Here is a 115,343-nt window from a genome sequence, read left to right on the forward strand (position 1 = left end):
CGTCAAGGTCGACGAACGACCAGCCCTGGTACGGCAGGATGCCCTTCATGTACCAGCCGGCGACGATGGTCTGGCCGATCATCAGGGTCAGCAGGATGTAACGGCGGATCGAGCCAACCGTACGCCAGCGTGCCGGCGGCAGTTCGCGCTTGGGCGGCTGCGGCGCGTTGGGGCGGCCGGTCATACGCCGCCACATGCGGATCAGCACGTTGGTGCGCCAAGGCTCTGGCACGACCTTGGTGCGCTTGATCGGCGGGGCAATCTTCAGGCATAGGCGGCCGCTGCCATCGACGCCGAGCATTTCGGCATCTTCCAGCTCGGCGGCGCTGCCTACGGTCAGGCGCGGCCCTACCGAGGCCTGTACGGCCTCTGCAGGGCTGGCGGCCGGGTTGGCTGCCAGGCGTTGGTGCAGCTCACTGAACGAGGTGCAGCTGGCAAGTTCTGCCCGCTGCTCGTCGCTCAGTGGTAGGTGAGCCAGGTACTCGCCAAGCGATACTGGCCTTGCGTTTGAGTCACTCATCGGCAGGCAACTGATAGCTCCAGGTCTCGGTCAACACCTTTTCGGTGGTGGCCGGGGCCCCGTTGGTGGATGCCGCATCGGCGGCAGGTTGTTCGGCCTTGGCGGCTTTGTCGGCCTTGGCATGCTTGGCTCCAGCCTTGTCCTGCTTGGCGTCCTGGGCAGGCTTGGCAGGTTCGACAGGCACATCACGCACCAGCGCGGCGCGCATTTCGGTCGACTTGTTGGCTTCCTTGACCTTCAGGCGCAGGGTCAGGCGCCAGCCCTTGGTCTCAGGGTTATAGCGCAGATTGTTCTCGACCACCTCGGCGTTGTCACCGACGCTGATCTGGCTGCGCACTGCGGTGTCTTCCGGCAAAGCGGCCAGGGCCGGGCTGGCGAAGTCGACCAGGAAGGCGACGCTGCCGTCTGGCTGACGGATCAGGTTGGACTGCTTGACGTCACCGGTAGAGCGCAGGGTCTGCTTGACCCAGCCCAGCTCAGGGGCCTGGAACTGCTGCTCGTTGATGGTCCAGTGCAGGCGGTAGGCGTATTCCACCGGGGTGCCGGGTTCCGGCAGCTTTTCCGGGCTCCAGAAGGCCACGATGTTGTCGTTGGTCTCGTCGGCAGTCGGGATTTCGACCAGGTCGACGGTGCCCTTGCCCCAGTCCCCCTTCGGCTCGATCCAGGCGCTCGGGCGCTTCTGGTAGTTGTCGTCGAGGTCTTCGTAGTCGCTGAAGGCGCGCTGACGCTGCATCAGGCCGAAACCACGCGGGTTCTCGACGCTGAAGTTGCTCACGGCCAAGTGTTTCGGGTTGTTCAGCGGGCGCCAGATCCACTCGCCGTTACCGGCGTGGATCGACAGGCCTTCGGAATCGTGCAGGGCCGGGCGATAGTTGAGGACCTTGGACGGCTGGTTGGGGCCGAACAGGTACATGCTGGTCAGCGGGGCAATGCCCAGGCGGCTGACGTGGTCACGCAGGTACACGCGCGACTGCACATCGACCACGGTGTCGCTGCCCGGGCGCAGGATCAGCTTGTAAGCACCGGTGGAACGCGGCGAATCGAGCAGGGCGTAGATCACCAGGTGCTTGTCGGCCGGTTTGGGCTTTTCTACCCAGAACTCGGTGAAGCGCGGGAATTCCTCGCCCGACGGCAACGCGGTGTCGATGGCCAGGCCACGGGCCGACAGGCCGTATACATGCCCCTTGCCGACCACGCGGAAATAGCTGGCGCCGAGCAGGGTCATGATCTCGTCCTGCTTGTCGGCCTTGTTGATCGGGTACAGCACGCGGAACCCGGCATAACCGAGGTTCTTGGTGGTTTCCGGGTCGTGCGGCACGTCACCGAACTCGAAACGGCTCGGGTCGTACTTGATTTCCTCGACCGTGCTGGCCGTCACCTCGTTGATTTTCACCGGGGTGTCGAAGTGCATGCCCTGGTGATAGAACGACAGCTTGAACGGGGTCTTGTCCTTGGCCCACTCGGCCTTTTCCTGCAGGAAATGGATTTTCTGGTAGTCCGCGAACTTCATGTCACGGAACACCGCCGGCAGGTTGCTTTTGGGCGCTTCGTACTTCTGGCCGGCCAGATCCTTTGCCTTGGCTGCAACATCGTCAAGATTGAATGCCCACAGCTGGCCCGCGCTCATCAGGCCGACCAGTGCCACACTGGCCATCAGGGCCTTGCGCAGCCCGGTGCCGGGGATTCTTGATGCTTTTTGGGGACTAACAATCACGAGCAACCCTCGCCGAAAACAGATCATGAAACCAACGGCCAGCGACAAATGCCGGGTTGGCGAGCACTGTTCGGACCCCGTAAGGGCGTAATGATTCCCCAAACGGTTCCAGACAATGCTCGAGTCAGAGTGAAACGAACCTGCGAACGCAGGTCCATGCAGCGCGCGATTATCCAGCAGGTTGCGTGACAACGCATCAGGCCGGAACAACTATTTATCGTACAAAACCCCTTGTTTTCCTATGAACAAGGGGTTTATTGCCTTCATATTTGTAACATAAATGTCACTGGGCCATCATTGACCAGGTGCACCTGCATGTCCGCGCCGAACCGTCCACTCGCCACCTCGGCGTGCTGGCTCTTTGCTTGCTGCAAAAGATAGTCGAACAATTCGGCACCAAGGGCCGGCGGCGCTGCCGTCGAGAAGCTCGGGCGCATGCCGTTGCGGGTATCCGCCGCCAAGGTGAACTGCGACACCAGCAGCAACCCGCCCCCAACATCCTTGAGCGACAGGTTCATCTTACCCTGCTCATCGCTGAACACACGGTAGTTCAACAGCTTGTGCAACAACTTATCGGCCTGTTCGCGGGAATCTTCAGGCTCGACCGCCACCAGCACCAGCAAACCCTGGTCGATGGCGCCAACCACCTCCCCCGCCACTTCCACCCGCGCACCGCGTACGCGTTGCAGCAGGCCCCTCATGCTTCTTCCAGGGGCAGGTCGAGCAGGCGCCGGGCCATCTGGTCCGCGGCGCGCACCAGGGCATCGGTAATGCCTGGCTCGGAAGCCGCATGGCCGGCGTCACGAATCACTTTTAGCTCGCTGTTCGGCCAGGCCTGGTGCAGCGCCCAGGCGTTGTCCAGCGGGCAGATCACGTCATAGCGGCCATGCACGATCACCGCCGGCAGGTGGGCAATTTTCGGCAGGTCGCGAATCAGCTGGTCGGGCTCGAGGAAGGCGTTGTTCATGAAGTAATGGCATTCGATACGCGCAATCGACAGCGCCCGCTGCGGCTCGGAGAAGCGGTCGACCACCAGCGGGTTCGGGCGCAGGGTTGCCGTGCGGCCTTCCCAGGTAGACCAGGCCTTGGCGGCGTGCATCTGGGCAATCTGGTCGTTGCCGGTCAGGCGCTTGTGGAAGGCCTTGACCAGGTCGCCACGCTCTTCCAGCGGAATCGGTGCAATGTAGTCCTGCCAGTAGTCCGGGAACAGGCGGCTGGCACCCTCCTGGTAGAACCATTGGATTTCCTGGGGACGACACAGGAAGATGCCGCGCAGGATCAGGCCATGCACCCGCTCAGGGTGGGTCTGGGCGTAGGCCAGGGCCAGGGTGGAACCCCACGAGCCACCGAACAGCACCCATTTGTCGATCCCCAGGTGCTCACGGATGCGCTCCAGGTCCTCGACCAGGTGCCAGGTGGTGTTGTTCTCCAGGCTTGCGTGCGGCGTGGAGCGGCCACAGCCGCGCTGGTCGAAAGTGATGATGCGGTACAGCGTAGGGTCGAAATAGCAACGGCTCTGGGCGTCGCAACCGGCGCCCGGGCCACCGTGGATGAACACCACCGGCAGACCTTCTGGCGAACCGCTTTCGTCGACATACAGCACATGCGGCGCTTCCACGGCCAGATCGTGCCGGGCGTAGGGTTTGATCTGCGGGTAGAGGGTCTGCATTGCGCACTCCGTGTGAGGATTTAATCTGCCGTTGGGCATCATAAACCTGAATTGCGCTTAGAGCATGCCCCCCGCTATCAATCGCCGCACGTTGCCGCTGACAAGCGCACGGCCTGGTTACCGCCGTGCACCATACCGGCCCACGCCCCATGCCAGACAAGCCTGCAACAAGTGCTGCAAAACTTGCTGGGTCGGCTGTGCCAAATCCTCGCGGTAGGCGAACGGCTGGGTTTCCTCCATATAGGTACTCTGCGCCAGCTCCAGTTGCACCGCATGGATATGGTGGGCCGGGTCCCCGTAATGCCGGGTGATGTGGCCACCCTTGAAGCGACCGTTGAGCACATGGCTATAGCCCTTCGCTTCGGCGCACACGTCTTGCAGCTGTTCTGCAAGAGCCGGATCGCAACTGGCGCCGTTGAAGGTGCCCAGGTTGAAGTCCGGCAACTTGCCGTCGAACAGGTGCGGGATCAGCGAACGGATCGAATGGGCATCCCACAGCAGGGCGTAGCCGAACTGCTCACGCAAGCGGTCCAGTTCATTGCGGATGGTGTTGTGATAAGGGCGCCAGATTTGTTCCAGGTACTGCTTGCGTTGCTCGCGGGTCGGCTCCAGGCCGGCCTTGAACAGCGGCTCGCCCTCGAACAGGGTGGCCGGGTACAGGCCGGTGGTGGCACCGGCGTACAGCGGTTTGTCGTCATCCGGTCGGTTCAGGTCGATGACGAAGCGTGAGTACTCCGCCGCCACCACGCTGGCGCCCATGTCGCGGGCAAAATCGTACAACTGCGGGATATGCCAGTCGGTGTCGGGCAAGCTGCGCGCCGCCTCGACCAGCCCGTTGTCTACCGCCGGCGTCAGTTTCAGCCCAGCGTGCGGCATGCTGATCAGCAGTGGCAGGCGGCCCTGGTGAAAACTCAGTACCTTGTCCATCGTGCCTCACTCAGTTGGAAATTTCGTGGCCCTTGCGCACCACGCGCTTGGGCAGGTCGCCGCCCAGCCAGTAGGCCAGGTCGGCGGGGCGCTCGATTTGCCAGGCGACAAAGTCGGCGACCTTGCCGACTTCCAGCGAGCCATGGCTGTCGCCCAAGCCCAGTGCCGTGGCGGCATGCACCGTGACGCCGGCCAGGGCCTCTTCCGGGGTCATGCGGAAGCAGGTGCAGCCCATGTTCAGCATCAGCCGCAGCGACAACCCTGGCGAAGTGCCGGGGTTGAGGTCGCTGGCCAGGGCAATCTTCACGCCGTGGCGGCGCAATGCGTCCATCGGCGGCAACTGGGTTTCACGCAGGAAGTAGAACGCGCCGGGCAGCAGCACGGCGACGGTGCCGGCTGCAGCCATGGCGATGGCGTCTTCTTCGGTCATGAATTCCAGGTGGTCGGCCGACAACGCCTGGTAGCGCGCCGCCAGGCTGGAGCCGTGCAGCGACGAAAGCTGTTCGGCGTGCAGCTTGACCGGCAGGCCCAGCTCGCGCGCCTTGATGAACAGGCGCTCGACCTGGGCCGGCGAGAACGCCAGGTGTTCGCAGAAGGCATCCACTGCATCCACCAGGCCCTCGGCGGCCAGCGCCGGGAGCATTTCGTCGCAGATGTGCGCGATGTAGTCGTCGGCACGGCCGGCGTACTCCGGCGGCAAGGCATGCGCGGCCAGGCAGGTGGCACGCACTGCCAGCGGCAGCTCGTCGGCCAGCCGGCGGGCCACACGCAGCATCTTGCGCTCGTTGGCCAGGTCCAGGCCGTAGCCGGACTTGACCTCGAGGGTGGTCACGCCATCGCGCATCAATGCCTCAACCCGCTGGCGCGCACTGACGAACAGCTCGTCCTCGCTGGCCGCGCGGGTGGCCCGTACGGTGCTGGCGATGCCGCCGCCCTGGGCGGCAATTTCGGCATAGCTCACGCCTTGCAGGCGCTGCTCGAACTCGCCGCTGCGGTTACCACCGAACACGGCGTGGGTGTGGCAGTCGATCAGCCCCGGGGTGACCCAGGCGCCGCCCAGGTCCACGCTGCGCTCGGCATCTACCGGCGTCAGCCCGGCGCGTGGGCCGATCCACTCGATCAGCCCGGCGTTGGTGACGATGGCCGCATCCTCGATAACCGAGTAACGGCCTTCGGCCATGGTTGCCACATGGCAGTGCTGCCAGACGGTTCTCATGCACAATCTCCTTTTACTAGCGGTGCAACTCGGCAGGCTCTGCGGCCGGCTGGCCCTGCCCTGCGCGCGGCTTGCACCACAGCAGGTAGGACGCGACCAGGAACACCACCCAGACCACGCCAACCATCAATGCCGCCTGAGTGTCCGGGAAGTAGCCGAGCACGCCAAAGATGAACACCATGAACGCAATGGCCATGGCCGGGCCATAAGGCCAGAACGGTACCGGGAACTTCAGCTGGGCCACTTGTTCACGGCTCATGCTGCGGCGCATGGCCACCTGGGTTACCAGAATCATCAGCCACACCCATACGGTGGCGAAGGTGGCGATGGAGGCAATCAGCAGGAACACGTTTTCCGGGATCAGGTAGTTGAGCAGCACGCCGATCAGCAGCGCGGCCCCCATTACCACCACGGTCATCCACGGCACGCCGTGCTTCGACAACTTGCTGAAGCCGCGCGGCGCGTGGCCCTGCTGGGCCAGGCCGTACATCATGCGGCCAGCGCCGAAGATGTCGCTGTTGATGGCCGAGATGGCCGCAGAGATCACCACGACGTTCAGCACGGCGGCGGCCGAGCCGATGCCCAGGTTGCTGAAGATCTGCACGAACGGGCTGCCTTCGCTGCCGATCTGCGGCCATGGGTACAGGCACATCAGCACGAACAGGGTAAGCACGTAGAACAGCAGGATACGCAGCGGCACCGCGTTGATCGCCTTGGGGATGACGCGCTGCGGGTCTTTGGCTTCACCGGCAGTGACGCCGATGATCTCGATGCCACCGAAGGCGAACATCACCACCGCGAACGAGGCGATCAGGCCACCAATGCCGTTCGGCATGAAGCCGCCATGCTCGAACAGGTTGCTCACGCCCACGGCGTGCCCGGTGCCTACCTGGCTGAAGCCGAAGGCCATGATGCCGAGGCCGGCCAGGATCATCGCCACGATGGCGCCGACCTTGAGCAGCGACAGCCAGAACTCCATTTCGCCAAACACCTTGACGTTGCACAGGTTTAGGCCGCCGATCAGGAAGACGATGCCCAGCACCCAGATCCAGCGGGCTACCTCCGGGAACCAGAAGCCCATGTAGATACCGAAGGCAGTGACGTCGGCGATGGCAACGATGACCATCTCGAAGGCGTAGGTCCAGCCGAGGATAAAGCCGGCCATGGGGCCGAGGTAGGTGGTGGCGTAGTGGCCGAAGGAGCCGGCCACCGGGTTGTGCACGGCCATTTCACCGAGGGCGCGCATGACCATGAACACGGCGGCGCCGCCGATCAGGTAGGCCAGCAGCACGGCCGGGCCGGCCATCTGGATAGCCGAGGCGGAACCGTAGAACAGGCCGGTGCCGATGGCCGAACCAAGGGCCATGAAGCGGATGTGGCGGGCACTTAGCCCGCGCTTGAGACCTTGAGCTTGTTGCATGTCACGTCCTTAAATTGTTTTTGTGGTCGTGAGATCGAAGGGGGCTGCTCTGCAGCCCTTCGCGACACAAGGCCGCTCCTACAAGGGAGCGCGTCGCCTTTTGTAGGAGCGGCCTTGTGTCGCGAAAGGGCCGCATAGCGACCCCAGGGGCATCACAGGCTTGGCAGCACACCCGCCGGCAGCAGGCCGGTCAGGCTACCCTTGGCCAACAGTTCCACGGCCTTTTCGATGTCCGGCGCAAAGAAACGGTCACGGTCGTAATGCGGTACTTCGCTGCGCAGGGCCTTGCGCGCCTGCTCCAGCTTGGCCGAAGTCTTCAAGCCTTTGCGCAGGTCGAGGCCCTGGCAGGCACCCAGCCATTCAATGGCCAGCACGCCACGGGTGTTCTCGGCCATTTCCCACAGGCGCTTGCCGGCAGCCGGGGCCATGGACACGTGGTCTTCCTGGTTGGCCGAGGTCGGCAGGCTGTCGACGCTGTGCGGGTGCGACAGGGCCTTGTTTTCGCTGGCCAGGGCGGCAGCGGTAACCTGGGCGATCATGAAGCCGGAGTTGACCCCGCCGTTTTCCACCAGGAACGGCGGCAGCTGGGACATGTGCTTGTCCATCATCAGCGAGATGCGGCGCTCGCTCAGCGAGCCGATTTCGGCGATGGCCAGGGCGATGTTGTCGGCGGCCATGGCCACCGGTTCGGCGTGGAAGTTACCACCGGAAATCACGTCACCTTCGGCAGCGAACACCAGCGGGTTGTCGGACACGGCGTTGGCTTCGATGCCCAGTACCTCGGCAGCCTGGCGCAGCTGGGTCAGACAAGCGCCCATGACTTGTGGCTGGCAACGCAGCGAGTACGGGTCCTGGACCTTGTCGCAGTTCTTGTGCGACAGCGACACTTCGCTGGAGTCGCCCAGCAGGTCGCGGAAGCAGGCAGCGGTGTCGATCTGGCCGCGCTGGCCACGCACGGCATGCACGCGGGCATCGAACGGCGAACGCGAGCCCAGCGCGGCTTCGACGGTCAGGCCACCACAGGCAATGGCGGCAGCGTAAAGGTCTTCGGCCTGGAACAGGCCACGCAGGGCGTAGGCTGTGGAAGCCTGGGTACCGTTGAGCAGGGCCAGGCCCTCTTTGGCAGCCAGGGTCAGTGGCTCGAGGCCGGCAATCGCCAGCGCTTCGCTGGCCGGCAGCCATTGGCCTTTGTAACGGGCCTTGCTTTCACCCAGCAGTACCAGCGACATGTGCGCCAGTGGCGCGAGGTCGCCCGAGGCGCCAACCGAGCCCTTGAGCGGAATGTGCGGGTAGACCTCAGCGTTGACCAGGGCGGTCAGCGCGTCGATGACTTTACGGCGGATGCCGGAGAAGCCGCGGCTGAGGCTGTTGATCTTCAGCACCATGATCAGGCGCACCAGGTCGTCATCCAGCGGCGCGCCAACACCGGCGGCGTGGGACAGCACCAGCGAGCGCTGCAGGTTTTCCAGGTCGTGGCTGGCGATGCGGGTCGAGGCCAGCAGGCCGAAACCGGTGTTGATGCCGTAGGCGGTGCGGTCTTCGGCCAGGATCTGCTCGACGCAGGCAACGCTGTCGTTGATCGGCTGGTCGGCGCTGGCGTCCAGCTGCAGGCGCACGGGCGCGGCGTGGATCGCGCGCAGCTGGGCCAGGGTCAGGGTGCCGGGCTTGAGGGTGAGTTCGGTCACGTTACTACTCCAATCGCGTGGAGCCGCAGGCCCGTTGTGAGGTGCCTGCGCGCTCTTTCTTGTTGTTCAGTATCACCCCTCGCGGGGTGCGAGCCAAAGCGTGGCGATCAGCCAGTGATCATTGGCAGGTCCAGGCCCTGCTCCTTGGCGCAGTCGATGGCAATGTCGTAACCGGCATCAGCGTGGCGCATTACGCCAGTGCCTGGGTCGTTGGTCAGCACGCGGGCGATACGCTCGGCGGCTTCATCGGTACCGTCGCAGACGATGACCATGCCCGAGTGCTGGGAGAAGCCCATGCCTACACCACCACCATGGTGCAGCGACACCCAAGTGGCGCCGCCTGCGGTGTTCAGCAGGGCGTTGAGCAGCGGCCAGTCGGAGACGGCATCGGAACCATCACGCATGGCTTCGGTTTCGCGGTTGGGGCTGGAGACCGAACCGGAGTCCAGGTGGTCACGACCGATAACGACCGGCGCCGACAGCTCGCCACTGCGGACCATTTCGTTGAAGGCCAGGCCGAGCTTGGCGCGCAGGCCCAGGCCAACCCAGCAGATACGGGCTGGCAGGCCCTGGAAGCTGATGCGCTCGCGGGCCATGTCCAACCAGCGGTGCAGGTGGGCGTCGTCCGGGATCAGTTCCTTGACCTTGGCGTCGGTCTTGTAGATGTCTTCGGCTTCACCCGACAGCGCCGCCCAGCGGAACGGGCCGATGCCGCGGCAGAACAGCGGGCGAATGTAGGCCGGGACGAAGCCTGGGAAGTCGAAGGCGTTGGCCACGCCCTCTTCCTTGGCCATCTGGCGGATGTTGTTGCCGTAGTCGAAGGTCGGGATGCCCTGCTTCTGGAAGTCGAGCATGGCCTGCACGTGTACGGCCATCGACTGCTTGGCGGCCTTGACCACGGCAGCCGGCTCGGTCTGGGCGCGGTCGCGGTACTGTTCCCAGGTCCAGCCGGCGGGCAGGTAGCCGTTCAGGGGGTCGTGGGCGCTGGTCTGGTCGGTGACCATGTCCGGGCGCACGCCACGCTTGACCAGCTCTGGCAGAATTTCGGCGGCGTTGCCGTGCAGGGCGATGGAAATGGCCTTGCCTTCAGCGGTGTACTTGGCGATGCGCGCCAAGGCGTCGTCCAGGTCAGTGGCCTGTTCGTCGACGTAGCGGGTTTCCAGGCGGAATTCGATACGGCTTTGTTGGCATTCGATGTTCAGCGAGCAGGCGCCGGCCAGGGTAGCGGCCAGTGGCTGTGCACCGCCCATGCCGCCCAGGCCAGCGGTGAGTACCCACTTGCCTTTCAGGCTGCCGCCGTAGTGCTGGCGACCGGCTTCGACGAAGGTTTCATAGGTACCCTGGACGATGCCTTGGCTGCCGATGTAGATCCAGCTGCCGGCGGTCATCTGGCCGTACATGGCCAGGCCCTTGGCGTCCAGTTCGTTGAAGTGCTCCCAATTGGCCCAGTGCGGCACCAGGTTGGAGTTGGCGATCAGCACGCGTGGGGCGTTGCTGTGGGTCTTGAACACGCCGACCGGCTTGCCCGACTGCACCAGCAGGGTTTCGTCGTCTTCCAGGCGGGTCAGGGTTTCAACGATCTTGTCGTAGCAGGCCCAGTTGCGCGCTGCGCGGCCGATACCGCCGTACACCACCAGTTCTTTCGGGTTCTCCGCGACCTGCGGGTCGAGGTTGTTCATCAGCATGCGCAGTGGCGCTTCGGTCAGCCAGCTTTTGGCGGTCAGCTTGTTGCCACGTGGGGCACGGATTTCAACGTCACGGTATTTGTTGTTGTCGGTCACGGGAAAAGTCCTCTGCGGTCGTCCGCGGGCGGGGGTATGTCGTGGTCAATATACAAACACACCTTTACTTGTATGTACAAGCATGGACAACCAAAATAGTTGGACCGATCCGCTGAATGGCTTGAGTTTTGTGATGGTGCATAGATCGAGCGCCGCCCGCGCGGCGCTTCGCGGCGCAAGGCCGCTCCCACATTTGTTTCGGGCCAGTTATTCCTGTGCCTTTGGCGCGCGCATCCTGGGTGCATGGCTGGAGATTGCTGAAGAGCAGCGGCGCAGCCGGTATCGAAGGGGACAAACAGGGCGGACAGAGGTGAGCCCACAGGACTGCTTGGCCCGAAACAGATGTGGGAGCGGCCTTGCGCCGCGAAGCGCCGCGCGGGCGGCGCTCGATCTCACAGGCGACAAAAACCTAAAGCCGAACCCTCAGCGCCCAACCAGCTCGATCAGGCAACACCGCCCCTGCACATCCAGCCCCAGCAACGCATCGTTGCCTTCCAGCCGCAGGCAATCATACAAGCCCAGCCGCTGTGCCTCACGCCCGGCCATGCCCACCTCGACCTGATTGCCCGCAGCAAACAACAGCACCGTCGACGCCGAGCTATACACCCGGCTGGTACCATCCAGCCATTGCAACCGCGCCCGATAGCGTTGCGGCGCATAGATCAGATTGAAATCGCGAATCGCCCCGCCCAGCAGCTTGCAACTGACCTGGCTTTCGCCACTGAAGGCAAAGGCATCGAACGGCAGCAACGGCCGGCTGGCCTGGCCGTCGACCTGCAGGCGCATGCCGTCGCCCTGCAGCACGGTGATGATCCGCTGGTAGCCGGCAAAGGTGGAAAAGCCGCCCGACTCCTCGATATCGGCAATCGATAGACGCCAGCCAAAGCCGTCCAGGCCCTCGCCATTGTCGCGGGTAATTTCTTCGGTGAAACCGCCACCGTTCTTCCACGGCATGCGCGGGTAGTCCTGCGCACGCAACAACTGCAACTGGCTCATTTACTGAAACGTCCTTCCAGACGATGACGGGAACCGGGGTGAATCAACCGCGCAGCAGTTACCGGCTGGCGGCCGGACCAGGTACGACGGCGGATCAACAGGCATGGTTCGCCCCGCTCTATCTGCAGCAGGCTGCATTCATCCGGCTCGGCCAGGATCGCTTCGACCACGTGCTCGCCCTCGGTCAGCGGCGCCACCTGGGACAGGTAGGCGTAAGGCGTCTGCCGGGTAAAGTCCTGCTTGAGGTAGTCGGGGGCAATCGCCGCATTGACGTAGCGGTCCTCGATCTGCACCGGCACGCCGTTCTCAAAATGCACGATCAGCGAATGGAACACCCGCTGGCCTTCGCGCATATCCAGGGCCAGGGCGCGTTCGGAGCCGGCCGCTTCCTCGGTAAGGGTGATCACCTGGCAGCTATGCTGGTGGCCGCGCGCGGCAATCTCGTCGGCAATGTTGTTGACTTCGAACAACGCCGAACGGCCCTTGGGCTCGGCGACGAAGGTACCCACACCTTGCATGCGCACCAGCAGGCCTTCGGCGGTGAGTTCGCGCAGGGCGCGGTTGATGGTCATGCGGCTGAAGCCCAACTGGTTGACCAGCTCGCTCTCAGAGGGTACCCGGTGATGCGGCGGCCAGCTGCCGTTGTCGATCTGCTGGATGATCATCTGTTTGACCCGGGCGTACAGCGGCGCCGGGCCCTCGCCCATCTGGGCAACCAGCGCGGAGACAGGAGGTGTCGGCACGGCGGTGAATCCTTGTGCAAATGGAATGAGCGGTAGCTTGCCGCAGTTTACCCGGCAGGCAAACGGCTGTATATGTATATACAAGTTAACAATAACAGGATTTGCACCGATGTCCGCCTACTTTGCCGAACGCGCCCTGCTGCCCACCGGCTGGGCCAGCCATGTCCGCATCGAGGTCGCCAGCGATGGCCATGTGGCCAGTATCGAGCCCGGCGCCTCGGCTGAAGGCGCCGAGCGCCTGGCTGGCCCGCTGCTGCCCGGCATGCCCAACCTGCACTCTCATGCCTTCCAGCGCGCGATGGCGGGCCTGGCGGAAATTGCCGGCAACCCCAACGACAGCTTCTGGACCTGGCGCGACCTGATGTACCGCCTGGTCGGGCAGATCAGCCCGGACCAGCTACAGGTCATCGCCCGCCAGCTTTACATCGAAATGCTCAAGGCCGGCTACACCTCGGTCGCCGAATTCCATTACGTGCACCACGACCAGGCCGGCCAGCGCTACGCCGATCCGGCCGAGCTGTCGCGCCGCATCAGTGCGGCGGCGGTCGACAGCGGCATTGGCCTGACCTTGCTGCCGGTGCTGTACAGCCATGCCGGCTTCGGCGGCCAGGCGCCGAATGATGGGCAGCGGCGCTTCATCAACGCCACCGAACAGTACCTGCAGTTGCAAGCGCAACTCGCCCCGCTGCTGGCCGCGCAACCGGCACAGCAGTTGGGCTTGTGCTTCCACTCGCTGCGGGCGGTGACGCCCGGGCAAATCGCCGAAGTGCTGGCCGCCAGCGACAGACAGTGCCCGGTGCATATCCACATTGCCGAACAGCAGAAGGAAGTCGACGACTGCCTGGCCTGGAGCGGCCTACGCCCGCTGCAGTGGCTATATGAGCACGTGGACGTGGACCGGCGCTGGTGCCTGGTGCACGCCACCCATGCCGAGGCGGATGAAGTGACGGCCATGGCCCGCAGCGGTGCGGTGGCCGGGCTATGCCTGACCACTGAAGCCAACCTGGGCGACGGGATATTCCCGGCAGTGGACTTCCTGGCGCAGGGTGGGCGCATGGGCATTGGCTCGGACAGCCATGTGTCGCTGAGTGTGGTGGAAGAACTGCGCTGGCTGGAGTATGGCCAACGGCTGCGGGACCAGCGGCGCAACCGCCTGTATCGCGGCGACCAGCCGATGGTCGGGCGTACGCTGTATGACGCCGCGCTGGCGGGAGGTGCGCAGGCGCTGGGGCAGGCGGTCGGGGAGCTGGCCGTGGGCAAACGTGCCGACTGGCTGGTGCTTGATGGGCAAGATCCTTATATCGCCATGGCGGATGGCGATGCCATTCTCAACCGCTGGCTGTTTGCCGGGGGTGATCGCCAGGTGCGCGATGTGATGGTGAACGGGCAGTGGGTGGTGCGCCAGGGGCGGCATGCGCAGGAAGAGCAAAGCCGGTTGGCGTTTGCCGAGGTATTGCGCCAGCTGTTGGGGTAGGTGCATTGGGGCTGCTTTGCAGCCCTTTCGCGACACAAGGCCGCTCCTACAGGGGACCGCGATCGCCTGTAGGAGCGGCCTTGTGTCGCGATGGCCTGCGCAGCAGGCCCCAGGACTAGTGCATCTTGACGATCTGCTGGTCCGAAGCCCGCCAGATCAAGCGACTGGTGTCATAGCCCTGCTGCCGCGCCCTGGACAGCAGGTTCTCGCGCTCCCACGCCGGCAGCGTCGGGGTACGCGACAGAATCCACAGGTACTTGCGGTCCGGGCTACCGACGATGGCCGTGCGGTAGCGATCATCCACATACAAAATCCAGTACTCACCCCGGGCCACGCCCGGCACCAGCTTGGTGAACCAGTTATCGAACTCGACCCACAGCTTGTCGGTGTGCCCAGGCTCCTGGATGTTTGCATGCCCTTCTGCGCGCAGCCATTCGTCACCCATGGTTCGGCAGCGGTTGAGCACACCATAGCTGCCATCAGGCTTGAGGTTGTAATGGGCTTCGGACTGTTCGCAGCCCTCCTGGAAGCGCATCGGCAGGCGCGCCAGCTCGTACCATTTGCCCTGGTAGCGCTTGAGGTCGACATTACCGGCGGTTTTCGGCGCCAGTGGGTCGTGCATGGAGCCTGCACAACCGCCCAGCAGCAATGCCAGGCATACCCCCATCAGCAGGAATGCACGCCTCATTTGAGGCCCTGCCCTGAATACATCAGCACCTTGTCAGCTGCGTACTGCACGCTGATGAAGCTCTTCTCGTCCCCCCAGGTGCAGCTGCTCATGCCCAGCGCGCCAGAGCACTCGGTCGGCGTACCGAGCAGCTGCTCGACCTCGGCCTTGTTCATACCGGCCTTGATCTTGGAATAGTTTTCCTGGTTGATCTTGCTGCAGGCAGTCAGGACGACGCACAGCGACAACAGGGCGAGGGAACGCAACGACATGAAGGACACTCCTGGAGAGGTGAAAACAGGCGAGTGGCCTGCAGTGACCTTCGACGCGAAAATCCCTCCCGGGTTCCCTGCCCTCCCCCCTTTGCCGCTACACCGTTGGTCGGATGGCCACTACTGTGCGATTAATCACAAAGTATTAATCACCCTCCAATAAAAAAGCCGCCCCCTGTAGGAGCGGCCTTGCGTCGCGATGGCCTGCACAGCAGGCCCTTTGGCAGTCAGAACCTCGACCCAGGCTCCAGCAAAAAGTCCATCTCATCACTGGTACTCGGCCGCTCCAGCACCAGGTTGCGGTGCGGGAAGCGCCCGAACCGGGCAATCACCCGCTGGTGCTGCTCGGCATAGTCGAGGAAGCCTTCGAACAGCCGGCGGTTGGCCTCGGGCTGTTCTTCCAGCAGAGTCTGGTAGCGCTCGACGCACAGGTTCTGCCAGTCCAGCACCTCGGCATGCTCCAGCACCAGCAGCACGAATACCCGCTGGATCGGCAGCAGCTGGTAGTCCCAGCCCTTCTGCAGGCCCTGCATGGCCACCACCTGGGCACGCCGGTCGCCCTCGAAGGCGCGCGGCGTATCGCGGTGGATCATGCGCGGCAACTGGTCCAGCAGGATCAGCAAACCAAGCCAGCCCTGCGGGCTCTGCTGCCAATCCTCGAGCCCACCCGCCAGGGCGTGCTCCATCAGGTCGCCGAACAGCGCCTGGGCGTCGGCATCGTGATGCTTGCCGAACCACAGCGTGCTCTTCTCGTCAGCCACGGCCTGGGCACTGGTGCCCCAACCGAACCACCACTCCAGCAACGGCTGCCAAGGTGCGAGCATGACTTACTCCTTGTGGTACGCGGTTGCGCGCTCTACCTCTTCCTTCGAACCGAGGAAGACCGCCACACGCTGGTGCAGGCCTTCTGGCTTGATGTCGAGGATGCGATTGTAACCGTCGGTAGAGGCGCCGCCGGCCTGTTCGATGATGAACGACATCGGGTTGGCTTCGTACATCAGGCGCAGCTTGCCCGGTTTGCTAGGTTCACGGGCGTCACGTGGGTACATGAACAGGCCGCCACGGGTCAGGATGCGATGCACGTCGGCCACCATCGAGGCGATCCAGCGCATGTTGTAGTTCTTCTTCAGCGGGCCGGTCTCGCCAGCCAGCAGTTCGCCCACGTAGCGCTGTACCGGGGCTTCCCAGTGGCGCTGGTTGGACATGTTGATGGCGAACTCGGCGGTGGTTTCCGGCACGCGGATGTTTTCGTGGGTCAGCACGAAGCTACCCAGTTCGCGGTCCAGGGTGAAGCCCTTGACGCCATTGCCCAGGGTCAGGATCAGCATGGTCTGCGGGCCGTAGATGGCGTAACCGGCGGCGACCTGCTGGGTGCCTGGCTGCAGGAAGGCGTTTTCGTTCAGGGTTTCGTTCTGGCTCAGGTACTCGTTAGGGCAACGCAGGACCGAGAAGATGGTGCCGACCGACACGTTGACGTCGATGTTCGACGAACCGTCCAGTGGGTCGAAGACCAGCAGGTAGGCGCCTTTCGGGTACTTGCCCGGGATCTGGTAGGCATTGTCCATTTCTTCGGACGCCATGCCGGCCAGGTGGCCGCCCCACTCGTTGGCTTCCAGCAGGATGTCGTTGGAAATCACGTCCAGCTTCTTCTGGACTTCGCCCTGCACGTTTTCAGTGCCCATGCTGCCCAGTACACCACCGAGGGCGCCTTTGGACACGTGATGGCTGATTTCCTTGCACGCACGCGCCACCACTTCGATCAGGAAGCGCAGATCGGCAGGGGTATTGTTGCTGCGGGTCTGCTCAATCAGATAGCGACTCAGGGTAACGCGGGACATGTATGGCTCCGAATGGATGGGGGGAGATAAAAAACCCCCGCAGTTTACAGGGAGAGTTGCAGGCTAGCGAGTGATGAGACTCGCCACGGCTCTCAGACGGCACAATAGGTCGGTAGTTCAGCGCGCGCCAGGCCGGTGGTCGGAGTCGGCCCCATTCGCGGGTGAACCCGCTCCCACAGAGTTCTCCACTGGCCTTGACAGCTGTGCAGTCCTTTGTAGGAGCGGGTTTACCCGCGAATAGGCCAGCACAGGCCTACCTCAATCCAACGCCTTCCAGATTTCGGTCGCATACTCGCGAATGGTCCGGTCCGACGAGAACCAGCCCATCCGCGCCGTATTCAGCACCGCCATGCGCCACCACTCCTGCGGCGTATGCCACAGTTCCTCGACGCGGCGCTGGGCATCCCAATAGGCATCGAAGTCGGCGCACACCAGGAAGCGGTCATACGCCACCAGCCCGTCGATCAGGCCGGTGTAGCGCGACGGGTCGTCCGGCGAGAACACCCCGCTGCGAATCGCCTGCAGCACATCGCCCAGGCGGCTGGAGGCCGCAATGGCCGCATTGGCACCGAAGTCCCCAGCCTTGCGCCGTGCCTCCACCTGCTGCGCCGTGAGGCCAAAGATGAACATGTTGTCGGCCCCCACCTGCTCGCACATCTCCACGTTAGCGCCATCCAGGGTGCCGATGGTCAGCGCGCCGTTAAGGCCGAACTTCATGTTGCTGGTACCGGAGGCTTCATAGCCGGCGGTTGAAATCTGCTCGGACAGGTCGGCCGCCGGGATGATGCTCTCGGCCAGGCTGACGTTGTAGTTGGGCAGGAACACCACCTTGAGCAGGCCACGCACGGTCGGGTCGTTGTTCACCACCCGGGCGATGTCGTTGGCCAGCTTGATGATCAGCTTGGCCTGGTGGTAACTGGCCGCAGCCTTGCCGGCGAAAATCTTCACCCGTGGCACCCAGCGGGTGCTCGGGTCGTTGCGCATGGCCTGGTACAGCGCCACGGTGTGCAACAGGTTGAGTAGCTGGCGTTTGTACTCGTGGATGCGCTTGACCTGCACATCGAACAGCGCTTCAGGGTTGACCGTGACGCCAATGCGGTCCTGGATGATGCTGGCCAGGGCACGCTTGCTGTGCAGGCGCTGGGCGGCGAATTGCTTGCGGAAACCGGCCTTGTCGGCGAACGGCACCAGGCCGGCCAAACGGCCTTCGGGGTCGTCCTTCAGATCTGGCCCCAGCGCTTCGACGAGCATGTCGGTCAACTGCGGGTTGGCCTGGTACAGCCAACGGCGGAAGGTGATGCCGTTGGTCTTGTTGTTGATACGCTGCGGGTACAGCTTGTGCAGCTCGGCAAACACCGTGCTTTTCATCAGTTGGCTGTGCAGCGCCGAGACGCCGTTGACGCTGTGCGAACCGAGAAACGCCAGGTTACCCATGCGCACCCGGCGGCCGTTGTCCTCCTCGATCAGCGACACTGCCCGCAATACGTCGAAGTCGTGCAGGCCTTTGGCCCGCAGGCTGTCGATGTGATAGGCGTTGATCAGGTAGATGATCTGCATGTGCCGCGGCAACATGCGCTCCATCAGTGCCACCGGCCAGGTTTCCAGGGCCTCGGGCAGCAGCGTGTGGTTGGTGTAGGCCAGGGTGCCGACGGTCAGCTCCCAGGCCGTGTCCCAAGGTATTTCATGCTGGTCGACCAGCAGCCGCATCAACTCGGCCACGGCGATCGACGGGTGGGTGTCATTGAGCTGGATGGCCGCCGCGTCCGGCAGGTTGAGCAGGTTGTCGTGCATGTTCAAATGGCGGCGCAGCAAGTCTTGCAGCGATGCCGAAACGAAGAAGTACTCCTGGCGCAGGCGCAATTCCTGGCCGGCCTCGGTGCTGTCAGCGGGGTACAACACCCGCGAGATGCTCTCGGCCCGTGCCACTTCGGCAACTGCCCCCAGGTGGTCGCCGGCATTGAAGCGCTCAAGGTGCAGCTCTTCAAGGGCCCGTGCGCGCCACAAACGCAAGGTATTCACGCTGGAGCCTCGCCAGCCGACAACCGGGGTGTCATAGGCAACCGCGCGAACAGTCTCGCCAGGCGTCCATACCTGGCGTTGTTGCCCGTGGTTGTCGCTGAGCGTTTCGACACTGCCGCCAAAGCTGATCGGGTAGATCACCTCGGCGCGCTCGAACTCCCAGGGGTTGCCGAAGTCCAGCCAGTTCTCGGTCTGCTCCTGCTGCCAGCCATCGACCACCGCCTGGCGGAACAAACCGTGCTCATAGCGAATACCGTAACCGTGGGCGGCAATGCCCAGGGTCGACATGCTTTCCATGAAGCACGCGGCCAAGCGCCCCAGGCCGCCGTTGCCCAACGCGGCATCCGGTTCCAGCAGGCGGATACGCTCCAGGTCGACGTCCAGGCCTTCCAGCGCATCGCGGGCGATGTCCAGCAGGCCCAGGTTGCTCAGGCTGTCGTAGAGCAGGCGGCCGATAAGGAATTCCAGGGAAAGGTAATACACCCGCTTCTGGCTGCGTCGATAGGCCCGGCGGGTGTGGTCCATCCAGTGGTCGACCATGTGATCGCGTGCAGCCAGGGCAATGGCTTCGAACCAGTCGTGGTCGAAGGCGTGCTCCGGGTCCTTGCCGACCGCGTAGGTCAGCTTGTTCAGTACAGCAGCGCGAAAATCCGCGACTTCGGCGTCACGAGCTTTAGGTTCCTGGGACATGCGGCATCCTCGGGCAAGTTGACGAAAGCGGAGGGAGATTGTTCAGCCTAGACGCTTCGACCGGGAGCGAAAGCCTGGGTTCGTGGTTTTCATGATCGTTTGCGCATTCGGTCAAAAGGTTGTTCATTAATTGAGCAATTCCGGTATGATCGCGCGCCCCAAGACCGTGATTCACCCCCCTATAAAGATGAAAACGACCCTGATTGCCGCGGCCGAAGTCGACCGCCTGGAGACCTGGCAGCGCTACACCAGCAACATGTGCCATGGCTGCCATTCGACCTGCTGCACCCTGCCGGTGGAGGTGAAGATCAAGGATCTGATCCGTATCGGCGTGGTCGATGAGTTCGAAAAAGACGAACCGCCGAAGAATGTGGCCAAGCGCCTGCAGAAAGAAGGCATCATCGAGCGCTTCAACCAGAAGTCGGGGATTTTCACCCTGACCCGGATGAGCAACGATGACTGCATGTACCTGGATCGTAAAAGCCGGCTGTGCACCATTTATGACAAGCGCCCGGACACCTGCCGCAACCACCCCAAGGTCGGGCCGCGGCCGGGGTATTGTGCTTACAAGCCCAAGGTGGTTGGGCGCTGATCATGTTTTATGTTTGAGATTTTGGGGCCGCTTTGCGGCCCATCGCGACACAAGGCCGCTCCTACAGGGGATCGCGGTCTCTTGTAGGAGCGGCCTTGTGTCGCGATGGGCTGCAAAGCAGCCCCCAAAATCTCAAAGCAAAAAAAACGCCCCCGGCCTTTCGACCGGGGGCGTTTTCATTCAGCCAGAACTAACTTAGCTGTTCTTGGCTTTCTTGGCAGCGCGGGTACGCTCGCTTTCGTCCAGGATCTTCTTGCGAAGACGGATGGACTTCGGCGTTACTTCGCACAGCTCGTCTTCCTGGATGTATTCCAGAGCCTGTTCCAGGGTGAAGCGAACAGGTGGAACCAGGGCGATGACTTCGTCTTTACCCGAAGCACGCATGTTGTCGAGCTTCTTGCCCTTGGTCGGGTTGACGCCCAGGTCGTTGTCGCGGCTGTTCTGGCCGATGATCTGACCGTTGTAGATCTCCTGGCCGTGTTCAACGAACAGCTTGCCGCGAGCCTGCAGGGTTTCCAGCGAGTAGGTCAGCGCCTTGCCGGTTTCGACCGAAACCAGTACGCCGTTCTGACGGCCGGACATGTGGCCGGACTTCACGGTGTCGTAGCGATCGAAGATCGAGGTCAGGATGCCTGCACCGTTGGTCAGGGTCAGGAACTGGTTACGGAAACCGATCAGACCACGCGCCGGGATGTTGTATTCCAGGCGTACACGGCCCTTGCCATCCGGAACCATGTTGGTCAGGTCGCCTTTACGCAGACCCATCTCTTCCATGACCTTGCCCTGGGATTCTTCAGGGATGTCGATGGTGACGTTTTCGAACGGCTCTTGCTTGACGCCGTCGACTTCACGAATGATCACTTCCGGGCGGCCCAGGGCCAGCTCGAAGCCTTCGCGACGCATGGTTTCGATCAGTACCGACAGGTGCAGCTCGCCACGGCCCGAGACCTTGAACTTGTCTGGGGAGTCGGTTTCTTCAACGCGCAGGGCAACGTTGTACAGCAGCTCTTTGTCCAGACGGTCCTTGATGTTACGGCTGGTGACGAACTTGCCTTCCTTGCCGCAGAACGGCGAGTCGTTGACCTGGAAGGTCATCGAAACGGTCGGCTCGTCAACGGTCAGCGGCTTCATCGCCTCAACGGCAGTCGGGTCGCACAGGGTGTCGGAGATGAACAGCTCGTCGAAACCGCTGATGCAGACGATGTCGCCAGCCTGGGCTTCTTCGACGTCAACGCGGTGCAGGCCGTGGTGACCCATCAGCTTCAGGATACGGCCGTTACGCTTCTTGCCGTCGGCGTCGATGGCAACAACCGGGGTGTTCGGCTTGATGCGGCCACGGGCAATACGGCCAACGCCGATTACACCCAGGAAGCTGTTGTAGTCCAGTGCCGAGATCTGCATCTGGAACGGGCCGTCACGGTCAACAGCTGGCGCTGGAACGTGGTCGATGACAGCCTGGTACAGGGCAGTCATATCTTCGCCCATTTCGGTGTGGTCCAGACCGGCAATGCCGTTCAGGGCCGAGGCGTAGACGACTTTGAAGTCCAGCTGTTCGTCGGTGGCACCGAGGTTGTCGAACAGGTCGAAGATCTGGTCCAGAACCCAGTCAGGACGCGCACCCGGGCGGTCAACCTTGTTGATCACGACGATTGGCTTCAGGCCGGCTTCGAAGGCCTTCTTGGTCACGAAGCGGGTTTGCGGCATAGGGCCGTCCTGGGCGTCGACCAGCAGCAGCACCGAGTCAACCATCGACATTACACGCTCAACCTCGCCACCGAAGTCGGCGTGGCCGGGGGTGTCGACGATGTTGATGTGGTAGCCGTTCCAGTTGATGGCGGTGTTTTTCGCCAGAATGGTAATACCGCGCTCTTTTTCCTGGTCGTTGGAGTCCATGACGCGCTCGTCGTTGAGCTCGTTACGCTCCAGGGTGCCGGACTGACGCAGGAGTTTGTCGACCAGGGTGGTTTTACCATGGTCAACGTGGGCGATGATGGCGATGTTACGCAGATTTTCGATCACAAGTGTATCTCGATCAGAGGATTCGGTTGCCGCCCAGTGTAGGCGGCGAATATGTACTGTTTAAGGCTCAGCGGGCCCGGCGGTCGGGAGGGCGATGGCGGATACTGCCGCCATACAGCCCCGGCGTCTTATGTCGGACGATAAACACGCACATTGGCATGTCCCTCACTGAGCAGGTGGTGTGCGTGCAAACGGCTCATCACACCCTTGTCGCAATACAGCAAGTACTGGCGCGTAGGGTCCAGGTGCTTGAACTTGCTGTTGATGGCATAGAACGGCATGGCCTGGATTTCGATACCTTCCAGCACCAGAGGTTCGTCTTCCTGGGCATCGGGGTGACGGATGTCGATGACGATCTGGCCTGGCAACGCTTCGGCCACTTCTTCGATCTCGATGTCCTTGCCCAGCTCATCGATCACGTGGTCGATGGAAATGAACTTGGCGCGCTCCAGGGCGCGTTCCAGCACGGCCATGTCGAACTGCTTTTCTTCGTGCTCCATGCGGTGACGCTTGGCATGGGTGGTCGGGTTCACCGAGATCACGCCGCAGTATTCGGGCATGTGCTTGGCGAAGTCGGCGGTGCCGATTTCGGTAGCCTGGTCGATGATGTCCTGTTTGTGGCTGGCCAGCAGCGGGCGCAGTACCAGCTTGTCGGTGGCCGAATCGATGATCGACAGGTTCGGCAGGGTCTGGCTGGACACCTGGGAAATCGCCTCGCCGGTCACCAGCGCCTCGATCTGCAGGCGGTCGGCCATATGGGCGGCGCCGCGCAGCATCATGCGCTTGAGGGTCACGCCCATGTAGCTGTTGTCGACCTTGTTGAGGATCTCGCCAACCACTTCTTCGAACGGCACGCTGATGAACAGCACGCGCTGGCTGCTGCCGTACTTTTTCCACAGGTAGTGGGCCACTTCCATCACGCCCAGCTCGTGGGCACGGCCGCCGAGGTTGAAGAAGCAAAAGTGGGTCATCAGGCCGCGACGCATCATCTGGTAGGCGGCCACGGTGGAGTCGAAGCCACCGGACATCAGCACCAGGGTCTGCTCCAGGGCACCCAGCGGGTAGCCGCCGATGCCGTTGTGCTGGTTGTGGATCACGTACAGGCGCTGGTTGCGGATCTCCATGCGCACCACCACTTCAGGCGTCTTCAGGTCGATGCCGGCGGCGCCGCACTGCTGGCGCAGCTGGCTGCCGACGTAGCGGTCGACGTCCATCGAGGTGAAGTCGTGGTGGCCACCGCGCTTGCAGCGTACCGAGAAGCGCTTGCCGGCCAGCAGGTGGCCGAAGTGGTGCTTGCACTTGGCAACGATGTCGTCGAAGTCGCCCAGCGGGTATTCGTCAACCTGCAGGAAATGGGTGATACCCGGGGTGCAGGTGAGGCGCTCGATCATCTCGCGCTGGACTTTCTCGTCTTCGACGCGGGTAACCACTTCGAGATTGTCCCAGACACCGTCGACCGCGAGCTCAGGATCGAGGTCCTTGAGCACGTTGCGGATGTTCTTGCCGAGCTGGCGGATGAAGCGCTTGCGCACCGGCCGGCTCTTGATGGTGATTTCTGGGAAGACTTTGACGATAAGTTTCATTGGTTAACAGCGCGCGCAGGGCCTGCCGAAAATGAGGGGCGCGAATTATAGCGGAAATTGCTCAGGATTTGACCAACTTTTGATCAGAAGCTTTCAGATAAATGTACGAGGCGGGTTTTGTGGCGCCTGGGAGACCGAGCGCCGCCCGCGCGGCGCTTCGCGGGGCAAGCCCGCTCCCACATTTGTTTCGGGCCAGTCTCTCCTGCCACCATTGGCGCGCGTATCCTTGTTTGCCCCATTCGATATCGCGTCGAACACCAAGGGGCCGCGCGCTAATGGAAACAGGAATAATTGGCCCGAAACAAATGTGGGAGCGGGCTTGCCCCGCGAAGCGCCGCGCGGGCGGCGCTCGATCTCGCAAACGCCACAAAACTCAAGACATGCACCACATTGGTGCGACAAATCTAAAATCCGCATCCTAAGAGTGCATTTTTCCGGTGCAACCCACCACAAAATGCCCGCAAACGCCCCCTTTTATCTCGCCCTCGCCATTTTCGGGCACTGGCATGCAATTTGCTCCCTTGTGAGGCAGGTAAGCTTGGCCGACTATCCGCGCCCGGCAACACCCTTTTTCCAGGGCAGCGGCCCACCGCGCTCTAGACCATCCGGAGGACAACATGTCGAAGTCGGTTCAACTCATCAAAGATCATGACGTCAAGTGGATTGATCTGCGTTTCACGGACACCAAAGGCATTCAGCACCACGTGACCATGCCGTCGCGTGATGCGCTGGACGAAGACTTCTTCGAAGTCGGCAAGATGTTCGACGGTTCCTCCATCGCTGGCTGGAAAGGCATCGAAGCCTCCGACATGATCCTGATGCCGGTCGACGACACTGCCGTCCTGGACCCGTTCACCGAAGAACCAACCCTGATCATCACCTGCGACATCGTCGACCCGTCGAGCATGCAGGGCTACGATCGCGACCCACGCGCCATCGCCAAGCGCGCCGAAGAGTACCTGAAGAGCACCGGCATCGGTGACACCGTATTCGCCGGCCCAGAGCCAGAGTTCTTCATCTTCGACGAAGTGAAGTTCAAATCGGACATCTCCGGTTCGATGTTCAAGATCTTCTCCGAGCAAGGCTCGTGGATGACCGACGCAGACGTGGAAGGCGGCAACAAAGGCCACCGTCCAGGCGTGAAAGGCGGCTACTTCCCGGTTCCGCCGTTCGACCACGACCACGAAATCCGTACTGCCATGTGCAACGCACTGGAAGAAATGGGCCAGACCGTTGAAGTTCACCACCACGAAGTGGCGACTGCCGGCCAGAACGAAATCGGCGTCAAGTTCAACACCCTGGTGAAGAAGGCTGACGAAGTACAGGCGCTGAAATACGTCGTGCACAACGTTGCCGACGCCTACGGCCGTACCGCTACCTTCATGCCGAAGCCACTGTACGGCGACAACGGCTCGGGCATGCACGTACACATGTCGATCTGGAAAGAAGGCAAGAACACCTTCTCCGGCGAAGGCTATGCCGGCCTGTCCGACACTGCTCTGTACTTCATCGGCGGTATCATCAAGCACGGTAAGGCTCTGAACGGCTTCACCAACCCGTCGACCAACTCGTACAAGCGTCTGGTCCCAGGCTTCGAAGCCCCGGTAATGCTGGCCTACTCGGCGCGCAACCGTTCTGCCTCGATCCGTATTCCTTACGTCGGCAGCCCGAAAGCCCGCCGTATCGAAGCGCGCTTCCCGGACCCATCGGCCAACCCGTACCTGGCCTTCGCGGCCCTGCTAATGGCTGGCCTGGACGGCATCCAGAACAAGATCCACCCAGGCGACGCGGCCGACAAGAACCTGTACGACCTGCCGCCAGAAGAAGCCAAGAATATCCCGCAAGTGTGCGGCAGCCTGAAAGAAGCGCTGGAAGAACTGGATAAAGGCCGTGCGTTCCTGACCAAGGGCGGCGTGTTCTCCGACGACTTCATCGACGCCTTCATCGAGCTGAAGAGCGAAGAAGAAATCAAGGTGCGCACCTTCGTACACCCGCTGGAATACGAGCTGTACTACAGCTGCTGATCTGATCGGCGCCCTGCGCCGGTGACCTGATCAAACGGCCTCCCTCGGGAGGCCGTTTTCGTTTCTGTCGCCGCACTTTCGGAAGCGTCCTACCCCAATCATCCTTAGCTACCGCCAAACTCGAGCCTTCACTTTATGGAGGTCTGTCATGCGTAAATTCCCTTTGGCCTTGGTCGTACTGGCGCTCGCCGGTTGCACCGCAAACCGAACGCCCGATACCGCACTCACCGCTCTGCTCGACAGCATCGAACGTCGCCTCGCCTTGGCCGAAGCCGTGGCGCTGCACAAGTGGGACAACGGCCAGCCGGTGCAAGCAACCATGCGCGAGCAGCAAGTGCTGGCGAATGTACGTGCAGCTGCGCCTGGCCACGGCCTGGCGCCCCAGCGCGCCGAAGCGTTCTTCGCCGATCAGATGGAAGCGAACAAGCTGGTGCAGTACACATTACTTTCCGACTGGTCTCGCAAGGGCGTTGCCCCGCACACCCAACGCCGTGACCTGCAAGGCCAGATCCGCCCGCAACTGGATGAGCTGCAGGTTGTGCTGCTCCAACAACTGGCAGCGTTTGACCGACTGCCTGCCACTGCATGCAGCGCTGCGCTGGCCCAGGCACTGGACCGCAGGCAGGCGCCGCAGGCGCTGGTTCGCGCCACGGGGCAACTGTGCGATAAATCCTGAACGCTCTATGCTCTATATTGGTGCATTAACCTGTTGGGCGCCCTCCAATGCAGCCCAAAAAAGGTCACATGAAACGTTAAACCAGCACATTCTGGTGCGTAACCGCACAATTTCAGGTGCTTATCGGTCAATTCCGCTTCTTTTCGGAGCCTTGGTTTGTTTCTTGCATTTTCTACAGGGAAACTGGAATCAGCGGATTAACCGTGCCCCGGTTCTGGCTGCCCCCTGCCAGACAAGCGCCAAAAGAGGTCAACGACGCTCATGACCATCAGCGATGCACAGCACCGTCTGCTTCTGGACAACCTGACCACCGCCACGTTGCTGCTCAATGCCGAGCTGCGCCTGGAATACATGAATCCGGCTGCAGAAATGCTGCTGGCGGTCAGTGGCCAGCGCAGCCATGGGCAGTTCATCAGCGAACTGTTCACTGAATCGACCGAGGCGCTCAGCTCGCTGCGCCAGGCCGTCGAGCAGGCGCACCCGTTCACCAAGCGTGAAGCACAGCTCACCTCGCTGACCGGGCAGACCATCACCGTCGACTACGCGGTAACGCCAATCCTGCACCAGGGCCAGACCCTGCTGTTGCTGGAGGTACACCCACGCGACCGGCTGCTGCGCATCACCAAGGAAGAGGCCCAGCTGAGCAAGCAGGAAACCACCAAGATGCTGGTGCGCGGCCTGGCCCACGAAATCAAGAACCCCCTTGGGGGCATCCGTGGCGCCGCCCAGTTGCTGGCCCGCGAGCTGCCCGAAGAAGGCCTGCGCGACTATACCAACGTGATCATCGAAGAGGCCGACCGCCTGCGTAACCTGGTGGACCGCATGCTCGGTTCGAACAAGCTGCCGTCGCTGGCCATGACCAATATTCACGAAGTGCTGGAGCGGGTATGCAGCCTGGTCGAGGCCGAAAGCCAAGGCTGCATCACTTTGGTGCGCGACTACGACCCAAGCCTGCCAGACGTGCTGATCGACCGCGAACAGATGATCCAGGCGGTACTTAACATCGTGCGCAATGCCATGCAGGCGATCAGTTCGCAGAATGAACTGCGCCTGGGCCGCATCACCCTGCGCAGCCGCGCCTTGCGCCAATTCACCATCGGCCATGTGCGTCATCGCCTGGTCGCCCGGGTGGAAATCATCGACAACGGCCCGGGCATCCCGCCGGAACTGCAGGAAACCCTCTTCTATCCCATGGTCAGTGGCCGCCCGGACGGTACCGGGCTGGGCCTGGCCATTACCCAGAACATCATCAGCCAGCACCAGGGCCTGATCGAGTGTGAAAGCCACGCAGGGCACACCGCCTTCTCGATCTACCTGCCCCTGGAACAAGGAGCCACCGCCTCATGAGCCGAAGTGAAACCGTATGGATCGTCGACGATGATCGCTCCATCCGCTGGGTCCTGGAAAAAGCCCTGCAACAGGAAGGCATGACCACCCAGAGCTTCGACAGCGCAGACGGTGTAATGGGCCGCCTGGCTCGCCAGCAGCCCGACGTGATCATTTCCGACATTCGCATGCCGGGCGCCAGCGGCCTAGACCTGCTGGCGCAGATTCGCGAACAGCACCCGCGCCTGCCGGTGATCATCATGACCGCGCATTCCGACCTGGACAGTGCGGTGGCCTCGTACCAGGGCGGTGCCTTCGAGTACCTGCCAAAGCCATTCGACGTCGACGAAGCGGTGTCGCTGGTCAAGCGCGCCAATCAGCATTCCCAGGAGCAACAGGGCCTGGATGTACCGCAGAGCCTGGCGGCCACCCCGGAGATCATCGGCGAAGCCCCTGCCATGCAGGAGGTGTTCCGCGCCATCGGTCGCCTTAGCCACTCGAACATCACCGTGCTGATCAATGGCGAGTCGGGTACCGGTAAAGAACTGGTAGCACACGCTTTGCACCGCCACAGCCCGCGTGCGGCGTCGCCGTTCATTGCCCTGAACATGGCTGCCATCCCTAAGGACCTAATGGAATCCGAGCTGTTCGGCCATGAAAAGGGCGCCTTCACCGGCGCTGCCAACCTGCGCCGTGGCCGTTTCGAACAGGCCGACGGCGGCACGCTGTTCCTCGACGAAATCGGTGACATGCCTGCCGACACCCAGACCCGCCTGCTGCGCGTGCTGGCCGATGGCGAGTTCTACCGGGTGGGCGGCCATGTGCCGGTCAAGGTTGATGTGCGTATCATCGCCGCCACGCACCAGAACCTCGAGTCACTGGTGCAGGCCGGCAAGTTCCGCGAGGACTTGTTCCACCGCCTGAACGTGATCCGCATTCATATCCCGCGCCTGGCCGACCGCCGCGAGGACATCCCGGCACTGGCCCGGCACTTCCTTGCCCGTGCAGCCCAGGAGCTGGCCGTCGAGCCGAAAGTTCTCAAGCCTGAAACCGAAGAGTTCATCCGCAACCTGCCATGGCCGGGTAACGTGCGGCAGATGGAAAACACCTGCCGCTGGATCACCGTGATGGCCTCCAGCCGTGAAGTGCTGATCGGCGACCTGCCGCCTGAACTGCTGAACCTGCCCCAGGACGCCGCGCCGGTAACCAACTGGGAGCAGGCCCTGCGCCAATGGGCCGACCAGGCGCTGGCGCGCGGGCAGACCAACCTGCTGGACAGCGCCGTGCCGAGCTTTGAGCGGATCATGATCGAGACGGCGCTCAAGCACACTGCCGGGCGCCGGCGTGATGCGGCGCTGCTGCTGGGCTGGGGGCGCAATACCCTGACGCGCAAGATCAAGGAGCTGGGGATGAATGTGGCTGGGGGGGATGAAGAGGAAGGTGATGAGCACTAGTTCCTAGTAAGCCTGCAAGATCCTTGGGGCTGCTGTGCAGCCCTTCGCGACGCAAGGCCGCTCCTACAGGAATTCGCGTTCCCCTGTAGGAGCGGCCTTGTGTCGCGATTGGGCCGCAAAGCGGCCCCAAGAATTTCAGCCATATCGCGCACCGTTCCCGTGCTCACTGCACCTCAGCAAGGCACAAACCCCCTCAAAGCCCGGCCAAAACCCCCTCAAACCCCAATAATCCCGGGCTTTGCAAAACTGGCACGCCCCCTGCAATAGCTAATACATACCCAGTTTCGGGGGCCCTGGTACAGGCAGGCCGGGTGAACCCCTCTTTTATTCGCAGCACCGCCGCTTTCGGGGACCTCGGTACAGGCAGGCCGGGCCATCCCCCCTTTACACGCAATACGCCGTAGCCCTTTCGGGGACCCTGGTACAGGCAGGCCGGGATATCCCCTCTTTTATTCGTGCAGTTTCACCTGCACCCGCCAGCGCCCAGCGTCCTCTGCACCGGCCCACTCGCCGCGCAGGGGGCGCGCGGCCACCACCGTCAGCAACAACCCTTCCTTGCTGTGCTGCACACGCCAGCTCACCGGTTTGCCTTGCAGGCTCAGTTGCCCCTGCTGGGGCTTGCCCTGGGCCTGGAACAGCAACGCCACCGTACCTTCCACGTTCTCGCCGTGCAGCTTGGGCTCTTCGTTGAACCACAGCGCCAGGCCGTCCTGCACAACCTGCACCTGCTGCAACTCGCGCTCTTCGGGCGCGGTCAGGCGGCCGATCATCAGCCCCACCATCACCCCGACGATTGCCAGCGACAGGATCATCCGCGGCATCGCCTTCGAACGCACGTCCGGTTCGGGGGTAGAATGCCCGTCATCTTCACGCTTGGAGCCGTGCATGTTTCACGTCATCCTTTTTCAACCAGAAATTCCGCCGAATACCGGCAACATCATTCGCCTGTGCGCCAACAGCGGCTGCCACCTGCACCTGATCGAACCCATCAGCTTCGAACTGGACGACAAGCGCCTGCGCCGTGCGGGGCTGGACTACCACGAGTATGCCACGCTCAAGCGCCACGAGAGCCTGGCCGGATGCCTGGAAAGCCTGGGCAACCCGCGGCTGTTCGCCTTTACCACCAAGGGCTCGCACCCGTTCCATGAGGTGGCCTACCAGCCGGGTGATGCCTTCCTGTTTGGGCCGGAGAGCCGTGGGTTGCCGGCCGAGGTGCTGGACAGCCTGCCGGCCGAACAGCGCTTGCGCCTGCCGATGCGGCCGGGGTGCCGCAGCCTGAACCTGTCCAATACCGTGGCAGTGACGGTGTATGAGGCATGGCGGCAGAATGGGTTTGCCGGGAGCTGATTTTCGCCTGTGCTGGCCTCTTCGCGGGTAAACCCGCTCCTACAAGGAACCGAGCGCCCAGCGTAGGAGCGGGTTTACCCGCGAAAGGGCCGGCACAGGCAATAAAAAAGCGCCCCGAGAGGCGCTTTCCTGATACCGGCAGCGATTACTGAACGGTCGGCACTTCGCCAGCTTCCTGCATACGCTGCATTTCTTGCGCGTACAGGGCGTCGAAGTTGACCGGCGACAGCATCAGCGCCGGGAACGAACCGCGGGTCACCAGGCTGTCCAGGGTCTCACGGGCATACGGGAACAGGATGTTCGGGCAGAACGCACCCAGGGTATGGCTCATCGAGGGCGCATCGAGGTTGGCGATCAGGAAGATACCCGCCTGCTGCACTTCAGCGATGAACGCCACTTCGTCACCGTTCTTGACGGTAACCGACAGCGTCAGTACCACCTCGTGGAAGTCACCTTCCAGGGCCTTTTGCTTGGTGTTCAGGTCCAGGGCAACGCTCGGTTCCCAGGTCTGGCGGAAGATCTGCGGGCTTTTCGGGGCCTCGAACGACAAGTCGCGTACATAAATGCGCTGCAGGGAGAACTGAGGGCTGTTGTCTTCTGCAGCAGCGCCGTTGGTCTGTTGGTCAGTCATGGCAGATCCTTATCCTAATGTTTTTGAATGCAGTGCAAATCAGGCCGCCAGCAGCGCGTCGAGCTTGCCGGCACGTTCCAGGGCATAGAGGTCATCGCATCCACCGACATGGGTGCTGCCGATCCAGATCTGCGGCACCGATGTACGGCCGGCCTTCTGGCTCATTTCGGCGCGAACCTGCGGCTTGCCGTCGACCTTGATTTCCTCGTAGGCCACGCCCTTGCTCTCAAGCAGGTGCTTGGCGCGCATGCAGTACGGGCAGTAGTCGCTGGAATAGACGATGACGGGCTTCATATCATTTCACCAGGGGCAGGTTATCGGCTTTCCAGCTGGAAACGCCCCCGCTCAGTTTGGCGGCGTTGTAACCGGCTTTTAGCAGCTCGCGGCAGTGCGTGCCCGACTGCTGGCCCATCGCATCGACGATGATCAGGGTCTTCTCTTTGTGCTTTTCCAGTTCGCCCATGCGAGTGGCCAGCTTGTCCTGCGGGATGTTGACTGCACCGACGATGTGGCCGGCGGCGTATTCCTTGGCCGGGCGAATGTCGATCACCAGCGCCTTGTCGGCGTTGACCAGGGCGGTCAGCTGGCCATTGCTCAGGCTCTGGCCGCCACGGCGGATTTCATTGATGAGCAGCAGAACCAGCAGAATGAGGAAGATCGCAACCAGGATGTAGTGATCTGTCGCGAATTGAATCAGGTGAGCAACCATCAGCGGTGTTCCAGGCGATTGAAAATGCCGGCCAGTATACACAGCCCCAGGGTGCCACCAAAGCCCGACGGGCCGGCGGCAAAAGCAACCTTCATATGGCTATCACAGGTGCGCCGGTCGGGGGAATGGGACGAATATTCGCCGTGGGTGGCGTATTTGCCCTAAAATGCGTTTCTTTATCATCTTTGAACAACCGTGAGTTTGATTGATGACGAGTACGCCCAAACCCCTGGTCCTGATCATCCTGGATGGCTTCGGCCACAGCGAAACCCCCGAACACAACGCCATCTTTGCCGCCAATACCCCGGTCTATGATCGCCTGCGCGCCACCCTGCCGCACGGCCTCATTTCCGGATCGGGCATGGATGTCGGCCTGCCGGACGGGCAGATGGGCAACTCCGAAGTCGGTCACATGAACCTCGGTGCCGGTCGCGTCGTGTACCAGGATTTCACCCGGGTGACCAAGGCCATCCGCGACGGCGAATTCTTCCAGAACCCGGTACTGACCGGTGCGGTGGACCAGGCAGTGGGTGCCGGCAAGGCCGTGCACATCCTTGGCTTGCTGTCCGACGGCGGCGTACACAGCCATCAGGACCACCTGGTGGCAATGGCTGAACTGGCAGCACAACGTGGTGCCGAGAAAATTTACCTGCACGCCTTCCTCGATGGACGCGACACCCCGCCACGCAGCGCGCAGTCGTCCATCGAGCTGCTCGACAGCACCTTCGCCAAGCTTGGCAAAGGCCGCATCGCCAGCCTGATCGGCCGCTACTACGCCATGGACCGCGACAACCGCTGGGACCGCGTCAGCGCCGCCTACAACCTGATCGTCGATAGCGTCGCCGAATACACCGCCGACACCGCCCAGGCCGGCCTGGAAGCGGCCTACGCCCGCGACGAAAGCGATGAGTTCGTCAAGGCCACGCGCATCGGCGAAGCGGTCAAGGTCGAAGATGGCGATGCCGTGATCTTCATGAACTTCCGTGCCGACCGCGCCCGCGAGCTGTCGCGTGCCTTTGTCGAGCCAGACTTTACCGAGTTCGCCCGTGCGCGCCTGCCGAAGATGGCGGCTTACATCGGCCTGACCCAGTACTCGGCGAAAATTGCCGCACCGGCTGCCTTTGCGCCTTCCAGCCTGAACAACGTGCTGGGCGAATACCTGGCAAAGAACGGCAAGACCCAGCTGCGCATCGCCGAAACCGAGAAATACGCCCACGTCACTTTCTTCTTCTCCGGCGGCCGCGAAGAGCCGTTCGAAGGCGAAGAGCGCATCCTGATCCCTTCGCCAAAGGTCGCCACCTATGACCTGCAGCCGGAAATGAACGCCCCGCAAGTGACCGATCACATCGTCGAAGCCATCGAGCAGCAGCGTTTCGATGTGATTGTGGTCAACTACGCCAACGGCGACATGGTCGGCCACACGGGCGTGTTCGAAGCCGCAGTCAAGGCCGTCGAAGCGCTGGACACCTGTGTCGGGCGCATTGTTGAAGCCCTGGACAAGGTCGGTGGCGAAGCGCTGATTACCGCTGACCACGGCAACGTCGAGCAGATGGAAGACGAGTGCACTGGCCAGGCGCACACTGCGCACACCACTGAGCCGGTGCCGTTCATCTATGTGGGCAAGCGCAACGTGAAAGTGCGGGAAGGTGGCGTGCTGGCTGATGTGGCGCCGACCATGCTGAAGCTGCTGGGGCTGGAGAAGCCGGTGGAAATGACCGGGACTTCGATCCTCGTCGACGCCTGATTCGGTGTTAAGGGGGCCGCTTTGCGCCCCCATCGCGACGCAAGGCCGCTCCTACAGGGGACCGCGTGATGGCTGTAGGAGCGGCCTTGTGTCGCGATCGGGCTGCGCAGCAGCCCCCAATAACACATGAATTCCAGACAAACGCCCCCCTGCACCCGCAGCGAGGCGTTTTTTTTGCCCGCCCGCGCGGGCATACTAGGCCAGTCTCCATCCTTGGTACGCCAAACCTCATGCTTCGCGCCCTGATCCTCCTAGCCCTGTCTTGCCTGCTGAGCCCGGCCTTCGCCGATGAGCGTGCACAGACCCAGCAGCAACTGGACGCCACCCGCCAGGACATCGCCGAGCTCAAGAAGACGCTGGGCAAGCTCCAGGAAGAAAAGGCCGGTGTGCAAAAGGACCTTAAAGCCACCGAAACCGATATCGGCAACCTCGAAAAGCAGGTGGAGGCCCTGCAGCAAGAACTAAAAAAGACTGAGGGCGAGCTGGAGCGCCTTGATACCGAGAAAAAAAAACTCCAGAGCGCCCGCGTTGAACAACAGCGACTGATCGCCATCCAGGCCCGTTCGGCCTACCAGAACGGCCGCGAGGAATACCTCAAGCTGCTGCTCAACCAGCAGAACCCAGAGAAGTTCGCCCGTACCCTCACCTACTACGACTACCTGAGCAAGGCGCGCCTGGAGCAGCTGCGCACCTTCAACGAGACCTTGCGCCAGCTGGCCAACGTCGAACAGGAAATTTCCAGCCAGCAGCAACAGCTGCTGGCCCAGCGCGCCGACCTCGACAGCCGCCGCCAGGCCCTGGAGGCCGAGCGTGGCAAGCGCCAGCAGGTACTGGCCAAGCTCAACAGCGATGTAAAGGACCGCGACCAGAAGCTGCAATCGCGCGAGCAGGACCAGGCCGACCTGGCCAAAGTGCTCAAGACCATCGAAGAAACCCTGGCGCGTCAGGCCCGCGAGGCTGAAGAAGCACGGCAAAGGGCCCTGCTGGCCAAGCAGGAAGCCGAAAAACGCCGCCAGCAGGAAGCGCTGGCCGCCGCCGCTGCCCGCGAGCAAGCGCGTGAGCCCGCCGAGCCTGTAGAGCCGCCGAAAAAGGCCCGCACCACCCTCGGGCCGATGGTCTCCAGCGACGGCGCCAACTATGGCGGCGCTTTTTCTGCAGCACGGGGCAAACTTCCGTGGCCGGTCAATGGTCGATTGCTGGCACGCTTCGGTGATGCCCGTGGCAGCGACGCCCGTGCCAAGTGGGACGGGGTGATGATCAGCGCCAACCCAGGTACCCAAGTGCGTGCGGTACACGGCGGGCGCGTGGTGTTCGCCGACTGGTTGCGCGGCGCCGGGCTTCTGGTCATTCTCGACCATGGCAACGGTTACCTGAGCCTGTACGGCCACAACCAGAGCCTGCTCAAGAGCGCCGGTGATATCGTCAAGGCCGGTGAAGCCATTTCCACCGTTGGCGACAGCGGTGGCCAGGACGCGGCAGGCTTGTACTTCGCCATCCGCCAGCAGGGCCGGCCTACCGACCCTTCGCAGTGGTGCCGAGGCTAAAATATCTACGGCGTAGCCTGAATGCTGCGCCGATGCTCCCCTGGGAGCGCTTACAGGATCAGGAGTTCGTTCGACATGCTGCACTCGCCTCGTCTCACCCAGCTGGCCCTGTCCATCGCCCTGGCGGTCGGCGCGCCCCTGGCCATTGCCGCACAGCCGGCGCACGCGGCTCAGCCTGCAGCCGTACCGGCCACCGAGGTGACCGCAAAAGCGCCGTTGCCGCTGGAAGAACTGCGCACCTTCGCCGAGGTCATGGACCGCATCAAGGCCGCCTATGTCGAGCCGGTGGACGACAAGACCCTACTGGAGAATGCCATCAAGGGCATGCTCAGCAACCTTGACCCACACTCGGCCTACCTGGGCCCCGAGGACTTCCAGGAGCTGCAGGAGAGCACCAGCGGCGAGTTCGGCGGGCTGGGCATCGAAGTGGGCCAGGAAGACGGCTTCATCAAGGTGGTCTCGCCCATCGACGACACCCCGGCCTCGCGTGCCGGCGTGCAGGCCGGCGACCTGATCGTCAAGATCAACGGCGCGCCGACCCGCGGCCAGACCATGACCGAGGCGGTCGACAAGATGCGCGGCAAGGTTGGCGAAAAAATCACCCTGACCCTGGTGCGCGACGGCGGTAACCCGTTTGATGTGACCCTGGCCCGCGCAGTCATCCAGGTCAAGAGCGTGAAGAGCCAGTTGCTGGAGAACGACTACGGCTACATCCGCATCACCCAGTTCCAGGTCAAGACCGGCGACGAGGTGGGCAAGGCCCTGGCCAAGCTGCGCAAGGACAACGGCAAGAAGCTGCGCGGCGTGGTGCTGGACCTGCGCAACAACCCCGGCGGCGTGCTGCAATCGGCCGTGGAAGTGGCCGACCACTTCCTGACCAAGGGTTTGATCGTGTACACCAAGGGCCGCATCGCCAACTCCGAGCTGCGCTTCTCGGCCGACCCGGCCGACGCCAGCGAAGGCGTGCCACTGGTGGTGCTGATCAACGGCGGCAGTGCCTCGGCCTCGGAAATCGTCGCCGGCGCCCTGCAGGACCAGAAGCGCGCCGTGCTGATGGGCACCGACAGCTTCGGCAAAGGCTCGGTGCAGACCGTGCTGCCACTGGCCAATGACCGCGCCTTGAAGCTGACCACCGCGCTGTACTTTACCCCCAACGGCCGCTCGATCCAGGCCCAGGGCATTGTCCCCGACATCGAAGTGCGCCCGGCCAAGCTGACCGCCGAAGTCGATACCGACAACTTCAAGGAAGCCGACCTGCAGGGCCACCTGGGCAACGGCAACGGCGGTGCCGACCGCCCGACCGGCAGCAGCAAGCGCAAGGAACGCCCGCAGGATGACGACTTCCAGCTGAGCCAGGCCCTGAGCCTGCTCAAAGGGCTGAACATCACCTCGGGCAAATGATCTTCACGATGCGTTACCTGCTGTGTCTGTTGTTCTGCCTGTTGGCCGGGGTCGCGCAAGCGGCACCGGCCGGCAAGGCCTACCTGAGCATCATCATCGACGACCTGGGCCAGAGCCCCGAACGTGACAGCCGCACGTTGGCCCTGCCCGGGCCGGTGACCATGGCGATCATGCCCGACACCCCGCACGCCACCGACTTCGCACGCCAGGCGCACAAGGCCGGCAAGACCGTGATCCTGCACATGCCCATGGACCCGGCCACCGGGCCATACGCCTGGCACCCTGGTGTGCCGCTCGAAACGCTGGCCAAGCGCCTGGACATGGCGTTGAGCAAAGTCCCGTGCGCCGTGGGCGTGAATAACCACATGGGCAGCCGCATGACTGCCCAGGACGAGGCGATGGCCTGGCTGATGGCCGAGCTGCAGCGCCGTCACCTGTTTTTTGTAGACAGCCGCACCAGTGCCGCTACCGTAGCGGCGGCACATGCACAGAAAGTGGGCCTGGCGCAGGTCTCACGCGATGTGTTCCTGGACAATGAACGGACGCTCGAGGCGATCGACCAGCAGTTGCAACAGGGTGTCGCCCTTGCCCGTAAACAGGGCTCGGCAGTGCTGATCGGCCACCCGTATCCGCAGACACTGGCAGTATTGGCGCGGGAGTTGCCCCATCTGAAAAGCCAGGGCATCGAACTGATCAGCCTTGAGCAGATGATTGCCGAACGGGGCAACCAGACGATGCCCGCGCATCGCAGCCACCGTGCCGTCGCCCCGGCTGGCCAAGTCAGCGGAACGGAATGATGCCCCTGGCTTGGTCCAGGGTAAGTCTGCCGCGGTGCAGCCGCACCCCTGCAACTGCTGCTTGTTGGCTGCTCATCCGACGTTGGCTCCAGGTTTTGAGATGGCCCACGGTAAAGTCTTCGGGGAAGGCATCAGGCGAAGGCAAATGGAAATGCGCAGCCCAGAGGTTGCGGTTGCTTGGCAGCCGCAGGACACGGTATTCATCAAACACGCCACCATCCTGCATGGTCTGCCTGGCAATGTATTCAACCCGAATCAAGCCTTCATCATGCAGAAAACGCAACGCTGCGGCCGTCGGATAGTTGGTATCGGTGTACAGCATCGTCAGCTGAAGCTTCTTCTCGTGGCGCAGGGTGTCGGCTTCACGCTCCAAGGCTCTTATCAGCGCATCATTGCCCCTTGCATCTCGCACGACGCCAGCAGCCTGATCCAGCTTGGCCAGTTGCTGGTCAAAGGCCTGGATGACCAAAGGGGCTTTGATATCGCCCTGTATATAGCCGCTGACCTTGGCTCGCACGGCGTGGCTCTGCTCTAGCAAAGTCTGGACCCACATGGGTAAGTCACCCGGAGCGTCTTCTTCGGTCACCGATGGGCGCTGGCTGACACGCTGCACCCACTGGCCCTGCACCCTGTCGAAAATCGCCAGCAGCTTCTCGCTGAACGCTTCACGTACCTCGACCACAGGTTGCCCCTCTATCTCGACCTGCGTGCCAATCATCAGCTGGCCTTCGTGGTTACGCACGACCCGCTGTTGCTCACTGGAAACCAAGTAAGGCACACGCCTGCCCGCGCCCCCAGCGTCCGCCCGCTGTAGCGCGGCGACCAGGCGTTGACCTGCATCGAGCTTCAATTGCTCGACGTGTTGGCGGTACCGCTCAAGCATGCCAGGCTCGATCAACTCGCCGCCATCACGAAGGATGCGAGCACTGTCGACCAGTGCAGCAGAGTACTCGTCCCATGCCTCTTGCAGGATCACCACCCGATCTTCTGTCGAGAGATTGGCTAGATCCAGCTCCCCGTGCGCATCGGCAGCATTGCGCAAGGACAGCCCAACCAGCTCGTCCCGATACCCGGAAAGGGCCTGTTGCCCGTAAGCCGCGTCCAGGTGCAGCGCCAGGTCGGCCAAGTTCTGAATCTGGTGGAAGCGCAACTGGACGGTGGTGAATTTGCGCTCTCGGATCAGTTGCCCGACCGTTCTCTGCTGTTCGGGAATCACCGAAGTGATGACCAGCTCATCCGGCGATTTGGCCAGCAAGTCATCCAGCAAGCTGCACATAGCGAGCATACGGTCCTGGTAATCAGCAACGATCGCCAGACGTTCGCGGAGCGCGGCGTATTGTTCGCCGACTTCCGCGATGGGCTGACCATCAAGGTTCTCTTGCAGCACGCCGAGCTGAGGGTAGTCCGCAAGGATCTGGAATTCGTTGAAAATGAATTGGCTGTCACGAATCAGGTCGACTCGGGTGGTGGCCTGATGCTGCTCAAGCACCTGCTCCCAGCGGCCAGCCTTGCGCAGGGTCGCATATTTGCCTTCGCCCATTGCCGATAGTAGCGCCAGGCGCTCCTGCCCCTTGCGCACGGCTGCTTCCAGTGTCGTAGCCGACAGCTCCCGCTTTTGCACGATAAGGGCGTTCAACGAGGCGATTTTCTCGTCATACTTCACTGCCAGCGATTGCAAGCGCGCCAAGTCATCGGTTACCGGTGCCGAGTCGATCTGCGCCCGCAAATTGCGCCGCAGCCGCTGTACGGCTTCAAGTTCGCGGCCAGTAGAGACCACATCAGCGCCTGCCTCGGCCACGCGCAGCCTGACATCGGCGATCTCAAGGTCCAGGCGCGAAACCTGCTCATGCAGGGTGTTGAAGCGTGCGGCAACCCGGGCCTTGCCGGTTGGCGCCCCTCCGGCCAGGCGCAATGCGGTATCGACGCGCCAGGCATCGTCGGCGAACGTGATCCAGGGCCCCGGCGTGCCTTTGCCATCAGTTACTCGCACCCCCCCTGGCAAAACCTGCACACGGTAGACGTCACCTGCCATGGCGACATAGTGATTTCCCTCGATGCGGTACAACCCCGCATGCACCCCTTGAGGTAGCGGCCGCAGACCATTGACCGACACGCTTGAGTGCATGGCCTGCAACTGTTGACGTTGCGCCGGCGGCAACCAGTTGAATCCCTGCTGGCCGCGCCACGAAAAGTCCACCGCCTGCCCCGCAAAGGTGGCGGGTGGCTGCTCGGTGGGCTTGACCGCCACTTCGCTGAACGCCCCTGTCTGCACTCGGGAACCTTCATAACTCAGGGTCAAAGGGTCGGCCTTGGGCGCTGCTGCCCCCCTGGGCTGATGGGCGTGCAGCAGTACCATGGAGAGATTCAGCAACAGGTCCGCCACGGCAGCAGGGCGGTCGAAATCGCCGCCCTGCTCCAGCGCCGTGAGGTCATGCTGCAAAGAGGTGAGCAGCTGCACGAGCCAGGCAGCGGTTGCAACTGGGCCGCGTACCAGCAGCGTCGCCACATTGAATAACAGCCAGGCCCCTTCGCAGAGGAGCGCCCAGCGGCTTTCGGCGGTGGACATGGATTGCAGGTCTGCCAGCTCGATCAGCAAATCAGCATTGTCTTTGTAGAAGTGCTCGTCGAGGTCGCGGCGCCACAACTTGATGTCGAGCATGGCCGGGCCTGGACGTTCGGGCAATGCGTAGGGGTCGATGCCCAGGCTGACGATATGCGGCTCGGTGAAACCGCCGTCTTGATAAGTACTTTGCGCTTCAGGTGCCATCCAGTCGAGGATGCTCTCTTGCAGCAACGGCGAATCGCGCACGTGCTCAAGCAAGGCGTCGAGGCTCGCATATTCGCGAACGGTGTCCTGACGATACAACGGACGGTACAACAACACTCGACGCGGCTCGGCGCAAAACAGCACGTACATGCCACGCACCGCGTCCGCGTGCGAAGTGGTGGCGCTGCGCCGGAATGCCAGGGGGAACATAGACACTCTAGGCGTTTGCGGATCCACATGGCCGGCGCAAAAATCCACCACACACTGCAAGCCGGTTTCAGACACCTTTTTATCCAGCAGCCCAGTCAGGGCACTCGCCAACAATGCGCTTCGCCACTCCTTGGCGAAACGCCTCACGCGTTCGGTGCGCCCGGCTGCATCATTGAGTTGAGCAGCGACGTAAGCAGGGTACCGCCCGCCGATATCCATTTCGCTTACCAACTGTGCAGCGCTGTTTGCGGTCAGCCAGGCTGGCCCAGCTGCGCCGTTTCGCCGATGGGTCCGTTTGATGAAAGCGCCCTTGAGCGAAGCAAGGTTGCCGATGGCGAACTGGGTAAGGGTCTTGCTGCCGACAAACACCAGCGGCTCTCCGCCACCTGCGCCTGTTGCTGCGCCGCCCGGGACCCCACGGGCCAGGTATAGATCCAGCAGCAAATCATCAGGAGAGCTGTCATCGCCATAGGCCCGGGCAATCCGCTCACTCAACTGTTGGCTGGCGTACTCCGTCAATGGCTGGATGCCATCCAGCGCCGACATGCCGTCGGCATCCATGTGATGCAGTGCCAACTGCAGCAAGGCAGCGCGGCATGCAAAGCTGTCCTGCGGGGCGCTGGCAGCAATGCCAGGAGGCGGTGCGACCGCTGCGGTGTCATCTTCGTAGCGTACGAACCAGGCCGCTGGATCGCTCAGCTGCGCGTAGGCCTGCTCAACCTCCACACTACTCGCCTGAGCGTCGTGGCGTAACAGGTCGATGCGTTCAAACATGCCGTCGAGCAGCAGCGACACCTGTTGGGCAAATACATTGCCCTCGACGGCGCAGCGGGTCCAGTTGAGGCTGTCGAAGCTGTAGCGTTGGGCCAATTCGTCGCGCAAGCCTTTGCCGAACGCGGACAGAGAAGCAAAACTGCGGACAAACCCCGACGGCGCGCACCACAACACCCTCGGTCGGGTGTCGGACTCGCCGATGACAAGCAGGTTGCTGAGCCTCTCCCGATAGCGCAGTGACCCATTTCCCATCTCGGCCTGCACAACAAACACCGACGGCTGCCCTTCGCCACCGGCAACCAGGCGGCGCAGGCAAGTCTGCTCCTCTTTGTCCAGGCCTTGCAGCGGCAGACCGCGCAACAGGGCGGTGCGCAGCAACAATTGCAACCAGCTGTCCCGGCTAACGCCAGCGCTACCCTTCGCTCGCCAATAGTCCAGCTGCGCTTCACAAAACCGTTGCGGCAACTGTTCAAGCAGTTCATTGAGCGAGGCCGACAAACCGGCCAGTTGTCGCGTTGCAAATTCACTGTCCGAGCCTGCAAAGCGATAGTCTGCCGTCAAGCCAAGCTTGTAATGGCGCTCGCCGATTGGCTCCAGGTCCAGCTCGCCTGGGCCAAGCAGCGCTTCGAGCACTCTGTCGAGCAACGGCTGCGTGGTCCAGTAAGGTGTTTCGGGGTCTGGGCTATCGAGCATCAACGGGTCGGCATCCGGCAGCGCAGGCGTTACGTAGGCAAGCCACGGCAGCTCAGCCAGCAAGACCTTCAACAGCTGGCGACTCGCCACTTGGCGTAACGTCGGACGGTCGGAAAACTGCCTGGCCGCAGCGTACTGGAAGTCGAAGGCGGGATGGTTCATGTGCAGCACCTTTGGGCAAAACCAGCAAGGTGCCTTGGCGGTGTCAACCGCGTGGGATACATAATGCTTGGGCAAAAAAAAGGCCTTGCACACGGCAAGGCCCTTCTTACTAGCGTGGCTCAGCTGTACACACGCCCCAGCAACTGGCGGTGGCTTTCAAACTGGTCCAGCACATCACGCACGATCTGCTCAGGCGCAAAGCCCATCAGGTCGTACTCTTGGCTGCCATCGTGCAAGTACACCTCGGCACGGTAGAAGCGCTGGCGCACTTCCGGCTCGCCTTCCACCGGTGCTTCGCTCGGTGCGGCCATGTAGCCGTCCAGGCTCACTTCGTAAACGAACGGGTTGCCCTCGTCCATCATCACCCGCAGGCCCATCATGTTGCGCGACTGGCCAACGCGGGTTTCCACCTCGAAGCCCAGGGTCTGCAGCTGCGCAGCGGCCTCTTTCAGCGCCGGGCTGACCTGCTTGTCCATGAAACGCTGCACCACGGCCTGGGTCGGCTGCAGCTCGAGCTGGGACAGACGCTCGCTGAAGCCGCGACGACCACGGGCGGCCAGCTCGGCACGCTCCTGCTCGACCGCCACGTCCTGCTTCATGGCCTTGTACAGGCCGAACATGAACAGCACCAGCACCACCGAGAACGGCAGGCCTGCCAGCACCACCATGGTCTGCATGGCTTCGAAGTTACCGGCAAACAGCAGGCCGATGGTGACCAGGGTAATGACCACCGACCAGAACACCACCATCCAGTGCGGGGCGTCTTCGTCGACCTTGCCGCCTTTGCACGACAGGTTGGCCATCATCACCGCGCCGGAGTCGGCCGGGGTGAGGAACAGCACGAAGCCGACGAACACCGCCACACCGATCACGATCTTCGCCGCCGGGAAATATTCCAGCAGCTGGTAGATCGACATCGACGGCTGTTCCAGCGCAGTCTTGCCCAGCTCTACAGCGCCCTGGTTGATCACCAGGTCCAGCGCGGTGTTGCCGAAGATCGACAGCCAGGCCAGGGTAAAGCCCAGCGGGATCAGCAGCACGCCCATGACCAGCTGGCGCACGGTGCGGCCCTTGGAGATACGGGCAATGAACATGCCGACGAACGGGCCCCAGGAAATCCACCAGGCCCAGTAGAACACGGTCCACAGGCCCAGCCAGCGCTCGGACTTGCCGGCTTCGCCTTCGTACACGTACAGGTCGAAGGTTTTCAGCACGATACCGTTCAGGTAGTCGCCGACGTTCTGCACGAAGCCATTGAGCAGGTGCAGGGTTTCGCCGCCCAGCAACACGAAGATCAGCAGGCCGCTGAACAGCGCAATGTTCAGGTTGGACAGGCGGCGGATGCCGTTTTCCACACCCGAAACCGCTGCCACGGTAGCCACGCCAGCCATGACCAGGATCACCACCAGCAGGTTGGTCTTGCTGTGGTCCATGCCGAACAGGTATTCCAGGCCGGACGACACCTGCATCGAGCCGATACCCAGGTTGGTCACCAGGCCCAGGAGGGTGACGAACATGCCGAAGATGTCCACGGCATTGCCCGCGGCACCTTTGACCCAACGCTCACCGACCAGCGGGTACAGCGCCGAGCGCAGGGCCAGGGGCTGGTTGTGGCGGTAGGCGAAGTAACCCACGGCCAGGCCGACCAGGGCGTAGATCGCCCATCCATGCAGGCCCCAGTGCAGGAAGGTCAGCTGCAGGCCCTGGCGCGCAGCTTCGAGGCTGGCCGGGGTGCCTTCCGGTGGGTTGAAGTAGTGGTCCAGCGGCTCGGAAGCGCCGAAGTACAGCAGCGAGATACCGATACCGGAGGAGAACAGCATGCCGGCCCAGGCGCCGTAGCTGAAGTCCGGCTGGTCGTCCTTGCCGCCCAGCTTGAGGCTGCCGTAGTCGGAGAAGGCCAGGTAGACGACGAACACCAGGTAGCCGCAGATGACCAGCATGTAGTACCAGCCAAAAGTGCGCGTCAGCCACTTCTGGGCCACGCCCAGCACCTGGCCGGCGGTTTCGGGTACAGCGATCAGCAAGGCAGTCAGAACAAGGATCATCAGCGCGGAGGTGAAGAACACCACGCGGTTGACCCGGACCCTCTCGGCGGGGGGCTTGGTAAGTGAGGCAGAACTCATTGCACGAATGCTCCGGGCAGTGCGGCGGTGGAGGCTAATCAGTCTTTCCCGAGCAATTGGTGGAATATCCCCACTGCGTCAGGTGTTATAAAAGCACCCTGGAAACCGTGATCCCGAATCGATACGTTGCAAAAAAACAGACAGGTGGCCTGCTGAAAATGCCACACCTCATGCCGAGGTGCGCGCATTCGTCACAGATCACCCCGCCCGCTCCAAGGGCCTGTCGCAGGGCCTGTGGCCGCACGGCAGAATCTGCATTTCGCATCGCTCATGCCCGTCAACGCCTTGTATTCCGGGGGTTACGCGATTTCCTGGGGTGTCAATCCATGCCTGCTCGACGGCCTGAAAAACTGTCAATGGCACAAATTGTCGCAGAGCTTATTCTTTATTGATTGAACGTTCAATCAAAACAAAATAGACTGGCCTTCGCCGAGTCAGCCGCATGTCGTCTGCTCGAAGAGGCCTGAGGAGATAGCAAGATGCCCAAGGTCGGTATGCAACCCATCCGCCGCCAGCAGTTGATCGAAGCCACGTTGCTGGCGGTCGATCAGGTCGGTCTGGGGGACGCCAGCATTGCGCTGATTGCCCGTTTGGCCGGTGTGTCGAACGGCATCATCAGTCACTACTTTCGGGACAAGAACGGCCTGATTGCAGCGACGATGGGTTACATCATGAGCATGCTCAACGAAGGCGTTCGAGCACGTCGCCAGGCCCTGACGGACGACAGCCCGCGCGCTCACCTGAAAGTGATCATCGAGGGCAACTTCGATGCCAGCCAGGTGAACGGCCCGGCAATGAAAACCTGGTTGGCCTTCTGGGCCTCCAGCATGCACCAGCCCGATTTGCACAGGTTGCAGCGGATCAACGACCACCGCTTGTATTCCAACCTGTGTTGCCAGTTTCGCCGCGCCCTGCCGCTTTACCATGCGCGCAAGGCAGCCCGCGGCCTGGCGGCTTTGATCGACGGCCTGTGGCTGCGTGGTGCCCTGTCGGGTGATGCATTCGACACCGACCAGGCGATACGGATTGCTTACGAATACATGGATCTACAACTGGCTAAGCAGCACACCCTGGCTACCAACGACCAGGTTGCTGACCCAGCGCGCACAGCCCTTGCCAACCCGGCAGGAGCGTGACGCGCAAGCCAAACCACACACTGCACTTGCGAGGACACTATGGCCCGTTTCGGAACGCAAAAACTCTACATTGATGGCGCATACGTCGACGCTGGCAGCGATGCCACTTTCGAAGCCATCAACCCGGCTACCGGCGAAGTCCTCGCCCACGTGCAACGTGCAACAGAGGCTGACGTCGAGAAAGCCGTCGAAAGCGCCGAGCGTGGCCAGAAAGTCTGGGCTGCGATGACTGCCATGCAGCGTTCGCGCATCCTGCGCCGCGCCGTCGACATCCTGCGCGAGCGCAACGATGAGCTGGCCATGCTGGAAACCCTGGACACCGGCAAGTCGTACTCGGAAACCCGCTACGTCGACATCGTCACCGGCGCCGACGTGCTGGAATACTACGCAGGCCTGGTACCGGCCATCGAAGGCGAGCAGATCCCGCTGCGTGAATCGTCCTTCGTCTACACCCGCCGCGAGCCGCTGGGCGTGACCGTGGGTATCGGTGCCTGGAACTACCCGATCCAGATCGCCCTGTGGAAATCTGCCCCGGCCCTGGCCGCTGGCAACGCAATGATCTTCAAGCCGTCGGAAGTCACTTCGCTGACCACCCTGAAACTGGCCGAGATCTACACCGAAGCCGGCCTGCCAAACGGCGTGTTCAACGTGCTGACTGGCAGCGGCCGCGAAGTCGGCACCTGGCTGACCGAGCACCCGCGCATCGAGAAAGTCTCCTTCACCGGCGGCACCACCACCGGCAAGAAGGTCATGGCCAGCGCCTCGAGCTCGTCGCTCAAGGAAGTCACCATGGAACTGGGCGGCAAGTCGCCCCTGATCATCTGCGCCGACGCCGACCTGGACAAGGCCGCCGACATCGCCATGATGGCCAACTTCTACAGCTCGGGCCAGGTGTGCACCAACGGCACCCGCGTGTTCATCCCGGCTGAAATGAAAGCGGCCTTCGAAGCCAAGATCGCCGAGCGCGTTGCCCGCATCCGCGTTGGCAACCCGGAAGACGAAAACACCAACTTCGGCCCGCTGGTCAGCTTCCAGCACATGGAAAGCGTGCTGGGCTACATCGCCAAGGGCAAGGAAGAAGGTGCCCGCGTACTGTGTGGCGGCGAGCGTCTGACCGCCGGTGACTTCGCCAACGGCGCCTTCGTGGCCCCGACCGTATTCACCGACTGCACCGACGACATGACCATCGTCAAGGAAGAGATCTTCGGCCCGGTGATGAGCATCCTCACCTACGAAACCGAAGAAGAAGTCATCCGCCGTGCCAACGACACCGACTACGGCCTGGCCGCCGGTGTCTGCACCAACGACATCACCCGCGCCCACCGCATCATCCACAAGCTTGAAGCCGGCATCTGCTGGATCAACGCCTGGGGTGAATCGCCGGCCGAAATGCCGGTCGGTGGCTACAAGCAGTCGGGCGTCGGCCGTGAGAACGGCGTCAGCTCGCTGGCTCAATACACTCGCATCAAGTCGGTCCAGGTCGAGCTGGGCGGCTACAACTCGGTCTTCTAAGGCCCTGTAAAGCCCCGCCCGTGCCGCTGCGCACGGGCGTTCCCGCTCCCTGATCACCGCCAACACGAGGGTACTTTCATGTCCCAAGAATTCGATTACATCATCGTCGGTGCCGGTTCCGCCGGTAACACCCTGGCAACCCGCCTGACCGAAGACGCCGGCGTCACCGTATTGCTGCTGGAAGCCGGTGGCCCCGACTACCGCTTCGACTTCCGCACCCAGATGCCAGCTGCGCTGGCCTTCCCGCTGCAGGGCCGCCGCTACAACTGGGCCTACGAGACCGATCCGGAGCCGTTCATGGACGGCCGCCGCATGGAGTGCGGTCGCGGTAAGGGCCTGGGTGGCTCGTCGCTGATCAACGGCATGTGCTACATCCGCGGCAACGCCATGGACTTCGACGGCTGGGCGGAACTGCCAGGCCTCGAGGACTGGACTTACCTCGACTGCCTGCCGTACTTCCGTAAAGCCGAAACGCGCGACATCGGCCCCAACGACTACCACGGTGGCGAAGGCCCGGTCAGCGTTGCCACGCCAAAAGCCGGCAACAACCCACTGTTCCACGCCATGGTCGAAGCCGGCGTGCAAGCCGGCTACCCACGCACCGAAGACCTCAACGGCTACCAGCAGGAAGGCTTCGGCCCGATGGACCGTTCGGTCACCAAGAACGGCCGCCGTTCCAGCACCGCCCGCGGCTACCTGGACCAAGCCAAGAAGCGCCCGAACCTGACCATCGTCACCCACGCCCTCAGCGACCGTGTGCTGTTCGACGGCAAGCGCGCCGTTGGCGTGACCTACCTGGTCGGCGACAGCGAAGAGCGTGTAGAAGCCCGTGCGCGCAAGGAAGTGATCGTCAGCTCCGGCGCCATCGCTTCGCCACAGCTGCTGCAGCGTTCCGGCGTTGGCCCGCGCGCCCTGCTGGAAAGCCTCGACATCCCGGTCGTGCACGACCTGCCGGGCGTTGGCGAAAACCTGCAGGACCACCTTGAGCTGTACCTGCAGTACGCCTGCACCCAGCCGGTATCGCTGTACCCATCGCTGCTGTGGTGGAACCAGCCGGCCATCGGTGCCGAGTGGATGTTCAAAGGCACCGGCATCGGCGCCAGCAACCAGTTCGAGGCCGGTGGTTTCATCCGCACCCGCCCTGAGTTCGAGTGGCCGAACATTCAGTACCACTTCCTGCCGGTCGCGATTAACTACAACGGCTCCAATGGCGTGAAGGAACACGGCTTCCAGGCGCACATGGGCTCGATGCGTTCGCCAAGCCGTGGTCGTATCCAGGCCAAGTCGAAGGACCCGCGCCAGCATCCGAGCATCCTGTTCAACTACATGGCCACAGAGCAGGACTGGCAGGAGTTCCGTGACGGCATCCGCCTGACCCGCGAAATCATGGCCCAGCCGGCGCTGGACCCCTACCGCGGCCGCGAGATCAGCCCGGGCGCCCACGTGCAAACCGACGAAGAACTGGACAAGTTCATCCGCGAGCACGCCGAAACCGCCTTCCACCCGTCCTGCTCGTGCAAGATGGGCACCGACGATATGGCCGTGGTCGATGGCGAAGGCCGCGTGCACGGTATGAAAGGCCTGCGTGTGGTCGATGCGTCGATCATGCCGATCATCATCACCGGCAACCTCAACGCCACCACCATCATGATCGCCGAGAAAATCTCGGACAAGATCCGCAACCGCAAGCCGTTGCCGCGCAGCACCGCCAAGTACTACAAGGCCAACGGTGCACCGGTGAAGGGCAAGCCAATGCGTGAGGTGAAGCAGGCGTAAGCCTGCCCCGGCCCTTTCGCGGCTAAAGCCGCTCTTACAGGAATAGGTTACCCCTTGTAGGAGCGGGTTCACCCGCGAATAGGCCCGCATAGGCAACACAACAAAAGGCACCCACCGCGGTGCCTTTTGCACATCTGCAGAAACGCTTTACATGCTGGCAATTCATCAGGTTAGAATCGATTGGCACGCGACTTGCCAAGTCAAGGAGCCAAGCCCCCCTTTCCCGCGATATCCCGGAGTACCTGCCTTTGGATGCAAGCACCATCAACAGCCTGTTCCTGATCGGCGCATTGCTGGTGGGCGCAAGTATCCTGGTCAGTTCGCTGTCGTCGCGCCTGGGCATCCCTATCCTGGTCATCATCCTCGCGGTCGGCATGGTCGCCGGTGTCGATGGCGGCGGCATCATCTTCAACAACTACCCGACTGCCTACCTGGTGGGCAACCTGGCCCTGGCCGTGATCCTGCTCGACGGCGGGCTGCGCACGCGCGTAGCGAGCTTCCGCGTGGCGCTATGGCCGGCGCTGTCGCTGGCCACCGTCGGGGTCATGATCACCACGGCACTCACCGGCCTGGTCGCCGCCTGGCTGTTCAACCTGAGCCTGATCCAGGGCCTGCTGATCGGCGCCATCGTCGGCTCCACCGATGCTGCTGCGGTGTTCTCGCTGCTTGGCGGCAAGGGCCTGAACGAGCGGGTGACTGCCACCCTGGAAATCGAATCGGGCAGCAACGACCCGATGGCGGTGTTCCTTACCGTCACCCTGATCGACATGATCGCCAGCGGCCAGACCGGCCTGCACTGGAGCCTGCTCACGCACCTGTTGCGTGAATTCGGCATCGGCGGGCTATTGGGCCTGGGCGGTGGCTGGCTGATGCTGCAACTGGTCAACCGCATCAACCTGGCCGGCGGCCTGTACCCGATTCTGGTGGTGGCCGGCGGCCTGGTGGTGTTCTCGCTGACCAACGCCCTGCACGGCAGCGGCTTCCTCGCCGTGTACCTGTGCGGCCTGGTACTGGGCAACAAACCGATCCGCAGCCGCCACGGCATCCTGCACATGCTCGACGGCATGGCCTGGCTGGCGCAGATCGGCATGTTCCTGGTACTGGGGCTGTTGGTCACACCACACGACCTGCTGCCCATCGCCTTGCCGGCGCTGGGCCTGGCGCTGTGGATGATCCTGGTGGCACGGCCATTGTCGGTAGTCGCGGCACTGCTGCCGTTCAAGGCCTTCCACGGCCGCGAAAAGGGCTTTATCTCCTGGGTCGGCCTGCGCGGCGCGGTACCGATCATCCTTGCGGTGTTCCCGCTGATGGCCGGCCTGCCGGACGCCCAGCTGTTCTTCAACCTGGCCTTCTTCATCGTGCTGGTGTCGCTGCTGGTGCAAGGCACCAGCCTGCCGTGGATGGCCAAGCTGCTGAAAGTGACGGTACCGCCAGACCCTGCACCGATCTCCCGCTCTGCACTGGAAGTGCACATCACCAGCGAGTGGGAAATGTTCGTCTACCGCCTGGGCAAGGAAAAGTGGTGCATCGGCGCCGCCCTGCGCGAGCTGAAAATGCCAGAAGGCACGCGGATTGCCGCGCTGTTCCGCGGCGAGCAACTGCTGCACCCCTCGGGCAGTACCGTGCTGGAAGTCGACGACATGCTCTGCGTGATCGGCCACGAACATAACCTGCCGGCGCTGGGCAAACTGTTCAGCCAGGCACCGCAGCGTGGCCTGGACTTGCGTTTCTTCGGCGACTTCGTGCTCGAAGGCGATGCCGAACTGGGTGCGGTGGCAGCCTTGTACGGCCTGAAACTGGACGGTTTGGACGCGAAAATGCCGCTGGCGCAGTTCATCCGACAGAAGGTCGGAGGCGCTCCAGTAGTAGGCGACCAGGTCGACTGGCATGGCACGATCTGGACCGTGGCGACCATGGACGGGAACAAGATCCAGAAAGTGGGCGTCAGATTCCCCGAAGGAACGCGACCCGGACCAGGATTGTTCCTCTAAACTTCGTTTCTGCCGGATCCACAAGTAGTCTGCCTATGTCCCTGCGCGTGTACCTTCGCACAGCCCTGCTCGGGCTGTGCCTGTCCCTTTCCTTTGCCGCCACCGCGGCGGAAGCCCCGACCACCGCCAGCATCCAGAACAGCCTCGACAAGATCGCCGAGCGCAAGCTGCCCGAAGCCGACCAGAAGGCCCTGCAGCAGGTGCTGGAACAGACCTTGAGCCTGCTGGCCAGCAAGGAAGACAACGAGAAGAAGCTGGCCGCGCTCAAGCAGCAGCTGACCAGCGCCCCGAAGGAAACCAGCGACAGCCAGAAAGAACTGGCCCGCCTCAAGGAAACCAAGGCGCAGCCGGTGGCCCAGCGCTACGGCAGCCTCAGCGTGCCGCAGCTGGAGCAGATGCTCAGCGAGCGCAACACTCAGCAGGGTGAGCTGCAGAAGGCGCTGTCTGAAGCCAATAGCCTGATCATCAACTCGCAAACCCGCCCCGAGCGCGCCCAGGCCGAGATCAGCAGCAGCCAGAGCCGTACCCAGCAGATCAACAACATCCTCAAGACCGGCAAAGACGGCGGCAAATCGATCAACGCCGACCAGCGCAACCAGCTGAACGCCGAACTGGCCGCGCTCAACGCGCTGACCCTGTTGCGCCGCCAAGAGCTGGCCGGCAACAGTTTGCTGCAAGACCTCGGCAACGCCCGTCACGATTTGCTGATCGAACGCGCCGCGCGCCTGGAGCAGGAAATCCAGGACCTGCAGACGCTGATCAACGACAAGCGCCTGGCCCAGTCCCAGGAAGCCGTTACCCAGCAATCGATCGAAGCCCAGAAGGCCGGCGGCAGCAGCCTGCTGGCCACCGAAAGCGCGGCCAACCTCAAGCTTTCCGACTACCTGCTGAAAAGTACCGACCGCCTCAACGAGCTGACCCAGCAGAACCTGCGCACCAAGCAGCAACTTGACAGCCTGACCCAGGCCGACCAGGCGCTGGATGAACAGATCAACGTGCTCAAGGGCAGCCTGCTGCTGTCGAAGATCCTCTACAAGCAGAAGCAGACCCTGCCGCACCTCAAGCTCGACCGTGACCTCGCCGACCAGATCGCCGACACCCGCCTGTACCAGTTCGAGATCAATCAGCAACGCGAGCAGATGAGCAGCCCGGGTACCTATGTCGACAAGCTGCTGGCCGGCCAGCCGCAGGAAGACGTGACCCCGCAGCTGCGCAAGGCCCTGCTGGAAGTGGCGATCACCCGCAGCGACCTGCTGGAACGGCTGAACCGCGAGCTGTCGGCGCTGCTCAACGAATCAATCACCCTGCAGCTCAACCAGAAGCAGCTGTTGGGCACCGCCCAGAGCCTGCGCACCACCCTCGACGAGCAGATGTTCTGGATCCCCAGCAACAAGCCGCTGGACTGGGACTGGCTGAGCTACGTGCCACAGCGCCTGGCCGACCAGGTCGCCAACCTGCCGTGGGGCTCCGGTCTCAAGGAACTGGCAGACGGCCTCAGCCAGCGCCCGCTGCTGTTCTTACCACTGTTGCTGGTGATCGGCGCCCTGCTGTGGCGGCGCAAGTACCTGTACCAACGGCTGGGCAAGGTGCACCAGGACATCGGTCATTTCCGCCGCGACAGCCAGTGGCACACGCCGCAGGCGATCCTCATCAACATTCTGCTGGCAATGCCGGTCAGCCTCGGCCTTGCCCTGTGCAGCTATGCGCTGCAGATCGATGCCCGCGGGCAGAACGCCAACCTCGGCGCCGCGCTCTGGCAACTGGCCCAGGCCTGGCTGGTGTTCTACACCGCCTATCGCATCCTCGCCCCAGGCGGCGTGGCCGAAGTCCACTTCCGCTGGCACAAGCCGCAGGTCGAGTTCCTGCGCGGCTGGGTACGGCGCCTGGGCACCGTGGTGCTAGCCCTGGTCGGCGTGGTGGCGGTGGCCGAACACCAGCCTTCGGCGCTGGCCGACGACGTGCTGGGCATCGGCGTGGTGCTGACCTGCTACGCACTGATGGCCTGGCTGCTCAGCCGCCTGCTGCTCAGCAGCCCGGCGCACCGCGACACCTCGTTGTTCCGCAGGGCCGTGGGCGTGGCCTTTACTGCCCTGCCCATCGCTCTGTTCGTCGCCGTGTGCTTCGGTTACTACTACACCGCACTGAAGCTCACCGACCGGCTGATCTACACCCTGTACCTGCTGCTGTTCTGGCTGGTGATCGAGGCGGCGTTCGTGCGCGGCCTGTCGGTGGCGGCGCGGCGCCTGGCCTACCAGCGCGCGCTGAGCAAGCGCGCGGCAGCCAAGGAAGGGCTAGACGGCGAAGTCATCACCGAAGAGCCAACGCTGGACATCGAACAGGTCAACCAGCAGTCGCTGCGCCTGATCCGCCTGGCCCTGCTCGGCGGCTTCATCGCCGGCCTGTACTGGGTATGGTCCGACCTGATCTCGGTGTTCGCCTACCTCAACAACTTCGTGCTCTACGAATACACCAGCGGCACCGGTGCCGCCGCCAGCATGGTGCCGATCAGCCTTGGCGACCTGCTGGGCGCGCTGGTAATCGTCGGCATCACCTTCGCCCTGGCCGGCAACTTGCCAGGCCTGCTGGAAGTGCTGGTGCTGTCACGCCTGAACCTGGCCCAGGGCAGTGCCTACGCCACCACCACGCTGCTGTCGTACACCATCGTCGGCGTTGGCATCGTCAGCACCCTGTCGACCCTGGGGGTCAGCTGGGACAAGCTGCAATGGCTGGTGGCCGCGTTGTCGGTGGGCCTGGGCTTCGGCATGCAGGAGATCTTTGCCAACTTCATCTCCGGCATCATGATCCTGTTCGAGCGCCCGGTGCGTATCGGCGACACCATCACCATCGGCAACCTGTCCGGCACGGTGAGCAAGATCCGCATCCGCGCCACCACCATCACCGACTTCGACCGCAAAGACATCATCGTCCCCAACAAGACCTTCATCACCGGCCAGCTGATCAACTGGTCGCTGACCGACACGGTGACCCGGGTAACGCTGAAGCTAGGCATCGACTACGGCTCCGACCTCGACCTGGTGCGCGACCTGCTGCTCAAGGGTGCGCATGAAAACCCGCGGGTGCTCAAGGACCCGGAACCGATCGTGTACTTCCTCAATTTTGGCGAAAGCTCGCTGGACCACGAACTGCGCATGCACGTGCGCGACCTGGGCGACCGCAACCCGACACTGGACGAACTCAACCGCTACATCAGCCGCGAGTTCAAGGCGCATGACATCAAGATCTCTGTTCGACAGGTGGAGGTGTTCCTGATGGACCCGAAAGGTGGCAAGCAGCAGCTGATACCGATGGAACAGCCGAAATCGGATGGCACTGCTTCGGCCTGAGTGGGCTCGAATACTTTATTCTGTGCAGAATTGCTGCGAGGGCTTCGCCCTCGTTCGCGGGTGAACCCGCTCCTACACAGGGACAGCGCCGCTTTCCGGCTCAACTCCATCCCTTGTAGGAGCGGGTTCACCCGCGAAGGGCCGCAAAGCGGCCCCAATGGCACCGACCTCCAGGAGCAGCCCGTGAAAGCCCTCGACCAACTCACCTTCGACAACCGCTTCGCCCGCCTGGGCGACGCGTTCTCCACCCAGGTCCTGCCCGAACCCATCGCAGACCCGCGCCTGGTGGTAGCGAGCGAGTCGGCCATGGCCCTGCTCGACCTGGACCCCGCCCAGGCCGACCTGCCGCTGTTCGCAGAGCTGTTCAGCGGCCACAAGCTATGGGAAGAAGCCGACCCTCGCGCCATGGTCTATTCCGGCCACCAGTTCGGCTCATACAACCCACGCCTGGGTGATGGCCGTGGCCTGTTGCTGGCCGAAGTGCTGAATGACGCAGGCGAGCACTGGGACCTGCACCTCAAGGGCGCCGGCCAGACCCCGTACTCGCGCATGGGCGACGGCCGCGCCGTGCTGCGTTCATCGATTCGTGAGTTCCTCGCCTCCGAAGCCCTGCACGCCCTGAACATCCCCAGCAGCCGGGCGCTGTGCGTAATTGGCTCCAGCACCCCGGTATGGCGTGAAACCCGCGAAAGCGCGGCGATGCTCACGCGCCTGGCACAGAGCCACGTGCGCTTCGGCCATTTCGAATACTTTTACTACACCAAGCAACCCGAGCAGCAGCGCGTGCTGATCGACCATGTGCTTGAGCAGCATTACCCCGAGTGCACTGACGCCGAGCAGCCCTACCTGGCCATGTTCCGCACCCTCGTAGAACGCAACGCCGAACTGATCGCCCGCTGGCAGGCCTATGGCTTCTGCCACGGGGTGATGAACACCGACAACATGTCGATCCTCGGCATCACCTTCGACTTTGGCCCGTTCGCCTTCCTCGACGACTTCGACGCCAACTTCATCTGCAACCATTCCGACGACCGTGGCCGCTACAGCTACGCCAACCAGGTGCCCATCGCCCACTGGAACCTCAGCGCGCTGGCCCAGGCGCTGACCACGGTGATCGAGGTGGAGCCGCTGAAGGAAGCGCTGGGGTTGTTCCTGCCGCTGTACCAAGCCCATTACCTGGACCTGATGCGCCGACGCCTGGGCCTGACCACTGCCGAGGATGACGACATGGCGCTGGTCGAACGCCTGTTGCAGCGTATGCAGAGTGGGGGGGTGGATTACAACCTGTTCTTCCGCAAGCTGGGCGAGCAGCCAGTGGCCGAGGCACTGAGCGTGGTGCGTGACGACTTCATCGACCTGGCTGGTTTCGACGCCTGGGGCGCCGATTACCTGGCTCGCTGCGAGCGGGAGTGCGGGAATGCCGACGGGCGGCAAACGCGCATGCATGCGGTGAACCCGTTGTATGTGCTGCGCAACTACCTGGCGCAGAAAGCCATCGAAGCGGCTGAAGCGGGGGATTACAGTGAAGTGCGGCGGCTGCATCAGGTACTGAGCAAGCCTTTCGAAGAGCAGCCCGGCATGCAGGCCTACGCCGAGCGACCGCCGGAGTGGGGCAAGCACCTGGAAATCAGCTGTTCTTCCTGATTAACGCCGAGCCCTGTGGGAGCGGGTTCACCCGCGAAGCATGCGACGCGGTGGCTGGCACCGGCTTTGCCGGTGTTCGCGGGTAAACCCGCTCCCACAGGTACAGCGCTCAGCCCAAGGCTTGCGCTGTACCCGTGGGAGCGGCCTTGTGTCGCGATGGGCTGCAAAGCAGCCCCAAAAATCTCAAGGAAACAACATGTCCGACCCACTGGTAATCCCCTGCCCCCACTGCAACGGCCTCAACCGCCTGCCGGCCGAACGCCTGAGCGACGCCCCAAAATGCGGCCGCTGCAAACAGGACGTACTGCTGAGCACCCCCTTCGAGCTCACCGAAGCCAGCTACGCCAGCCAGATCAAGGGCGACCTGCCGCTGCTGGTCGACATCTGGGCCGACTGGTGCGGCCCATGCAAGTCCTTCGCCCCCACCTTCGAACAAGCCGCCCGCCAGCTGGCAGGCCGCTGCCGCCTGGCCAAGCTCGACAGCGAAGCCAACCGCAACCTGGCCGGGCAACTGGGCATCCGCTCGATCCCCAGCCTGCTGCTGTTCAAGAACGGCCGCGAAGTCAGCCGCCAGGCGGGGGCGTTTCCACTCCAGTCGTTGCTGGAGTGGGTGCGTGGGCAAGGGGTTTAGGGGGCTTCAGGTGCATGCCTTGAGTTACATAGCGCCTGTAAGATCGAGCGCCGCCCACGCGGCGCTTCGCGGGGCAAGCCCGCTCCCACAGTCTTTTTCGGGCCAGTCCCTTCTGTGAGGCTACCGCTGGTCGCCTTGTTTACCCCCTTCGATATCAGAGGTGGGCACAACTGCTTTTCACTGATCTCCAGTCATGCACCAAGGCGGGCACCGGTAATTGCACAGGAAAGACTGGCCCGAAACAGACTGTGGGAGCGGGCTTGCCCCGCGAAGCGCCGCGCGGGCGGCGCTCGATCTCATAGGCGCTGTAAATGTTTCGGCGAACACCTGGAGGCGCTCGATCTCACAGGCGCTGAAAATCTTCAGCCATTCTCCTCAAGCAACGAATGCAACTCGACAAACTGCTGAGTCAGCTTGTGCTTCGGCTCCAGGTGAATCAGCGGCAGGCTGGCGTGGTGCGACTCACGCATCTTCACCGAGCTGCCGAGATACACCGGCAGCACCGGCAGCCCCTCGGCCAGCAGTTCGTCGAGCATCTGCTGCGGCAGGCTGGCACGCGACTGGAACTGGTTGACCACGATCCCTTCGACCATCAGGTCTTCGTTATGGTCTTCCTTGAGGTCTTCGATCTCGGCCAGCAGGCCGTACAAGGCCTGGCGCGAGAAGCTGTCGCAGTCAAAGGGGATCAGCACACGGTCAGCGGCGATCAGCGCCGAAACCGCATAGAAGTTAAGTGCCGGCGGGGTGTCGATGTAGATCCGCTCATAATCCTCGTCCAGTTCGTCGAGCAACTTACGCAGCTTGTTGATCTTGTGCTTGGCCTCAAGCTTGGGCTGCAAGTCGGCCAGCTCTGCCGTGGCGGTGACCACGTGCAGGTTGTCGAACGGGGTTTCGTAGATGTCGACCTTGTTCTTCTTGCTGAACGGCCCGCTGGACAGGCTCTGTTTAAAGAAGTCGGCAATGCCCATGGGGATGTCCTCGCCGGTCAGGCCGGTGAGGTACTGGGTGGAGTTGGCCTGGGCATCCAGGTCGATCAACAGGGTTCGGTAGCCTTCATTGGCACTGACCGCCGCCAGGTTGCAGGCGATGCTCGACTTGCCCACGCCACCTTTCTGATTGAACACCACGCGCCGCATGATTCACCTCCGTGTTTCTACGAATGCCCGAGTATGTGGCGCCGCCGCAGCAATGGCCAGTGCCATTTGCCGGGTATGAATACCCGACCCTTCAACCATAGGCCTGCCCTGTGACCAACTCGGCAAACGCCTTGGCCATGGCCGAGCCGCCGCGCTCGCGCTGCACCAGCCACACCGCGGACATCGCCCCTTCATCGAGCAAGGTGCGGTACACCACCCCTTCAATGCGCATGCGCTGGAACGACGCTGGCAGCACCGACACCCCCAGCCCCGCCGACACCAGGCCGATGATGGTCATCGCCTCCCCCGCCTCTTGGGCAAAATGCGGGCTGAAGCCCGCCTGCCGGGCCAGGCTCAACAACTGCGCATGCAAGCCACTGCCATAACTGCGGGGGAAGAACACGAACGGCTCCTGGGCCAGCGCCGCCATATGCACGCCCTGCTCGGTGCCCTCGGCCAAAGGGTGCGAAGCATTGATAACCGCTACCAGCGGTTCACGGAACAACTCGGTGGCCAGCAAGCCCTCGGGCAGGGGCATCGGGCGCATCAGCCCCACTTCGATGGATTCGTCGAACACCCCCTCGGCGACATCGCGGCTGCTCATTTCCTTGAGGTTCAGGTGCACCGCCGGAAAGCGCTGACGAAAGGCATGGATGGCCTTGGGAATCTTCGAGGTGAACGGTGCCGAAGAGGTAAAGCCGATTTTCATCTCGCCCAGCTCACCCAATTGCGCGCGCCGGGCCACGTCAGCGGCCTTTTCCACTTGCGCCAGCACCTGTCGGGCCTCTTCAAGAAACAGCCGCCCCGCCTCGCTCAGCTCGACCCGACGATTGGTACGTTCGAACAAGCGCGCGCCCAGCTCCTGTTCCAATGCCTGGATCTGCTGACTCAGCGGTGGCTGGGAAATGCCCAGCTGCTGGGCGGCGCGGCCAAAGTGCAGCTCTTCGGCCACGGCAATGAAGTAACGCAGGTGGCGCAGTTCCATGATCGGCTCCGAACAGGTCGCTAAACGTCTTAAATAGGTCGAACAATATATTGGATGGAATCATTAGCCAGCTATATGCTTTTTTCATTGCACCAGAGGTACCCGCCGTGAAAACCGCTGTAGCCCCCCTTGCTGCCGAGCCAGAAGCTGCCCCCCTGAACGACATGTGGATCGAAAAAGGCACCCCCGCCTTCATGAAGACTGTGCTGGCCCTGTTCAGCGGCGGCTTCGCTACCTTCGCCCTGCTGTACTGCGTGCAGCCGATGATGCCGCTGCTGTCCAAGGAATTTGCCATCAACGCGGCGCAGAGCAGCCTGGTGCTGTCTGTGTCGACTGCGATGCTGGCATTCGGCCTGTTGATCACGGGTCCCATTTCAGACCGAATCGGCCGCAAGCCGGTGATGGTCTTCGCCCTGGTCTGTGCCGCCCTGTCGACCCTGGCCAGCGCGGTAATGCCGAGCTGGGAGCTGGTCCTGGCCACCCGCGCCCTGGTCGGCCTGTCGCTGAGCGGCCTGGCGGCGGTGGCGATGACGTACCTGAGCGAAGAAATCCACCCGCAACACATCGGCCTGGCCATGGGCCTGTACATTGGCGGCAATGCCATCGGCGGCATGAGCGGGCGTCTGATTACCGGCGTATTGATCGATTTCGTCAGCTGGCATACAGCAATGCTGACCATCGGCGGCCTGGCTTTGGTGGCGGCAGTGGTGTTCTGGAAAGTGCTGCCGGAGTCGCGAAACTTCCGCCCGCAGCAGATGAACCCGCGCAGCCTGGTGGATGGCTTTGTCATGCACTTCAAGGATGCCGGGCTGCCGTGGCTGTTCCTTGAAGCCTTCCTGCTGATGGGCGCCTTCGTCACCCTGTTCAACTACATCGGCTACCGCCTGCTGGCCGAGCCCTACCACATGAACCAGGCGCTGGTTGGGTTGTTGTCAGTGGTGTACCTGTCAGGCATCTACAGCTCGGCGCAAGTCGGCGCCCTGGCCGACAAGCTGGGCCGGCGCAAGGTGTTCTGGGCCAGTATCGTGGTGATGGCAGGCGGCTTGCTGATGACCCTGGCCAGCCCACTGGCCATGGTGATCGTCGGCATGCTGGTGTTCACCTTCGGCTTCTTTGGCGCGCACTCGGTGGCGAGCAGCTGGATCGGCCGGCGGGCACTGAAGGCCAAGGGGCAGGCTTCATCGCTTTACCTGTTCAGCTATTACGCAGGGTCGAGCGTAGCCGGTACGGCGGGCGGGGTGTTCTGGCACCAGTGGGGCTGGAATGGCATCGGGCTGTTCATTGGCAGCTTGCTGGCGGTGGCGTTGCTGGTGGCTTTGCACTTGAGCAAGTTGCCGCTGAAATCGAGCTAAATCTTGGGGCCGCTTTGCGGCCCATCGCGACACAAGGCCGCTCCTACAGGGATCGCGTAACCCCTGTAGGAGCGGCCTTGTGTCGCGATGGGCTGCAAAGCAGCCCCAGAATCTCGGATCAGTTGATGATCTCGACCATATCCACATCCACCTCCCGGCTCATCAGGTGCTTCTCCACCTCACCGCTCAGCTTGACCTTGGTCTTGTCGTTGAACGGCGTTGGCGGCAGGTCTTCATCATCGATTTCCACGGTGATGGTCCCGGTGTTGTCCTTGAACTCGTACTTGTCGTCGTTGTTGACCTTCTTGGTCACGAAGCCCTGCAGCACCACCGGGGTATCATCAGCGGCATCGTTGGCGGCAGCGACGGTGGTGACCGACTGGACACCAGGGCCGGTGTAGCTAGCCGCCAGGGCGGCAGTGCTGAACAGCGGGGCAAGAATCAAGGCAAAGTAACGTGCTTTCATGAGGATCGGGTCCTGTTTCGGTTTCGATGGGACCAGATTAGCGACGATCACTGAATTAAAACTTAATACGACAAAAAGCCCGGCACAATGGCCGGGCTTTTGTTTCAGCGGATCAGCTTACTGATGGTACTGCGCCGACAACTCATGCACCGCGTTGATGAACACGCCAGCATGCTCCGGGTCGACTTCCGGAGTGATGCCGTGCCCCAGGTTGAACACATGGCCAGTGCCGTGACCATAGCTGGTCAAGATGCGCGCCACTTCCTGGCGAATGGCCTCCGGCTTGGCGTACAGCACGGTCGGGTCCATGTTGCCTTGCAGGGCCACCTTGTCACCCACGCGGCGGCGGGCATCGCCGATTTCGCAGGTCCAGTCCAGGCCCAGTGCGTCGGCACCGGCTTCGGCGATGCTTTCCAGCCACAGGCCGCCGTTCTTGGTGAACAGGATCACCGGCACCTTGCGCCCTTCGTGCTCGCGAATCAGGCCGCTGACGATCTTGCGCATGTAGGCCAGGGAGAACTCCTGGTAGGCCGCCGCCGACAGGTTACCGCCCCAGGTGTCGAAAATCTGTACGGCCTGGGCGCCAGCCAGGATCTGGCCGTTAAGGTAGCTGGTGACCGACTGGGCCAGCTTGTCCAGCAGCAGGTGCAGGGCTTGCGGGTTGTCGTAGGCCATGGCCTTGGTCTTGCGGAAGTCCTTCGACGAGCCGCCTTCGACCATATAGGTGGCCAGGGTCCATGGGCTGCCGGAGAAGCCGATCAGCGGCACGCGGCCGTTCAGTTCACGGCGGATGGTGCTGACCGCGTCCATCACGTAGCCCAGGTCTTTCTGCGGGTCTGGGATCTGCAGTGCTTCGATATCGGCCGGGGTGCTGATGACCTTCTTGAAGCGCGGGCCTTCGCCGGTTTCGAAGTACAGGCCCAGGCCCATGGCATCGGGAATGGTGAGGATGTCCGAGAACAGGATCGCTGCGTCCAGCGGGTAGCGGTCGAGCGGCTGCAGGGTAACCTCGCAAGCGAACTGCGGGTTCATGCACAGGCTCATGAAGTCACCGGCCTTGGCGCGGCTGGCGCGGTACTCCGGCAGGTAGCGGCCGGCCTGGCGCATCATCCACACCGGGGTGACATCTACGGGTTGCTTGAGCAGTGCACGCAGGAAACGATCGTTCTTCAGGGCAGTCATGTCGGCATCCGGAAAAATAGTGCCGGCATTTTCTCAGACGCCAGCGCAAAAGGCACGGCCATGGCCATGCGTTTTGTCTATTGGATGCCACAGATCAAGCGTTTTTGTATACAAAAAATGCCTTTGGGGCTGCTTTGCAGCCCTATCGCGACACAAGGCCGCTCCCACATGTGGAATGCAATCCCCTGTAGGAGCGGCCTTGTGTCGCGATGGGCCGCAAAGCGGCCCCAACAATCGATCAGACTTCCAGATAGTCCAGGATACCTTCGGCAGCAGTCCGCCCCTCGAAGATAGCCGTTACCACCAGGTCCGAACCGCGCACCATGTCGCCACCGGCAAACACTTTCGGGTTGCTGGTCTGGTGCTTGAACTTGCCCTTCTCGGGTGCCACCACACGGCCCTGGCTGTCCAGCTGGATGCCATGCTGCTCGAACCACGGTGCCGGGCTCGGGCGGAAGCCGAAGGCGATCACCACGGCATCGGCTGGCAGGATCTCTTCAGAGCCCGGGATCGGCTCGGGGCTGCGGCGGCCACGGGCATCCGGCTCACCCAGGCGGGTCTCGACCACCTTCACGCCTTCCACCTTGTCCTCGCCGACAATGGCGATAGGCTGGCGGTTGTACAGGAACTTCACGCCTTCTTCCTTGGCGTTCTTCACCTCTTTGCGCGAACCCGGCATGTTGGCTTCGTCACGGCGATAGGCACAGGTCACGGCTTTGGCGCCCTGGCGGATCGAAGTGCGGTTGCAGTCCATCGCGGTGTCACCACCGCCCAGTACCACGACCTTCTTGCCCTGCATGTCGACGAAGTCTTCCGGCGATTTCTCGAAGCCCAGGTTGCGGTTGACGTTGGCGATCAGGAAGTCCAGCGCGTCATGCACGCCTGGCAGGTCCTCGCCCGGGAAGCCGCCCTTCATGTAGGTGTAGGTGCCCATGCCCATGAATACTGCGTCGTACTCGGCGAGCAGCTGCTCCATGGTCACGTCCTTGCCCACCTCGGTGTTCAGGCGGAACTCGATGCCCATGCCGGTGAACACTTCGCGGCGGTTGCTGAGCACGGTCTTTTCCAGCTTGAACTCAGGAATGCCGAAGGTCAGCAGACCGCCGATTTCCGGGTTCTTGTCGAACACCACCGGGGTCACCCCGGCACGCACCAGCACGTCGGCGCAGCCCAGGCCGGCCGGGCCGGCGCCGATGATAGCAACGCGCTTGCCGGTCGGCTTGACCTTGGACATGTCCGGGCGCCAGCCCATGGCGAAAGCGGTGTCGGTGATGTACTTCTCGACCGAGCCGATGGTCACCGCGCCGAAGCCGTCGTTCAGGGTGCAGGCACCCTCGCACAGACGGTCTTGCGGGCATACGCGGCCACACACTTCCGGCAGGGTGTTGGTCTGGTGCGACAGCTCCGCCGCGGCCAGGATGTTGCCTTCGGAAACCAGCTTCAACCAGTTGGGGATGAAGTTGTGCACCGGGCACTTCCATTCGCAATACGGGTTACCGCAGCCCAGGCAACGGTGTGCCTGCTCCACGGACTGCTGCGGCTTGAACGGTTCGTAGATTTCCACGAACTCCTTCTTGCGCTGGCGCAGCAGCTTTTTCTTCGGGTCCTTGCGGCCCACTTCGATGAACTGGAAGTCGTTGTTCAGACGTTCAGCCATTTTTCAAAACCTCTTTACAGCAGCTGCAAGCTACACGCTGCAAGCCGCAAGACGATCACTTAAGCCGGGCAAACCTCGTACTGCTTTTACTTGCAGCTTGAGGTTTGCCACTTGCAGCTGTTTTTACTGCGGGTTGGCACGGGTGCTGGACAACAGTTGCTTCAGGTTGGCTGCCTTCGGCTTGACCAGCCAGAAGCGCCGCACGTAGTCGTCCAGGTTCTCCGAGAGCTCACGCCCCCACTCGCTGCCGGTCTCTTCCACGTACTCGCCCAGGACCCGCGCCAGGTGGCTGCGGTAGGCTTCCATCGCTTCACCACTGATACGCTGGATTTCCACCAGCTCGTGGTTGAGCTTGTCGACGAAGCTGTTGTCCATGTCGAGCACGTAGGCGAAGCCGCCAGTCATGCCAGAACCGAAGTTGTAACCGGTCTTGCCCAACACGCAGACAAAGCCGCCGGTCATGTATTCACAGCAGTGATCGCCAGTGCCCTCGACAACAGCGTGGGCGCCGGAGTTACGTACAGCGAAGCGCTCGCCCGCCGTACCTGCGGCAAACAGCTTGCCGCCAGTGGCACCGTACAGGCAGGTGTTGCCGACGATGGCGCTGTGCTGGGTGGCGAACGGGCTGCCGGCAGGCGGCACGATGGTGACCTTGCCACCGGTCATGCCCTTGCCGACGTAGTCGTTGGCGTCGCCTTCCAGGTGCAGGTTCAGGCCACCGGCGTTCCACACGCCGAAGCTCTGGCCCGCAGTACCTTTGAAGCGGAAGGTGATCGGGTTGGCGGCCATGCCCTGGTTGCCGTACAGCTTGGCAATTTCACCAGAGACACGGGCGCCGATGGAGCGGTCGCAGTTGCAGATGTCGAGGTTGAACTCGCCACCGGCCTGGTCACGGATGGCCGACATGGCCATGTCCACCATCTTCTCGGCCAGCAGGCCTTCGTCGAACGGCGGGTTCCTGTCGACTTCGCAGAACTGCGGCTTGTCAGCCGGAATGTGCGAGCTACCCAGCAGCGGAGTCAGGTCCAGGTACTGCTGGCGTTCGGTGTCGCCTGGCAGTACGTCGAGCAGGTCGGTACGGCCGATCAGCTCGCCGAGGCTGCGTACGCCCAGCTTGGCCAGCCACTCACGGGTCTCTTCGGCGACGAAGGTGAAGAAGTTGATCACCATGTCGACCGTGCCGATGTAGTGGTCCTTGCGCAGCTTGTCGTTCTGCGTGGCCACGCCAGTGGCGCAGTTGTTCAGGTGGCAGATGCGCAGGTACTTGCAGCCCAGGGCGATCATTGGCGCGGTGCCGAAGCCGAAGCTCTCGGCGCCGAGGATGGCTGCCTTGATCACGTCCAGGCCGGTTTTCAGGCCGCCGTCGGTCTGTACCCGTACCTTGCCGCGCAGGTCGTTGCCGCGCAGGGTCTGGTGGGTTTCCGCCAGGCCCAGTTCCCACGGCGCACCGGCGTATTTGATCGAGGTCAGCGGCGACGCACCGGTACCACCGTCGTAGCCGGAGATGGTGATCAGGTCGGCATAGGCCTTGGCCACGCCAGCGGCGATGGTGCCAACGCCGGCTTCTGCCACCAGCTTGACCGATACCAGCGCCTGCGGGTTGACCTGCTTGAGGTCGTAGATCAGCTGGGCCAGGTCTTCGATCGAGTAGATGTCGTGGTGCGGCGGTGGCGAGATCAGGGTCACGCCCGGTACCGCATAGCGCAGCTTGGCAATCAGGCCGTTGACCTTGCCGCCTGGCAGTTGGCCGCCTTCACCGGGCTTGGCGCCCTGGGCAACCTTGATCTGCAGCACTTCGGCGTTGACCAGGTATTCCGGGGTAACGCCAAAGCGGCCGGTGGCCACCTGCTTGATTTTCGAGCTGCGGATGGTGCCGTAGCGCGACGGGTCTTCACCGCCCTCACCGGAGTTGGAGCGCGCGCCCAGTCGGTTCATGGCCTCGGCCAGTGCTTCGTGGGCTTCTGGCGACAGTGCACCCAGCGAGATACCGGCAGAGTCGAAGCGCTTGAGGATGGCTTCCAGCGGCTCGATCTGCTCCAGGGCCAGCGGCTGCTCGGCCACTTTCACCTTCAGCAGGTCGCGGATCATCGACACCGGGCGCTGGTCGACCAGCGTGGTGTATTCCTTGAACTTGGCGTAGTCACCCTGCTGCACGGCGGCTTGCAGGGTGTTGACCACGTCCGGGTTGTAAGCGTGGTATTCGCCACCGTGGACGAACTTCAGCAGGCCACCTTGCTGGATCGGCTTGCGCGCGCTCCAGGCTTCGGCCGCCAGCAGCTTCTGGTCGCTTTCCAGGTCTTCGAAGCGCGCACCCTTGATGCGGCTGGACACGCCCTTGAAGCTCAGGCCGACTACTTCCTCGGCAAGGCCGATGGCTTCGAACAGCTGTGCACCCCGGTACGAGGCGATGGTGGAAATACCCATCTTCGACAGGATCTTCAGCAGGCCCTTGGAGATGCCTTTGCGGTAGTACTTGAACACTTCGTCCAGGTCGCCCAGCACTTCACCGGTGCGGATCAGGTCGGCCAGTACTTCGTAAGCCAGGTACGGGTAGACGGCCGAGGCACCGAAGCCCAGCAGCACGGCGAAGTGGTGCGGGTCGCGGGCGGTGGCGGTTTCCACCAGGATGTTGCTGTCGCAACGCAGGCCCTGTTCGGTCAGGCGGTGGTGCACGGCACCCACGGCCAGCGACGCGTGCACCGGCAGTTTGCCCGGGGCAATATAACGGTCGCTCAGCACCAGTTGGGTCTTGCCCGCACGCACGGCTTCTTCAGCCTGGTCGGCGATGTTGCGGATGGCCGCTTCCAAACCGACGCTTTGCTCATAGTTGAGGTCGATCAGCTGGCGGTCGAAGCCTTCGCGCTCCAGGTTCATCAGCGAACGCCACTTGGCGGGCGAGATGACCGGCGAGCTGAGGATGACCCGCGAAGCGTGCTCCGGGGACTCCTGGAAGATGTTGCGTTCGGCACCCAGGCAGATTTCCAGCGACATCACGATCGCTTCGCGCAGCGGGTCGATCGGCGGGTTGGTCACCTGGGCGAACTGCTGGCGGAAGAAGTCGTATGGCGAACGCACACGCTGCGACAGCACGGCCATCGGGGTGTCGTCACCCATCGAGCCAACCGCTTCCTGGCCCTGCTCACCCAGGGGGCGCAGCACCTGGTCACGCTCTTCGAAGGTGACCTGGAACATCTTCATGTATTGCTTGAGCTGGTCAGCGTCGTAGCTGGCCACGCCCTGGTCGTCGGTCAACGTCGCCTGGATGCGGGTGGCGTGCTGACGCAGCCAGCGCTTGTACGGGTGGCGCGACTTCAGGCGGTCGTCGATGGCGTCGGTGTCGAGGATCTGGCCGGTTTCGGTGTCTACGGCCAGGATCTGCCCTGGGCCCACACGGCCCTTGGCCAGCACTTCCTCAGGCTGATAGCCCCATACGCCGATTTCCGAGGCGATGGTGATATAGCCGTTGGTGGTGGTCACCCAGCGCGCCGGGCGCAGGCCGTTACGGTCCAGCAGGCACACTGCGTGGCGGCCTTCGGTCATGACGATACCGGCCGGGCCATCCCACGGTTCCATGTGCATGGAGTTGTATTCGTAGAAGGCACGCAGGTCGGCGTCCATGGTCTCGACGTTCTGCCAGGCTGGCGGTACCAGCATGCGCACGCCACGGAACAGGTCGATACCACCGGTGACCATCAGCTCCAGCATGTTGTCCATGCTCGACGAGTCGGAACCCACGCGGTTGACCAGCGGGCCGAGTTCTTCGAGGTCGGGAATCTGGTCGTTGGCGAACTTGGTGCGACGGGCCATTGCCCAGTTGCGGTTGCCGGTGATGGTGTTGATCTCGCCGTTGTGGGCGAGGAAGCGGAACGGCTGCGCCAGCGGCCATTTCGGCAGGGTGTTGGTGGAGAAGCGCTGGTGGAACACGCAGATTGCGGTTTGCAGGCGCTCGTCACCCAGGTCTGGATAAAACGCCGCGAGATCGCGCGGCATCATCAGGCCTTTGTAGATGATGGTCTTGTGCGAGAAGCTGCAGATGTAGTGGTCGGCGTCGTGGGCGTTGGCCACGGACGAGCGGCGACGGGCACTGAACAGCTTGATGGCGAATTCCTCGTCGCTCAGGCCTTCACCGCCGATGAACACCTGCTCGATCTGCGGCAGGCGCTCCAGTGCCAGGCGACCCAGCACGCTGGTGTCGATCGGCACTTTGCGCCAGCCCACCAGCTTCAGGCCGGCAGCGAGGATTTCGCGGTCCATGTTGGCGCGGGCAGCTTCGGCTTTGACCGGGTCCTGGTTGAAGAACACCATGCCGACGGCGTACTGCTTGGGCAGTTCGACAGCGAAGTGCTCCTGGGCCACGGCACGCAGGAATTGATCGGGCTTCTGCATGAGCAGACCGCAACCGTCACCGGTCTTGCCGTCGGCGTTGATGCCGCCGCGGTGGGTCATGCACGTCAGCGCCTGCATGGCGGTTTGCAGAAGGTGGTGGCTCGGTTCGCCCGTCATATGGGCGATCAGGCCAAAACCACAGTTGTCCTTGAATTCTTCGGGATGGTACAGACCTGTTTTCATAGACACATTCTCACCAGGTTCACCTCTCTAACGGAGGTAAATCTCTTTTTTAACAACCACTTACCATCCACGCCGATCAAACGCCAGCTTTTTTGCGGTGGTCATGGAAAACCATTGTTGCACAGCGACAGCGATGCCCACAAATTTTCATGTCTCACCATTGAAAATTTATGTCGCAATTTTGAATGTTTTTGCGCCATGCGCCGTGATAGCGGCTTGGCTAGAGTCTGAAGCGTTTCAGCCATGACTGCAACTAGGGGCTTGTGGCCGGCAGTCTGGGACAGAAAAGCCTGCCGCGCTCAGGCGCAGCAGGCTATTCGTAGTTCAGTAATCGCTCAGCAACTGGGCGGCGGGGTGATGCCGCCCGGCAGGTATCAGCGGGCCGTGGCCAGCTCTTGTTGGACGCTGCCGACGGTACGTGGCCAAGGTTTACCAGCCTGGACCTTCGCTGGCAAGTTCTTGATTGCCGCAACCGCTGCGTCACGGCTGGCGAAGCTGCCGTAAGTGACGACGTACAGCGGCTTGCCCTGCAGGTCTTTCTTGAAGTAGCGATAGTCGCCACCCTGGGCTTTTACGTACGCCTGCGCCGAAGACTCGGAGCTGGTGCCAAGGATCTGCACCACGTAATTGCCCGGTTTCTGGCCGGCGTACCAGCCACTGTTGCCCGCGCCGCCAGCGGCTGGTTTTTCAGCCGGCTTGGCTGCCGGCTTGGCCACGGCAACCTGGGTCGGTGCTGGCGCAGGCTTGGCCGGTGCAACCGGTTTTGCCGGCTGGGTTGCGACAGGCTTTGGCGCAGGCGCAACCGGCTGCACAGGCGCGCTGGCTACTGGCCGTGCAGGCGCAGGCGCCGGGCCAGCCGGCACCCCTTGTGGCGGCGCAATGGTGGTCACGGTCGGCGGCGGGTTGCCAGGCTGCAGGGCCGTATCGCCTGCCGGGCTGCCTTCTTCACCCTCACCCATGCCGGCGGCCTGGGCCAACGGTTCGCGCATCACCGGCTGCGACTGGCCAACCAGCGGCAACGGCATTGGCTGCGACGAGCCGGAGAACTCGATGTTGGCGCCCGGCTTGCCGTCGCCCAGCGGCAACTGGGCCTGGGCGGCCGGCGCATCGGCGGGGGCCTTGTCGCCTTTCTTGGGCATCAACACCGCGGCCGCAACGGCGACCACGACCACAGCGGACAGCGCGAGCACATGTTTTTTAGGCATCTTGAACCCCATGGATGGTCGCTTGGCCGTCGAACGGCTGGCGATCATGGCTTCGATCAAAGTGTCACGGGCGACCTGGTTGATGTTGCCAGGCCAACCGTCGGAGTTTTCATGGATATCGACGATCTGTTCACGGCTGAACACCTCGATGCCCCGGCCAGCCCCTTCCAGGCGCTGCTCCAGGTACTCGCGGGTTTCTTCTTCACTGTAGGGGGCCAGCTCGATGATGTGGAAGCGTTCTTCCTCGACATTGAGCTCGTCCAACCCGGCAATCAGCGAAGGCTCACCGAACAGGAACACGTGCGGGCGCCCTTCCGGTACCCCCGCCGCCAATTCCAGCAACGCTTGGAGTGCCGACTCGTCGAGTTGTTCCGCATCGTCCACCAGCAAATACACTTCCTGCCCGGTCAGTGCCAGTTGCACCACCTTGGACAGAATCGCCTGCATCTCGGGCTGCGCCACTTCCAGGTTTTGTGCAACCTGGCCAAGTACACTGGCGGCATCGCTGGCGCCACGGGCGGACACCACCACGCTCAGCACGGCCTGCTTGTTGGTGCTGGCCACCAGCGCCTGGCGCAGCAGGGTCTTGCCGCTGCCCAGCGGGCCGCTGACTACCAGCATCAGCTGGCTGTAACGCGCCAGGTGGTGCAACTGGCCGAGCACAGGCTTGCGCTGGGCCGGGAAAAACTTGAAGCCGGGCACGCGGGGCGCGAACGGATCGTGGCTCAACTGGTAATGGTCGAGAAAGGCCTCATCGGCATGCAAACTGGTCATTGCGCTGTCACAACCTCAAAGCTGGGCCACGATCGCGCGGTAATCCGCCGACAGCGTGGCCTGTAGAATCTCTTTCGGATAGTCGTCGGTCACCACGGCCTCGCCCATCTGGCGCAGCAGCACCAGACGCAGACGACCGTCGAGCACCTTCTTGTCGACCGCCATGTGCTCCATGAAATGCGCCGGGGTCATTTCCTGTGGTGGCACCACCGGCAAACCTGCGTCCTGCAACAGGCGGATTCCGCGATCGCGCTCGGCCTTATCAATCCAGCCAAGGCGCATGGACATTTCCAGCGCCATCACCGTGCCCGCTGCCACGGCTTCGCCGTGCAGCCACACGCCATAACCCATGTGGGTTTCGATGGCATGCCCGAAGGTATGCCCCAGGTTCAGCGTGGCCCGCACACCAGACTCGCGCTCATCGGCACCCACCACTGCGGCCTTGGCCGCGCAGGAGCGACGGATAGCCTCGGTCAGGGCTACCGGGTCGAGGGCGCGCAGGGCCTGCATATTGTCTTCAAGCCAGGTGAGGAACGATTTGTCACAGATCAGGCCATACTTGATCACTTCGGCCAGGCCTGCCGACAGCTCACGCGGCGGCAAGGTCTTGAGGCTGGTGGTATCGATCAGCACCGCGTTGGGCTGATAGAAGGCACCGACCATGTTCTTGCCCAGCGGGTGGTTGATACCGGTCTTGCCGCCCACCGAGGAGTCGACCTGGGACAACAGGGTGGTCGGCACCTGGATGAAGTCGACGCCGCGCTGGTAACAGGCAGCGGCAAAGCCGGCCATGTCCCCGATCACGCCGCCGCCCAAGGCAACCACGGTGGTACGGCGGTCATGCCGTGCTGTCAGCAGACCATCGAAGATGAGTTGCAGGGTTTCCCAGTTCTTGTGGGCTTCACCATCGGGCAAGACCACTGGCAGCACCGAGTAGGCACCCAGGGTCTTGGCCAGGCGTTCGAGATACAAGGGTGCGACGGTCTCATTGGAAACGATGGCGACCTGCCGCCCGGCAATGTGCGGCGCCAGCAGCTCAGGCTGGTCCAGCAGGCCTTCGCCAATGTAGATCGGGTAGCTACGCTCGCCCAGGTCGACCTTTAGTGTCTGCATGTATCCCCACAATGTACTTGGGCGCGGTGCCATTCGGGCGACCGGCGCGGTAACGTTGAACCTCGCCTCGGCGCTGGTGGCCGAGAATAGTCCCGGGTTAACGGGGCGGCAACTGCTGCAAGCGCTCGAGAATATCGATTACCACCATGCGTGGCGGCCGTTCGTCGGTTTCAATCACCAGGTCGGCGATCTCGCGGTAGAGCGGGTCGCGGGTTTCCAGCAAGGTACGCAAGGTCGCTTCGGGGTTGGCGGTGCGCAGCAGCGGGCGATTGCGGTCGCGCGCGGTACGGCCGACCTGCTGCTCCACCGAGGCATGCAGGTAGATTACCCGGCCGCCTTGATGCAGCGCCTGGCGGTTGGCTTCGCGCATCACCGCGCCACCACCGGTCGCCAGCACCACGCCGTCAAGTGCGCACAACTCGGCAATCATCGCCTGCTCGCGATCACGGAAACCCGGCTCGCCTTCCTTGTCGAAGATCCACGGGATGTTGGCGCCGCATCGCAGTTCGATTTCCTTGTCGGAATCCTTGAACAGCAGGCGCAGCTCTTTGGCCAATAGGCGCCCAATGGTGCTTTTACCAGCGCCCATGGGCCCCACAAGTATCAAATTTCGCACAGAATCAACGACTCACAGCAATCGCCTGGTCACTCATGATACGCGGAGTCAGGAAGACCAGCAGCTCGGATTTTTTCTCTTGTAATGCATCGCGTCGAAACAGCCGCCCAACATACGGCAGATCACCGAAAAATGGCACCTTGTCGACCACATTGTTTTGCGAAGTCGAATAGACGCCACCGATCACGATCGTTTCGCCGTCAGCCACACGAACCTTGGCATTGACCTCGTTCTTGCGGATCGGCGGTACGTTGTTCAAGGCATTGACGTAATCCGGCTCGTCCTTGGTCACCCTCACGGTCATGATTACCTTGTTGTCCGGGGTGATCTGCGGGGTTACCTCCAGCGACAACGAGGCTTCGCGAAACGAGACAGAGGTGGCGCCGCTCTGGCTGGTTTCCTGATAGGGCACCTCGGTACCCTTGAGGATTCTCGCGGTTTCCTTGTCGGCGGTGACCACCTTGGGCTGTGAAATGATCTCACCGTTGCCGCTCTTTTCCATCGCGCTGAGTTCCAGGTCGAGCAGCACGCCCCCACTCAGCAGCCCAAGGCCGATGCTGCTGCCGGCGCGCTCCACCCCGAGGTCGACGAACAGTTCTTTGCCGGGGCGCAGCTTTTCACCGTACAGCGGCCCGCCCCAGCGCACCCCCAGGCTCTTCTCGTAATCGACGTTGGCCTCGACGATACGTGCCTCGATCGCCACTTGACGCACCGGCACGTCCAACTGCGCCACCAGTTGCCGCAACTCGGCCAGGCGTTCAGCCGGCAGGTACGCCACCAGCGTATTGGTGCGCTCATCAACGCTAAGGCTACCGCCCAGGCTGCCATCGACCGCCAGGCTCGCCAGCAGCAATTGCGCCATCTCGTCAGCCTTGGCGTGGTGAATGGGCAGCAGCTCCCGCCGCAATGGCGCCAACTGCGCGTCCACTGCCTGCACCACCCGCGCGTCGCCTGACTGCGCGGCAAATTCGGCTGCTGGTGCCACCAGTAGCACGTTGCCCTCCTGGCGCCGGGCCAGGCCCTTGCTGCGCAATACCAGATCCAACGCCTGGTCCCACGGCACATCCTGCAAGCGCAAGGTGACACTGCCCTGCACCGCATCGCTGGCCACCAGGTTTACCCCGGCGTAGTCCGCCAGCACCTGCAACACCGCACGCACCTCGATGTCCTGAAAATTCAATGACAGGGGCTCACCCTGGTAAGGCGTCGCCGACGCCAGCTGAATCGGCAGCAGGGCTGCCAGCAGGTATTTCATCCACGTTTTCATTCTGCTCCGGGGCCTCCTTGCCCAGGTAGTTGGCAAGGGTGATGAACGCCGTGCGCTCATGCCATTCCCCCGCCATGAACAGTCGCTCACGCACTTCGACCTGGCGTTGATCAATGTGCTTCACCAGGCCTTGGTCGCGCCCTACCCGGTCGCCCGGACGCACGCGATAGAGCCTTCCGGATGCCATCAGCAGGGCTTCACGGGCAGCACCGTGCGCCAGGCTGCCGACCATTTCCAGCTTTGCCAGCGGCACGCCGACCAGCCCGCCACCCTCCAACCGAGTGGCCGGGGGCGCAAACGGGTCTACTGCTGGCCTGGCCAAGGCAGCCCTTGCCGGTATATGTGCCATTACTGCTGTCGAGGGCATGGGTGCAGGCGCGTGGTAGGCATCGACCCGCAATTGCAGGCGCAATAGCCCAGGCTGGCGATCAGCTGGTGCCAGGCGCATGTCGCCGCTGTGCAACACCCGCGCCTGGCCCAGCCATTCGTCCAGCCATAGCCGCAAGGCCGGGTATGGCCCCACTACCTGCAGCTCAAGCGGCACTTTATGGAAGCCGTCCTGTTGCTCGCCCTCCTGGACCACGAGACGCTCGACAAGCAAACCCTGTGCATGCCCCGAAACCGTCAATCGCTCAAGCAGGTCGCTCATGCCCTCCCCGGCAGCCAGCTGCCAGCGCGCCGCCTGCAACCGCTGCTCGGCACCTGCCACAGAAGCCCGCAGGCTCTGCAGCTCGGCCAACTGCAAAGCACGGCTCGCTTGCAACTGGTGCAACTCGGCATGCCTGGCGTCCTCCCCGGCCTGTTGCTGCCAGAATGCCGGCAGGCGCACCGCGCAACCCGCGCTGAACAGCACAACCGCGACCAACACGGGCGCCAACCGCCGAAAGCGGTCGGAGCGCTCGACTGCGACCAACCAGGCGAAAAGCTGTGCCGCATTCACGACCAGATCGCCGAAACGCGCGCAGCCAGCAGGAACTCCTCACCGCCCGGCAGGCTCTTGATGTGCTTGAGTTCCAGGTCGAGCAATACGTTCGAGCGGCCCAGTTCTCGCATGAACTGCGCCACCACTGCCCCGGACGCAGCCAGCCCGGTCATCTGCAAACGACCGTTTTCAAGGCTCAGGTCAACCAGTTGCACCCCCTCAGGCAACGCACCTTCAAGGTCAGCGAACACACCGGCCAACACATCCTGATCGGCGCGCAAGGCCTCCAGAACGTCGGCACCGGCGAGCAGCGCTTCGTGCTGTTCTCGTACATCAGCCAGTGGCTGCAGCCGCTCGCCCAGCAGCTCAAGGGCTGCCTGATGCTGCGCATTGGCCAGTGCCTGTTGCTGTGCACGTTGACGGGCCAACTGGTCCACCAGCGTAACGGCGCACAAGGCCAGTAATGCGCCGGCAACCAGCTGGCTACGAAAACGCCGCAGCGCCGCCTGACGCTGGCGTTCGCGCCAAGGCAGAAGGTTCAGCCGCATCATCGGCACAATCCTCCCTGGGCCAAGGCGCAAGCCAGGAGCAGGGTGCCATCGACATGCTCGAGGCCCGCCAGACCAGGCAGGTGCCGGCACGAAACATTCAGCCGGCCGCCAAGCCCCTGCAACCAGTCAGGGTCAATCGCTGAGCAGCCGGCAACCCACAGCTGCCCAGGCAACTGCTCTGCAGCAAGGAGTGCCTGCAGCCGCTCAGGCAATGCCGCGGCCATTTCCGTGCCTGCCGTTTGCAGTTCACGCCGCTGGAACACCCCACCCGGCTGCCAGTCGTGAAGTGTCACGCTGTGCGCCTCGATACGCAGCAACGCCGCCCTCTCCAGGCCGCTTACCGGCAACATGCGACACAACGCAATGTTGTCGATCTCGACGGCTTCCAGCTGCAGTCCCGCCTCCTCGACCACCGCTTCAAGTGCCGCCAAAGCGCTTTGCCGACAAGCTGCAACCATCACCTCGCTGCAACCGGGCTGTACGCGTGAAGGCCCAACGACCTGAAAATCCAGGGCCAGGTCCTCCAGCGGGAACGGAAACAGCCGTTCGGCATCGGCCAGCAGCTGCGCCTCCAACTGTTCCACGCCACGCTCCACCGGCATATGGCACAGCTTGCAGATGACCTGGCTGGCTGGCAGCGCCAACGCTACCCGGCGCTGCCTGAGGCCACTCTGCCGATGGGCGCGCCGCAACGCCGCCGCTACCAGGCCAGGCTCTGCCGCCCAGTCATTCCCCACCTCCTGGGGCAGCGGTTCGTGCGCCGAGCCCATCACCCGCCAGCGTCGCCTGCGCTGTTGCAGTTGCACCAAGCGAATGGCATCAGGGGCGATTTCCACCCCTACGAGTGAACCGGCATCCATGCCAAAGCGTCCAAGCATCGCGACTTCCTTGCTGTGTGTTGCAACCCCGCGGCGACACTGGGCCGGGGCCGCCCGCCAAGGCGACGGGTAGCCTGGCCGGTAACCCGGAGAGGCGAAAAAATGCGTATAATGCCCAGCGTTTTTTGGTCCGCCGGACCTGCGTGCAATCCACTCTCAACCTGGACACCGAAAAGCCTTGATACGTCTGCTGAAGTTCTTCTGGTGGTCTTCCGTCGCAGTCATCTGCGCGCTCGTACTCGGTGTGAGCGGTGCGTTTCTGTATCTTAGCCCCAGCCTGCCCTCGGTCGATTCGCTCAGAAGCATCCAGTTGCAGATCCCCCTGAGGGTGTACAGCAGCGATGGCAAGCTGATTGCCGAGTTCGGCGAAATGCGCCGCTCACCGATCCGCTTCGCGGAAATTCCCCCACAGTTCATTCAGGCACTGCTGTCGGCCGAGGACGACAATTTCCTCAACCACTACGGTGTCGATCCCAGCAGCCTGATGCGCGCAGCAACCCAGCTGGTGAAAACCGGGCATATCCAGACCGGCGGCAGCACCATCACCATGCAGGTGGCGAAAAACTTCTTCCTCACCAGCGAACGCAGCTTCTCGCGCAAGACCAACGAAATCCTGCTGGCCCTGCAGATCGAGCGTGAGCTGACCAAGGACGAGATCCTTGAGCTGTACGTGAACAAGATCTACCTCGGTAACCGCGCCTACGGCATCGACGCCGCTGCCCAGGTGTACTACGGCAAGTCGATCCGTGACGTCAGCCTGGCGCAGATGGCGATGATCGCCGGCCTGCCCAAGGCACCGTCACGCTTCAACCCGCTGGCCAACCCGGTGCGCGCCAAGGAGCGCCGCGACTGGATCCTGGGCCGCATGTACAAGCTGGGCAAGATCGACCAGGCCAGCTATGAAGCTGCCCTGGCCGAGCCGCTCAATGCCAGCTACCACGTGCCGACACCTGAGGTGAATGCGCCGTACATCGCCGAGATGGCTCGTGCGGAAATGGTCGGCCGTTACGGCAGCGACGCCTACACCGAAGGCTTCCGCGTCACCACCACAGTGCCCAGCGACATGCAGGAAATGGCCAACAAGGCCATCCTCAACGGCCTCTCCGATTATGATGAACGCCACGGCTACCGCGGCCCTGAAGCACGCTTCCCGGGCCGCACCCAGGCAGCCTGGCTGCAGGAACTGGGCAAGCAGCGCACCCTTGGCGGCCTGGAGCCGGCCATCGTCACCCAGGTCGAAAAAACCGGCCTGAAGGTGCTGACCCGAGACGGTCAGCAATCCGAGGTTGCCTGGGACACGATGAAATGGGCGCGCCCGTTCATCAACAGCAACGCGATGGGCCGCGCGCCGCAATCGCCGGCCGACGTGGCCCAGGTCGGCGACCTGGTGCGCCTGCAGCGCCTGGAAGATGGCAAGTTCAAGTTCAGCCAGGTACCCGGTGCGCAAAGTGCGCTGGTCACCCTGGACCCTTACAACGGCGCCATCCGCGCCCTGGTCGGCGGTTTCTCGTTCGAGCAGAGCAACTACAACCGCGCCATGCAGGCCAAGCGCCAACCAGGTTCGAGCTTCAAGCCGTTCATCTACAGCGCCGCGCTGGACAGCGGCTACACCGCTGCCAGCCTGGTCAACGATGCGCCGATCGTGTTCGTTGACGAGTCGGTAGATAAAGTGTGGCGACCAAAGAACGACACCAACACCTTCCTCGGCCCGATCCGCATGCGTGAAGCGCTGTACAAGTCGCGCAACCTGGTATCGATCCGCCTGCTGCAGGCCATGGGTGTGGACCGCACCATCGACTACATCGCCAAGTTCGGCTTCAACAAGCAGGACCTGCCGCGCAACCTGTCGCTGGCTTTGGGTACTGCCACCCTGACCCCGATGGAAATTGCCACCGGCTGGAGCACCTTTGCCAACGGTGGCTACAAGATCACCCCGTACCTGATCGACCGCATCGAAAGCCGCAGCGGCGAGACGTTGTTCACCGCCAACCCTGCCCACGTGCCGCAAGGCGCCGAGGACCAGGCCGGCCTGGCTGCACCCGAGCAGCCGATCAGCACCGCAGCCATGCCAGGCGAAGCACCTTCGGCTTTTGGCCAGGTGACTGCTGCGCCGCAAACACCGGCCGTGGCCGAGCGGATCATCGACGGGCGCACCACTTACATCCTCACCAGCATGCTGCAGGACGTGATCAAGCGCGGTACCGGCCGCCGGGCGCTGGCCCTGGGCCGCACCGACCTGGCAGGCAAGACCGGTACCACCAACGAATCCAAGGACGCCTGGTTCTCCGGCTACAACGCCGATTACGTGACCACCGTGTGGGTCGGTTTCGACCAGCCGGAAACCCTAGGCCGCCGCGAGTACGGCGGCACCGCGGCGCTGCCGATCTGGATGAGTTTCATGGGCGCGGCGCTCAAGGACAAGCCTGCACATGCCCCGGCAGAGCCGGACGGTATCCTCAGCCTGCGCGTCGACCCGGTCAGCGGTCGCGCGGCCTCGCCAAGCACACCGAATGCCTACTTCGAGCTGTTCAAGGCCGAAGACTCGCCGCCGTCGGTGGATGAGCTGGGTAATGGCTCGGCACCGGGCAGCCCGCTACCGGCGGATGAAGCGACGCCGATGGATTTGTTCTAAACCTGACAGGCCAACACCGTCCGTGTAGGAGCGGCCTTGTGTCGCGAAAGGGGCGCGAAGCGCCCCCAGCAATATCTGCTTGGTGCATAAATCCTGGGGGCGCTTCGCACCCCTTTCGCGACACAAGGCCGCTCCTACAAGGGACCGCGTCAGCCGGGACATCGGCAAACAAAAAACCCCGGCTCTTGCGAGCCGGGGTTTTTTCATGACAGCTGCAACAGCAATCAGCCGTTGAACACGTCATCCACGCTGGTCAGCGGGTAGTGCTTCGGATACGGCAGGGTAGCCACGCCGGATTCGATCGCAGCCTTGGCCACCGCGTCCGAAACAACGGTGATCAGACGAGCATCCAGTGGCTTCGGAATGATGTACTCACGGCCGAATTCCAGCGCCTGTACGCCGTAGGCTTCGCATACTTCCTTCGGCACTGGCAGCTTGGCCAGGTCTTTCAGGGCGATAGCGGCGGCGATCTTCATTTCTTCGTTGATGCGCTTGGCGCGAACGTCCAGGGCACCACGGAAGATGAACGGGAAGCCCAGTACGTTGTTGACCTGGTTCGGGTAGTCGGAACGACCGGTCGCCATGATCACGTCGCTGCGCGTGGCGTGGGCCAGCTCTGGGGCGATTTCCGGGTCCGGGTTCGAGCAGGCGAACACGATCGGGTTGGCAGCCATCGACTTCAGGCCTTCCGGGCTCAGCAGGTTCGGGCCGGACAGGCCAACGAACACGTCGGCACCGTCGAGTGCGTCAGCCAGGGTGCGCTTGTCGGTCGCGTGGGCGAACTGCGCCTTGTACTGGTTCAGGTCGTCACGGCCAGCGTGGATCACGCCGCTGCGGTCGATCATGTAGATGTTCTCGACCTTGGCGCCCATGCTCACCAGCAACTTCATGCAGGAGATGGCGGCAGCACCGGCACCCAGGCAGACGATCTTGGCGTCTTCCAGCTTTTTGCCGGCGATTTCCAGGGCGTTGATCATGCCGGCCGCGGTCACAATGGCGGTACCGTGCTGATCATCATGGAATACCGGGATGTCGCACTGTTCGATCAGGGTGCGCTCGATTTCAAAGCACTCTGGCGCCTTGATGTCTTCGAGGTTGATGCCACCGAAGGTGATCGAGATGCGGCGAACGGTGTCGATGAACGCTTGCGGGCTTTCCGACTCGACTTCGATGTCGAACACGTCGATACCGGCGAAACGCTTGAACAGAACACCCTTGCCTTCCATGACCGGCTTGGAAGCCAGTGGGCCGAGGTCACCCAGACCGAGGATGGCGGTGCCATCGGAAATCACCGCAACCAGGTTGCCTTTGCCGGTGTATTTGTATGCCAGCTCTGGATCACGGCCAATTTCACGTACCGGCTCGGCAACACCTGGGCTGTAGGCCAGGGCGAGGTCACGGGCGGTAGCAGTGGGCTTGGAGAGTTCGACGCTCAGTTTCCCCGGACGAGGTTGAGCGTGGTATTCGAGAGCGGCGGTTTTCAGGTCTGACATGGTGGGCATTCCGCTATTTACTGTTCTGACGGACCGCCGAGGATACGCAAAGAGCCGGGGAGTCACAAGACTGGTCGGTCACTTGTGTCAAGGCCTTTAGCCTACGACTTTACGCTAAAACCCACGGGGGCATACGGCTAACAGTGTGTACAATCTAATAGCGAACTGTCTACATCTTTTAGCCTGAAATGCGCTGCAACACGCTCGGATCGGTCAATGGCAGCACCCAGCGTCGCTGCCCAGGCTTAAGCCCGCCCTTGCGGGAACGGTCCAGCACCCAGCCACGCGCTTCAACCTCGCGCCCCTTGAGATTATCGAAGAAGCTAGCAGGGAAGTTGCGCTGCAGACGAGCGGGAACCTGCAGCACCATGGCACCGCCCAGGTTCAGCCAGACCCCGCCACGATTGCGCTCGACCCCTTCGATGCGACCACTGACAACCGCGAAACCCGACTGCCTGACATCGCCCGCAGGTATCACGGGCGAGCGCCGCCACACACCGACGCCGGCTTGGCGCGCAGCCTGCTCGGCCAACTGCTGGCAGCCACTGAGGCGCACATTGGGGGCAACCGCCACGCGGTAGCCCAGGCCTTCGCTGAGCAGTTGCGCTTCAAGATTGTCGCCATTAAGGCCATAAACATGTGCCAGCGTACGGCCGTACTTGTCTTTGGCCTCGGCCCCTGGCACTAGCCCGACACGCCCGTCATTGCTCCTGACCAGGGCCTGCAAACGCCGCCTCGCCGCGTCGGCGTAAGGCTCGCTGGTGCGCCCCTTACGGCCAATTTCCGGCGCGTTGATGCCGATCAGCCGCACGCTGCGGCCATCGACCAGGCGCAAGGTGTCTCCATCAACCACCTGTCGCACCGCTACCTGCTGAGGTTTGTCCGGCAAAGGGCAGAACGCCTGTGCCGGGTGATGCCAGATTGCGCCCACAAAAAAGGCGCCCACAAGGGGCGCCTTCTTCAGCAACAACGCGAAACCCGAAGGGTTCGCCATGCGCATGATTACTTCTTGGTACCGAACATACCGAAGCGGTCGGCGAACTTCTGTACGCGACCACCGGTGTCCAGGACTTTCTGCTTACCGGTGTAGAACGGGTGGCACAGGTTGCAAACGTCGATCGACAGGACGTTGCCCAGGGTCGAACGGGTTTCGAACTTGTTGCCGCAGCTGCAGGTGACTGCAACTACTTCGTAGTTCGGGTGGATACCTTCTTTCATGGTCACTTCCTCGAGCTGCGTGCCGCCACCCAACACCAATTGTTGAATACCGCACGTAATTAGGCGGCGAATAATACCAGAGCACACCGTCAGCGCAAGATGTCGCTTGCACCGACCGTCGTCTGCTAGGCTCGCCAGTTCTTGTAATGCCCTCCGAGACTTTCCGCGTGTCCGACGTCATCCTGCGCCTTGCCCTGCCCTCTCCGTTGCGCCGCCTGTTCGACTACAAGGCGCCAGCGAGCATGGCGCGCCAGGCTTTGACCCCGGGTATGCGCATTCGCGTGCCCTTCGGCCGCCGCGAAATGATCGGTGTGCTGGTAGAGGTGTGTACGCAAAGCGAAGTGCCTGCAGACAAACTGAAGCCGGCCAGTGCGCTGCTCGACCCGGTGTCACCCATTCCGGCCTCGCTGTTCAAGCTGTGCCTGTGGACCGCCCAGTACTACCAGCACAGCCTGGGTGACACCTTGAGCTGGGCCTTGCCGACCCTGCTGCGCCAGGGCGAACCGGCAGAAATGCGCCAGGAGCGTTTCTGGCACATTGCCCCCGGCGCCCGACTGGAAGACCCGCGCATTGCCCGCGCACCGCGCCAGCGCGACGCCCTCAAGACCCTGGCCCAGCACCCGCACGGCGTGGCCCACAGCCTGCTGGCCAAGCTCAACCTGAACAAGGACAGCCTCGACCTGCTGCTGGCCAAGGAGCTGGTACAGATCGAGGTACGCCGCCACCTGCCGGCGCTGCGCCATGAACACTGGCTAGCACAACCGGAGCTGCCGCTCAACGAAGAGCAACGCGACGCCTTCGACGCCGTGCGCGAGGGCTTTGACGGTTTTGGCGCGTTTCTGCTGGCCGGTGTCACCGGTAGCGGCAAGACCGAGGTCTACCTGCAGCTGATCCGCGAAACCCTGGAGGCCGGCAAGCAGGCGCTGGTGCTGATCCCGGAAATCAACCTCGGCCCACAAACCCTGGCGCGCTTCGAGCAACGCTTCAACGCACGCATTGCCCTGCTGCATTCGGCGGTGAACGACCGCGAACGCCTGGACGCCTGGCTGGCGGCGCGGGATGGCGAGGCCGACATCATCATCGGCACCCGTTCGGCACTGTTCACGCCCATGAAAAACCCCGGCCTGATCATTATCGACGAAGAGCACGACGGCTCTTATAAACAGCAGGAAGGCCTGCGCTACCACGCCCGCGACCTGGCGCTGGTGCGCGCCCACCAGGAGAACATCCCGATCCTGCTCGGCTCTGCCACGCCGTCGCTGGAAACCCTGCACAACGCCCTTACCGGCCGCTACCGCCTGCTGCGCATGAACCAGCGCGCCGGCGGCGCACGCCCGCCGCGCATGTTGCGCCTGGATGTAAAAAGCCTGCCGCTGGACAGCGGCATCAGCGGCCCGCTGCAGCAGGCCATCCGTCAAACCCTGGAAGCCGGCCAACAGGTGCTGGTGTTCCTCAACCGCCGCGGCTTCGCCCCGACCTTGCTGTGCCACGATTGCGGCTGGTTGTCGGAATGCCCGCGCTGCGATGCGCGCATGACCGTGCACCAGCGCTCCGGCGTGCTGCGCTGCCACCACTGCGGCTATGACGAACGCCTGCCGCACCAGTGCCCGCAATGCAACCACGTCGACCTGCGCCCGGTCGGCGCCGGCACCGAGCGCGCCGAAGAACGCCTGAAGGTGCTGTTCCCCGACTACCCGATCCTGCGCGTGGACCGCGACAGCACGGCGCGCAAGGACGCCATGCACAACCTGTTCAGCACGATCCAGAAGGGCCAGCCAAGCATCCTCGTGGGCACGCAGATGCTCGCCAAGGGCCACCACTTCCCGCGGGTCACCCTGGTGGCCATCCTTGATGCCGATGGCGGGCTGTTCTCTGGCGACTTCCGCGCCAGCGAGCGCATGGCGCAACTGATCGTGCAAGTGGCCGGGCGCGCCGGGCGGGCCGAAGAGCCCGGCAAGGTGATCATCCAGACCCACCTGGCCGACCACCCGCTGCTGGTGCAGCTTACCGAGCAGGGCTATTTCGCCTTTGCCGAACAGGCCCTGAACGAACGCCGCGCTGCCGGGCTGCCACCTTACTCACACCTGGCCCTGCTGCGCGCCGAAGCGCACAAGCCGGGGCAGGCCGAAGGCTTCCTTGACCAAGCCTGCGCCGCCGCCGAGCGCCTGGTGGCCGAGCAACGGTTGCCGGGGATCGAACTGCTTGGCCCGGTACCGGCGCCCATGGAACGCCGCGCCGGGCGCTTCCGCGCACAACTGTTGATACAGGCCAATACCCGGGCGCCTTTGCATCGACTGATCAGCGCCTGGTTGCTAGTGTTGGAACAAATGCCGAGCGGGCGCCAGGTACGCTGGTCGCTGGATGTCGACCCGGTAGACCTGTATTGAGCTGCAAGCTGCAAGCTGCAAGCTGCAAGCTGCAAGCTGCAAGCGAGAGCAGACAGGGACAGGCAGCGCGATCAAGCTTTTCCTTGTGGCTTGCAGCTTACAGCTTGAAGCTCAAAGGTTGGCAACCCGCTCCCAGCCACGGATAATGCCCAGTTTTTCCACCTGCGCATCCAAGCGCTCCACCGCGCTTGCGGTCGAAAAGAGATCCCCATGAAAGACACCATTCGCCAGCTGATCCAGCAAGCCCTCACCCAACTCGTCACCGACGGTGTGCTGCCTGAAGGGCTGTCGCCGGCGATCCAGGTGGAAAACGCCCGGGACAAGACCCACGGCGACTTCGCCAGCAACATCGCCATGATGCTGGCCAAGCCGGCCGGCATGAAGCCGCGCGACCTGGCCGAAAAACTGATCAACGCCCTGCCGGCCAGCGCCGACATCAGCAAGGTCGAGATCGCCGGCCCGGGCTTCCTCAACTTCTTCCAGAACACCGACGCCCTGGCCAACCGCCTGGATGCCGCCCTGGCTGACGCCCACCTGGGCGCACGCAAGGCCGGCCCGGCGCAAAAGGTGGTGATCGACATGTCGGCACCCAACCTGGCCAAAGAGATGCACGTCGGCCACCTGCGTTCGACCATCATCGGTGACAGTGTGGCGCGGGTGCTGGAGTTCCTTGGCGACAACGTGATCCGCCAGAACCACGTGGGCGACTGGGGCACCCAGTTCGGCATGTTGATGGCCTACCTGCAGGAAAACCCGATCACCAGCGACGAACTGTCGGACCTGGAAAACTTCTACCGCGCCGCCAAGAAGCGTTTCGACGAGTCCGAAGAATTCGCCACCCGCGCCCGCGGCCTGGTGGTCAAGCTGCAGGCCGGTGATCCGGACTGCCTGGCCCTGTGGACACGCTTCAAGGACATCTCGCTGTCGCACTGCCAGAAGACCTACGAGCTGCTCAACGTCAAGCTGACCATGGCTGACGTGATGGGCGAAAGCGCCTACAACGACGACCTGGCCAACGTGGTCGCCGACCTGAAGGCCAAGGGCCTGCTGGTCGAAGACCAAGGTGCCCAGTGCGTGTTCCTCGAAGAATTCAAGAACAGCGACGGCGACCCATTGCCGGTGATCGTGCAGAAGGCCGACGGCGGCTACCTGTACGCCACCACCGACCTGGCGGCCGTGCGTTACCGCAGCAACGTGCTCAAGGCTGACCGCGCCCTGTACTTCGTCGACCAGCGCCAAGCCCTGCACTTCAACCAGGTGTTTGAAGTGGCACGCCGCGCCGGCTTCGTCGGCCACCCGATGCAGATGGAGCACATGGGCTTCGGCACCATGAACGGCGCTGACGGCCGCCCGTTCAAGACCCGTGATGGCGGCACCGTAAAACTGATCGACCTGCTCACCGAAGCCAAGGATCGTGCCTACGCCCTGGTCAAGGAAAAGAACCCGACCCTGGCCGACGCAGACCTGCGCCACATCGGCGAAGTGGTAGGCATCGGCGCTGTGAAATATGCCGACCTGTCCAAGCACCGCACCAGTGACTACAGCTTCAACTTCGAACTGATGCTCAACTTCGAAGGCAACACGGCCCCTTACCTGCTGTACGCCTACACCCGCGTGGCCGGTGTGTTCCGCAAGCTGGGCAAGGGCTTTGACGAAGTCGACGGCAAGATCGTGCTGCAGGCCGCCCACGAGCAGGACCTGGCCGCACGCCTGGCGCAGTTTGGCGAAATCCTCAACAACGTCGCCGAAAAAGGGACGCCGCACGTGCTGTGCAGCTACCTGTACGACCTGGCCGGGCTGTTCTCCAGCTTCTACGAGAACTGCCCTATCCTTGCCGCTGAAACCCCGGAACAGCAGCAGAGCCGTCTGCGCCTGGCCGCCCTGACCGGCCGCACCCTCAAACAAGGTCTGGAACTGCTCGGCCTGGAAACCCTGGAGCGCATGTAAGTTGGCTGCCAAGAAAAAACCCGCACCAAAACGCGGCGCCAGCCGCCAGACGGCGCCGGCCAAACAGCCGATTCCCGGCTGGGTATGGCTGGCGGTCGGCCTGACCGTTGGCGCGTTCATCGTATTCCTGATGAAGCTCGAGCCCGGTGGCGATGACATCAAGCGCGCCAAGCCCGAGCAGCAGAAATCGGAAAAAGTGGCCGAAGCCGGCAAGCCCGCGCAGACCACGCAAGCCACCCCGCAACAGCCGGTGAAGCCGAAGTACGACTTCTACACCCTGTTGCCGGAATCCGAGGTGATCGTGCCACCAGAGGCGGTACCCGAGAAAACGCCACCCGTGCCGGCCCAGCCGGTCACCCCGGTGACTCCGGCCGAAGCGGCGAAGATTGACACCGCGCGCGCCCAGGCGGCACTGCTGGGGCAGACCCCGCCACCGGCGCCACCGGTGATCAAGCCAGCAGCGACCACCCAGTACTTCCTGCAGGCCGGCTCGTTCCGCAAGCAGGCTGATGCCGACAAGGTACGTGCGCAGATCATCCTGCTGGGGCAGTCGGTGAAGGTGGAATCGGGCACGGTCAAGGAAGAAACCTGGTACCGCGTGCTGGTCGGCCCGTTCAGCAACCGTGAACAGCTGACCGGGGCGCAGAAGCAGCTGGCAGGGGCCGGTTTCGGCAACCTGCTGTTGCAACAGCGACAGACTCGCCAGTAACACTTGGATGGGGGCGCTTTGTGCCCCTATCCGACCGGTCCGGCGCCCCGGCAAGGCCGCTCCTACAGGGACCGCGTAAACCTGACTGCAGGGACGCGGTCGATGTAGGAGCGGCCTTTAGCCGCGAATGGGCTGCAAAGCAGCCCCAGCAATCTCAACCCCGCCCCGCATTGCGCTCGGACACCTGGCTGTTCAGCGTCCAGAAGTCATACAGCACCCCCACCAGGAACAGCCCGCCGGTAAAGAAGTAGATGATCGCGGTCACCCACTTGCCTTGATACAGGCGATGCAGCCCAAACACCCCGAGGAAGGTCAGCAGGATCCAGGCGATGTTGTAGTCGATGCGCCCGGCCTGAAACCTCAGGTCGGCTTCACGGTCCATGGACGGGATCAGGAACAGGTCGATCAACCAACCGATGCCCAACAGGCCGAAGGTGAAGAACCAGATTGTCCCGGTCACCGGCTTGCCGTAATAGAAGCGGTGCGACCCGGTGAAGCCGAAAATCCACAGCAGGTAGCCAATGGTCTTGCTGTGCGTGTCGTGGTAGGGCGCCCCCTGCTGATAACTGTTCATGCGTGACCCTCGTCGGTTATTCGGAAAATTTTCTAAGAAAAAATGTGACTTTCTGGTCGCAGGCCGACGTATGGCAGGCCACCAATCGACCAACGGATCAGAAATTGATCAAAAAGCTGTTATAAAGTTGCGCGCCTAACACATAACTATTCATAAGAGCTTCAACTATGCCGCCTTTATTCAAGACATGGCTGACCCTCTGTCTATTATTGCCCTTGGCCGCCCACGCCACCAATCGTGAGCAACGTCTTCCCAATGGTTTCACCGGCTACACCAGCAATGCCTCGGTGAAACATGCGCCGGTCAAGCAGACCACCCTGCGCGCTCGCCCCGGCAACGCTGCCAATGCGCGCGCCGTGCAGGTAGCCGCCATGTCGCCGAAGCAGAGCAGCGACGTGCTCAGCCGCGCCGTAAATGTGCTCGGCACCCCGTACGTATGGGGCGGCAGCAGCCCGAAGAAGGGCTTTGATTGCAGCGGCCTGGTCAAGTATGCCTTCAACGACGTCGCCGACGTCGACCTGCCGCGCACCTCCAACGCCATGGCCCAGGGTCACGGCGTGAAGGTGGCCAAAGGTGACCTGAAGCCGGGCGACCTGATCTTCTTCAACATCAAGAGCCGCCGGGTGAACCACGTTGCCATCTACCTGGGCAACGACCGCTTCATCCACGCCCCCCGGCGCGGCAAGCGGGTGAGCATCGACAACCTGAGCAAGCCTTACTGGCAGAAGCATTACGTCGTGGCCAAGCGGGTGCTGCCGAAAGAGCAGCAGCTGAGCCTGGCCAAGCGCTGAGCTGAACGGCGTACTCCTGCTCTGGCCTCTTCGCGGGTAAACCCGCTCCTACAAAGCCCTGCGCTGGCCGTTGTAGGAGCGGGTTTACCCGCGAAGAGGCCAGAACAGGCACTAAAAATCGCTGATCAACCCCTTCTCCCTCAGCCCCCGCAAAGCTCCCTCCATCGTCCGCATCCCTTCCGCTCCACCCGCCTGCATCACCGAACACAACTGCGCCATCCGCCCCTCCCGCACCAGGTTGCGCACAGCCGGCGTCGCCACCAGCACCTCCCGCGCCGCCACTCGACCACCGCCCACACGCCTGACCAACACCTGCGCCACCACCAACCGCAACGACTCGGCCAGCATCGCCCGCACCAGCGATTTTTCCTCGGCAGCAAACCCCTCCACCAACCTGTCTATGCTGCCCGCCGCCGAACGTGTATGCACAGTCGCCAGCACCAGGTGCCCGGTCTCCGCCGCGCGCAACGCCAGGCGAATGGCCTCAAGGTCGCGCAACTCACCAATCATGATCACATCCGGGTCCTGCCGCAGCGCGCTGCGCAGCCCCTGGGCAAAACCGGCACTATCGCGGCCAACCTCACGCTGGTTGACCAGGCTGCGCTGGCTGCTGTGGATAACTTCTACAGGGTCTTCCAGGGTAATGATGTGCAGCGCCCGCTCGCGGTTGAGCTGGTCGAGCAGTGTCGCCAGCGTGCTGGACTTGCCGCTGCCGGTCGGCCCGCCCACCAGGATCAGGCCTTCACGACACTGCGCAACAGCTTGAAACACATCCACCAGATCGAGCTCATCCAGTGTGGCGATGCGCCCCGGGATCAGGCGAAACGTGACGGCAGGGCCTTTCAGCTGGCGGAACAGGTTCAAGCGAAAGCGCCCAAGCGCTGGCAACTCCAGGGCCAGGTCCAGCTCATCACCCTGTGCCCACTGCCTGCGCTGCTGGTCATCCAGCACGCCAACCATGGCCTCGCTCAAGGTATCGGCCCCAAAGGCCGGCAAATTCATGCGCTGCAACGCGCCATCCAGGCGCAACATCGGTATCTGGCCCGCCGCCAGGTGCAGGTCCGAAGCGCCCGCCTCCACGGCCCGGGCCAACAGGTCGGTCACATCCATGAGACTCCCCAAAGGCCTTCAAGTAGGTAGAATGCCGCAAACCCTACAGCTGCCGGCATCCGTCCATGTCCACCCTAGCAGACAACCTTTCCGCGATTTCCGCCCGTATCGCCAGTGCTGCCCAGGCAGCCGGGCGCGAGCCGGCCAGCGTCCAGCTGCTGGCCGTGAGCAAGACCAAGCCCGCCGCTGCCATCCGCGAGGTCCACGCCGCGGGTGTGCGCGACTTCGGGGAAAACTACCTACAGGAAGCGCTGACAAAGCAGCAGGAACTCGGCGACTTGCCCTTGATCTGGCACTTCATCGGCCCCATTCAGTCGAACAAGACCAAAGCCATCGCCGAGCATTTTGACTGGGTACATTCCGTGGACCGCCTGAAAATCGCCCAACGCCTGTCTGAGCAGCGCCCTGCCGGGTTGGCACCGCTGAATATCTGCCTGCAGGTGAACGTCAGTGGCGAAGACAGCAAGTCTGGCTGTGCGCCCGCCGACCTGCCGGCCCTGGCCCAGGCGGTAACCGCCCTGCCCAACCTGCGCCTGCGCGGGCTGATGGCCATCCCCGAACCCACCGATGACCGCGCCGCCCAAGAGGCCGCTTTTGCCAGCTTGCGTACCTTGCAGGAAGGCCTGGGCCTTGGCCTGGACACGCTGTCCATGGGCATGAGCCACGACCTGGAAGCGGCGATTGCACAGGGTGCGACGTGGGTGCGTATCGGCACCGCCCTGTTCGGCGCTCGCGGCTCACACAACGGCGGCCATAACTGATCGCATGCTTTACTCACTCTTTTCCACAAGGACCTGACATGAGCAACACTCGTATTGCCTTCATCGGCGCCGGCAACATGGCCGCCAGCCTGATCGGCGGCCTGCGTGCCCAGGGCCTGGACGCATCGCAGATCCGCGCCAGCGACCCGGGCGCCGAGAGCCGCAGCCGCATCCAGACCGAGCACGGCATCGAAACCTTCGAGGACAACGCCCAGGCCATCGACGGTGCCGATGTGATCGTGCTGGCGGTCAAGCCGCAGGTCATGAAAGCGGTGTGCCAGGCCCTACAACCCAACCTGCGCGATGGCCAGCTGATCGTTTCGATCGCCGCCGGTATCACCTGCGCCAGCCTGCAAAGCTGGGTAGGCGTCCGCCCGGTGGTGCGCTGCATGCCCAACACCCCGGCGCTGCTGCGCCAAGGCGTAAGCGGCCTGTACGCCACCGCCGAGGTAACCGGCGAACAGCGCCAGCAAGCCGAACAACTGCTGTCGGCCGTGGGCACCGCCCTGTGGCTGGAGCAGGAGCAGCAACTGGACGCGGTGACTGCCGTGTCCGGCAGCGGCCCGGCGTACTTCTTCCTGCTGATCGAGGCAATGACCGCAGCCGGCGAAAAACTCGGCCTGCCACGCGAAACCGCCTCGCAGCTGACCTTGCAGACCGCCCTGGGCGCTGCACGCATGGCCGTTGCCAGCGATGTCGATGCCGCCGAACTGCGCCGCCGGGTCACCTCGCCCGCCGGCACCACCGAGGCAGCAATCAAGTCGTTCCAGGCCAGCGGCTTCGAAGCCATTGTCGAGCAGGCGCTGCAGGCTGCAGCCACACGTTCCGCCGAGCTGGCCGAACAACTGGGCAAATAAGGAGCTCTAGATGAATGCATTGTCCGGCGCCGCGATCTTCGTGGTGCAAACCTTGGTCAGCCTGTACCTGGTGATCGTCCTGTTGCGCTTCGTGCTGCAACTGGTCAAGGCCAACTTCTACAACCCTCTGTGCCAGTTCGCGGTGCGCGCCACCCAGCCGCTGCTCAAGCCGATCCGCCGTATCATCCCCAGCATTGGCGGCCTGGACACCTCGTCGCTGCTGCTGGCGGTACTGATCCAGGCGCTGCTGATGGGCTTCGTGCTGATGGTCACCTATGGCACCTTCGGCGACGTCCTGCACCTGCTGATGTGGGCGATCATTGGCATCACCTCGCTGTTCCTGAAGATCTTCTGGGTGGCGATGATCGTCATGGTGATCGTCTCCTGGGTTGCGCCCAACAGCCACAACCCTGCCGCCGAGCTGGCCTATCAGATCAGCGAGCCGGTGCTGGCACCGTTCCGCCGCATCGTGCCCAACCTGGGCGGCATGGACATTTCACCGATCTTCGCCTTCCTGGCGATCCAGGTGATCCAGTCGTTCGTCATGCCGCCCCTGGCCGTCTATGCCGGCATGCCACAAGAGCTGTGGCGGATGATCTGAGCCTCGCCAGCCCCTGCTTGCTCCCCAGCCGCAAGCCTTTGCTTGCCGCTGGGGGTAGCGCTCTTTAGACTTACGCCTCCGTCAAGCGTGAGCAGGGTCGATGTCCACTGTCTTTCCCGAAGATTCCGTCGGTCTGGTAGTACCGCAAACCGCCCGGTTCGATGAACCGCTGGCCTTGGCCTGTGGCCGTTCGCTGGCCAGCTACGAGCTGGTCTACGAAACCTATGGCACCCTGAATGCCAGCGCGAGCAACGCCGTGCTGATCTGCCATGCCCTGTCCGGCCACCACCATGCCGCTGGCTACCATGCCGCCACCGACCGCAAGCCGGGCTGGTGGGACAGCTGCATCGGCCCCGGCAAGCCGATCGATACCAATCGTTTCTTCGTGGTCAGCCTGAACAACCTCGGCGGCTGCAACGGCAGCACCGGCCCCAGCAGCCTCAACCCCGCCACCGGCAAACCCTATGGCGCCGAGTTCCCGGTATTGACCGTGGAAGACTGGGTGCACAGCCAGGCACGCCTGGCCGACCGCCTGGGCATCCAGCAGTGGGCGGCCATCGTCGGCGGCAGCCTGGGTGGCATGCAGGCGCTGCAGTGGACCATGACCTACCCCGATCGCGTGCGCCACTGCGTCGACATCGCCTCGGCACCCAAGCTGTCGGCGCAGAACATCGCCTTCAACGAAGTGGCGCGCCAGGCCATCCTCACCGACCCGGAATTCCACGGTGGCTCGTTCCAGGACCAGGGCGTGATCCCCAAGCGCGGCCTGATGCTGGCGCGCATGGTCGGCCACATCACCTACCTGTCCGACGACTCGATGGGTGAAAAATTCGGCCGTGAGCTGAAGAGCGACAAGCTCAACTACGACTTCCACAGCGTCGAGTTCCAGGTTGAAAGCTACCTGCGCTACCAGGGCGAGGAGTTTTCCGGCCGTTTCGACGCCAATACCTACCTGCTGATGACCAAGGCGCTGGACTACTTCGACCCGGCTGCGGCCCACGGCGGCGACCTGGCGGCCACCCTGGCCCACGTCAAGGCGGATTACTGCATCATGTCGTTCACCACCGACTGGCGCTTCTCCCCGGCCCGTTCGCGCGAGATCGTCGATGCCCTGATGGCTGCACGCAAGAACGTCTGCTACCTGGAGATCGACTCGCCTTACGGCCACGATGCCTTCCTGATCCCTACGCCTCGCTACATGCAGGGTTTCTCGAACTACATGAACCGCATTGCCATCTGAGGACAGCATGAGAGCCGATCTGGAAATCATCCACGACTGGATCCCCGCCGGCAGCCGGGTACTCGACCTGGGCTGCGGCAGCGGCGAACTGCTGGCCTCGCTGCGTGACCGCAAGCAGGTCACCGGCTATGGCCTGGAGATCGACGCCGACAACATCGCCGCCTGCGTGGCCAAGGGTGTCAACGTCATCGAACAGGACCTGGACAAAGGCCTGGGCAACTTCGCCAGCAACAGTTTCGATGTAGTGATCATGACCCAGGCCCTGCAGGCCGTGGAGTACCCCGACCGCATCCTCGACGAGATGCTGCGCGTGGGCCGCCAGTGCATTATCACCTTCCCCAACTTCGGCCACTGGCGCTGCCGCTGGTACCTGGCGACCAAAGGCCGCATGCCGGTATCGGACTTCATGCCGTATACCTGGTACAACACGCCGAACATCCACTTCTGCACCTTCGCCGACTTCGAAGAACTGGTGCACGAGCGCCGGGCCAAGGTGCTCGACCGCCTGGCCGTCGACAACATGCACCGCAACGGGTGGGGCGGCCGGCTTTGGCCTAATCTTCTAGGTGAGATCGGCATCTATCGCGTCAGCAGCCCGGGCCTGCAAGAGCACCAGCTCGCGGTCTGACGCCCAGCGGAGGAATCGCCCCATGCGTCGCCTAGCCCTGTTCCTGATCAGCCTGTGCCTGGCCCTGCCGGTATTGGCTGCCGATGCCGCCCGCCCCGAGCGCAAGGAAGTGTTTGGCGACGTGACGGTGCACTACAGCGCCTTCACTTCGAGCATGCTGACCCCCGAGGTGGCTGCGGCCACTGGCCTGGTGCGCAGCAAGAACCAGGGCGTGCTGAACATTGCCGTGTTCAAGGCCAACAAACCCACCACGGCGCTGGTCAGCGGCACGGTCAAGGACCTGACCGGGCGCAGCAGCCCGCTGTCGTTCAAGCAGATTACCGAACAGGGCGCGGTGTACTACATCGCCCAGTTCAAGATCGACCAGGCAGAAACCGTCACCTTCGACCTGAATATCGAAACCGGCGGTGTCAGCAACTCCCTCAGCTTCAACCAGGAAGTGTTCCCAGGCGACTTATGAATTTCCAGCAACTCGTATTGGCCAGCCATAACGCCGGCAAACTCAAGGAACTCCAGGCCATGCTCGGCCAGTCGGTGCAACTGCGCTCGATCGGCGAATTCAGCCAAGTCGAGCCGGAAGAAACCGGCCTGTCGTTCGTCGAGAACGCCATCCTCAAGGCACGCAACGCCGCCCGTATTTCCGGCCTGCCGGCCCTGGCCGACGATTCCGGCCTGGCGGTGGACTTCCTCGGCGGCGCGCCGGGCATCTATTCGGCGCGCTATGCCGACGGCAAAGGTGACGCGGCAAACAACGCCAAGCTGCTCGCAGCTCTGAAAGACGTGCCGGAAGCCGAACGTGGCGCGCAGTTCGTGTGCGTGCTGGCACTGGTGCGCCATGCCGACGACCCGCTGCCAATCCTCTGCGAAGGCCTGTGGCACGGGCGCATCATGTTCGAGGCCAGCGGTGAGCACGGCTTTGGCTACGACCCGCTGTTCTGGGTACCGGAGCGTAACTGCTCCAGCGCCGACCTGGCGCCGGTGGACAAGAACCAGCTCAGCCACCGCGCCCGCGCCATGGCCCTGCTGCGCCAACGTCTGGGTCTGGCATGATCGCAACGCTGTCTACCCCCGGCGCGGCGGGCTTTACCAGCCTGCCGCCGCTGGCGCTGTACATCCACATCCCGTGGTGCGTGCGCAAATGCCCTTACTGCGACTTCAACTCCCACGCCGCAGGCCCTGAGCTGCCGGAAGACGCCTACGTCGCCGCGCTGCTGACCGACCTCGACCAGGAAATGGCCGCCGTGCAAGGCCGGCCGATCAGCTCGATCTTCTTCGGTGGTGGCACGCCAAGCCTGTTCAGCGCCGACGCCCTGGGCCGCTTGCTGCGCGGTGTGGAGCAGCGCATCCCGTTCGCGCCAGACATCGAAATTACCCTGGAAGCCAACCCGGGCACCTTCGAGCAGGACAAGTTCAAGGCCTACCGGCAGACCGGCATCAACCGCCTGTCCATTGGCGTGCAGAGCTTCCAGCCGGCCAAGCTGCAGGCGCTGGGGCGCATCCACAATGGCGATGAAGCGGTGCGTGCCGCCGGTATGGCGCGTGCGGCCGGCTTCGACAACTTCAACATGGACCTGATGCACGGCCTGCCCGACCAGTCGCTGGACGATGCACTCGGCGATCTGCGCCAGGCCATCGACCTGGGGCCAACGCACCTGTCCTGGTACCAGCTGACCGTGGAACCGAACACGGTGTTCTGGAACCAGCCGCCAGAGCTGCCCGAGGACGACATCCTCTGGGACATCCAGGAAGCCGGCCAGGCACTGATGGCCGAGCACGGCTTTCGCCAATACGAGGTCTCGGCTTACGCCCAGGCGGGCCGCGCCGCGCAGCACAACCTCAACTACTGGCGCTTTGGCGACTTCATCGGCATTGGTGCCGGTGCCCACGGCAAGCTGACCTTCGCCGACGGGCGCATCCTGCGCACCTGGAAGACCCGCCTGCCCAAGGACTACCTGAACCTGGCCAAGCCGTACAAGGCTGGCGAAAAGCTGCTGCCGGTGGACGAACTGCCGTTCGAGTTTCTGATGAACGCCCTGCGCCTGACTGATGGCGTGGAAGCCGAGCTGTTCACCCAGCGCACCGGCCTGCCCCTGACGCAGCTACGCGAAGCACGCCGCGCCGCCGAACAAAAGGGCCTTTTGCAGGTCGAACCGGATCGACTGGTGGCCACGCCAAGGGGCCAGTTGTTCCTCAATGACCTGCTGCAGTATTTCTTGACCTAAGGATGACCCATGGATCTGGTACTTGATCTGCTCGCGACGGTTTCCCGCTGGAGCCGCAGCAACCTGTCGGAGATTTCACTGGCCTTGGTAGGCTGCCTGCTGGTGCTGTTCGGCACCGATGTCAAAGGCTGGGCCGAACAGCGCCTGGGCAGCCTGGCGGGCGCCCTGCGCGTGCCGTTCATGGCCGTGATGGTGATGGTCGGCAGCGGTGCAGCGTTGATCTATGCCACCCCGTGGGTGGTGAAGGGGTTGAGCCAGTTCAACAATTACGCACTGGCGCCGGTGTTGTTGGTGGTAGTGGTGTTGATTGGCGTGGTGGCGGACCGCCGCGGTTGAGGCACAGTCTTGCTGTATCTTTGTAGAGGATGGGTTCTAAAAGCTGCCCTGGGAACCAGGGCAGCCCTACCACCTGACTAGCCCTTAGCGGGCATCATCGAAATGGTCGCGCATGAAGTCCCGGACGGTCTTGAGCATTATCAAGATCCGGATAAGCTTCCAGACGCGGCTCAGCGCATCAAGCAAACGCTTCATATGCCTTGGCCTCCGTGTTGGCGGGCCAGTCCTCCAGCATCTAACCGGTACTTCGATGCCTTCGAAAACCCGGTGGCGATTTTCAGTGAAGTGGCCAGGTTAATGGCCCTTCGAAAAACATTGACCGGCACGGTTCTCAGGCCGTGTCGAAGGGGCCGGAAAGCAACATTCTTCTCTTACCCGGCCCATCACTGAATCTTTCCACAAGGGAGCCATGCGATGATACGTGGAGTAGCCACCCAAAGCTGTTAACCGCTCCGACACACGTGATGCCGGATGTTTCAATGCATTGACGCGCTTTCGTAGGCTACCTATGATCCTTCTACCAGGTGGCGATTTTCAGTGAAGTCCCGGAGCGAAGGATACTCAGTCCTGTCGCTCCCATAAAAAACCGCTCTTCTCAGAGCGGTTTTTTTTCGCCTGCATTTCTACAGGTCTAAGCGTACCGAAAGGCCGAATCAGCCGATCAATCCACCTTCTCGAACTTCAAATCCCACACCCCATGCCCCAGCCGCTCGCCGCGGCGTTCGAACTTGGTGATCGGGCGCTCTTCCGGGCGTGGCACGTAGGTACCGTCTTCGGCACGGTTGCGATAGCCCGGGGCTGCGCTCATCACTTCCAGCATGTACTCGGCATACGGCTCCCAGTCGGTAGCCATGTGGAACACACCACCGGGCTTGAGCTTGCGCCGTACCAGCTCGGCGAACTCCAGTTGGACGATGCGGCGTTTGTGGTGGCGCGCCTTGTGCCAAGGGTCGGGGAAGAACAGCATCAGGCGGTCGAGGCTGTTGTCCGCCACGCAGCGGTTCAGCACTTCGATGGCATCACAGTCATACACCCGCAGGTTCTTCAGCCCCTGGGTCAGCACGCCGTTGAGCAGCGCGCCTACACCCGGACGGTGCACTTCCACACCGATAAAGTCCTGTTCAGGCGCGGCAGCCGCCATTTCCAGCAAGGAATGCCCCATGCCGAAGCCGATCTCCAGGGTGCGCGGCGCCGAACGGCCGAACACCTGGTCATAGTCCACCGCGCTGTCAGCCAGCGGCAGGATGTACAGCGGGCCGCCCTGGTCCAGGCCGCGTTGCTGGCCTTCGGTCATGCGCCCGGCGCGCATCACGAAGCTCTTGATGCGGCGGTGTGGGCGGGCGTCGCCTTCGGCGGCGATCGGCGTATCTTGCGAGTCAGTCATCTGGGGCTCTTACTTGATCAGACCATCCAGCGGCGAAGAAGCGCTGGCATAGAGTTTTTTCGGCATGCGGCCGGCCAGGTAGGCCAGGCGACCGGCGACGATGGCGTGCTTCATGGCCTCGGCCATCAGCACCGGCTGCTGCGCGTGGGCAATGGCCGAGTTCATCAGTACCGCCTCGCAGCCCATTTCCATGGCAATGGTGGCGTCGGAAGCGGTACCCACGCCGGCATCGACCAGCACGGGCACCTTCGATTCTTCGAGGATGATCTGCAGGTTGTAGGGGTTGCAGATACCCAGGCCGGTACCGATCAGGCCAGCCAGCGGCATGACCGCGATGCAGCCGGCTTCGGCCAGCTGGCGGGCGATGATCGGGTCGTCGCTGGTGTACACCATCACGTCGAAACCTTCCTTGACCAGCACTTCGGCAGCCTTGAGGGTCTCGATCACGTTCGGGAACAGGGTTTTCTGGTCGGCCAGCACTTCCAGCTTTACCAAGGTCCGCGACTCATGGGACTTGTAGCCCTCGAGCAGCTCACGGGCCAGGCGGCAGGTGCGCACAGCCTCGACGGCGTCGAAGCAACCGGCGGTATTGGGCAGGATGGTGTACTTGTCGGGGGACAGCACATCGAGCAGGTTCGGCTCGCCCGCATTCTGGCCCAGGTTGGTCCGGCGCACGGCCACGGTGACGATCTCGGCACCCGAGGCCTCTGTCGCCAGGCGGGTTTCTTCCATGTCACGGTACTTGCCAGTGCCGACCAGCAGGCGCGACTGGAACGTGCGCCCGGCCAGAATGAAGGGCTTGTCGCTACGAACGTTGCTCATCGTTGTTCCTCGGGATAGGTTGCAGGGCTTGCTTGTGAACCGCCAGGCTGCTGTCAGCCGCCACCGATGGCGTGGACCACTTCAACCTGGTCGCCGTCGTTCAGCAGCGTGCTGTCGTGCTGGCTACGCGGCACGATGTCCAGGTTCAGTTCCACGGCAATGCGGCGCCCGGTCAGCTTCAGGCGCGTCAGCAGGGCTGCAACGCTCTCGCCAGCAGGCAGTTCGTAAGGTTCACCGTTCAGTTGAATGCGCATGCGCACGGCCACCATTGTTCTTTGGGGCCCGCATTCTAGCGCCGAACCGCCCTGCAACCCAAGGGCGGTGCGCGCCATTAGTCGCGATTGTGGACCAGCTGGTCAGCCCAGCCGCCAGGCTGCCAGGCCCAGGCACAACCAGCCGGCCAGGAAGCACAGGCCGCCAATCGGGGTGATGATGCCGAGCTTGCCAATGCCGCTGAGGGTCAGCAGGTACAGGCTGCCGGAGAACAGCACGATACCCAGCGCAAACAGCCCGCCTGCCCAGCCGACCAGGCGCCCGGGCAGGTGCGCCGAGAGCACGGCAACGCCGAAGATCGCCAGCGCATGCACCAGCTGGTAGGTCACGCCGGTATGAAAGATCGCCAGGTAGTCGGCCGTCAGCCGGTTTTTCAGGCCATGGGCGGCAAACGCGCCCAGGGCGACCCCGGTAAAGCCGAAAAAGGCGGCAAGCATCAGGAAGCTGCGAAGCATGGGACGACTCCTTGTATCGGGTCTGTATAATGGCCCCTTCCACCCGAACGGCCAAGCCATCACCATGCTGCCAACCCTCCTCCGCCGCCTCTCCCGCGCCCTGCTCTGGTTCGCTGCCGGCAGCATCGTGCTGGTGCTGGTGTTCCGCTGGGTGCCACCGCCCGGCACGGCGCTGATGGTCGAGCGCAAGGTGCAGTCCTGGGTCAATGGCGAGCCGATCGACCTGCAGCGCGACTGGGAGCCGTGGGAGAACATCTCCGATGAACTCAAGGTCGCGGTCATTGCCGGCGAGGACCAGAAGTTCGCCAGCCACTGGGGCTTCGACATCCCGGCCATTCAGGCGGCGCTGGCCTACAACGAACGCGGCGGCAGCATTCGCGGTGCCAGCACCCTTACCCAGCAGGTGGCGAAGAACCTGTTCCTGTGGTCCGGGCGCAGCTGGTTCCGCAAAGGGCTGGAAGCCTGGTTTACCGCGTTGATCGAACTGTTCTGGTCGAAGGAACGCATTCTCGAGGTCTATCTGAACAGCGCTGAATGGGGCAAGGGCGTGTTTGGTGCGCAGGCGGCAGCGCGTTACCACTTTGGCGTCGATGCCAACCGGCTCAGCCGCCAGCAGGCCGCGCAACTGGCCGCGGTGCTGCCCAGCCCGATCAAGTGGAGTGCCAGCCGCCCGAGTGCCTACGTGGCCAGCCGGGCCGGGTGGATTCGCCGGCAGATGAGCCAGCTAGGTGGGCCTGGCTACCTGATGCAGCTCGACACTTCGCGCAAGCTTTAAGATTTCTGGGGCCGCTGTGCGGCCCATCGCGACACAAGGCCGCTCCTACTGGGAATCGCGGTCGCCTGTAGGAGCGGCCTTGTGTCGCGATGGGCTGCACAGCAGCCCCAAAATCTCACAGGCATAAAAAAACCGCTGCCCCTCGCAGGTCAGCGGTTTTCTGTGTAACCAAGGCCTGATCAGGCAGCGATCAGCGCCTTGACCTTGTTCATCGCATTCTTCTCCAGCTGGCGAATCCGCTCAGCCGAAACGCTGTACTTGTCTGCCAGCTCATGCAACGTGGCCTTCTCTTCTGCCAACCAGCGCTGGTAGAGAATGTCGCGGCTACGTTCGTCCAGCCCTTGTAGCGCTTCGTGCAGGTTGCTGGTGGAGTTATCGCTCCAGTCGGCATCCTCCAGCTGCACTGCCGGGTCGTAACGGTGGTCTTCGAGGTAGTGCGCAGGCGACTGGAAGGCGCTGTCGTCGTCAGCTTCTGCTGCCGGGTCGAAGGCCATGTCCTGGCCGCTGAGGCGGCTTTCCATCTCGCGCACTTCACGCGGCTCGACACCGAGGCTTTCCGCCACGCGATGCACTTCGTCGTTGTTCAGCCAAGCCAGGCGCTTCTTCTGGCTGCGCAGGTTGAAGAACAGCTTGCGCTGGGCCTTGGTGGTGGCCACCTTGACGATGCGCCAGTTGCGCAAGATGAATTCGTGGATTTCTGCCTTGATCCAGTGCACGGCAAACGACACCAGGCGCACGCCCATTTCCGGGTTGAAGCGCTTGACGGCCTTCATCAGGCCGACGTTGCCTTCCTGGATCAGGTCGGCCTGGGCCAAGCCATAGCCGGCATAGCTACGGGCGATATGTACGACAAAACGCAGGTGGGCCATCACCATTTGACGAGCGGCCTCGACATCCTGCTCATAATAGAGACGCTCGCCCAGATCACGCTCCTGCTCGACCGTCAGCAGCGGGATGCTGTTGACCGTGTGCACGTAGGCTTCCAGGTTTGCACCGGGTACCAGGGCATAGGCAGGTTGCAACGATGTGGTCATTCAAGAACCTCCGACTTACAAAACTCGCGCCTTGTGGGCGCTGCCAACATTGACCTGGAACGACGGTACAAGTTCCGTAGTGAAGAAAATGTCAATGCTGGCACGTAAAAACTATCGCGGCGCCAGCTCGTTCAAGTGGCGGGCGACGGCAATCCATGCACCGATATACCCCAACAGCACCGCTCCGATCAAGAGCGACAGACCATCGGACGCAGGCACCCCGCCCAAGGCGAAGTCACTGCCATACAGCCCGGAAAGCCCAACCACGGCCTCGTTCAGCCAGTTCAGGCCAAATGCCAGGATACCCCATGCCAACAGGCCTGCACCCAGGCCATACAGGGCGCCCATATACAGGAAAGGCCGGCGTACGTAGGCGTCGGTGCCCCCTACCAGCTTGATCACTTCGATCTCGATGCGGCGGTTTTCAATGTGTAGACGAATTGTGTTACCGATTACTAACAGCAGGGCAGAAATCAGCATCACGGCCAAACCGAAGACAAAGCGGTCACCCAGCTTGAGGATGGCCGCCAGGCGCTCGACCCAGACCAGGTCCAGTTGCGCCACTTCTACCCGAGGCAGCTCTGACAAGCGCTGACGCAGGGCATCCAGGGCCGGCTTGTCGACCTCGGTCGGGGTTACCACCACCACACCCGGCAGCGGGTTGTCAGGCAGCTCGCGCAAGGCTTCGCCCAGCCCGGACTGCTGCTGGAACTCCTCCAGCGCCTGCTCGCGGCTGACATATTGCGCGTCCGACACCCCGGGCATGCCCTTGATCTCGTCGCGCAGCGCCTCGCCATCACGGCTGCCGGCATCCAGCTTGAGGTACAGCGAAATCTGCGCCGCGCGCTGCCACGAGCCGCCCAGCTGCTCGACGTTCTTCAGCAGCAACGACAGGCCCATCGGCATGCTCAGCGCCACGGCCATCACCAGGCAGGTGAAGAAGCTGCCGATCGGCTGCTTGCCCAGGCGGCGCAGGCTGTCGGCCATGCTGGCGCGGTGGCTTTCCAGCCAAGCGTGCATCAGGGTGCGGAAATCCGGGCCGTCATCGTCTTCGCCGCGCTTTTTCTTCGCCGGCTGCGGGTCGGCCGGTTTCGGCGCAACCCGTTCGGAAACCTTCGGCGTACGTGTAGTGCTCATTGCCCGGCCTCCCCATCGCCGATCAAGCGGCCGCGCTGCAAGGTCAGCATGCGGTGGCGCATGCGCGCAATCAGTGCCAGGTCGTGGCTGGCGATCAGTACCGTGGTGCCCAGTCGGTTGATATCTTCGAACACGCCCATGATTTCTGCCGCCAGGCGCGGGTCGAGGTTACCGGTGGGTTCGTCGGCCAGCAGAAGTGCCGGCTGGTGGACGATAGCGCGGGCAATACCGACGCGCTGCTGCTGGCCAGTAGACAGGTCGGCCGGGAACAGCTCGCCCTTGTCGGACAACGACACACGCTCCAGCGCCGAGTCCACGCGCTTGGCGATCTCGGCCTTGGACAGGCCGAGAATCTGCAGCGGCAAGGCGATGTTGTTGAACACCGTGCGGTCGAACAGCAACTGGTGGTTTTGGAACACCACACCGATCTGCCGACGCAGGAACGGGATCTGTGCGTTGCTGATCTGGCCCAGGTCCTGCCCGGCCAGCATCAGTTTGCCGCTGGTGGGGCGTTCCATGGCCAGCAGCAGGCGCAGCAAGGTGCTCTTGCCGGCCCCCGAGTGGCCGGTGACGAACAGGAACTCGCCCCGGCGCGCCCGGAAACTCAGCTCATGCAAACCGACATGACCATTGGGGTAGCGCTTGGCAACCTGTTCGAATCGGATCATGGTCAGTCTCGCTCGGCGAACAGAGCCTTGACGAACGGCTCGGCTTCGAAGGTGCGCAGGTCGTCGATGGTTTCGCCCACGCCGATATAGCGGATCGGCAGCTTGAACTGCTTGGCCAGGGCAAAGATCACCCCACCCTTGGCGGTGCCGTCCAGCTTGGTCAGGGCCAGGCCGGTCAGTTCGACGCTCTGGTTGAAGTACTTGGCCTGGCTGATGGCGTTCTGCCCGGTGCCTGCATCGAGCACCAGCAGCACCTCGTGCGGCGCCTCGGCATCGAGCTTGCCGATGACCCGGCGAACCTTCTTCAGCTCTTCCATCAGGTTGTCTTTGGTGTGCAGGCGGCCGGCGGTGTCGGCGATCAGCACATCCACGCCGCGGGCCTTGGCGGCCTGCACGGCGTCGAAAATGACCGAGGCGGAGTCGGCGCCGGTGTGCTGGGCAATCACCGGGATATGGTTACGCTCGCCCCACACCTGCAATTGCTCCACGGCGGCGGCGCGGAAGGTGTCGCCGGCGGCCAGCATGACTTTCTTGCCTTCAAGCTGCAGCTTCTTGGCCATTTTGCCGATAGTGGTGGTCTTGCCGGCACCGTTCACACCCACAACCAGGATCACGTAAGGCTTGTTCTGCGACTCGATCTTCAGCGGCTGCTCGACCGGGCGCAGCAGCGCGGCCAGTTCTTCCTGCAGCGACTTGTACAGCGCGTCGGCATCGGCCAGTTGTTTGCGGGCAACCTTCTGGGTCAGGTTCTGGACGATGGCCGAAGTGGCTTCGACGCCGACGTCGGCGGTCAGCAGGCGGGTTTCGATTTCGTCGAGCAGGTCATCATCGATGACCTTCTTGCCCATGAACAGGCTGGCCATGCCCTCGCCAATGCTGGCGCTGGTCTTGGACAAGCCCTGCTTGAGGCGGGCGAAGAAGCCGGGTTTGGCCTGCTCGGCAGGCGCAGGGGTGGGTTCTGGCGCCACTTCGACAGGTGCAGCAACCACTGCCACCGGGGCCACGACTTCTGGTGCCGGGCGCTCCGGAATGGCTGGCGGCGCTTTCGGCTGCAGGTCCGGCACCAGGGCAACCGGTTCTTCGGCAACCGGCAGCACCAGGTTGCTCACCGGTGCGGTTGGCGCCACAACCGGGGCTGGCTCAACGCGGGCCACCTCGACCGGTGCAGCCTGTACTGGCACGGAGGCGACCGGCTGCGGCGCGGGGGCCACCAGCGGCTGGGAAGCAACCGGCTCGGGCTCAGGGGCGTGCATCGGCTGGGAGGCAACCGGCTCTGCAACCGGTGCTTCAACCACCGGCGCTAGCGGCGGCTGGACTGGCTCGGCGGCCTGCTGTGGCTCGCTCAGCGGTGAGACCGCAGGCACCGGAACCGGCTCTGGGGCCTGCAGTGTTTCAGCAACAGGGGCCTCGACCGGAGCGGCTACAGGCTGCTCGACAGCGGGGGCTTCTTTCGCGGGCTCGACAGCTTCCACGGGTTGCTGCGGCTTCTTGCGAAACCAGCTGAACAGGCCTTTCTTTTCACCAGCCTCGGCCGGCGCTTTCTTGTCGTCGTTGGAACCAAACATGGAAGACGGCTATCTCAGGGTAGCGATGGGCCAGCTTTGGCGCATCGGGAATTCTCTCTACGCAGAACAGACTATCTTGAAGCCGGCTGGTTCATGCGCAACGTTTTGTCTTAGTGTCCTGCAGGCCAGAACGGCGACAGGCATGGTCGCCAGGCAACCGGATCAGTATCCTAGCACCTCCTGGCCCGTCGACGCTAAACCCAGCGGGCCGCCGAACAGGTTAAACACCGTATGAATGCTCTAGCCCGCCGCGCCGCTGGCCTGTTGCTTGGCACGCTCTGCCTGCCGCTCGCGGCATTCGCCGCCGATGTGCAACCCACCCACGAATTCATCCTCGACAACGGCCTGAAAGTGGTCGTACGCGAGGACCACCGCGCCCCCGTGGTGGTCTCGCAGATCTGGTACAAGGTCGGCTCCAGCTACGAAACCCCGGGCCAGACCGGTTTGTCGCACGCGCTCGAACACATGATGTTCAAGGGCAGCGCCAAGCTCGGCCCCGGCGAGGCCTCGCGCGTGCTGCGTGACCTGGGCGCCGAAGAGAACGCCTTCACCAGCGACGACTACACCGCCTATTACCAAGTGCTGGCCCGCGACCGCCTGCCGGTGGCCCTGGAGCTGGAAGCCGACCGCCTGGCCAGCCTGCGCCTGCCGGCCGACGAATTCAGCAAGGAAATCGAGGTCATCAAGGAGGAGCGCCGCCTGCGCACCGACGACCAGCCCAACTCCAAGGCCTTCGAGCTGTTCCGCGCCATGGCCTACCCGGCCAGCGGCTACCACACTCCGACCATCGGCTGGATGGCCGACCTGGAGCGCATGAAGGTCGAGGAACTGCGCCACTGGTACGAATCCTGGTATGCGCCCAACAACGCTACCCTGGTGGTGGTTGGTGACGTTACCGCAGACGAGGTCAAGGGCCTGGCGCAGAAGTACTTCGGCAGCATCCCCAAGCGCGCCGTGCCGCCGGCCAAGCTGCCGCTGGAGCTGGCCGAACCTGGCCTGCGCCAGCTGACCTTGCATGTGCGTACCCAGCTGCCAAGCCTGATCTACGGTTTCAACGTGCCTGGCCTGCCAACAGCCAAAGACCCGCGCACCGTGCATGCCCTGCGCCTGATCTCGGCACTGCTCGACGGTGGCTACAGTGCCCGCATGCCCGCCCGCCTGGAACGTGGCCAGGAGCTGGTGGCCGGCGCCTCGTCCAGCTACAACGCTTTCACCCGTGGCGACAGCCTGTTCCTGATCTCGGCCACGCCGAACGTGCAGAAACAGAAAACCCTTGCCGACGTCGAAAAAGGCGTGTGGCAGTTGCTGGACGAACTCAAGACCACCCCGCCCAGCGCCGAAGAGCTGGAACGCGTACGCGCCCAGGTCATCGCCGGCCTGGTCTACGACCGCGACTCCATCAGCAGCCAGGCAACCACCATCGGCCAGCTGGAAACCGTCGGCCTGTCCTGGAAGCTGATCGACAGCGAACTGGACGAGCTCAAGCGCGTTACCCCGCAGGACATTCAGAACGCCGCGCGCACCTACTTCACCCGCGAACGCCTGAGCGTTGCCCATGTACTGCCCGAGGAGTCCGCTCATGAGTGATCGCCGCGCACCACGCCCAACCCTGCTGGCCACCGGTATCCGCGCCCTGGCGCTGGCGGCTGTGCTGGCTGCCCCGGCCATGGCCGACGACGCTGCCAAGGCCGACAGTAGTGCAGCCCGCCCGGCCAACACCCTGCAGTCGCTGGCCGAACTGGATGGCAAGGCGCCCAGCCGGCGCCAGCTGAACATCCAGCACTGGAACACCGCCGAAGGTGCCCGGGTGCTGTTCGTCGAAGCCCGCGAACTGCCGATGTTCGACCTGCGCGTCACCTTCGCCGCCGGCAGCAGCCAGGACGGCGGCACGCCCGGCCTGGCGGCGCTGACCAACGCCATGCTCAATGAGGGCGTGGCCGGCAAAGACGTGACTGCCATCGCCGAAGGCTTCGAAGGCCTGGGCGCAGACTTTGGCAACGGTTCCTACCGCGACATGGCCGTGGCCTCGCTGCGCAGCCTCAGTGCCAAAGACAAGCGCGAGCCGGCGCTCAAGCTGTTCACCGAGGTGGCCGGCAAGCCGAGCTTCCCCGAAGACGCCCTCAAGCGCATCAAGAATCAGATGCTGGCCGGCTTCGAATACGAGAAGCAGAACCCCGGCAAGATCGCCGGCAAGGCGCTGTTCGCCAACCTCTATGGCGCGCACCCCTACGCCCACCCGAGCGACGGCACCGCCGAAAGCATCAACGGCATCGGCCTGGCGCAGCTACGAGCCTTCCACGCCAAGGCCTACACTGGCGGCAACGCGGTGATCGCCCTGGTCGGCGACCTCAGCCGCGCCGAAGCCGAAGCCATTGCTGCCCAGGTGTCAGCCGGCCTGCCCAAAGGCCCGGCACTGCCCGCACCGGCCCAGCCCGCCGACGCCAAGGCCGGCCTCACCCACATCGACTTCCCGTCCAAGCAGACCCACCTGATGCTGGCCGAACTGGGCATCGACCGCCAGGACCCGGACTGGCCGGCCCTCTCGCTGGGTAACCAGATCCTCGGCGGTGGCGCCTTCGGTACCCGGCTTATGAGCGAGGTGCGTGAAAAACGCGGCCTGACCTACGGCGTGTATTCGGTGTTCAGCCCGATGCAGGTACGTGGCCCGTTCATGATCAACCTGCAAACCCGTGCCGAGCTCAGCGAAGGCACGCTCAAGCTGGTGCAGGGCATTCTTGCCGACTACCTCAAGACCGGCCCCACCCAGCAAGAGCTGGACGACGCCAAGCGCGAATTGGCCGGCAGCTTCCCGCTGTCCAATGCCAGCAACGCCAGCATCGTCGGCCAGTTGGGCGCCATCGGCTTTTACAACCTGCCGCTGACCTGGCTGGAGGACTTCATGCAGCAGTCCCAAGCGCTTACCGTCGAGCAGGTCAAGGCAGCCATGAACAAACACCTGTCAGCCGATAAACTGGTGATCGTCACCGTTGGCCCTAAAGTGCCACAGAAACCGCTGCCAGCACCCACTGACAAGCCCTCCGAGCAGCCGCTCGGGGTACCGGAGCACTAATGCCAAGATCCACCCCTCCCGCCCGCCCGCAAGCGGGCCAAAGCAAGGGCCAGGGCCACCTGCGCATCATCGCCGGCGAGTGGCGCAGCCGCCGCCTGGCGGTACCCGAAGGCGAAGGCCTGCGGCCAACGCCTGACCGCGTGCGCGAAACCGTCTTCAACTGGCTGGCGCCCTACATCGAAGGTGCCCGCGTGCTGGACGCCTTCACCGGCAGCGGTGCCCTGGTGCTCGAAGCTCTGTCCCGCGGGGCCAAAGACGCCGTGGCGCTGGACAGCAACCCGGCAGCAATCGCCAACCTGAAGAACAACCTCGAAATCCTGCGCAGCCCGCGCGGGCAAATTCTGCAAACCGACGCCCTGCGCTACTTGCAAGGCCCGGCCAAGCAGCAGTTCGACGTGGTGTTCCTCGACCCGCCGTTCCACCAGGACCTGCTGGCCAACACCTGCAACCTGCTTGAGCAGAACCAGTGGCTGAGCGAGCAGGCGTGGGTCTACACCGAAAGCGAAGCCGCCCCATCCACCCTGCAGTTGCCGGGCAACTGGCGCCTGCATAGAGAGAAAAAAACCGGCCAGGTGCATTACGCGCTTTGGCAACGGGGCTAACAATGTAGCGCTCAGCGCTTGGCCATTTCGCTGAAGCTGCTCTGGTTCACAGCAACCGGAGTACTTCAGCAATGACAATGGCATCAACTCTTGACGGCGAAGATATCAGCGCTGGGCTAGCGTCCATCGCGTCCGCCGCCCCCCTGCAGTTGCAACACTTCACGTTGGACAACGGCTTGTCGGTCTACCTGCGAGAAGACCACAGCACCCCTTTGGTTGCCGTTCAACTCTGGTACCACGTAGGTTCCAGCTATGAACCTGCGGGCCACACCAATCTCTCGCATGTTCTGGAGCATCTGGTCTTTGAAGGCAGCAGCAAGCTTGCGGCCGGTCAATACAACCGGGTAATAACCCGTCTTGGTGGTTACACCAATGCCACCAGCAGCGTTGATGGAACGGCATTCGAAATGCTGCTACCGGGTTCTCGCTTGCCTGTAGGCCTGGAAATCCTGGCCGACGCAATGCGCACCGCAACGTTTGGCCAAACTGAAATGGAACAGGGTGTGAAGGCGGTCGAGGACGAGCGTCGACTCAACTTCGCCAGCAATGTCGAAGAGCAGGCTTACAGCCAACATGACAGGCTGGCCCATGGCGGCAGCCCCTACGCTCAAGACGGGTACGCTTTCCCCGCAGACCTGCGCAACATCACACTGGAAGCGCTACGGGGCTGGTATGACACCTGGTATCACCCGAACAACGCCACGCTGGTAGTGGTGGGCCCAATCGACCTGCCGACCCTTCGGCAGCAGGTATCTCGGTACTTCGCTGGCTTAGCCAAGGCCCCACTGGCGAAACAACCCGTACCTCACCACGATGTACGCCTTGCACAGCGCGAACAAACCGTGGCCCTGCCAGGCTTACGGCACGGCGTGCGCATGTCCTTCAACGTACCCGGCTGCGCCACAGCACCCGATGTAACAACGGCGCCTACCCTGGCGCTTATCTGCGAATTACTCGGCAAAGGCTCCAGTTCCTTGCTGTATGGCAAGCTGGATCGCACGCAACGCCTGATTTCACGTGTGAGGGTGAGTTACGACCCATTGGTACGTGGCGACACCCTACTGACGATCACCGCCTGGGTGAATACTGACAACAGTACCCCTGAGCAAGCCGCCGAAGCGGTTTACCAGGTGATCGATGAGCTTCGACTCGCCCCCCTGCCGGACGAGGTGCTGGATCGCGCAAAGCTGCGAATGCTCGCGCGACAGTTGTTCAGCTTCGACGACCTTGACCTGCAGGCCGAACGCATTGGCGCAGTAGCTGCTGCTGGGGTGTCCCCCACCTTGCTCGATAGGCAAAGCCGAATCGTTCGCAACCTGGACAGCGCCACGCTGCAGAAAATGGCGGCTGACTATCTGGGGCGCGAACGGCTGACCATTACCTACCTTCGGCCAGGAGCAGCAGTATGAACGACGAGCAAAGCCTTACACAGGTGCCACTAATGTGCGTTGGCCCGGCCACCGACACCGCTGTTGAAGCCATGGCAAACCTGCAATCCACCCGTGACATCGAGCTCGGCAAGGTACCGCCACTGCAAGCTGAAGCGCAGCAATGGCAGACTCAAGAAGGTAGCAAGGTCAGTTTTATTGCATCCCCAGACCGCCCGATGTTCGATCTAGCGCTGCGCTTTCGTGCCGGCAGCGCTCTGGATGGCCCTGACTCAGGGCTCGCTGCCCTCGTGCTTTATAGCCTCGATCAAGGTACAGAGCAGCTCGATGCGGACAAGTTTGCACAGATGATGGAGGGCCGGGGCGCGGTACTGAGTACGGCTATCAGCAACGAGAGTGCTGTCGTCACATTGCGCTGCCTCAGTCTGCCTGCTTTGCGCTCAAGCGTGATGCGACTGCTTACACAGATGATTGCACGCCCGGCGTTCAGGGCGACTGATGTAGAAAAGATCCGTGAACGGCTGAACTTCGCAGGCTCTGCAAAATCGCGTCACCCTGTCACTCAGCTGGTTGAGAGGACAAAGGCACATGTCTTCGCAGGTCACCCCTACGCGTCGACATCCACCCCGGGCAATATTGCCGCCATCAGCGAGGAAAAATTGAGGGTTTTCCATCAGCGCGCCTACTCCGCGAACAATTTGCACATAGGCCTGGTAGGAGACCTCACGCGTGAAGAGGCCGAGCAGCTAATCGACAACCTGGTTCGCGCTCTGCCCCAACAATGGGCCGCGCAATCACCGCCGCCTTTCCCCCCGTGCTCTCGACTCCTGCACCACGCGCAACGCTCTGCTCCTACAACTCATGCGGTGCTTGCCGTTCCATCGAACGTGACTGCAAGCGACACAGTCCTGCCCGCGCTAACGCTGCTTAATGCCATTCTAGGAGGGGGCTATGAATCCCGCCTGACACAAGAGCTGCGTGTCAAACGCGGCCTGACCTATGCAACAAGGTCGGTGATGGCCACTGGCGATGCCGGCAGCCTGTTGTACATCTTGTGGGATACCGAGCCGCCATACCGTGACGCAGTAGCAGCACTGGTGACAGCTATGCTGACGTGCCTTGGCGAACATGGCCCTAGCCAAGCTGAGTGCGACACAGCTTTCAACCAGCACGCAGCCGAAATGCATCGGTGGCTCTCTAATAAAGCGAGACTGGCCAAGGCACTGGCGGACAGCAGCCATCAACGGTTACCGGCAGATCATTTTGCTACTTATCTCGACAAGCTTGGCACGCTGACACCCGCACACTTGCGAGAAGCCGCGCAAGTGTGGCTGAAAAATGCGCCAGAGGTGTTTGTCACCCTAGGCCCCGACGCTGAGCAGCTACCTTTGCCGCAGCCCTTGGTGGTCGACCAATAGACCAAGGAATTCGACGCGTTTCCATGGCACTCTAGGCAGGCATATCAAGAGTCTCTCAGCATGCCTGCTTCCAGCGCCATCTTCCGCCCGGCCATGGGCCTGTCCAATCCCCATCTACAAACCCTGTGGGGGCCGTTGTGGCGCAAGCTGCCGTCACTGCAGCGCAACCGTGAACGACTATGGCTGGCCGATGGCGATTTCATCGACCTGGACTGGCACGGCCCTCACCAGCCGCACGCACCGTTGGTGCTGGTGCTGCATGGCCTGACCGGCTCATCCCACTCACCTTACGTCAAAGGCTTGCAGCAAGCGCTGCAAGCCCGTGGCTGGGCCAGTGTGGCAGCGAACTGGCGCGGCTGTTCGGGCGAACCCAACCTGTTGCCCCGCAGCTACCATTCCGGCGCCAGCGAAGACCTGGCCGAAATCATCAGCCACCTGCGCGCCCAGCGCCCGCTGGCACCGTTGTATGCGGTGGGTTATTCACTCGGTGGCAATGTGCTGCTGAAATACCTGGGCGAAAGCGGCGTCGCCAGCCAGCTGGAGGCGGCGGTCGCGGTCTCGGTGCCTTTTCGCCTGGACCACTGTGCCGACCGCATCGGTCAGGGCTTCTCCAAGGTGTACCAGGCGCATTTCATGCGCGAAATGCTGGCATATGTGCAGCTCAAGCAGCGGCACTTCCACGCCCAAGGCCAGCATGAACGGCTGGCTGAACTCGAACGCCTGGGGCAGCTGACAAACCTGCGCACATTCTGGGAGTTCGACGGCAAGGTGACCGCGCCGCTGAATGGCTTTCGCGACGTGCACGACTACTACCGCCGCTCATCGAGCCATTTCTTCCTCGGCCAGAACCGCACGCCGACGCTGATCATCCACTCCAGCGATGACCCGTTCGTGTCCGGCCATAGCCTGCCCACGGCCCGCGAACTGGCGTCGCAGACCCGCTTTGAACTGCACAGCCGCGGCGGCCATGTGGGTTTTGTCGATGGCAGCCTGCGCAACCCGGGGTATTACCTGGAGCGGCGTATTCCGCAGTGGTTGGTGGAGGGCGCATAACTGATTGATCTAGCGGGGGCTCTGTGGGAGCGGGCGCGTCGAGGCGTCGAACCGCCGCGAACACCGGCGCAGCCGGTGCCAGGCATCGCGTTGGATTCCTCGCGGGCACGCCCGCTCCCACAGGTTTTCAGCCAAACCACTATTGTTTCTATTCGCCAGTAGCCACGCCATGCTGCGGGTCGTTGATCCACTCACTCCACGACCCGGCATACAGCTTGCCCAGCGGGTACCCCCCCAGCGCCAGCGCAAACAGGTTATGGCAAGCCGTCACCCCAGACCCGCAATACGACACCAGTTGCTCCGGCGCCCGCCCGGCCAGCTTTTCAGCAAAGTGCTGTTTGAGTTGCTCAGCCGGCAAAAAGCGCCCGTCAGCCCCCAGGTTGTCGGTAAACGCCGCGCACTGGGCCCCGGGAATATGCCCGGCCACCGGGTCGATCGGCTCCACTTCACCGCGAAAACGCGGCAAAGCTCGCGCATCGATCAGGGTCAGGTCAGCACTCCCCAGGCGCTTGCCCAGGTGCTCGGCATCGATCAGCAGCCTGGCGTCCGGCTCACCGTCGAAGGTGCCCTCGCGCTTGGCCGGCGGGTCCAGGCTCAAAGGCAGGTGAGCCGCGTGCCAGGCCTTCAGGCCACCGTCAAGAATCGCCACGCCGCTGCGCTTGCCCAACCACACCAGCAGCCACCAGGCTCGAGCGGCAAAGGCGCCGGGGCCGTCGTCGTACAGCACCACCTCGCTGTCGTTGTCCAGGCCCCATTCACGCAGGCGCTCGACCAGCCGCTGCGCATCGGGCAATGGATGGCGCCCGGTACGGCCCTTGCTCACCGGCCCGCTGAGGTCGCGGTCCAGGTCGGCAAAATGCGCGCCGGCTATATGCCCCTGGGCATAGCTGCGCTGGCCATAGTCCACATCCTCGAGGGCAAAGCGGCAGTCGAGGATCACCAACTTGGGCGAGCCCAGACGCTCGGCCAACTGCTGCGGGGTGATCAATTGCGCAAGGGGCATGACAATCTCCTGATCGATGGCACTCGAACCCTGGGCTACTGCTCCAGGGCCTGGTTGAACGGTACATGGAATTCCTGGCACAGGGCGTCCACGGCATGGCGGGCGTTGTCGGTGACAAAACCGAGCTCCAGCACCAGCACCTGATAGACGCCACGCTTGAAGGCTTCTTCACCCAGGTGCGCGGAATGCTCACGCGTGGTGCTGAGAAAACGCACCCACGAGGTCAGCACGATCCAGGCATTGATGGTCAGCGATTCGATCTGCGCCGGTGCCATGGCCAGGATGCCAGCCTCGACAAAACCGCGGTAGATCGCCTGGCCCTGGCGCAAGCAACGCTCGGAAAAACGCCGGTAACGGGCGGCAAGCTCTGCATCACTGTCCAGCAGGTGCTCCAGGTCGCGGTGCAAGAAGCGGTAGTTCCACATCGCCGCCAGCAACGCCTTGAGGTAGAAGCGCTTGTCTTCCACGGTCGCGGCGCGGCCTTGCGGCGGGCGCAGGAAGCTGTCCACCAGTGCTTCGTACTGGCTGAACAACAACGCGATGATCGCCTGCTTGTTGGGGAAGTGGTAATACAGGTTGCCGGGCGAGATTTCCATGTGCGCGGCAATGTGGTTGGTACTGACGCTGCGTTCGCCCTGCTGGTTGAACAGCTCCAGGCTGTTCTGCACGATGCGCTCTCGGGTCTTCATCCGCGGGGCCATGCTCAGCTCCCAGTCTGCGGGCTTTCGATAAAGGTTCATCTTACGGTGATTCACGCCACCGATGCACCGTTGCCTTGCATGAAAATAGTCGCACGATGGTACCGATTAGAGTATAGGCTCTAGAGACTTCAAGCCCCGCCGGGAGACCGCCGTGACCTCGCCCTTCACCTTGCCTCCTATGCATTCCGACACCGACCTTGAAGCCCCGTTCGCCGTCCAGCGCCAAGCCTTCGCCGGCAACCCCATGCCGCCCGCTGCCCAGCGCCGGCAGTGGTTGAAAAGCCTGCGCGAGGCACTTCTGGCAAACCAGCAGCAACTCATAGAAGCCATCGATACCGACTTCGGCGGGCGCAGTGCCGATGAGACCTTGCTGGCCGAGCTATTGCCATCAGTGCAAGGTATCCGCCATGCCGAGCGCCACCTGCAGCGCTGGATGCGCCCGGCCAGGCGGGCCGTGGGCATGGCGTTCCAGCCAGCCAGCGCGCGGGTGTTGTACCAGCCATTGGGGGTAGTCGGCATCATCGTGCCGTGGAACTATCCGCTGTTCCTCGCCATCGGCCCGCTGACCTGCGCCCTGGCCGCCGGCAACCGGGTCATGCTCAAGCTCAGCGAGGCGACACCAGCCAGTGGCCTGGCCCTGAAAGGGCTGCTGCAACAGGTCTTCCCCGAAGACCTGGTCAGCGTGGTGTTGGGTGAGGTCGAGGTTGGCCAGGCCTTCGCTCGCTTGCCTTTCGATCACTTGCTATTCACCGGCGCCACCAGCATCGGCCGCCAGGTCATGCTGACGGCCGCGCAAAACCTGACCCCGGTGACCCTCGAGCTGGGTGGCAAGTCCCCGGCCATCGTCTCGGCCAAGGTGCCGCTGGACGCCGCCGCCGAGCGCATTGCCTTCGGCAAGATGCTCAACGCCGGTCAGACCTGCGTCGCCCCCGACTACGTGCTGGTGCCGCGAGAGCGCCTGAACGACTTCGCCGATACCTACCGCAACGTCGTGCGGCGCCTGTACCCACGCATCGCCGACAACCCCGACTACAGTGCCATCATCAACCCTCGGCAACTCAAGCGCCTGGAGCAGTTGCTGGAGGACGCCCGCAGCAAGGGCGCGCAAGTGATCGATCTGTACCCCGCCGAAGCCCGCCAGGGCCGGCGCCTGCCACCGCACCTGCTAACCAAGGTGAACGACAGCATGCAGGTGATGCAGGACGAAATCTTTGGCCCGCTGCTGCCGCTGGTGCCTTACGACAGCCTCGATGACGCGCTGGCCTACATCAACCAGCGCCCACGGCCGTTGGCGCTGTATTACTTCGGCTACGACCGCAGCGAACAGCAACATGTGCTGCAATTCAGCCATTCCGGCGGCGTGTGCCTGAACGACACCTTGCTGCATGTGGCTCAGGACGACCTGCCATTCGGCGGCATCGGGCCTTCGGGCATGGGGCACTACCATGGCCATGAAGGCTTCCTGACCTTCAGCAAGGCCAAGGCGGTACTGGCCAAGCAACGCTTCAACGCCGCCCGGCTTATCTACCCGCCTTATGGCAAAGCCTTGCAGCGCCTGGTCTACAAACTGTTCATCCGCTGAGGGCCGGGCCATGCACCGCCGCGATCTGTTGCGCTTCAGCGTGGGCGCCAGCGCCTTTCTGGCGGGCGCCAGCCTGGTTGGCTGCAGCGCGCAAACCGCGGCGCCTGGCTTCCAGACACTGCGTGCCGACGACTTGCCACTGCTGCGTGCGCTGTACCCGGTGGTACTGGCCGGCACCCAGGCCACCGAAACGCTGGTGCTGCACAGCCTTGATCGAAAGCTGGCGGCGCTGTCGCCAGAAATGCTCAAACTCACCCGCCAGCTGTTCGACGTACTCAGCCTGCCGCTGACCCGCGGCCCGTTGACCGGTGTCTGGGGTGCCTGGGCGCAAGCCGGGCCCGCGCAGGTCACGGCCTTCCTGCAGCGTTGGCAGGACAGTTCGCTGAACCTGCTGCGCATGGGCCACGCCTCGCTGCTGCAACTGCTGCAAATGGCCTGGTATGAACGCCCCGAGTCCTGGGCGGCCTGCGGCTACCCCGGGCCACCGAAAATCTGAAAACAACAAGAGCATTGCCAATGCCTGTGCCTGACCCGTTTCGCCAAGGCCTTGAACGCGGCTGGATCACCCACGACGCTTCGCGCCTGGAGCACGACCTGCTGCTGGAGGCCGACATTGCCGTGATTGGCAGCGGTGCCGGTGGCGCCACCAGCGCGCAGATGCTCAGCGCTGCCGGTTTCAAGGTGCTGCTGATCGAAGAAGGCCCGCTGAAGACCAGCAGCGACTTCCACCTGCTGGAAAACGAAGCCTACGCCAGCCTGTACCAGGAAGGCCTGGGGCGCATGAGCAAGGATGGCGCCATTACCATCCTGCAAGGCCGCGCCGTGGGCGGTACCACGCTGGTCAACTGGACCTCGAGCTTTCGTACCCCGCCGCAGACACTCTCGCACTGGTCCACGGTCCATAGCGTGGCCGGCTTGAGCGAAGTTGAACTGCGCCCCTGGTTTGAACGCATGGAGCAGGAACTGGGCATTGCGCCTTGGGCCATGCCACCGAATGCCAACAACGACGTATTGCGCCGTGGCTGCGAACAGCTGGGTTATCGCTGGGCGGTGATCCCGCGCAACGTGCGAGGCTGCTGGAACCTGGGCTACTGCGGCATGGGCTGCCCGGTGAATGCCAAGCAATCGATGCTGGTAACGCGCATTCCGGCCACCCTCGAACAAGGCGGCGAACTGCTGTACCTGGCCCGCGCCGAGCGTTTCACGCACGATGGCGAGCGCATCCAGGGCCTGACCTGCCAAGCCCTGGACGCCCAGGGCATCTACCCGACCAGCCGACAGGTCAGCGTGCGCGCCCGCCACTACGTCCTGGCCGGCGGCGGCATCAACAGCCCGGCGCTGCTGTTGCGCTCCAAGGCCCCCGACCCCCATGGCCGCCTGGGCAAACGCACCTTCCTGCACCTGGTCAACTTCAGCGCTGCCCGCTTCAAAGACCGCATCGACCCCTACTACGGCGCCCCGCAGTCGATCTACAGCGACCACTTCCAATGGCAAGACGGCGCTGGCGGCCAGCTGGGCTACAAGCTTGAGGTACCGCCGCTGCACCCGGCCCTGGCCAGCACCTTGCTGGGCGGATACGGCCAGGCGAATGCCCAGCGCATGGCCGAACTGCCGTATACCCATGTGATGCTGGCGCTGCTGCGCGACGGTTTTCACCCCGAGAGCCAGGGCGGCGCCGTGGAACTGCGCGGTGATGGCTCGCCGGTGCTCGATTACCAGGTCACCGACTACCTGCGTGACGGCCTGCGGCGTGCCTACCGCAGCATGGCGCAGATTCAGTTCGCCGCCGGTGCCACCCAGGTAACCCCCGTGCACAGCGATGCCAGCGCTGCTTCCAGCCTGGCGCAAGCCCTGAGCATGATCGACCGCCTGCCCCTGGAGCCGTTTCGCACGCGCCTGGGTAGCGCCCACGTGATGGGCGGCTGTGCAATGGGCGAAGACCCGCGCCAGGCGGTGTGCGACAGCCTGGGCCGCCATCACCAGCTTGCAAACC

General features: G+C 63.0%; 95 protein-coding genes (2 of these 95 cut by a window edge). 43 read left to right on the plus strand and 52 right to left on the minus strand.

The genetic code is table 11. The features are described 5' to 3' along the window. The 11 genes from mdoH to hutC form a co-directional block, all read right to left on the minus strand. Positions 1-520: the start of a glucans biosynthesis glucosyltransferase MdoH gene (mdoH, locus tag ACIP02_RS00985; RefSeq protein ID WP_400612350.1), read on the minus strand. 2,054 nt of this gene lie to the left of the window's left edge; only the first 520 of its 2,574 coding nucleotides appear in the window; the start codon lies at positions 518-520; its stop codon lies beyond the left edge, outside the window. Beyond that, positions 513-2,234: a glucan biosynthesis protein G gene (locus ACIP02_RS00990; RefSeq protein ID WP_400612352.1), complete on the minus strand. Its 1,722-nt coding sequence runs from the start codon at positions 2,232-2,234 to the stop codon at positions 513-515. The genes mdoH and ACIP02_RS00990 overlap by 8 nt, the downstream gene beginning before the upstream one ends. 263 nt (positions 2,235-2,497) lie before the next feature. Continuing rightward, a complete protein-coding gene (dtd, locus tag ACIP02_RS00995) occupies positions 2,498-2,935 on the minus strand; it encodes a D-aminoacyl-tRNA deacylase (protein WP_400612354.1) in 438 nt (145 codons plus the stop codon). Further along, entirely contained in the window at positions 2,932-3,903 is a 972-nt protein-coding gene (gene pip / locus ACIP02_RS01000) for a prolyl aminopeptidase (RefSeq protein WP_400612356.1), read from the minus strand. Before pip ends, dtd begins: the two co-directional genes overlap by 4 nt. A 117-nt stretch (positions 3,904-4,020) precedes the next feature. Next, on the minus strand, positions 4,021-4,830 hold the full coding sequence (hutG, locus tag ACIP02_RS01005; RefSeq protein ID WP_400612358.1) for an N-formylglutamate deformylase: 810 nt from the start codon (positions 4,828-4,830) through the stop codon (positions 4,021-4,023). Between the two features lie 10 nt (positions 4,831-4,840). Further along, positions 4,841-6,046 carry an imidazolonepropionase gene (gene hutI, locus ACIP02_RS01010; RefSeq protein ID WP_400612361.1) on the minus strand — a complete coding sequence of 402 codons (1,206 nt, stop codon included), beginning with the start codon at positions 6,044-6,046 and terminating at the stop codon, positions 4,841-4,843. 16 nt (positions 6,047-6,062) lie between these two features. Beyond that, positions 6,063-7,466, minus strand: a complete 1,404-nt coding sequence (locus tag ACIP02_RS01015; RefSeq protein WP_400612364.1) for an amino acid permease — start codon at positions 7,464-7,466, stop codon at positions 6,063-6,065. A 152-nt stretch (positions 7,467-7,618) separates the two neighbouring features. Continuing rightward, positions 7,619-9,151 (minus strand): histidine ammonia-lyase, encoded by a 1,533-nt coding sequence (hutH, locus tag ACIP02_RS01020; RefSeq protein WP_400612367.1) that lies wholly within the window; start codon positions 9,149-9,151, stop codon positions 7,619-7,621. Positions 9,152-9,258: 107 nt separating this feature from the next. Beyond that, entirely contained in the window at positions 9,259-10,932 is a 1,674-nt protein-coding gene (hutU, locus tag ACIP02_RS01025) for a urocanate hydratase (protein WP_400612369.1), read from the minus strand. 423 nt (positions 10,933-11,355) lie between these two features. Further along, complete coding sequence (locus ACIP02_RS01030) at positions 11,356-11,928, minus strand: HutD family protein (protein WP_400612371.1); 573 nt, start codon at positions 11,926-11,928, stop codon at positions 11,356-11,358. Then, on the minus strand, positions 11,925-12,635 hold the full coding sequence (gene hutC, locus ACIP02_RS01035) for a histidine utilization repressor (protein WP_400613232.1): 711 nt from the start codon (positions 12,633-12,635) through the stop codon (positions 11,925-11,927). The genes ACIP02_RS01030 and hutC overlap by 4 nt, the downstream gene beginning before the upstream one ends. 145 nt (positions 12,636-12,780) lie before the next feature. On the opposite strand from hutC, the gene ACIP02_RS01040 reads away from it, so the two are divergent. Next, on the plus strand, positions 12,781-14,145 hold the full coding sequence (locus ACIP02_RS01040; RefSeq protein WP_400612373.1) for a formimidoylglutamate deiminase: 1,365 nt from the start codon (positions 12,781-12,783) through the stop codon (positions 14,143-14,145). Positions 14,146-14,260: 115 nt separating this feature from the next. Here the strand turns inward: ACIP02_RS01040 and ACIP02_RS01045 are convergent, their stop codons facing one another. The 5 genes from ACIP02_RS01045 to ACIP02_RS01065 form a co-directional block, all read right to left on the minus strand. After that, the gene (locus ACIP02_RS01045; protein WP_400612375.1) at positions 14,261-14,833 is read right to left on the minus strand and encodes a lipocalin family protein; all 573 of its coding nucleotides are present in this window, start codon (positions 14,831-14,833) and stop codon (positions 14,261-14,263) included. Beyond that, the gene (bamE, locus tag ACIP02_RS01050; protein ID WP_003249234.1) at positions 14,830-15,084 is read right to left on the minus strand and encodes an outer membrane protein assembly factor BamE; all 255 of its coding nucleotides are present in this window, start codon (positions 15,082-15,084) and stop codon (positions 14,830-14,832) included. The genes ACIP02_RS01045 and bamE overlap by 4 nt, the downstream gene beginning before the upstream one ends. Positions 15,085-15,311: 227 nt before the next feature. Further along, the gene (locus tag ACIP02_RS01055; protein WP_400612379.1) at positions 15,312-15,908 is read right to left on the minus strand and encodes a DUF924 family protein; all 597 of its coding nucleotides are present in this window, start codon (positions 15,906-15,908) and stop codon (positions 15,312-15,314) included. 3 nt (positions 15,909-15,911) lie between these two features. After that, positions 15,912-16,922, minus strand: coding sequence for a class 1 fructose-bisphosphatase (locus ACIP02_RS01060; RefSeq protein WP_110745120.1), 1,011 nt, complete (start codon positions 16,920-16,922; stop codon positions 15,912-15,914). A 258-nt stretch (positions 16,923-17,180) separates the two neighbouring features. Then, positions 17,181-19,631, minus strand: coding sequence for a glycogen/starch/alpha-glucan phosphorylase (locus ACIP02_RS01065; RefSeq protein ID WP_400612381.1), 2,451 nt, complete (start codon positions 19,629-19,631; stop codon positions 17,181-17,183). Between the two features lie 187 nt (positions 19,632-19,818). Here ACIP02_RS01065 and ACIP02_RS01070 point away from each other — a divergent pair, with 187 nt between their 5' ends. Beyond that, positions 19,819-20,223 (plus strand): YkgJ family cysteine cluster protein, encoded by a 405-nt coding sequence (locus tag ACIP02_RS01070; protein ID WP_003249225.1) that lies wholly within the window; start codon positions 19,819-19,821, stop codon positions 20,221-20,223. Between the two features lie 195 nt (positions 20,224-20,418). Here the strand turns inward: ACIP02_RS01070 and typA are convergent, their stop codons facing one another. Together typA and thiI are read right to left on the minus strand one after the other, a co-directional pair. Then, entirely contained in the window at positions 20,419-22,242 is a 1,824-nt protein-coding gene (typA, locus tag ACIP02_RS01075) for a translational GTPase TypA (protein WP_086978644.1), read from the minus strand. Positions 22,243-22,370: 128 nt separating this feature from the next. Then, complete coding sequence (gene thiI / locus ACIP02_RS01080; protein WP_400612384.1) at positions 22,371-23,825, minus strand: tRNA uracil 4-sulfurtransferase ThiI; 1,455 nt, start codon at positions 23,823-23,825, stop codon at positions 22,371-22,373. Positions 23,826-24,442: 617 nt separating this feature from the next. Here thiI and glnA point away from each other — a divergent pair. The 4 genes from glnA to ntrC all read left to right on the plus strand — a co-directional run bounded on the left by glnA (position 24,443) and on the right by ntrC (position 29,305). Next, the gene (glnA, locus tag ACIP02_RS01085; protein ID WP_201203582.1) at positions 24,443-25,849 is read left to right on the plus strand and encodes a type I glutamate--ammonia ligase; all 1,407 of its coding nucleotides are present in this window, start codon (positions 24,443-24,445) and stop codon (positions 25,847-25,849) included. A gap of 148 nt (positions 25,850-25,997) precedes the next feature. Next, positions 25,998-26,525 carry a chorismate mutase gene (locus ACIP02_RS01090; protein ID WP_400612387.1) on the plus strand — a complete coding sequence of 176 codons (528 nt, stop codon included), beginning with the start codon at positions 25,998-26,000 and terminating at the stop codon, positions 26,523-26,525. A 261-nt stretch (positions 26,526-26,786) separates the two neighbouring features. Further along, positions 26,787-27,872 carry a nitrogen regulation protein NR(II) gene (glnL, locus tag ACIP02_RS01095; RefSeq protein WP_400612389.1) on the plus strand — a complete coding sequence of 362 codons (1,086 nt, stop codon included), beginning with the start codon at positions 26,787-26,789 and terminating at the stop codon, positions 27,870-27,872. Beyond that, entirely contained in the window at positions 27,869-29,305 is a 1,437-nt protein-coding gene (ntrC, locus tag ACIP02_RS01100) for a nitrogen regulation protein NR(I) (protein WP_400612391.1), read from the plus strand. The genes glnL and ntrC overlap by 4 nt, the downstream gene beginning before the upstream one ends. Before the next feature lie 449 nt (positions 29,306-29,754). On the opposite strand, the gene ACIP02_RS01105 is transcribed toward ntrC, so the two are convergent. Then, positions 29,755-30,192: a hypothetical protein gene (locus tag ACIP02_RS01105; RefSeq protein WP_400612393.1), complete on the minus strand. Its 438-nt coding sequence runs from the start codon at positions 30,190-30,192 to the stop codon at positions 29,755-29,757. Here ACIP02_RS01105 and trmL point away from each other — a divergent pair. Further along, the gene (trmL, locus tag ACIP02_RS01110; RefSeq protein WP_012274606.1) at positions 30,191-30,652 is read left to right on the plus strand and encodes a tRNA (uridine(34)/cytosine(34)/5-carboxymethylaminomethyluridine(34)-2'-O)-methyltransferase TrmL; all 462 of its coding nucleotides are present in this window, start codon (positions 30,191-30,193) and stop codon (positions 30,650-30,652) included. The two genes, ACIP02_RS01105 and trmL, sit on opposite strands and share 2 nt — an antisense overlap. A 145-nt stretch (positions 30,653-30,797) precedes the next feature. On the opposite strand, the gene secB is transcribed toward trmL, so the two are convergent. Genes secB through ACIP02_RS01125 form a run of 3 tightly spaced genes read right to left on the minus strand, consistent with a single transcriptional unit; the run spans position 30,798 to position 31,992 of the window. Then, the gene (gene secB / locus ACIP02_RS01115; protein ID WP_012274607.1) at positions 30,798-31,283 is read right to left on the minus strand and encodes a protein-export chaperone SecB; all 486 of its coding nucleotides are present in this window, start codon (positions 31,281-31,283) and stop codon (positions 30,798-30,800) included. 39 nt (positions 31,284-31,322) lie between these two features. After that, positions 31,323-31,577 carry a glutaredoxin 3 gene (gene grxC, locus ACIP02_RS01120; protein WP_400612395.1) on the minus strand — a complete coding sequence of 85 codons (255 nt, stop codon included), beginning with the start codon at positions 31,575-31,577 and terminating at the stop codon, positions 31,323-31,325. 1 nt (position 31,578) lies between these two features. Next, positions 31,579-31,992 carry a rhodanese-like domain-containing protein gene (locus ACIP02_RS01125; RefSeq protein ID WP_400612397.1) on the minus strand — a complete coding sequence of 138 codons (414 nt, stop codon included), beginning with the start codon at positions 31,990-31,992 and terminating at the stop codon, positions 31,579-31,581. 208 nt (positions 31,993-32,200) lie between these two features. Between ACIP02_RS01125 and gpmI the strand changes: the two genes are divergently transcribed. The 4 genes from gpmI (at position 32,201) to ACIP02_RS01145 (ending at position 37,478) form a co-directional block, all read left to right on the plus strand. Next, positions 32,201-33,736 (plus strand): 2,3-bisphosphoglycerate-independent phosphoglycerate mutase, encoded by a 1,536-nt coding sequence (gene gpmI, locus ACIP02_RS01130; RefSeq protein ID WP_400612399.1) that lies wholly within the window; start codon positions 32,201-32,203, stop codon positions 33,734-33,736. 230 nt (positions 33,737-33,966) lie between these two features. Beyond that, positions 33,967-35,280, plus strand: a complete 1,314-nt coding sequence (locus ACIP02_RS01135; protein WP_400612402.1) for a murein hydrolase activator EnvC family protein — start codon at positions 33,967-33,969, stop codon at positions 35,278-35,280. 75 nt (positions 35,281-35,355) lie between these two features. After that, positions 35,356-36,681: a S41 family peptidase gene (locus tag ACIP02_RS01140; RefSeq protein WP_400612404.1), complete on the plus strand. Its 1,326-nt coding sequence runs from the start codon at positions 35,356-35,358 to the stop codon at positions 36,679-36,681. 8 nt (positions 36,682-36,689) lie between these two features. Beyond that, a complete protein-coding gene (locus tag ACIP02_RS01145; protein WP_400612406.1) occupies positions 36,690-37,478 on the plus strand; it encodes a divergent polysaccharide deacetylase family protein in 789 nt (262 codons plus the stop codon). Here ACIP02_RS01145 and ACIP02_RS01150 read toward each other — a convergent pair. Continuing rightward, positions 37,462-41,616: a hypothetical protein gene (locus tag ACIP02_RS01150; protein WP_400612409.1), complete on the minus strand. Its 4,155-nt coding sequence runs from the start codon at positions 41,614-41,616 to the stop codon at positions 37,462-37,464. The two genes, ACIP02_RS01145 and ACIP02_RS01150, sit on opposite strands and share 17 nt — an antisense overlap. 587 nt (positions 41,617-42,203) lie before the next feature. Beyond that, positions 42,204-44,150, minus strand: coding sequence for a BCCT family transporter (locus tag ACIP02_RS01155; protein ID WP_400613236.1), 1,947 nt, complete (start codon positions 44,148-44,150; stop codon positions 42,204-42,206). Between the two features lie 536 nt (positions 44,151-44,686). Between ACIP02_RS01155 and betI the strand changes: the two genes are divergently transcribed. The 7 genes from betI to trxC all read left to right on the plus strand — a co-directional run bounded on the left by betI (position 44,687) and on the right by trxC (position 56,241). Then, on the plus strand, positions 44,687-45,343 hold the full coding sequence (gene betI / locus ACIP02_RS01160) for a transcriptional regulator BetI (RefSeq protein ID WP_400612411.1): 657 nt from the start codon (positions 44,687-44,689) through the stop codon (positions 45,341-45,343). A 39-nt stretch (positions 45,344-45,382) separates the two neighbouring features. Beyond that, complete coding sequence (gene betB, locus ACIP02_RS01165; RefSeq protein ID WP_400612413.1) at positions 45,383-46,855, plus strand: betaine-aldehyde dehydrogenase; 1,473 nt, start codon at positions 45,383-45,385, stop codon at positions 46,853-46,855. 78 nt (positions 46,856-46,933) lie between these two features. After that, positions 46,934-48,631, plus strand: a complete 1,698-nt coding sequence (gene betA, locus ACIP02_RS01170) for a choline dehydrogenase (RefSeq protein WP_400612415.1) — start codon at positions 46,934-46,936, stop codon at positions 48,629-48,631. Positions 48,632-48,879: 248 nt separating this feature from the next. Beyond that, positions 48,880-50,622: a potassium/proton antiporter gene (locus ACIP02_RS01175; protein ID WP_201201866.1), complete on the plus strand. Its 1,743-nt coding sequence runs from the start codon at positions 48,880-48,882 to the stop codon at positions 50,620-50,622. Positions 50,623-50,657: 35 nt separating this feature from the next. After that, positions 50,658-53,966 (plus strand): mechanosensitive channel MscK, encoded by a 3,309-nt coding sequence (gene mscK, locus ACIP02_RS01180; protein ID WP_400612417.1) that lies wholly within the window; start codon positions 50,658-50,660, stop codon positions 53,964-53,966. Between the two features lie 183 nt (positions 53,967-54,149). After that, the gene (selO, locus tag ACIP02_RS01185) at positions 54,150-55,610 is read left to right on the plus strand and encodes a protein adenylyltransferase SelO (RefSeq protein ID WP_400612419.1); all 1,461 of its coding nucleotides are present in this window, start codon (positions 54,150-54,152) and stop codon (positions 55,608-55,610) included. A gap of 196 nt (positions 55,611-55,806) precedes the next feature. Next, positions 55,807-56,241, plus strand: coding sequence for a thioredoxin TrxC (gene trxC / locus ACIP02_RS01190; RefSeq protein WP_400612421.1), 435 nt, complete (start codon positions 55,807-55,809; stop codon positions 56,239-56,241). Between the two features lie 362 nt (positions 56,242-56,603). Here trxC and ACIP02_RS01195 read toward each other — a convergent pair whose 3' ends face one another. Together ACIP02_RS01195 and ACIP02_RS01200 are read right to left on the minus strand one after the other, a co-directional pair. After that, on the minus strand, positions 56,604-57,377 hold the full coding sequence (locus tag ACIP02_RS01195) for a ParA family protein (RefSeq protein WP_306381453.1): 774 nt from the start codon (positions 57,375-57,377) through the stop codon (positions 56,604-56,606). Between the two features lie 91 nt (positions 57,378-57,468). After that, positions 57,469-58,362, minus strand: a complete 894-nt coding sequence (locus ACIP02_RS01200) for a LysR substrate-binding domain-containing protein (protein ID WP_400612423.1) — start codon at positions 58,360-58,362, stop codon at positions 57,469-57,471. Positions 58,363-58,469: 107 nt separating this feature from the next. Here ACIP02_RS01200 and ACIP02_RS01205 point away from each other — a divergent pair, with 107 nt between their 5' ends. Next, positions 58,470-59,714, plus strand: a complete 1,245-nt coding sequence (locus ACIP02_RS01205; RefSeq protein WP_400612425.1) for an MFS transporter — start codon at positions 58,470-58,472, stop codon at positions 59,712-59,714. 118 nt (positions 59,715-59,832) lie between these two features. Here ACIP02_RS01205 and ACIP02_RS01210 read toward each other — a convergent pair whose 3' ends face one another. From ACIP02_RS01210 to pilM, 11 genes are all read right to left on the minus strand, one after another. Further along, positions 59,833-60,180 (minus strand): YgiW/YdeI family stress tolerance OB fold protein, encoded by a 348-nt coding sequence (locus ACIP02_RS01210; RefSeq protein WP_400612427.1) that lies wholly within the window; start codon positions 60,178-60,180, stop codon positions 59,833-59,835. Between the two features lie 117 nt (positions 60,181-60,297). Further along, a complete protein-coding gene (hemE, locus tag ACIP02_RS01215; RefSeq protein ID WP_400612429.1) occupies positions 60,298-61,362 on the minus strand; it encodes a uroporphyrinogen decarboxylase in 1,065 nt (354 codons plus the stop codon). A 238-nt stretch (positions 61,363-61,600) separates the two neighbouring features. Next, complete coding sequence (locus ACIP02_RS01220) at positions 61,601-63,019, minus strand: FAD-dependent oxidoreductase (protein ID WP_003249156.1); 1,419 nt, start codon at positions 63,017-63,019, stop codon at positions 61,601-61,603. A gap of 123 nt (positions 63,020-63,142) precedes the next feature. Further along, positions 63,143-67,588: a glutamate synthase large subunit gene (gltB, locus tag ACIP02_RS01225; protein ID WP_400612431.1), complete on the minus strand. Its 4,446-nt coding sequence runs from the start codon at positions 67,586-67,588 to the stop codon at positions 63,143-63,145. Between the two features lie 374 nt (positions 67,589-67,962). After that, on the minus strand, positions 67,963-69,567 hold the full coding sequence (locus ACIP02_RS01230; RefSeq protein ID WP_400612433.1) for an SPOR domain-containing protein: 1,605 nt from the start codon (positions 69,565-69,567) through the stop codon (positions 67,963-67,965). A gap of 15 nt (positions 69,568-69,582) precedes the next feature. After that, complete coding sequence (gene aroB / locus ACIP02_RS01235; protein ID WP_400612436.1) at positions 69,583-70,680, minus strand: 3-dehydroquinate synthase; 1,098 nt, start codon at positions 70,678-70,680, stop codon at positions 69,583-69,585. 97 nt (positions 70,681-70,777) lie between these two features. Continuing rightward, positions 70,778-71,296, minus strand: a complete 519-nt coding sequence (gene aroK, locus ACIP02_RS01240) for a shikimate kinase AroK (protein WP_201201961.1) — start codon at positions 71,294-71,296, stop codon at positions 70,778-70,780. Between the two features lie 4 nt (positions 71,297-71,300). After that, positions 71,301-72,563, minus strand: coding sequence for a type IV pilus secretin PilQ (locus ACIP02_RS01245; protein WP_400612438.1), 1,263 nt, complete (start codon positions 72,561-72,563; stop codon positions 71,301-71,303). Further along, the gene (locus tag ACIP02_RS01250) at positions 72,487-73,503 is read right to left on the minus strand and encodes a pilus assembly protein PilP (RefSeq protein WP_400612440.1); all 1,017 of its coding nucleotides are present in this window, start codon (positions 73,501-73,503) and stop codon (positions 72,487-72,489) included. The genes ACIP02_RS01245 and ACIP02_RS01250 overlap by 77 nt, the downstream gene beginning before the upstream one ends. After that, positions 73,500-74,036, minus strand: a complete 537-nt coding sequence (locus tag ACIP02_RS01255; RefSeq protein WP_400612442.1) for a PilN domain-containing protein — start codon at positions 74,034-74,036, stop codon at positions 73,500-73,502. The genes ACIP02_RS01250 and ACIP02_RS01255 overlap by 4 nt, the downstream gene beginning before the upstream one ends. Next, complete coding sequence (gene pilM / locus ACIP02_RS01260) at positions 74,033-74,914, minus strand: type IV pilus biogenesis protein PilM (protein ID WP_400612444.1); 882 nt, start codon at positions 74,912-74,914, stop codon at positions 74,033-74,035. Before pilM ends, ACIP02_RS01255 begins: the two co-directional genes overlap by 4 nt. A 181-nt stretch (positions 74,915-75,095) precedes the next feature. Here pilM and ACIP02_RS01265 point away from each other — a divergent pair, with 181 nt between their 5' ends. Next, on the plus strand, positions 75,096-77,546 hold the full coding sequence (locus ACIP02_RS01265; protein WP_400613239.1) for a penicillin-binding protein 1A: 2,451 nt from the start codon (positions 75,096-75,098) through the stop codon (positions 77,544-77,546). Between the two features lie 224 nt (positions 77,547-77,770). On the opposite strand, the gene ACIP02_RS01270 is transcribed toward ACIP02_RS01265, so the two are convergent. The 3 genes from ACIP02_RS01270 to rpmE all read right to left on the minus strand — a co-directional run bounded on the left by ACIP02_RS01270 (position 77,771) and on the right by rpmE (position 80,257). After that, positions 77,771-79,039 (minus strand): malic enzyme-like NAD(P)-binding protein, encoded by a 1,269-nt coding sequence (locus tag ACIP02_RS01270; RefSeq protein ID WP_400612447.1) that lies wholly within the window; start codon positions 79,037-79,039, stop codon positions 77,771-77,773. 178 nt (positions 79,040-79,217) lie between these two features. Next, the gene (locus ACIP02_RS01275) at positions 79,218-80,039 is read right to left on the minus strand and encodes a thermonuclease family protein (RefSeq protein WP_400612449.1); all 822 of its coding nucleotides are present in this window, start codon (positions 80,037-80,039) and stop codon (positions 79,218-79,220) included. 2 nt (positions 80,040-80,041) lie between these two features. Next, on the minus strand, positions 80,042-80,257 hold the full coding sequence (gene rpmE, locus ACIP02_RS01280) for a 50S ribosomal protein L31 (protein WP_012274639.1): 216 nt from the start codon (positions 80,255-80,257) through the stop codon (positions 80,042-80,044). 167 nt (positions 80,258-80,424) lie between these two features. Here rpmE and ACIP02_RS01285 point away from each other — a divergent pair, with 167 nt between their 5' ends. The 3 genes from ACIP02_RS01285 (at position 80,425) to ACIP02_RS01295 (ending at position 85,300) form a co-directional block, all read left to right on the plus strand. After that, positions 80,425-82,644, plus strand: coding sequence for a primosomal protein N' (locus tag ACIP02_RS01285; protein ID WP_400612451.1), 2,220 nt, complete (start codon positions 80,425-80,427; stop codon positions 82,642-82,644). 210 nt (positions 82,645-82,854) lie between these two features. Further along, entirely contained in the window at positions 82,855-84,591 is a 1,737-nt protein-coding gene (gene argS / locus ACIP02_RS01290) for an arginine--tRNA ligase (protein ID WP_400612453.1), read from the plus strand. 1 nt (position 84,592) lies between these two features. Continuing rightward, the gene (locus ACIP02_RS01295) at positions 84,593-85,300 is read left to right on the plus strand and encodes an SPOR domain-containing protein (RefSeq protein ID WP_201201974.1); all 708 of its coding nucleotides are present in this window, start codon (positions 84,593-84,595) and stop codon (positions 85,298-85,300) included. A gap of 154 nt (positions 85,301-85,454) precedes the next feature. Here ACIP02_RS01295 and ACIP02_RS01300 read toward each other — a convergent pair whose 3' ends face one another. After that, positions 85,455-85,874, minus strand: coding sequence for an NINE protein (locus ACIP02_RS01300; RefSeq protein WP_400612455.1), 420 nt, complete (start codon positions 85,872-85,874; stop codon positions 85,455-85,457). Between the two features lie 167 nt (positions 85,875-86,041). Between ACIP02_RS01300 and ACIP02_RS01305 the strand changes: the two genes are divergently transcribed. After that, positions 86,042-86,665 carry a C40 family peptidase gene (locus tag ACIP02_RS01305; RefSeq protein WP_400612457.1) on the plus strand — a complete coding sequence of 208 codons (624 nt, stop codon included), beginning with the start codon at positions 86,042-86,044 and terminating at the stop codon, positions 86,663-86,665. A 111-nt stretch (positions 86,666-86,776) separates the two neighbouring features. On the opposite strand, the gene ACIP02_RS01310 is transcribed toward ACIP02_RS01305, so the two are convergent. After that, complete coding sequence (locus ACIP02_RS01310) at positions 86,777-87,775, minus strand: type IV pilus twitching motility protein PilT (RefSeq protein ID WP_400612460.1); 999 nt, start codon at positions 87,773-87,775, stop codon at positions 86,777-86,779. Between the two features lie 65 nt (positions 87,776-87,840). Here ACIP02_RS01310 and ACIP02_RS01315 point away from each other — a divergent pair, with 65 nt between their 5' ends. The 9 genes from ACIP02_RS01315 (at position 87,841) to ACIP02_RS01355 (ending at position 94,420) form a co-directional block, all read left to right on the plus strand. Then, the gene (locus ACIP02_RS01315; RefSeq protein ID WP_400612462.1) at positions 87,841-88,536 is read left to right on the plus strand and encodes a YggS family pyridoxal phosphate-dependent enzyme; all 696 of its coding nucleotides are present in this window, start codon (positions 87,841-87,843) and stop codon (positions 88,534-88,536) included. 38 nt (positions 88,537-88,574) lie between these two features. After that, the gene (gene proC / locus ACIP02_RS01320) at positions 88,575-89,393 is read left to right on the plus strand and encodes a pyrroline-5-carboxylate reductase (protein WP_400612465.1); all 819 of its coding nucleotides are present in this window, start codon (positions 88,575-88,577) and stop codon (positions 89,391-89,393) included. A 10-nt stretch (positions 89,394-89,403) separates the two neighbouring features. After that, positions 89,404-89,994, plus strand: coding sequence for a YggT family protein (locus ACIP02_RS01325; protein WP_400612467.1), 591 nt, complete (start codon positions 89,404-89,406; stop codon positions 89,992-89,994). A 100-nt stretch (positions 89,995-90,094) separates the two neighbouring features. Further along, the gene (locus tag ACIP02_RS01330) at positions 90,095-91,234 is read left to right on the plus strand and encodes a homoserine O-acetyltransferase (RefSeq protein ID WP_400612469.1); all 1,140 of its coding nucleotides are present in this window, start codon (positions 90,095-90,097) and stop codon (positions 91,232-91,234) included. A gap of 7 nt (positions 91,235-91,241) precedes the next feature. After that, positions 91,242-91,862, plus strand: a complete 621-nt coding sequence (gene metW / locus ACIP02_RS01335; protein WP_284353119.1) for a methionine biosynthesis protein MetW — start codon at positions 91,242-91,244, stop codon at positions 91,860-91,862. Between the two features lie 22 nt (positions 91,863-91,884). Beyond that, the gene (locus ACIP02_RS01340) at positions 91,885-92,322 is read left to right on the plus strand and encodes a DUF4426 domain-containing protein (RefSeq protein WP_400612471.1); all 438 of its coding nucleotides are present in this window, start codon (positions 91,885-91,887) and stop codon (positions 92,320-92,322) included. After that, positions 92,319-92,912, plus strand: coding sequence for an RdgB/HAM1 family non-canonical purine NTP pyrophosphatase (gene rdgB, locus ACIP02_RS01345; RefSeq protein WP_400612473.1), 594 nt, complete (start codon positions 92,319-92,321; stop codon positions 92,910-92,912). Before ACIP02_RS01340 ends, rdgB begins: the two co-directional genes overlap by 4 nt. Beyond that, positions 92,909-94,084 (plus strand): radical SAM family heme chaperone HemW, encoded by a 1,176-nt coding sequence (gene hemW / locus ACIP02_RS01350; protein WP_400612475.1) that lies wholly within the window; start codon positions 92,909-92,911, stop codon positions 94,082-94,084. The genes rdgB and hemW overlap by 4 nt, the downstream gene beginning before the upstream one ends. Positions 94,085-94,093: 9 nt before the next feature. Continuing rightward, positions 94,094-94,420: a DUF3392 family protein gene (locus tag ACIP02_RS01355; RefSeq protein ID WP_400612478.1), complete on the plus strand. Its 327-nt coding sequence runs from the start codon at positions 94,094-94,096 to the stop codon at positions 94,418-94,420. Positions 94,421-95,081: 661 nt separating this feature from the next. On the opposite strand, the gene trmB is transcribed toward ACIP02_RS01355, so the two are convergent. The 4 genes from trmB to ACIP02_RS01375 all read right to left on the minus strand — a co-directional run bounded on the left by trmB (position 95,082) and on the right by ACIP02_RS01375 (position 97,354). Further along, positions 95,082-95,804: a tRNA (guanosine(46)-N7)-methyltransferase TrmB gene (trmB, locus tag ACIP02_RS01360; protein WP_400612481.1), complete on the minus strand. Its 723-nt coding sequence runs from the start codon at positions 95,802-95,804 to the stop codon at positions 95,082-95,084. Positions 95,805-95,813: 9 nt separating this feature from the next. Continuing rightward, positions 95,814-96,626 (minus strand): thiazole synthase, encoded by an 813-nt coding sequence (locus ACIP02_RS01365; protein WP_400612483.1) that lies wholly within the window; start codon positions 96,624-96,626, stop codon positions 95,814-95,816. Between the two features lie 53 nt (positions 96,627-96,679). Further along, complete coding sequence (gene thiS / locus ACIP02_RS01370; protein ID WP_400612486.1) at positions 96,680-96,880, minus strand: sulfur carrier protein ThiS; 201 nt, start codon at positions 96,878-96,880, stop codon at positions 96,680-96,682. 102 nt (positions 96,881-96,982) lie between these two features. Continuing rightward, positions 96,983-97,354 carry a DUF423 domain-containing protein gene (locus ACIP02_RS01375; protein ID WP_400612488.1) on the minus strand — a complete coding sequence of 124 codons (372 nt, stop codon included), beginning with the start codon at positions 97,352-97,354 and terminating at the stop codon, positions 96,983-96,985. 64 nt (positions 97,355-97,418) lie between these two features. Here ACIP02_RS01375 and mtgA point away from each other — a divergent pair, with 64 nt between their 5' ends. Beyond that, positions 97,419-98,129: a monofunctional biosynthetic peptidoglycan transglycosylase gene (mtgA, locus tag ACIP02_RS01380; RefSeq protein WP_400613241.1), complete on the plus strand. Its 711-nt coding sequence runs from the start codon at positions 97,419-97,421 to the stop codon at positions 98,127-98,129. Between the two features lie 179 nt (positions 98,130-98,308). Here the strand turns inward: mtgA and rpoH are convergent, their stop codons facing one another. From rpoH to ftsY, 4 genes are all read right to left on the minus strand, one after another. After that, complete coding sequence (gene rpoH, locus ACIP02_RS01385) at positions 98,309-99,163, minus strand: RNA polymerase sigma factor RpoH (protein WP_003249083.1); 855 nt, start codon at positions 99,161-99,163, stop codon at positions 98,309-98,311. Positions 99,164-99,274: 111 nt separating this feature from the next. Next, positions 99,275-100,300 carry a permease-like cell division protein FtsX gene (gene ftsX / locus ACIP02_RS01390; RefSeq protein WP_400612491.1) on the minus strand — a complete coding sequence of 342 codons (1,026 nt, stop codon included), beginning with the start codon at positions 100,298-100,300 and terminating at the stop codon, positions 99,275-99,277. Beyond that, entirely contained in the window at positions 100,297-100,968 is a 672-nt protein-coding gene (gene ftsE / locus ACIP02_RS01395) for a cell division ATP-binding protein FtsE (RefSeq protein WP_012274659.1), read from the minus strand. The genes ftsX and ftsE overlap by 4 nt, the downstream gene beginning before the upstream one ends. Positions 100,969-100,970: 2 nt before the next feature. Next, positions 100,971-102,533, minus strand: a complete 1,563-nt coding sequence (gene ftsY / locus ACIP02_RS01400; RefSeq protein ID WP_400612493.1) for a signal recognition particle-docking protein FtsY — start codon at positions 102,531-102,533, stop codon at positions 100,971-100,973. A 231-nt stretch (positions 102,534-102,764) separates the two neighbouring features. Here ftsY and ACIP02_RS01405 point away from each other — a divergent pair, with 231 nt between their 5' ends. The 6 genes from ACIP02_RS01405 to ACIP02_RS01430 all read left to right on the plus strand — a co-directional run bounded on the left by ACIP02_RS01405 (position 102,765) and on the right by ACIP02_RS01430 (position 110,064). After that, positions 102,765-104,120, plus strand: a complete 1,356-nt coding sequence (locus tag ACIP02_RS01405; protein WP_400612496.1) for a M16 family metallopeptidase — start codon at positions 102,765-102,767, stop codon at positions 104,118-104,120. After that, positions 104,113-105,603: a M16 family metallopeptidase gene (locus ACIP02_RS01410; RefSeq protein ID WP_400612499.1), complete on the plus strand. Its 1,491-nt coding sequence runs from the start codon at positions 104,113-104,115 to the stop codon at positions 105,601-105,603. The genes ACIP02_RS01405 and ACIP02_RS01410 overlap by 8 nt, the downstream gene beginning before the upstream one ends. Beyond that, on the plus strand, positions 105,603-106,205 hold the full coding sequence (rsmD, locus tag ACIP02_RS01415) for a 16S rRNA (guanine(966)-N(2))-methyltransferase RsmD (RefSeq protein WP_400612501.1): 603 nt from the start codon (positions 105,603-105,605) through the stop codon (positions 106,203-106,205). The genes ACIP02_RS01410 and rsmD overlap by 1 nt, the downstream gene beginning before the upstream one ends. A gap of 71 nt (positions 106,206-106,276) precedes the next feature. After that, positions 106,277-107,614, plus strand: coding sequence for a M16 family metallopeptidase (locus ACIP02_RS01420; RefSeq protein ID WP_400612504.1), 1,338 nt, complete (start codon positions 106,277-106,279; stop codon positions 107,612-107,614). Then, on the plus strand, positions 107,611-109,011 hold the full coding sequence (locus ACIP02_RS01425; protein WP_400612507.1) for a M16 family metallopeptidase: 1,401 nt from the start codon (positions 107,611-107,613) through the stop codon (positions 109,009-109,011). Before ACIP02_RS01420 ends, ACIP02_RS01425 begins: the two co-directional genes overlap by 4 nt. A 60-nt stretch (positions 109,012-109,071) precedes the next feature. Continuing rightward, complete coding sequence (locus ACIP02_RS01430; protein WP_400612509.1) at positions 109,072-110,064, plus strand: hydrolase; 993 nt, start codon at positions 109,072-109,074, stop codon at positions 110,062-110,064. Positions 110,065-110,212: 148 nt separating this feature from the next. On the opposite strand, the gene ACIP02_RS01435 is transcribed toward ACIP02_RS01430, so the two are convergent. Together ACIP02_RS01435 and ACIP02_RS01440 are read right to left on the minus strand one after the other, a co-directional pair. Further along, complete coding sequence (locus ACIP02_RS01435) at positions 110,213-111,067, minus strand: sulfurtransferase (protein WP_400612512.1); 855 nt, start codon at positions 111,065-111,067, stop codon at positions 110,213-110,215. Between the two features lie 35 nt (positions 111,068-111,102). Next, on the minus strand, positions 111,103-111,768 hold the full coding sequence (locus ACIP02_RS01440; protein ID WP_400612514.1) for a TetR/AcrR family transcriptional regulator: 666 nt from the start codon (positions 111,766-111,768) through the stop codon (positions 111,103-111,105). 151 nt (positions 111,769-111,919) lie between these two features. On the opposite strand from ACIP02_RS01440, the gene ACIP02_RS01445 reads away from it, so the two are divergent. The 3 genes in view from ACIP02_RS01445 to ACIP02_RS01455 are tightly spaced (at most 20 nt apart) and all read left to right on the plus strand, a layout consistent with a single transcriptional unit that may run on beyond the window. Continuing rightward, positions 111,920-113,350 (plus strand): coniferyl aldehyde dehydrogenase, encoded by a 1,431-nt coding sequence (locus ACIP02_RS01445; RefSeq protein WP_400612516.1) that lies wholly within the window; start codon positions 111,920-111,922, stop codon positions 113,348-113,350. A 10-nt stretch (positions 113,351-113,360) separates the two neighbouring features. After that, complete coding sequence (locus ACIP02_RS01450) at positions 113,361-113,846, plus strand: twin-arginine translocation pathway signal protein (RefSeq protein WP_400612518.1); 486 nt, start codon at positions 113,361-113,363, stop codon at positions 113,844-113,846. 20 nt (positions 113,847-113,866) lie between these two features. After that, positions 113,867-115,343, plus strand: the 5' portion of a protein-coding gene (locus ACIP02_RS01455) for a GMC family oxidoreductase N-terminal domain-containing protein (protein WP_400612521.1). Its footprint extends 122 nt past the window's final position; 1,477 of the gene's 1,599 nt are visible here — the first part of the coding sequence; it begins with the start codon at positions 113,867-113,869; its stop codon lies beyond the right edge, outside the window.

This window comes from Pseudomonas sp. NPDC089408 (assembly GCF_044749445.1).
Taxonomy (GTDB): Bacteria; Pseudomonadota; Gammaproteobacteria; order Pseudomonadales; family Pseudomonadaceae; genus Aquipseudomonas.

Bases quoted from the DNA above. Each gene is read 5' to 3' on its own strand.
- dtd (WP_400612354.1), bottom strand. From the start codon at position 2,935: ATGAGGGGCCTGCTGCAACGCGTACGCGGTGCGCGGGTGGAAGTGGCG.
- pip (WP_400612356.1), bottom strand. From the start codon at position 3,903: ATGCAGACCCTCTACCCGCAGATCAAACCCTACGCCCGGCACGATCTG.
- hutG (WP_400612358.1), bottom strand. From the start codon at position 4,830: ATGGACAAGGTACTGAGTTTTCACCAGGGCCGCCTGCCACTGCTGATC.
- hutI (WP_400612361.1), bottom strand. From the start codon at position 6,046: ATGAGAACCGTCTGGCAGCACTGCCATGTGGCAACCATGGCCGAAGGC.
- ACIP02_RS01015 (WP_400612364.1), bottom strand. From the start codon at position 7,466: ATGCAACAAGCTCAAGGTCTCAAGCGCGGGCTAAGTGCCCGCCACATC.
- ACIP02_RS01030 (WP_400612371.1), bottom strand. From the start codon at position 11,928: ATGAGCCAGTTGCAGTTGTTGCGTGCGCAGGACTACCCGCGCATGCCG.
- hutC (WP_400613232.1), bottom strand. From the start codon at position 12,635: ATGGGCGAGGGCCCGGCGCCGCTGTACGCCCGGGTCAAACAGATGATC.
- ACIP02_RS01040 (WP_400612373.1), top strand. From the start codon at position 12,781: ATGTCCGCCTACTTTGCCGAACGCGCCCTGCTGCCCACCGGCTGGGCC.
- ACIP02_RS01045 (WP_400612375.1), bottom strand. From the start codon at position 14,833: ATGAGGCGTGCATTCCTGCTGATGGGGGTATGCCTGGCATTGCTGCTG.
- bamE (WP_003249234.1), bottom strand. From the start codon at position 15,084: ATGTCGTTGCGTTCCCTCGCCCTGTTGTCGCTGTGCGTCGTCCTGACT.
- ACIP02_RS01055 (WP_400612379.1), bottom strand. From the start codon at position 15,908: ATGCTCGCACCTTGGCAGCCGTTGCTGGAGTGGTGGTTCGGTTGGGGC.
- ACIP02_RS01060 (WP_110745120.1), bottom strand. From the start codon at position 16,922: ATGTCCCGCGTTACCCTGAGTCGCTATCTGATTGAGCAGACCCGCAGC.
- ACIP02_RS01065 (WP_400612381.1), bottom strand. From the start codon at position 19,631: ATGTCCCAGGAACCTAAAGCTCGTGACGCCGAAGTCGCGGATTTTCGC.
- ACIP02_RS01070 (WP_003249225.1), top strand. From the start codon at position 19,819: ATGAAAACGACCCTGATTGCCGCGGCCGAAGTCGACCGCCTGGAGACC.
- thiI (WP_400612384.1), bottom strand. From the start codon at position 23,825: ATGAAACTTATCGTCAAAGTCTTCCCAGAAATCACCATCAAGAGCCGG.
- glnA (WP_201203582.1), top strand. From the start codon at position 24,443: ATGTCGAAGTCGGTTCAACTCATCAAAGATCATGACGTCAAGTGGATT.
- ACIP02_RS01090 (WP_400612387.1), top strand. From the start codon at position 25,998: ATGCGTAAATTCCCTTTGGCCTTGGTCGTACTGGCGCTCGCCGGTTGC.
- glnL (WP_400612389.1), top strand. From the start codon at position 26,787: ATGACCATCAGCGATGCACAGCACCGTCTGCTTCTGGACAACCTGACC.
- ntrC (WP_400612391.1), top strand. From the start codon at position 27,869: ATGAGCCGAAGTGAAACCGTATGGATCGTCGACGATGATCGCTCCATC.
- trmL (WP_012274606.1), top strand. From the start codon at position 30,191: ATGTTTCACGTCATCCTTTTTCAACCAGAAATTCCGCCGAATACCGGC.
- ACIP02_RS01105 (WP_400612393.1), bottom strand. From the start codon at position 30,192: ATGCACGGCTCCAAGCGTGAAGATGACGGGCATTCTACCCCCGAACCG.
- secB (WP_012274607.1), bottom strand. From the start codon at position 31,283: ATGACTGACCAACAGACCAACGGCGCTGCTGCAGAAGACAACAGCCCT.
- grxC (WP_400612395.1), bottom strand. From the start codon at position 31,577: ATGAAGCCCGTCATCGTCTATTCCAGCGACTACTGCCCGTACTGCATG.
- ACIP02_RS01125 (WP_400612397.1), bottom strand. From the start codon at position 31,992: ATGGTTGCTCACCTGATTCAATTCGCGACAGATCACTACATCCTGGTT.
- gpmI (WP_400612399.1), top strand. From the start codon at position 32,201: ATGACGAGTACGCCCAAACCCCTGGTCCTGATCATCCTGGATGGCTTC.
- ACIP02_RS01135 (WP_400612402.1), top strand. From the start codon at position 33,967: ATGCTTCGCGCCCTGATCCTCCTAGCCCTGTCTTGCCTGCTGAGCCCG.
- ACIP02_RS01140 (WP_400612404.1), top strand. From the start codon at position 35,356: ATGCTGCACTCGCCTCGTCTCACCCAGCTGGCCCTGTCCATCGCCCTG.
- ACIP02_RS01145 (WP_400612406.1), top strand. From the start codon at position 36,690: ATGCGTTACCTGCTGTGTCTGTTGTTCTGCCTGTTGGCCGGGGTCGCG.
- betI (WP_400612411.1), top strand. From the start codon at position 44,687: ATGCCCAAGGTCGGTATGCAACCCATCCGCCGCCAGCAGTTGATCGAA.
- betB (WP_400612413.1), top strand. From the start codon at position 45,383: ATGGCCCGTTTCGGAACGCAAAAACTCTACATTGATGGCGCATACGTC.
- betA (WP_400612415.1), top strand. From the start codon at position 46,934: ATGTCCCAAGAATTCGATTACATCATCGTCGGTGCCGGTTCCGCCGGT.
- mscK (WP_400612417.1), top strand. From the start codon at position 50,658: ATGTCCCTGCGCGTGTACCTTCGCACAGCCCTGCTCGGGCTGTGCCTG.
- trxC (WP_400612421.1), top strand. From the start codon at position 55,807: ATGTCCGACCCACTGGTAATCCCCTGCCCCCACTGCAACGGCCTCAAC.
- ACIP02_RS01195 (WP_306381453.1), bottom strand. From the start codon at position 57,377: ATGCGGCGCGTGGTGTTCAATCAGAAAGGTGGCGTGGGCAAGTCGAGC.
- ACIP02_RS01200 (WP_400612423.1), bottom strand. From the start codon at position 58,362: ATGGAACTGCGCCACCTGCGTTACTTCATTGCCGTGGCCGAAGAGCTG.
- ACIP02_RS01210 (WP_400612427.1), bottom strand. From the start codon at position 60,180: ATGAAAGCACGTTACTTTGCCTTGATTCTTGCCCCGCTGTTCAGCACT.
- hemE (WP_400612429.1), bottom strand. From the start codon at position 61,362: ATGACTGCCCTGAAGAACGATCGTTTCCTGCGTGCACTGCTCAAGCAA.
- ACIP02_RS01220 (WP_003249156.1), bottom strand. From the start codon at position 63,019: ATGGCTGAACGTCTGAACAACGACTTCCAGTTCATCGAAGTGGGCCGC.
- gltB (WP_400612431.1), bottom strand. From the start codon at position 67,588: ATGAAAACAGGTCTGTACCATCCCGAAGAATTCAAGGACAACTGTGGT.
- ACIP02_RS01230 (WP_400612433.1), bottom strand. From the start codon at position 69,567: ATGACCAGTTTGCATGCCGATGAGGCCTTTCTCGACCATTACCAGTTG.
- aroB (WP_400612436.1), bottom strand. From the start codon at position 70,680: ATGCAGACACTAAAGGTCGACCTGGGCGAGCGTAGCTACCCGATCTAC.
- ACIP02_RS01245 (WP_400612438.1), bottom strand. From the start codon at position 72,563: ATGAAAACGTGGATGAAATACCTGCTGGCAGCCCTGCTGCCGATTCAG.
- ACIP02_RS01255 (WP_400612442.1), bottom strand. From the start codon at position 74,036: ATGATGCGGCTGAACCTTCTGCCTTGGCGCGAACGCCAGCGTCAGGCG.
- pilM (WP_400612444.1), bottom strand. From the start codon at position 74,914: ATGCTTGGACGCTTTGGCATGGATGCCGGTTCACTCGTAGGGGTGGAA.
- ACIP02_RS01270 (WP_400612447.1), bottom strand. From the start codon at position 79,039: ATGTCAGACCTGAAAACCGCCGCTCTCGAATACCACGCTCAACCTCGT.
- ACIP02_RS01275 (WP_400612449.1), bottom strand. From the start codon at position 80,039: ATGCGCATGGCGAACCCTTCGGGTTTCGCGTTGTTGCTGAAGAAGGCG.
- rpmE (WP_012274639.1), bottom strand. From the start codon at position 80,257: ATGAAAGAAGGTATCCACCCGAACTACGAAGTAGTTGCAGTCACCTGC.
- argS (WP_400612453.1), top strand. From the start codon at position 82,855: ATGAAAGACACCATTCGCCAGCTGATCCAGCAAGCCCTCACCCAACTC.
- ACIP02_RS01300 (WP_400612455.1), bottom strand. From the start codon at position 85,874: ATGAACAGTTATCAGCAGGGGGCGCCCTACCACGACACGCACAGCAAG.
- ACIP02_RS01305 (WP_400612457.1), top strand. From the start codon at position 86,042: ATGCCGCCTTTATTCAAGACATGGCTGACCCTCTGTCTATTATTGCCC.
- ACIP02_RS01310 (WP_400612460.1), bottom strand. From the start codon at position 87,775: ATGGATGTGACCGACCTGTTGGCCCGGGCCGTGGAGGCGGGCGCTTCG.
- ACIP02_RS01315 (WP_400612462.1), top strand. From the start codon at position 87,841: ATGTCCACCCTAGCAGACAACCTTTCCGCGATTTCCGCCCGTATCGCC.
- proC (WP_400612465.1), top strand. From the start codon at position 88,575: ATGAGCAACACTCGTATTGCCTTCATCGGCGCCGGCAACATGGCCGCC.
- ACIP02_RS01325 (WP_400612467.1), top strand. From the start codon at position 89,404: ATGAATGCATTGTCCGGCGCCGCGATCTTCGTGGTGCAAACCTTGGTC.
- ACIP02_RS01330 (WP_400612469.1), top strand. From the start codon at position 90,095: ATGTCCACTGTCTTTCCCGAAGATTCCGTCGGTCTGGTAGTACCGCAA.
- metW (WP_284353119.1), top strand. From the start codon at position 91,242: ATGAGAGCCGATCTGGAAATCATCCACGACTGGATCCCCGCCGGCAGC.
- ACIP02_RS01340 (WP_400612471.1), top strand. From the start codon at position 91,885: ATGCGTCGCCTAGCCCTGTTCCTGATCAGCCTGTGCCTGGCCCTGCCG.
- rdgB (WP_400612473.1), top strand. From the start codon at position 92,319: ATGAATTTCCAGCAACTCGTATTGGCCAGCCATAACGCCGGCAAACTC.
- hemW (WP_400612475.1), top strand. From the start codon at position 92,909: ATGATCGCAACGCTGTCTACCCCCGGCGCGGCGGGCTTTACCAGCCTG.
- ACIP02_RS01355 (WP_400612478.1), top strand. From the start codon at position 94,094: ATGGATCTGGTACTTGATCTGCTCGCGACGGTTTCCCGCTGGAGCCGC.
- trmB (WP_400612481.1), bottom strand. From the start codon at position 95,804: ATGACTGACTCGCAAGATACGCCGATCGCCGCCGAAGGCGACGCCCGC.
- ACIP02_RS01365 (WP_400612483.1), bottom strand. From the start codon at position 96,626: ATGAGCAACGTTCGTAGCGACAAGCCCTTCATTCTGGCCGGGCGCACG.
- thiS (WP_400612486.1), bottom strand. From the start codon at position 96,880: ATGCGCATTCAACTGAACGGTGAACCTTACGAACTGCCTGCTGGCGAG.
- ACIP02_RS01375 (WP_400612488.1), bottom strand. From the start codon at position 97,354: ATGCTTCGCAGCTTCCTGATGCTTGCCGCCTTTTTCGGCTTTACCGGG.
- mtgA (WP_400613241.1), top strand. From the start codon at position 97,419: ATGCTGCCAACCCTCCTCCGCCGCCTCTCCCGCGCCCTGCTCTGGTTC.
- rpoH (WP_003249083.1), bottom strand. From the start codon at position 99,163: ATGACCACATCGTTGCAACCTGCCTATGCCCTGGTACCCGGTGCAAAC.
- ftsX (WP_400612491.1), bottom strand. From the start codon at position 100,300: ATGAGCACTACACGTACGCCGAAGGTTTCCGAACGGGTTGCGCCGAAA.
- ftsE (WP_012274659.1), bottom strand. From the start codon at position 100,968: ATGATCCGATTCGAACAGGTTGCCAAGCGCTACCCCAATGGTCATGTC.
- ftsY (WP_400612493.1), bottom strand. From the start codon at position 102,533: ATGTTTGGTTCCAACGACGACAAGAAAGCGCCGGCCGAGGCTGGTGAA.
- ACIP02_RS01405 (WP_400612496.1), top strand. From the start codon at position 102,765: ATGAATGCTCTAGCCCGCCGCGCCGCTGGCCTGTTGCTTGGCACGCTC.
- ACIP02_RS01410 (WP_400612499.1), top strand. From the start codon at position 104,113: ATGAGTGATCGCCGCGCACCACGCCCAACCCTGCTGGCCACCGGTATC.
- rsmD (WP_400612501.1), top strand. From the start codon at position 105,603: ATGCCAAGATCCACCCCTCCCGCCCGCCCGCAAGCGGGCCAAAGCAAG.
- ACIP02_RS01420 (WP_400612504.1), top strand. From the start codon at position 106,277: ATGACAATGGCATCAACTCTTGACGGCGAAGATATCAGCGCTGGGCTA.
- ACIP02_RS01425 (WP_400612507.1), top strand. From the start codon at position 107,611: ATGAACGACGAGCAAAGCCTTACACAGGTGCCACTAATGTGCGTTGGC.
- ACIP02_RS01430 (WP_400612509.1), top strand. From the start codon at position 109,072: ATGCCTGCTTCCAGCGCCATCTTCCGCCCGGCCATGGGCCTGTCCAAT.
- ACIP02_RS01435 (WP_400612512.1), bottom strand. From the start codon at position 111,067: ATGCCCCTTGCGCAATTGATCACCCCGCAGCAGTTGGCCGAGCGTCTG.
- ACIP02_RS01440 (WP_400612514.1), bottom strand. From the start codon at position 111,768: ATGGCCCCGCGGATGAAGACCCGAGAGCGCATCGTGCAGAACAGCCTG.
- ACIP02_RS01450 (WP_400612518.1), top strand. From the start codon at position 113,361: ATGCACCGCCGCGATCTGTTGCGCTTCAGCGTGGGCGCCAGCGCCTTT.